108 protein-coding genes and 2 pseudogenes (2 of these 110 cut by a window edge) are annotated in these 113873 nt (G+C 59.9%); 61 read left to right on the top strand and 49 right to left on the bottom strand.

The genetic code is table 11. The annotated features are described in order from the left end of the window. From ABCW43_RS22535 to ABCW43_RS22495, 9 genes are all read left to right on the top strand, one after another. Window positions 1–711, top strand: the 3' portion of a protein-coding gene (locus ABCW43_RS22535; RefSeq protein WP_345928587.1) for an FAD binding domain-containing protein. 150 nt of this gene lie to the left of the window's left edge; the window shows 711 of its 861 coding nt (coding positions 151–861); its start codon lies beyond the left edge, outside the window; the stop codon is at window positions 709–711. Beyond that, complete coding sequence (locus ABCW43_RS22530) at window positions 708–1205, top strand: (2Fe-2S)-binding protein (protein ID WP_345928586.1); 498 nt, start codon at window positions 708–710, stop codon at window positions 1203–1205. Before ABCW43_RS22535 ends, ABCW43_RS22530 begins: the two co-directional genes overlap by 4 nt. After that, window positions 1202–3571 carry a xanthine dehydrogenase family protein molybdopterin-binding subunit gene (locus ABCW43_RS22525; RefSeq protein WP_345928584.1) on the top strand — a complete coding sequence of 790 codons (2370 nt, stop codon included), beginning with the start codon at window positions 1202–1204 and terminating at the stop codon, window positions 3569–3571. Before ABCW43_RS22530 ends, ABCW43_RS22525 begins: the two co-directional genes overlap by 4 nt. Before the next feature lie 35 nt (window positions 3572–3606). Then, complete coding sequence (locus ABCW43_RS22520) at window positions 3607–4857, top strand: ABC transporter substrate-binding protein (protein WP_345928583.1); 1251 nt, start codon at window positions 3607–3609, stop codon at window positions 4855–4857. 21 nt (window positions 4858–4878) lie between these two features. Further along, window positions 4879–5754: a branched-chain amino acid ABC transporter permease gene (locus ABCW43_RS22515; RefSeq protein WP_046610268.1), complete on the top strand. Its 876-nt coding sequence runs from the start codon at window positions 4879–4881 to the stop codon at window positions 5752–5754. 10 nt (window positions 5755–5764) lie between these two features. Further along, a complete protein-coding gene (locus ABCW43_RS22510; RefSeq protein WP_345928579.1) occupies window positions 5765–6763 on the top strand; it encodes a branched-chain amino acid ABC transporter permease in 999 nt (332 codons plus the stop codon). Beyond that, complete coding sequence (locus ABCW43_RS22505; protein WP_345928577.1) at window positions 6760–7515, top strand: ABC transporter ATP-binding protein; 756 nt, start codon at window positions 6760–6762, stop codon at window positions 7513–7515. The genes ABCW43_RS22510 and ABCW43_RS22505 overlap by 4 nt, the downstream gene beginning before the upstream one ends. Beyond that, window positions 7508–8212, top strand: a complete 705-nt coding sequence (locus tag ABCW43_RS22500; RefSeq protein WP_345928764.1) for an ABC transporter ATP-binding protein — start codon at window positions 7508–7510, stop codon at window positions 8210–8212. Before ABCW43_RS22505 ends, ABCW43_RS22500 begins: the two co-directional genes overlap by 8 nt. Before the next feature lie 72 nt (window positions 8213–8284). Continuing rightward, window positions 8285–8722, top strand: a complete 438-nt coding sequence (locus ABCW43_RS22495; RefSeq protein WP_345928575.1) for an SRPBCC family protein — start codon at window positions 8285–8287, stop codon at window positions 8720–8722. Between the two features lie 34 nt (window positions 8723–8756). Here the strand turns inward: ABCW43_RS22495 and ABCW43_RS22490 are convergent, their stop codons facing one another. From ABCW43_RS22490 to ABCW43_RS22450, 9 genes are all read right to left on the bottom strand, one after another. After that, on the bottom strand, window positions 8757–9437 hold the full coding sequence (locus tag ABCW43_RS22490; RefSeq protein WP_345928573.1) for a glutathione S-transferase family protein: 681 nt from the start codon (window positions 9435–9437) through the stop codon (window positions 8757–8759). A gap of 99 nt (window positions 9438–9536) precedes the next feature. Then, on the bottom strand, window positions 9537–11642 hold the full coding sequence (locus tag ABCW43_RS22485) for a molybdopterin cofactor-binding domain-containing protein (RefSeq protein ID WP_345928571.1): 2106 nt from the start codon (window positions 11640–11642) through the stop codon (window positions 9537–9539). Beyond that, window positions 11642–12121, bottom strand: a complete 480-nt coding sequence (locus ABCW43_RS22480) for a (2Fe-2S)-binding protein (protein ID WP_105421052.1) — start codon at window positions 12119–12121, stop codon at window positions 11642–11644. The genes ABCW43_RS22485 and ABCW43_RS22480 overlap by 1 nt, the downstream gene beginning before the upstream one ends. A 112-nt stretch (window positions 12122–12233) precedes the next feature. After that, window positions 12234–13112, bottom strand: a complete 879-nt coding sequence (locus tag ABCW43_RS22475; protein ID WP_345928568.1) for a Bug family tripartite tricarboxylate transporter substrate binding protein — start codon at window positions 13110–13112, stop codon at window positions 12234–12236. Window positions 13113–13342: 230 nt separating this feature from the next. Then, window positions 13343–13966, bottom strand: a complete 624-nt coding sequence (locus ABCW43_RS22470) for a nuclear transport factor 2 family protein (protein WP_345928566.1) — start codon at window positions 13964–13966, stop codon at window positions 13343–13345. A gap of 45 nt (window positions 13967–14011) precedes the next feature. Next, window positions 14012–15517, bottom strand: coding sequence for a tripartite tricarboxylate transporter permease (locus ABCW43_RS22465; protein WP_345928564.1), 1506 nt, complete (start codon window positions 15515–15517; stop codon window positions 14012–14014). A gap of 18 nt (window positions 15518–15535) precedes the next feature. After that, complete coding sequence (locus tag ABCW43_RS22460) at window positions 15536–15997, bottom strand: tripartite tricarboxylate transporter TctB family protein (protein ID WP_345928562.1); 462 nt, start codon at window positions 15995–15997, stop codon at window positions 15536–15538. Window positions 15998–16236: 239 nt separating this feature from the next. Next, the gene (locus ABCW43_RS22455) at window positions 16237–16998 is read right to left on the bottom strand and encodes an SDR family NAD(P)-dependent oxidoreductase (protein ID WP_345928560.1); all 762 of its coding nucleotides are present in this window, start codon (window positions 16996–16998) and stop codon (window positions 16237–16239) included. Window positions 16999–17031: 33 nt separating this feature from the next. Then, a complete protein-coding gene (locus ABCW43_RS22450; RefSeq protein WP_345928558.1) occupies window positions 17032–17805 on the bottom strand; it encodes an HpcH/HpaI aldolase family protein in 774 nt (257 codons plus the stop codon). 217 nt (window positions 17806–18022) lie between these two features. Between ABCW43_RS22450 and ABCW43_RS22445 the strand changes: the two genes are divergently transcribed. Both ABCW43_RS22445 and ABCW43_RS22440 read left to right on the top strand, forming a co-directional pair. Next, window positions 18023–18916: a beta-keto acid cleavage family enzyme gene (locus tag ABCW43_RS22445; RefSeq protein WP_345928556.1), complete on the top strand. Its 894-nt coding sequence runs from the start codon at window positions 18023–18025 to the stop codon at window positions 18914–18916. 141 nt (window positions 18917–19057) lie between these two features. Next, the gene (locus ABCW43_RS22440) at window positions 19058–19969 is read left to right on the top strand and encodes a cupin domain-containing protein (protein WP_345928554.1); all 912 of its coding nucleotides are present in this window, start codon (window positions 19058–19060) and stop codon (window positions 19967–19969) included. A gap of 48 nt (window positions 19970–20017) precedes the next feature. Here ABCW43_RS22440 and ABCW43_RS22435 read toward each other — a convergent pair whose 3' ends face one another. Both ABCW43_RS22435 and ABCW43_RS22430 read right to left on the bottom strand, forming a co-directional pair. Beyond that, window positions 20018–21022: an NAD(P)H-quinone oxidoreductase gene (locus ABCW43_RS22435; protein ID WP_345928552.1), complete on the bottom strand. Its 1005-nt coding sequence runs from the start codon at window positions 21020–21022 to the stop codon at window positions 20018–20020. Window positions 21023–21048: 26 nt separating this feature from the next. Continuing rightward, window positions 21049–21996 carry a DUF6282 family protein gene (locus ABCW43_RS22430; RefSeq protein ID WP_345928550.1) on the bottom strand — a complete coding sequence of 316 codons (948 nt, stop codon included), beginning with the start codon at window positions 21994–21996 and terminating at the stop codon, window positions 21049–21051. A 119-nt stretch (window positions 21997–22115) separates the two neighbouring features. On the opposite strand from ABCW43_RS22430, the gene ABCW43_RS22425 reads away from it, so the two are divergent. Beyond that, entirely contained in the window at window positions 22116–22898 is a 783-nt protein-coding gene (locus ABCW43_RS22425) for a helix-turn-helix domain-containing protein (protein WP_345928548.1), read from the top strand. 109 nt (window positions 22899–23007) lie between these two features. On the opposite strand, the gene ABCW43_RS22420 is transcribed toward ABCW43_RS22425, so the two are convergent. Next, window positions 23008–23682 (bottom strand): GntR family transcriptional regulator, encoded by a 675-nt coding sequence (locus tag ABCW43_RS22420; protein ID WP_445738989.1) that lies wholly within the window; start codon window positions 23680–23682, stop codon window positions 23008–23010. Between the two features lie 239 nt (window positions 23683–23921). Between ABCW43_RS22420 and dctP the strand changes: the two genes are divergently transcribed. From dctP to ABCW43_RS22395, 5 genes are all read left to right on the top strand, one after another. After that, window positions 23922–24905 (top strand): TRAP transporter substrate-binding protein DctP, encoded by a 984-nt coding sequence (gene dctP, locus ABCW43_RS22415; RefSeq protein ID WP_345928546.1) that lies wholly within the window; start codon window positions 23922–23924, stop codon window positions 24903–24905. Window positions 24906–25002: 97 nt separating this feature from the next. Continuing rightward, complete coding sequence (locus ABCW43_RS22410; protein ID WP_345928544.1) at window positions 25003–25521, top strand: TRAP transporter small permease; 519 nt, start codon at window positions 25003–25005, stop codon at window positions 25519–25521. Then, complete coding sequence (locus ABCW43_RS22405) at window positions 25518–26819, top strand: TRAP transporter large permease (protein WP_345928542.1); 1302 nt, start codon at window positions 25518–25520, stop codon at window positions 26817–26819. The genes ABCW43_RS22410 and ABCW43_RS22405 overlap by 4 nt, the downstream gene beginning before the upstream one ends. Before the next feature lie 4 nt (window positions 26820–26823). Continuing rightward, on the top strand, window positions 26824–27264 hold the full coding sequence (locus ABCW43_RS22400) for a type II 3-dehydroquinate dehydratase (RefSeq protein ID WP_345928540.1): 441 nt from the start codon (window positions 26824–26826) through the stop codon (window positions 27262–27264). A 484-nt stretch (window positions 27265–27748) separates the two neighbouring features. Then, a complete protein-coding gene (locus ABCW43_RS22395; RefSeq protein WP_345928539.1) occupies window positions 27749–28918 on the top strand; it encodes an ABC transporter substrate-binding protein in 1170 nt (389 codons plus the stop codon). Between the two features lie 454 nt (window positions 28919–29372). On the opposite strand, the gene ABCW43_RS22390 is transcribed toward ABCW43_RS22395, so the two are convergent. Then, window positions 29373–29795, bottom strand: coding sequence for a type II toxin-antitoxin system VapC family toxin (locus tag ABCW43_RS22390; protein WP_345928538.1), 423 nt, complete (start codon window positions 29793–29795; stop codon window positions 29373–29375). Beyond that, window positions 29792–30040, bottom strand: coding sequence for a type II toxin-antitoxin system Phd/YefM family antitoxin (locus tag ABCW43_RS22385; RefSeq protein WP_445738988.1), 249 nt, complete (start codon window positions 30038–30040; stop codon window positions 29792–29794). The genes ABCW43_RS22390 and ABCW43_RS22385 overlap by 4 nt, the downstream gene beginning before the upstream one ends. A 201-nt stretch (window positions 30041–30241) precedes the next feature. On the opposite strand from ABCW43_RS22385, the pseudogene ABCW43_RS28870 reads away from it, so the two are divergent. Beyond that, window positions 30242–30475 (top strand): annotated as a pseudogene (locus ABCW43_RS28870) (hypothetical protein); the annotation flags it as partial. 18 nt (window positions 30476–30493) lie between these two features. Here ABCW43_RS28870 and ABCW43_RS22380 read toward each other — a convergent pair. After that, window positions 30494–31384, bottom strand: coding sequence for a glycoside hydrolase family protein (locus ABCW43_RS22380; protein WP_345928536.1), 891 nt, complete (start codon window positions 31382–31384; stop codon window positions 30494–30496). A 460-nt stretch (window positions 31385–31844) separates the two neighbouring features. Here ABCW43_RS22380 and ABCW43_RS22375 point away from each other — a divergent pair, with 460 nt between their 5' ends. Together ABCW43_RS22375 and ABCW43_RS22370 are read left to right on the top strand one after the other, a co-directional pair. Then, window positions 31845–32852, top strand: a complete 1008-nt coding sequence (locus ABCW43_RS22375) for an ABC transporter substrate-binding protein (RefSeq protein WP_345928534.1) — start codon at window positions 31845–31847, stop codon at window positions 32850–32852. A gap of 13 nt (window positions 32853–32865) precedes the next feature. Next, entirely contained in the window at window positions 32866–34068 is a 1203-nt protein-coding gene (locus ABCW43_RS22370) for a hypothetical protein (RefSeq protein WP_345928533.1), read from the top strand. Window positions 34069–34301: 233 nt separating this feature from the next. Here the strand turns inward: ABCW43_RS22370 and ABCW43_RS22365 are convergent, their stop codons facing one another. The 4 genes from ABCW43_RS22365 to ABCW43_RS22350 all read right to left on the bottom strand — a co-directional run bounded on the left by ABCW43_RS22365 (window position 34302) and on the right by ABCW43_RS22350 (window position 39205). Continuing rightward, window positions 34302–35873, bottom strand: coding sequence for a BCCT family transporter (locus ABCW43_RS22365; RefSeq protein WP_345928531.1), 1572 nt, complete (start codon window positions 35871–35873; stop codon window positions 34302–34304). A gap of 844 nt (window positions 35874–36717) precedes the next feature. After that, complete coding sequence (locus tag ABCW43_RS22360; RefSeq protein WP_345928530.1) at window positions 36718–37395, bottom strand: DUF1028 domain-containing protein; 678 nt, start codon at window positions 37393–37395, stop codon at window positions 36718–36720. Window positions 37396–37486: 91 nt separating this feature from the next. Beyond that, a complete protein-coding gene (locus tag ABCW43_RS22355; RefSeq protein WP_345928529.1) occupies window positions 37487–37900 on the bottom strand; it encodes a RidA family protein in 414 nt (137 codons plus the stop codon). 54 nt (window positions 37901–37954) lie between these two features. Next, window positions 37955–39205, bottom strand: coding sequence for a flavin-containing monooxygenase (locus tag ABCW43_RS22350; protein ID WP_345928527.1), 1251 nt, complete (start codon window positions 39203–39205; stop codon window positions 37955–37957). Window positions 39206–39487: 282 nt separating this feature from the next. Here ABCW43_RS22350 and ABCW43_RS22345 point away from each other — a divergent pair, with 282 nt between their 5' ends. From ABCW43_RS22345 to ABCW43_RS22315, 7 genes are all read left to right on the top strand, one after another. Further along, window positions 39488–40441 (top strand): LysR family transcriptional regulator, encoded by a 954-nt coding sequence (locus tag ABCW43_RS22345; protein WP_345928525.1) that lies wholly within the window; start codon window positions 39488–39490, stop codon window positions 40439–40441. Between the two features lie 121 nt (window positions 40442–40562). Next, the gene (locus ABCW43_RS22340; protein WP_345928523.1) at window positions 40563–42905 is read left to right on the top strand and encodes a glycoside hydrolase family 3 C-terminal domain-containing protein; all 2343 of its coding nucleotides are present in this window, start codon (window positions 40563–40565) and stop codon (window positions 42903–42905) included. Next, window positions 42902–44107 carry an acetylornithine deacetylase gene (gene argE / locus ABCW43_RS22335; RefSeq protein WP_345928521.1) on the top strand — a complete coding sequence of 402 codons (1206 nt, stop codon included), beginning with the start codon at window positions 42902–42904 and terminating at the stop codon, window positions 44105–44107. Before ABCW43_RS22340 ends, argE begins: the two co-directional genes overlap by 4 nt. Before the next feature lie 69 nt (window positions 44108–44176). Next, on the top strand, window positions 44177–45247 hold the full coding sequence (locus ABCW43_RS22330; protein WP_345928519.1) for an ABC transporter substrate-binding protein: 1071 nt from the start codon (window positions 44177–44179) through the stop codon (window positions 45245–45247). 120 nt (window positions 45248–45367) lie between these two features. Then, window positions 45368–47104: an ABC transporter permease subunit gene (locus tag ABCW43_RS22325; protein WP_345928517.1), complete on the top strand. Its 1737-nt coding sequence runs from the start codon at window positions 45368–45370 to the stop codon at window positions 47102–47104. 49 nt (window positions 47105–47153) lie between these two features. Then, a complete protein-coding gene (locus ABCW43_RS22320; protein ID WP_345928515.1) occupies window positions 47154–48212 on the top strand; it encodes an ABC transporter ATP-binding protein in 1059 nt (352 codons plus the stop codon). An 18-nt stretch (window positions 48213–48230) separates the two neighbouring features. Then, window positions 48231–48386, top strand: a complete 156-nt coding sequence (locus ABCW43_RS22315) for a hypothetical protein (RefSeq protein ID WP_345928513.1) — start codon at window positions 48231–48233, stop codon at window positions 48384–48386. On the opposite strand, the gene ABCW43_RS22310 is transcribed toward ABCW43_RS22315, so the two are convergent. The 6 genes from ABCW43_RS22310 to ABCW43_RS22285 form a co-directional block, all read right to left on the bottom strand. Next, entirely contained in the window at window positions 48370–49077 is a 708-nt protein-coding gene (locus tag ABCW43_RS22310; protein WP_046627741.1) for a GntR family transcriptional regulator, read from the bottom strand. The two genes, ABCW43_RS22315 and ABCW43_RS22310, sit on opposite strands and share 17 nt — an antisense overlap. 94 nt (window positions 49078–49171) lie before the next feature. Continuing rightward, complete coding sequence (locus ABCW43_RS22305; RefSeq protein WP_345928510.1) at window positions 49172–49969, bottom strand: alpha/beta fold hydrolase; 798 nt, start codon at window positions 49967–49969, stop codon at window positions 49172–49174. 4 nt (window positions 49970–49973) lie between these two features. Next, window positions 49974–50819 carry a carbohydrate ABC transporter permease gene (locus ABCW43_RS22300; protein ID WP_345928508.1) on the bottom strand — a complete coding sequence of 282 codons (846 nt, stop codon included), beginning with the start codon at window positions 50817–50819 and terminating at the stop codon, window positions 49974–49976. Window position 50820: 1 nt separating this feature from the next. Beyond that, window positions 50821–51765, bottom strand: a complete 945-nt coding sequence (locus ABCW43_RS22295) for a carbohydrate ABC transporter permease (RefSeq protein ID WP_345928506.1) — start codon at window positions 51763–51765, stop codon at window positions 50821–50823. Between the two features lie 17 nt (window positions 51766–51782). Further along, window positions 51783–53087, bottom strand: coding sequence for an extracellular solute-binding protein (locus ABCW43_RS22290; protein WP_345928504.1), 1305 nt, complete (start codon window positions 53085–53087; stop codon window positions 51783–51785). 39 nt (window positions 53088–53126) lie between these two features. Then, window positions 53127–54212: an ABC transporter ATP-binding protein gene (locus ABCW43_RS22285; protein ID WP_345928502.1), complete on the bottom strand. Its 1086-nt coding sequence runs from the start codon at window positions 54210–54212 to the stop codon at window positions 53127–53129. A gap of 319 nt (window positions 54213–54531) precedes the next feature. Here ABCW43_RS22285 and ABCW43_RS22280 point away from each other — a divergent pair, with 319 nt between their 5' ends. From ABCW43_RS22280 to ABCW43_RS22255, 6 genes are read left to right on the top strand one after another with little or no spacing between them, the layout of a single operon-like run. Next, window positions 54532–55308, top strand: coding sequence for an SDR family oxidoreductase (locus ABCW43_RS22280; RefSeq protein WP_046627732.1), 777 nt, complete (start codon window positions 54532–54534; stop codon window positions 55306–55308). 5 nt (window positions 55309–55313) lie between these two features. Then, window positions 55314–56444 (top strand): pyridoxal phosphate-dependent aminotransferase, encoded by a 1131-nt coding sequence (locus tag ABCW43_RS22275; RefSeq protein WP_345928498.1) that lies wholly within the window; start codon window positions 55314–55316, stop codon window positions 56442–56444. A gap of 44 nt (window positions 56445–56488) precedes the next feature. Then, window positions 56489–57367 (top strand): alpha/beta fold hydrolase, encoded by an 879-nt coding sequence (locus ABCW43_RS22270; RefSeq protein WP_345928496.1) that lies wholly within the window; start codon window positions 56489–56491, stop codon window positions 57365–57367. 4 nt (window positions 57368–57371) lie between these two features. Continuing rightward, entirely contained in the window at window positions 57372–58631 is a 1260-nt protein-coding gene (locus tag ABCW43_RS22265; protein WP_345928494.1) for a hydantoinase/carbamoylase family amidase, read from the top strand. Then, window positions 58628–59557, top strand: coding sequence for a cupin domain-containing protein (locus tag ABCW43_RS22260; RefSeq protein ID WP_345928492.1), 930 nt, complete (start codon window positions 58628–58630; stop codon window positions 59555–59557). Before ABCW43_RS22265 ends, ABCW43_RS22260 begins: the two co-directional genes overlap by 4 nt. Window position 59558: 1 nt before the next feature. Then, on the top strand, window positions 59559–60503 hold the full coding sequence (locus ABCW43_RS22255) for a nucleoside hydrolase (RefSeq protein ID WP_345928490.1): 945 nt from the start codon (window positions 59559–59561) through the stop codon (window positions 60501–60503). Between the two features lie 50 nt (window positions 60504–60553). Here the strand turns inward: ABCW43_RS22255 and ABCW43_RS22250 are convergent, their stop codons facing one another. Then, on the bottom strand, window positions 60554–60964 hold the full coding sequence (locus ABCW43_RS22250) for a hypothetical protein (RefSeq protein WP_345928488.1): 411 nt from the start codon (window positions 60962–60964) through the stop codon (window positions 60554–60556). After that, complete coding sequence (locus ABCW43_RS22245) at window positions 60961–61536, bottom strand: hypothetical protein (protein WP_345928486.1); 576 nt, start codon at window positions 61534–61536, stop codon at window positions 60961–60963. The genes ABCW43_RS22250 and ABCW43_RS22245 overlap by 4 nt, the downstream gene beginning before the upstream one ends. A gap of 400 nt (window positions 61537–61936) precedes the next feature. Between ABCW43_RS22245 and ABCW43_RS22240 the strand changes: the two genes are divergently transcribed. From ABCW43_RS22240 to ABCW43_RS22215, 6 genes are read left to right on the top strand one after another with little or no spacing between them, the layout of a single operon-like run. Further along, a complete protein-coding gene (locus ABCW43_RS22240; RefSeq protein ID WP_345928484.1) occupies window positions 61937–62866 on the top strand; it encodes an ABC transporter ATP-binding protein in 930 nt (309 codons plus the stop codon). 18 nt (window positions 62867–62884) lie between these two features. After that, complete coding sequence (locus ABCW43_RS22235) at window positions 62885–63655, top strand: class II aldolase/adducin family protein (protein ID WP_345928482.1); 771 nt, start codon at window positions 62885–62887, stop codon at window positions 63653–63655. Window positions 63656–63712: 57 nt separating this feature from the next. Beyond that, window positions 63713–64738: an ABC transporter substrate-binding protein gene (locus ABCW43_RS22230; RefSeq protein ID WP_345928480.1), complete on the top strand. Its 1026-nt coding sequence runs from the start codon at window positions 63713–63715 to the stop codon at window positions 64736–64738. Then, entirely contained in the window at window positions 64735–65532 is a 798-nt protein-coding gene (locus ABCW43_RS22225) for an ABC transporter permease (RefSeq protein ID WP_345928478.1), read from the top strand. Before ABCW43_RS22230 ends, ABCW43_RS22225 begins: the two co-directional genes overlap by 4 nt. Continuing rightward, entirely contained in the window at window positions 65529–66290 is a 762-nt protein-coding gene (locus ABCW43_RS22220; RefSeq protein WP_345928476.1) for an ABC transporter permease, read from the top strand. Before ABCW43_RS22225 ends, ABCW43_RS22220 begins: the two co-directional genes overlap by 4 nt. Window positions 66291–66298: 8 nt before the next feature. After that, the gene (locus ABCW43_RS22215; RefSeq protein WP_345928474.1) at window positions 66299–67609 is read left to right on the top strand and encodes an LLM class flavin-dependent oxidoreductase; all 1311 of its coding nucleotides are present in this window, start codon (window positions 66299–66301) and stop codon (window positions 67607–67609) included. A gap of 208 nt (window positions 67610–67817) precedes the next feature. Here the strand turns inward: ABCW43_RS22215 and ABCW43_RS22210 are convergent, their stop codons facing one another. The 4 genes from ABCW43_RS22210 to ABCW43_RS22195 form a co-directional block, all read right to left on the bottom strand. Next, entirely contained in the window at window positions 67818–68201 is a 384-nt protein-coding gene (locus ABCW43_RS22210; RefSeq protein ID WP_345928472.1) for a type II toxin-antitoxin system VapC family toxin, read from the bottom strand. Next, window positions 68198–68398: a type II toxin-antitoxin system VapB family antitoxin gene (locus tag ABCW43_RS22205; protein WP_345928470.1), complete on the bottom strand. Its 201-nt coding sequence runs from the start codon at window positions 68396–68398 to the stop codon at window positions 68198–68200. Before ABCW43_RS22205 ends, ABCW43_RS22210 begins: the two co-directional genes overlap by 4 nt. 267 nt (window positions 68399–68665) lie before the next feature. Further along, a complete protein-coding gene (locus ABCW43_RS22200; protein WP_345928468.1) occupies window positions 68666–69166 on the bottom strand; it encodes a flavin reductase family protein in 501 nt (166 codons plus the stop codon). An 86-nt stretch (window positions 69167–69252) separates the two neighbouring features. Further along, window positions 69253–69945 carry a FadR/GntR family transcriptional regulator gene (locus ABCW43_RS22195; protein WP_345928465.1) on the bottom strand — a complete coding sequence of 231 codons (693 nt, stop codon included), beginning with the start codon at window positions 69943–69945 and terminating at the stop codon, window positions 69253–69255. Window positions 69946–70544: 599 nt separating this feature from the next. Between ABCW43_RS22195 and ABCW43_RS22190 the strand changes: the two genes are divergently transcribed. The 13 genes from ABCW43_RS22190 (at window position 70545) to ABCW43_RS22130 (ending at window position 85960) form a co-directional block, all read left to right on the top strand. Then, a complete protein-coding gene (locus tag ABCW43_RS22190) occupies window positions 70545–72020 on the top strand; it encodes a 4-hydroxyphenylacetate 3-hydroxylase N-terminal domain-containing protein (protein WP_345928463.1) in 1476 nt (491 codons plus the stop codon). Between the two features lie 13 nt (window positions 72021–72033). Beyond that, a complete protein-coding gene (locus ABCW43_RS22185) occupies window positions 72034–73068 on the top strand; it encodes a 2,5-dihydroxypyridine 5,6-dioxygenase NicX family protein (protein WP_345928462.1) in 1035 nt (344 codons plus the stop codon). A gap of 78 nt (window positions 73069–73146) precedes the next feature. Next, entirely contained in the window at window positions 73147–74076 is a 930-nt protein-coding gene (locus ABCW43_RS22180; RefSeq protein WP_345928460.1) for an ABC transporter permease, read from the top strand. Further along, window positions 74076–76085, top strand: coding sequence for an ATP-binding cassette domain-containing protein (locus ABCW43_RS22175; RefSeq protein WP_345928458.1), 2010 nt, complete (start codon window positions 74076–74078; stop codon window positions 76083–76085). Before ABCW43_RS22180 ends, ABCW43_RS22175 begins: the two co-directional genes overlap by 1 nt. A 105-nt stretch (window positions 76086–76190) precedes the next feature. Next, window positions 76191–77261 carry an ABC transporter substrate-binding protein gene (locus tag ABCW43_RS22170; protein ID WP_345928456.1) on the top strand — a complete coding sequence of 357 codons (1071 nt, stop codon included), beginning with the start codon at window positions 76191–76193 and terminating at the stop codon, window positions 77259–77261. Between the two features lie 114 nt (window positions 77262–77375). Continuing rightward, complete coding sequence (locus tag ABCW43_RS22165; RefSeq protein WP_345928454.1) at window positions 77376–78509, top strand: ABC transporter substrate-binding protein; 1134 nt, start codon at window positions 77376–77378, stop codon at window positions 78507–78509. Between the two features lie 82 nt (window positions 78510–78591). Further along, window positions 78592–79254: an isochorismatase family protein gene (locus ABCW43_RS22160; protein WP_345928452.1), complete on the top strand. Its 663-nt coding sequence runs from the start codon at window positions 78592–78594 to the stop codon at window positions 79252–79254. Then, complete coding sequence (locus ABCW43_RS22155) at window positions 79238–80113, top strand: hypothetical protein (protein ID WP_345928450.1); 876 nt, start codon at window positions 79238–79240, stop codon at window positions 80111–80113. The genes ABCW43_RS22160 and ABCW43_RS22155 overlap by 17 nt, the downstream gene beginning before the upstream one ends. Then, entirely contained in the window at window positions 80103–81491 is a 1389-nt protein-coding gene (locus ABCW43_RS22150; protein ID WP_345928449.1) for an amidase, read from the top strand. Before ABCW43_RS22155 ends, ABCW43_RS22150 begins: the two co-directional genes overlap by 11 nt. Before the next feature lie 18 nt (window positions 81492–81509). Further along, window positions 81510–82829, top strand: coding sequence for an amidase (locus ABCW43_RS22145; RefSeq protein ID WP_345928447.1), 1320 nt, complete (start codon window positions 81510–81512; stop codon window positions 82827–82829). Next, window positions 82829–83887: an AbrB family protein gene (locus tag ABCW43_RS22140; RefSeq protein WP_345928445.1), complete on the top strand. Its 1059-nt coding sequence runs from the start codon at window positions 82829–82831 to the stop codon at window positions 83885–83887. The genes ABCW43_RS22145 and ABCW43_RS22140 overlap by 1 nt, the downstream gene beginning before the upstream one ends. A 27-nt stretch (window positions 83888–83914) precedes the next feature. After that, on the top strand, window positions 83915–84352 hold the full coding sequence (locus tag ABCW43_RS22135) for a RidA family protein (protein ID WP_345928443.1): 438 nt from the start codon (window positions 83915–83917) through the stop codon (window positions 84350–84352). Window positions 84353–84376: 24 nt separating this feature from the next. Further along, entirely contained in the window at window positions 84377–85960 is a 1584-nt protein-coding gene (locus ABCW43_RS22130; protein WP_345928441.1) for a gamma-glutamyltransferase, read from the top strand. Here ABCW43_RS22130 and ABCW43_RS22125 read toward each other — a convergent pair. From ABCW43_RS22125 to ABCW43_RS22060, 14 genes are all read right to left on the bottom strand, one after another. Further along, a complete protein-coding gene (locus ABCW43_RS22125; protein WP_345928439.1) occupies window positions 85947–86090 on the bottom strand; it encodes a GMC oxidoreductase in 144 nt (47 codons plus the stop codon). The two genes, ABCW43_RS22130 and ABCW43_RS22125, sit on opposite strands and share 14 nt — an antisense overlap. 363 nt (window positions 86091–86453) lie before the next feature. After that, a complete protein-coding gene (locus ABCW43_RS22120; RefSeq protein WP_345928437.1) occupies window positions 86454–87245 on the bottom strand; it encodes an SDR family NAD(P)-dependent oxidoreductase in 792 nt (263 codons plus the stop codon). A gap of 243 nt (window positions 87246–87488) precedes the next feature. Beyond that, window positions 87489–88298: a sugar phosphate isomerase/epimerase family protein gene (locus ABCW43_RS22115; RefSeq protein ID WP_345928435.1), complete on the bottom strand. Its 810-nt coding sequence runs from the start codon at window positions 88296–88298 to the stop codon at window positions 87489–87491. A 100-nt stretch (window positions 88299–88398) separates the two neighbouring features. Beyond that, window positions 88399–89220, bottom strand: coding sequence for a sugar phosphate isomerase/epimerase family protein (locus ABCW43_RS22110; RefSeq protein ID WP_345928760.1), 822 nt, complete (start codon window positions 89218–89220; stop codon window positions 88399–88401). A 36-nt stretch (window positions 89221–89256) separates the two neighbouring features. After that, window positions 89257–90024, bottom strand: coding sequence for a 2-keto-4-pentenoate hydratase (locus ABCW43_RS22105; RefSeq protein ID WP_345928433.1), 768 nt, complete (start codon window positions 90022–90024; stop codon window positions 89257–89259). Window positions 90025–90145: 121 nt separating this feature from the next. Then, window positions 90146–91078 (bottom strand): Dap2 family DHDPS-related protein, encoded by a 933-nt coding sequence (locus tag ABCW43_RS22100; protein WP_345928431.1) that lies wholly within the window; start codon window positions 91076–91078, stop codon window positions 90146–90148. Between the two features lie 27 nt (window positions 91079–91105). Further along, on the bottom strand, window positions 91106–91933 hold the full coding sequence (locus tag ABCW43_RS22095) for a shikimate dehydrogenase family protein (RefSeq protein ID WP_345928429.1): 828 nt from the start codon (window positions 91931–91933) through the stop codon (window positions 91106–91108). A 4-nt stretch (window positions 91934–91937) separates the two neighbouring features. Next, window positions 91938–92741: a sugar phosphate isomerase/epimerase family protein gene (locus tag ABCW43_RS22090; RefSeq protein WP_345928427.1), complete on the bottom strand. Its 804-nt coding sequence runs from the start codon at window positions 92739–92741 to the stop codon at window positions 91938–91940. A gap of 148 nt (window positions 92742–92889) precedes the next feature. Next, window positions 92890–93897: an aldo/keto reductase gene (locus ABCW43_RS22085; protein WP_345928758.1), complete on the bottom strand. Its 1008-nt coding sequence runs from the start codon at window positions 93895–93897 to the stop codon at window positions 92890–92892. Window positions 93898–94204: 307 nt separating this feature from the next. Next, window positions 94205–95503 (bottom strand): ABC transporter substrate-binding protein, encoded by a 1299-nt coding sequence (locus tag ABCW43_RS22080; RefSeq protein WP_345928425.1) that lies wholly within the window; start codon window positions 95501–95503, stop codon window positions 94205–94207. Window positions 95504–95553: 50 nt separating this feature from the next. Next, window positions 95554–96399 (bottom strand): carbohydrate ABC transporter permease, encoded by an 846-nt coding sequence (locus tag ABCW43_RS22075; RefSeq protein ID WP_345928423.1) that lies wholly within the window; start codon window positions 96397–96399, stop codon window positions 95554–95556. A 9-nt stretch (window positions 96400–96408) separates the two neighbouring features. After that, a complete protein-coding gene (locus ABCW43_RS22070; protein ID WP_345928421.1) occupies window positions 96409–97350 on the bottom strand; it encodes a carbohydrate ABC transporter permease in 942 nt (313 codons plus the stop codon). A 51-nt stretch (window positions 97351–97401) separates the two neighbouring features. Next, window positions 97402–98454, bottom strand: coding sequence for an ABC transporter ATP-binding protein (locus ABCW43_RS22065; protein ID WP_345928419.1), 1053 nt, complete (start codon window positions 98452–98454; stop codon window positions 97402–97404). Window positions 98455–98597: 143 nt separating this feature from the next. Beyond that, window positions 98598–99428, bottom strand: a complete 831-nt coding sequence (locus ABCW43_RS22060; protein ID WP_046642483.1) for an IclR family transcriptional regulator — start codon at window positions 99426–99428, stop codon at window positions 98598–98600. A gap of 174 nt (window positions 99429–99602) precedes the next feature. On the opposite strand from ABCW43_RS22060, the gene ABCW43_RS22055 reads away from it, so the two are divergent. Further along, window positions 99603–100607: a Gfo/Idh/MocA family protein gene (locus tag ABCW43_RS22055; protein ID WP_345928416.1), complete on the top strand. Its 1005-nt coding sequence runs from the start codon at window positions 99603–99605 to the stop codon at window positions 100605–100607. A gap of 105 nt (window positions 100608–100712) precedes the next feature. Further along, on the top strand, window positions 100713–101645 hold the full coding sequence (locus tag ABCW43_RS22050; RefSeq protein WP_345928414.1) for an SMP-30/gluconolactonase/LRE family protein: 933 nt from the start codon (window positions 100713–100715) through the stop codon (window positions 101643–101645). A 141-nt stretch (window positions 101646–101786) separates the two neighbouring features. Here ABCW43_RS22050 and ABCW43_RS22045 read toward each other — a convergent pair whose 3' ends face one another. From ABCW43_RS22045 to ABCW43_RS22035, 3 genes are all read right to left on the bottom strand, one after another. Continuing rightward, window positions 101787–102593, bottom strand: a complete 807-nt coding sequence (locus tag ABCW43_RS22045; protein WP_345928412.1) for a shikimate dehydrogenase family protein — start codon at window positions 102591–102593, stop codon at window positions 101787–101789. Then, window positions 102590–104563, bottom strand: a complete 1974-nt coding sequence (locus ABCW43_RS22040; protein WP_345928410.1) for an FG-GAP repeat domain-containing protein — start codon at window positions 104561–104563, stop codon at window positions 102590–102592. Before ABCW43_RS22040 ends, ABCW43_RS22045 begins: the two co-directional genes overlap by 4 nt. Window positions 104564–104908: 345 nt before the next feature. Then, on the bottom strand, window positions 104909–105733 hold the full coding sequence (locus ABCW43_RS22035) for an IclR family transcriptional regulator (RefSeq protein WP_345928409.1): 825 nt from the start codon (window positions 105731–105733) through the stop codon (window positions 104909–104911). 338 nt (window positions 105734–106071) lie between these two features. Here ABCW43_RS22035 and ABCW43_RS22030 point away from each other — a divergent pair, with 338 nt between their 5' ends. Further along, entirely contained in the window at window positions 106072–106947 is an 876-nt protein-coding gene (locus ABCW43_RS22030) for a ribokinase (RefSeq protein WP_345928407.1), read from the top strand. Between the two features lie 339 nt (window positions 106948–107286). On the opposite strand, the pseudogene ABCW43_RS22025 reads toward ABCW43_RS22030, so the two are convergent. After that, window positions 107287–107569 (bottom strand): annotated as a pseudogene (locus tag ABCW43_RS22025) (hypothetical protein); the annotation flags it as partial. Between the two features lie 165 nt (window positions 107570–107734). On the opposite strand from ABCW43_RS22025, the gene greA reads away from it, so the two are divergent. The 6 genes from greA to ABCW43_RS21995 form a co-directional block, all read left to right on the top strand. Continuing rightward, window positions 107735–108217: a transcription elongation factor GreA gene (gene greA, locus ABCW43_RS22020; protein ID WP_345928405.1), complete on the top strand. Its 483-nt coding sequence runs from the start codon at window positions 107735–107737 to the stop codon at window positions 108215–108217. Between the two features lie 125 nt (window positions 108218–108342). Then, window positions 108343–109275 (top strand): MYG1 family protein, encoded by a 933-nt coding sequence (locus ABCW43_RS22015; protein ID WP_345928403.1) that lies wholly within the window; start codon window positions 108343–108345, stop codon window positions 109273–109275. 91 nt (window positions 109276–109366) lie between these two features. After that, complete coding sequence (locus ABCW43_RS22010; RefSeq protein ID WP_345928401.1) at window positions 109367–110578, top strand: LysR family transcriptional regulator; 1212 nt, start codon at window positions 109367–109369, stop codon at window positions 110576–110578. A gap of 283 nt (window positions 110579–110861) precedes the next feature. Continuing rightward, on the top strand, window positions 110862–112040 hold the full coding sequence (locus ABCW43_RS22005; RefSeq protein ID WP_345928399.1) for an ABC transporter substrate-binding protein: 1179 nt from the start codon (window positions 110862–110864) through the stop codon (window positions 112038–112040). Window positions 112041–112219: 179 nt separating this feature from the next. Next, window positions 112220–113077 carry a branched-chain amino acid ABC transporter permease gene (locus ABCW43_RS22000; protein WP_345928397.1) on the top strand — a complete coding sequence of 286 codons (858 nt, stop codon included), beginning with the start codon at window positions 112220–112222 and terminating at the stop codon, window positions 113075–113077. After that, window positions 113074–113873, top strand: partial view of a branched-chain amino acid ABC transporter permease gene (locus ABCW43_RS21995; protein ID WP_345928395.1) — the 5' portion only. Its footprint extends 238 nt past the window's final position; the window shows 800 of its 1038 coding nt (coding positions 1–800); it begins with the start codon at window positions 113074–113076; its stop codon lies beyond the right edge, outside the window. The genes ABCW43_RS22000 and ABCW43_RS21995 overlap by 4 nt, the downstream gene beginning before the upstream one ends.

Below are 113873 nucleotides of genomic sequence, written 5' to 3'. Positions count from 1 at the left end.
CTCATCGATATCGCTCGCCTGGACGAACTGCGCGGTCTTTCCATCGCCGGCGGTCATCTGCGCATCGGCGCAACCACCCGGCACTGCGAAATTCTGGGCTCGGACCTCGTGCGGGAACATGCGCCGTTGCTTGCAAAGGCGGCTCCTTTCGTGGCGCACCCGGCGATCCGCAACAAGGGCACATTCGGCGGCAGCCTGGCGCTTGCCGATCCCGCATCGGAATTTCCCGCCATGGCGCTGGCGCTCGATGCGATCATTGAAATTGCCTCAGTTGAAGGCAGTCGCCGCGTCGGTGCAGGCGATTTCTTCATCGATCTCTATGAAACGGCGCTTCGGCCCGGCGAGCTTATCACAGCGGTATACGTACCCCTGGCCACCGCCAAAACCCGGACAGCCTTCGACGAATTGGCCCGCCGGCGCGGCGATTATGCGATCGTCGGGGCAGGCATCGATGCGCAGATGCAGGGCGGTTTTGTCGAACGCATCAGAATAGCCTTCCTTTCGGTGGGCTCGACGCCGGTCAGGGCGCGTGCGGTCGAAGCCACGCTGACCGGGCGACAGTTGACGCCGGAGGCGATCCGGCAGGCACAGGACGTGCTCGGCACGGAGCTTGATCCGGCCGGTGACGAGCACACGCCTTCTGAGATGCGCCGGCATCTTGCAAGGGTGCTGCTCGGAAGGCTGCTTGGTCGGCTGGAGGCGAATGTATGAGCGGCAAGGTGGCGATTTCGCTGGCCGTGAACGGCGAGACAATCGAGGCGCTGGTTGCGCCGCGCACCACGCTGGCCGATTTCCTGCGGCAGGACATCCAGCTCACCGGCACCCATACGGGCTGCGAAATGGGTGTCTGCGGCGCCTGCCTGGTCTTGCTGGACGACCGACCGGTGCATGCCTGCCTGATGTTTGCGGTGCAGGCCGATGGCTGCGCCGTCGAGACGGTCGAGGGCCTGACCCTTCGCAGAGCGATCGACGATCTCCAGAAGGTGTTTCACGAGCGCAATGCGTTGCAATGCGGCTTCTGCACTCCGGGCATGCTGGTGAGTGCCTACGGGATTCTGGCTTCCGGCGATGAGCCCGATCGCGACGGTATCCGTGACGCGCTCTCCGGAAACTATTGCCGCTGTACCGGTTATGAATCGATCGTCGATGCGATCGAAACGACGGCGAGACAGCGTCGGCAGCATAGGGCGGAGGAGAAGGCATGAACGCGTTCGCCGGCTCCATCGACAGGCCTAACTCCTATATCGGCCGCTCGGTATCGCGACCGAATGCCAAGCGCCTGCTCGAGGGCCGGGGGCGGTATGTGACCGATCTCGTGCTGCCGCGCATGCTGCATGCGGCTTTCGTCCGCAGTCCTTATGCGCATGGAAAAATTGTTTCGATCGATATCGAGGAGGCAAAGGCCCTCTCCGGCGTTCGCGCGGTTTTTACCGGCGAGGACCTGGCATCGATCTGCGCGCCCTGGACCGGCACGCTCGAGCATTTCACCAATATGAAGTCTCCGCCGCAAGTGCCGCTACCTCTTGAAAAGGTGATGTGGTCGGGGCAGCCGGTCGTTCTCATCGTCGCCGACAGCAGGGCAATCGCCGAAGATGCCGCCGAGCTGGTGATCGTCGATATCGAGGAGCTTCCGGCGCTGGCGGATCCGGTCGAGGCCATGTCTGCCGCGGCGATTTCGAACGAGTTCGCCGACAATATCTGCTTTGCGACGACGCTCGACAGCGGCGGCGTCGAGGAGGCATTCGGGGTTGCGGACACGACGGTCGAGCAGAGCTTCATTTTCGGCCGGCACACGGCGGTGACTCTCGAACCGCGCGCGATCGTTGCCGATTATGATCCGAGCGAGAACCGGCTGACTGCCCATCACGCGACCCAGACGCCCTATCAGTTCCAGGATGTCTATTCCCGCCACTACGGCATTCCGGAAGCCAACGTCCGCGTCATCGCGCCGGATATCGGCGGTTCGTTCGGAATGAAACTGCATGTCTATCACGAGGAGATGGCGGTCGTCGGCGCGTCGATCCTGCTCGGTCGCCCCATCAAATACGTCGCCGACCGGATGGAATCCTTCGTGTCGGATATCCATGCCCGCGACCACCGGGTAACCGGGCGTCTTGCCCTCGACAGGGAGGGTCGCATCACGGCTATGGATGTGGACGACGTAACCGCGATCGGCGCCTTTTCGAGCTATCCGCGCACCAGCGCGGTCGAGGGAAACCAGGTCATCCGCCTGATGGGCGCCCCTTATGACTTCTCGTCCTATCGCGCCAATCTTTCGGTCGTGTTCCAGAACAAGGTGCAGACCAGCCAGTATCGCGCCGTCGGGCACCCGATTGCCTGTGCCGTGACGGAATGCCTGGTCGATGCCGCGGCGCGCGAACTGGGGCTCGATCCGTTCGAAATCCGCGAACGCAATCTCATTCCGGACAACAGCTATCCCCGCACATCGCCGACCGGATACCAGTTCGAAAAGCTCTCCCACGAGGTCTGTCTCGCGCGGCTGAAGTCGATCATGAATTATGACGCTCTTCGTGCGGAGCAGGCAGGTCTGCGGGAAAAAGGTATCCTGCGCGGCATCGGCATCGCCCTTTTCGTAGAGATCACCAATCCGAGCCCGGCTTTTTACGGTGTCGGTGGCGCGCGGATTTCCGCGCAGGACGGAGCCATCCTCAAGCTCACGCCGTCCGGTGAGGTCCATTGTTCGATTTCCGTGACCGAACAGGGGCAGGGGACGGAGACCATCATCGGTCAGATCGTCGCGGACCAGCTCGGCATCGATCGTGAAAAAGTGCGGGTGATGACCGGCGATACCGATACGACGCCCCACGGTGGCGCCACCTGGGCCTGCCGGGGGGCGGGCATCGGTGGCGAAACGGCACTGCAGGCGGCGCGCAAGCTGAAGGCAAATCTGCTCGCCGTTGCAGGCCTCATCCTGCAGGCGCAACAGGGCGAGCTTGATATCCGCGCGGACTGGATCGTCGAGGCGGTCACGGGCCGACAACGCCTCAGCCTGGCGGAAGTCGCGCGCATCGCCTTCTTCCGGTCGGACACGCTGCCGCCCGGGACTCAGGCGCAGCTTTCCGTCGTGCATCACTATGCGCCGCAGGGTTATCCGTTCGCATTCACGAACGGGGCCCAGGGCTGCCTGGTCGAAGTGGATGCGGAGACCGGTTTCGTGAAGATCCTCAAGCATTGGGTGGTCGAGGATTGCGGGCGCATCATCAATCCGCTGCTGGTCGACGAACAGGTGCGGGGCGGCGTGGTGCAGGGGCTGGGGGCGGCCTTTTTCGAGGAATGCCTCTACAACGAGGACGGTCAGCTCACCAACGGTTCGCTTGCCGACTATCTCGTGCCGATGGCCTGCGAGATGCCGGATATCGAGATTTCCCACGTCGAAACGCCGACCCGGGACACCGAACTCGGTGCAAAGGGCTGCGGCGAAGCGGGGACGGCGGCGGCTTCCGCTGCCGCGATGAATGCCGTCAACGACGCGCTTGTGGGACACGGCGCGGTGCTGACGCAGATACCGATGACGCCGACGCGCATTTTGAGGGCGCTCGGCACGATCTGAACGCAATAACGATCCGATGTCAGGAGGAGGACAGGATGACAAACGAAATTGAGAAGCTGGCTTTAAGGCCGATCGCCCGCCGTGCAGCCCTTATCGGGTTGGCCGGTGTGGCCGGAACACTTTCGATGCCGTGGATAGCGCGTGCGCAGGCGGAAACCATCCGCATCGGGTTTCCGACGCCGTTGACCGGCCCCTTCGCCGCTGAGGCCAACGACCAGGTCCGCAGCGCCCAGCTCGCCGTGAAGCTTGCCAACGACAAGGGCGGAATTGCAGGCCGCAAGGTCGAGCTCCTGGTGCGCGACGACAAGCTGAATGCCGGCGAAGCTGCCACCCGCACGCTCGAACTGATCGAAAAGGACAAGGTCCATGCGGTGGTCGGCGCACTTTCGAGCGCCGTGCAGCTTGCGGTCAACGAGGTGACCCGCGCCCGCAGCATGCTGTACATCTCGATCAGCCAGTCGGACACCATCAACGAGATCAAGGATTTCAGCCCTTACACGTTCCATGAGGCGCTCAATCCGACGATGACGACCGCGGTCGTCGCCAAGCACAGTTTCAAGAAGGGTTCGAAGGTCGCCTACCTTGTTGCCGACTATGCCTACGGTCACGAGATGCTGCGCGGTTTCAAGCGGGCGGCCAAGGAAATCGGTGCGCAGACAGTCAGCGAAATCCTGCACCCGTTCGGCGCGGCGGACTATTCGACCTTCATCCCGACCATCCTGGCATCAGGCGCAGACATCCTCTGTATCTGCAATTTCGGCCGCGACCAGGCCAATTCCATCAAGCAGGCGGTGGATTTCGGCGTGAAAGACCAGATGAAGATCGTCGTGCCGGTGCTGCTGCACAACCAGCGGCTTGCAGTCGATCCCGAAGTCTTCGAAGGTGTCATCGGCGGTGCGAACTATTACTGGGGTCTGGAAGAAACGGTGCCTTCCGCAAAGGCGTTCAACGACGCCTTCAGAGCCATGTACAAGGGCACGATCCCGACCGACTACGGAGCCTACGGCTATACCGGCGTCGCTTCCCTGTTGATGGCCATCGAAAAGGCGGGCGGGACGGAGCCACAGAAGGTCATCGCGGCTCTGGAAGCGCTGAAATATGATATCGCCAAGGGAGAGCAGTCCTACCGCAAGTGCGACCACCAGTCGATGCAGTCGGTACTCGTCCTGGAATCCAAGGCGAAGAAGGCGATGAAATCGGATGCCGATCTCTTCAAGATCGTCGCCGCGGAACCTGCATCGGAGAGCGTTCTGCGAACCTGCTCCGAACTCGGCTTCAAGAGCTGATACCCTGGGACGGATGAGGTCATGACTGTCCAACTGATTGCAATGCAGCTGTTTTCGGGTCTCGCGCTGGGCGCCGTCCTGATCATGGTTGCGCTCGGCCTGTCGATCATCTTCGGCATGCTCGGCATCGTGAACTTCGCGCATGGTGCGCTGTTCATGGTGGGAGCCTATGCGGGGCTCTACGTGGCCGGCCTGACGGGGAGCTTCTGGTGGGCCCTCCTGATCGCGCCGGTCATGATCGGCCTGTTCGGCATGCTGATCGAGCGTTTCCTCATCCGTCCACTCTATGGCCGCTCGCCGGACGATCCGCTGCTTCTGACGTTCGGCCTCGGTTACGTGCTGGTCGAGGCGGTACGGATATTTTTCGGCACCGACGGCATTCCGTTCTCGACGCCGGCAGCCCTGCGCGGCGTGGTGAACCTTGGTATCGGCTTTTTTCCGCTCTACCGGCTGTTCGTCATCGGCGTGGTTGTCGCCGTCCTGTTGCTGCTGTGGATCGGTCTGGAAAAGACGAAATTCGGCCTGATCGTCAGGGCAGGTTCCGCCGATCCGCTGATCATGCGCGTATTGGGCGTCGATATCAGCAGATTGTGGCTGGTCGTGTTCGGGATCGGGGTCGGCATCACCGCACTCGGCGGAGTGCTTGCTGCTCCGATGCGCAATGTCAGCCCGGAAATGGGCACCCTGGTGCTGGCCGAGGCCTTCGTGGTGACGGTCATCGGCGGCATGGGCTCGCTTCCCGGCGCCGTCATCGCCGGCCTCATCGTCGGCGTCTCGGTCAGCATGACATCGCTCTTTGCCCCGGAAATGGCGACGATCGTCATGTTCGCGCTGATGGCGCTCATTCTGCTGGTGCGTCCGAACGGCCTTTATGGCCGCGCCGCACCTGGACTCTAGGGAGATCGCCATGTCCGTCATCAGAAATGCGGAACTTGTCCCAGCGCCCGCCCGACGCAGCTTCGCGACACTGTTTTCCAACGTCAGCCGCTGGCGGGTGCCGCTTTCAATCCTGGCGCTCTGCATCCTGCCTTGGGTGCTGCCCTCGCAGGCGCTGGCCGTCAACGTGTTGATCTACGGCCTCGTCGCCGTCGGCTACAACCTGCTCTTTGGCTACACCGGCCTGCTTTCCTTCGGTCATGCGGCCTTCTTCGGGGCCGGAGCCTATGCGACGGGTATCGCGATCGGCGCTTTCGGGGTCCACTGGTTCATCGCGATGCTGATCGGCGTGCTGGTTTCGGGCCTGCTTGCCACCGTCATGGGCGTGCTCGCCATCCGCACACGTGGCATCTACTTCTCGATGGTGACGCTCGCGCTGGCACAGCTCGTCTACTATGCGGCGCTGCAAGCCTCCTCGTGGACCGGCGGCGAAAACGGTCTGCGCGGCTTTACGGTCAGCGCCTTGCATCTTCCCGGCTTTTCGGTAAATTTCCTCGATCCTTTGGTGAAATATTACGCGATCATGATCGTGGTCGCGGCGGCACTCTGGTTCGTGTCGAGGGTATTGAATTCGCCTTTCGGCGCGGTGATCGAGGCGATCCGCGAAAACGAGACGCGGGCGCGCGCCTGCGGCTATGATGTCGAGCGAACCAAGCTGTTGTCCTTCATCCTTTCCGGCATTCTCTGTGGGCTCGCGGGCACGCTGTCGGCGATGCATCTTTCGATCGTGCCTCTGGACTCGCTCCACTACCATACGTCCGGCCTGATCGTGATGATGACGCTGCTCGGCGGCGCCGGCAGCTTCTTCGGTCCCTTCATCGGGGCGCTGGCGTTTCTTTCGATGGAAGACATCTTCTCGCTCTGGACATCCAACTGGCAGCTCATTGTCGGCGTGATCTTCATCCTCTTTGTCCTCTATCTGCCGAAGGGCATCTGGGGCACCTTGATATCCTGGGGGAAAAGCCGATGAGCGCACCCATCATGAGCGTCACCAATATCGGCAAGCAGTTCGGCGGACTGGTCGCGTTGAAGGATGTGACGGCCGATTTCCGGGAAGGCCAGATCACCGCCATCATCGGGCCGAACGGTGCCGGCAAGAGCACGTTCTTCAACATCCTGTCCGGTGCCCTGAAGCCCTCGAGCGGAACGCTTCGGTTTCGCGGCGCGGATATGGCGGGCGTGCCGCAGCACGACTATGTGCATCGTGGCATCGCCCGCTCCTACCAGATCACCAACATCTTCCCCAACCTTTCCGTCCTTGAGAACGTCCGTGTCGCGGCACAGGCTTTCCGGTCCCGCATGAACATCTGGGCGGACCGCAGTGCCGACCGGGATAGCCTGGACAGTGCGTCGGCTATGCTCGCATCTGTCGGGTTGTCGGCGCGGGCAGCGACGCCGGCTAAGTTCCTGGCGCACGGACAACAGCGTGCGCTGGAGATCGCTATCGCCCTGGTGGCGGATCCGGCGCTTCTTCTGCTTGATGAGCCGACCGCCGGGATGGGGCCGGAAGAGACGCGCGAGATGGTCGCTCTGATAGAGAAGCTGGCGGCCCAACGCACGATCCTGCTCGTCGAGCACAAGATGAAGATGATCCTCGGCCTCAGCGACCGCGTGCTCGTACTTCACCATGGCCAGCTGCTGGCCGATGGATCACCGAAGGAAATCCAGGCGAACCCCGAGGTTCGCCGCGTCTACCTGGGACAAAATGATGGCTATGCTTGAAATCGAAGGCCTGAACGGCTGGTATGGCGCGAGCCATGTGCTTCACGGGGTATCGTTCGCGGTGGAACCGGGCGAGATCGTCGCGCTTGTCGGCCGCAACGGAGCGGGCAAGACGAGTATCATCCGTTCGATCATGGGGCTCATGCCGCGCACCACCGGCGCCATCCGCTTCGACGGCGAAGACATATCCCGGCTAAAAGCGCACGACCGCTATGTCCGCGGCCTCGCCTATGTTCCGGAGGAACGTCGTATCGTGCGTGGGCTGACGGTGCTGGAAAACCTGCAGCTGGGGCTCGTCGCCGACCGCAATCGGATCGACGAGGCGGCCGCGATCGATGAGATCGCCCGCAGTTTCCCGCGTTTGAAGGAGCGCCTGCATCAGGAAGGTGTCACGATGTCGGGCGGCGAGCAGCAGATGCTGGCGATAGCCCGCGCCATGATCGCCCGCCCGAAGATGATCCTGCTCGACGAGCCGTCGGAAGGCATCATGCCGGTGCTCGTCGAGGAGATGGGCGCACTGTTCAGGCGGCTGCGGGAAGAGGGGACGACGCTGCTCCTCGTCGAGCAGAATGTCGAATGGGCGCTGAACCTTGCCGACCGGGCGGTTATCGTCGACCAGGGCGAGATCGTCTATCGCAGCGATGCCGCAACTCTTCTGGCCGACAAGGACATTCAGGAGCGATACTGCGCGGTCTGAGCCGCAATCCACCGATCCGATCATCATCGAACACAGGGCTTCGTCGGTTACGCGACGAAGAGCGATATTTCTATGGAAATCACTGGAGAGTACCGGCTGGAAGAGCCACGTGACAACGTGTGGGCAAGGCTCTTCGACCCCGATGTCCTGCGCCGTTGCATTCCGGGCTGCAAGGAACTGACGCAGACGGCCGAGAACAGTTTCGACGCGAAGGTCGTGCTCAAGATAGGCCCGGTTTCCGCAACCTTTGCGGCCACCGTCGAGATCATCGATATCGAGGCGCCGGAGAGCTGCCGCATCATCGGCAAGGGAAACGGCGGCATCGCCGGTTACGCCAAGGGAGACTGCGTTGTCAGGCTTGGTCAGGATGGTGAGGCCACCATCCTGACCTATAGTGCCAATGTGGACATCGGCGGAAAGATTGCAGCACTGGGCGGCAGATTGGTGCAGGCGACATCGAAAAAGCTTGCCGACCAGTTCTTTCTTTCATTTTCATCGCGCGAAGATTAATGCGGGCTGATGTGGCTTGAAACGGAAATCCCCCTCACTTGAAGTGGGGATTATCCTCCCGCTCCAGCACCGCCCTCACGGCCGTCCGCTCGAGCATCTGGTTCTGATGCCGCGTGAAACTCTTCAAGCTGTCCATGGGCAGTCCGTTGCTCCTTCCCCAACCGTAAAAGACGAGGGCGTAGGGATCCACCACCGTGTACCGGTCGCCCATGATCCACTCGTTGCCGGCGATCAGCCCGTCTATCTCCTGCATGCTCTCCCAATAGGAAGACACTGCCTTGCTGCGAACGTCGTCATAAACGTCTTTTCTTTCGACGAACCTATATGGCCTGAATTTCGCTCTCTGGAAGATATGAGGTGTATTCGAGAACCAGGCCATCTGGGAGATGCAGAGTGTCTGGCCGAGGGTGTCGGCCGGGAACAAGCCGGCGTGAGGACTGGTCAGGGCAATAAACGTCAATATGGCGGTGTTCTCGGTGATCACCCTGCCATCCGGCGCGATGAGTGCCGGCACCCTGCCACGGGGATTGATTGCGAGGTATTCCGGAGTGAGATGCTGGTTTTCCGAGAGCAGCGTCTTCACCGGCCTAAACGGCCTGCCGGTCTCCTCGAGGGCGATGTGCGATGCCAGCGCACAGGATCCGGGACTGTAAAACAATGTCAATTCGCCTGTCGGGTTCGATATTCCCCCCGCAGCTGCAGATTGATCCGTCATTCTCAACTATCCTTCCTATTCGATGCGAGCAGAAGCTTTCCCGGACGCGCGATCCAAGAGTCGATGTCCCATCCGAACTCAGCCGTGCTCGCCGTCTCGTCATGCCATCAGGGCCTTCATGATCCGATCGCGGGTCATCGGCATATCGTGGATGCGCGTACCCAGCGCATGGGCGACCGCATTGCCGATGGCGGCTGCCGTTGGGCCACCTGCGCATTCACCGACGCCGATCGGCGGATATTCATTTGCCTCGACAAGCTCGACGCGAATCTCTGGTATTTCCGAAAAGCGGATGACCGGATAACTTTCCCAGTCGAGCGTCGCGATACCCTGCGGGCCGAAGCGGACCTCCTCGATCAGCGCCCAGCTGATGGCCTGGACGATATTGCCTTCGATCTGGTTGAGAATACCGTCGGGATTGATGGCGAGCCCGGCATCGACGGCGCACCAGATATTCGTGACCCGCACTGCCTCGTCCACCTCGACGGCGGCGGCGACCGCCGCATAGGCCGAAGAATTCTTGTAGCGGGCGAGGCCGATGCCCAGCCCGCTTCCAGCGCCCCCGGCATCACGGGATGACCAGTTCGCCATCGCGGCCGCTTTCTCAAGGACGCGACGGGCGCGAGGGTCGGAAAGGATGGCCAGCCGGTATGCAACCGGATCTTCACCTGCGCGCCCGGCCAGATCATCTAACAGGCCTTCGATGGCGAAGACGTTCAGCGTCGCTCCGAGGCCACGCAATGACGAGGTCCTTACCGGCACGTCGTGGATCAGATGCAATTCGATCCGCTTCGGGCCGATGTCGTAAAGAGGAATGCCGTTGCGGGCAGCGCCGCCGCCGCGCTCGAGCGGAATGTCGAAGGGCTTGCGGTCAGGTGGCGGCGTCTTCATGGCGTGGGCGGCGAGCAGACTGGCGCCGCCGACGCCAGGCCGCTGGCCATGGGTGGCGCTCCAGATTTCCGTGGTCCAGTCGACGGGCTGGCCGGCCCCGTCCAGTCCCGCATGGACGGTGACGGTCATGGCGGAGGAGAGCGGCTCATAGCCGAATTCCTCTTCGCGCCGCCACATAAGGCGGATCGGCTGGTCGGGTAGCGCAAGTGCCACGAGGGCAGCGTCCAGGGCGGCGTCGTCGGCACCGTTGTGGCCATAACAGCCGGCTCCCTGGACATGATGGCAGGCAACCGCGTCGAGAGAAAATCCGACCGTCCTTGCGATATTCTCCCGCAGCGGATGCATGCCTTGCGCATGGGACCAGACGGTAAGGACACCATCGCGGTAGAGCGCAACCGCGCAGGATGGCGCGATGGAGCCGTGCGAAAGGAACGGGCGGGTGAAGCGCGCGCAGACGCGGTCCATCGCCGGCTCCGGTGGAGGATCGCCCATCAGACGATCGTCCGACGGCTGGGAGGCGACCCAGTCAGGCGTCGCCTGTTCGGGAGCGAGACTGAGGGCATTGTCCCAGATGGCGCGCTCCGTTGCGGCGACGGCCGCAGCGCGGACCGCGGTCTCGTCGGCGCCGGCGAACGCCACGAAGTTATCAAGGCGAACGATGCGAATGTCGCCTCCCGCTCTGCGCCGGATCATCTCCTCATCCAGTTGCAGAAGCATGGCGCCAGGCCCGGGCTGGCGCAGTGTCCGCGCGTGCAGCATTCCGGGAAGCATCATGTCCTGGATGAAGCCGGACCCGGTGAGCTTGGCCGGCAGATCCAGCCGTGGGACAGATCGGCCGACGAGACGGTGAGCGCTTAGCGGTTTGGGCGGAACCGTGCCCGTGGCCTCGGCGGAAAGGTCGAGTTCGCCAGCAATGCTCCAATAGTCGATGCCGCTCGGCGAACCGTTTTTCAAGAAGGCGCCGTCTGCGACCGTCAGTTCGTCGGGAGCGGCGTTCAAACGCAGCGCTGCTCGCGCCAAGGCAAGGGCACGGACTTCCGCCGCCACGAGCCGGATCGCGGCACCGGAATGCTCGATGGACCAGCTGGAGGCGGTATAACCTTCGCCTGGACCCTCGACGCTGTTACCGGACATCATCCGCACCTGATCAATCCGAAGATCCAGTTCCTCCGCAGCGATCTGCGCAAGCGCCGTCAGCACGCCCTGGCCGAGTTCCACCTTGCCGGTGCCGATCCGCACCGTGTGGTCGTCCTCGAAGCGAAGCCAGCGGTCGAGCCGGGGATTGTCCTTCAGGCTGAAGGTAAGCATGGGCATCAGGCCACCTTCTCACGCATGTCGGCTGCCGCCTTGAGCACGGCACGCAAGATGCGGGGGTGCGAGCCGCAGCGGCAAAGATTTGCGTCGAGCGCGGCGGCGATTTCGGCCCGCGTCGGGTCGGGATTGCGATCGAGGAAAGCCTTTGCCGCGATGAGAATGCCCGATAGGCAATAACCGCATTGTCCCGCCTGCTCGTCGAGGAATGCCTGCTGCAGCGGGTGCAATGCATCCGCCGAGCCCAAGCCCTCGACCGTCGTGATCGTGCGGCCGGAAAGCGTACCGATCTCCCGGCTGCAGGAATAGGCGGCAACGCCGTCGATCAGAACCATGCAGGCGCCGCATTGCTCCAAGCCGCAGCCGTACCGGCTGCCCTTCAGCCCCAGGTGATTGCGCAGCACGTCCAGAAGCGGAGCCGTCGAAGGCACGTCCAGCTCATGCACCTGCCCATTGACATTGAGAGTGAGGCATTCGTTCATCCAGTTCAATTCCATCCTTGTGCCAACATCTCCAAGTCCCGCCGAGAGGTGTCGCGGCCAAGTGATTGCGGCCGCGACGCCGATAAGCCTTCCTGCGCCTGCGACGATCAGCTCAGGTCGGCTCGACAAGCCCGGCCTTGACCAGCGGCTCGATCGAGCGGATCTCGCGTTCGATCGAGCTGGCCATTTCGTCAGGCGAATTGACGACGGGGGTCAGTCCAAGCGATGCAAATTTCTTCTGTGCCGCTGGGGTATCGCTCCACTCCTTGATGGCGGTATGGATCTTGGCTACGATCTCCTTGGGCAATCCCTTTGGACCGACAGCGCCGAACCACAGGGTCTGTTCGTATCCGTTGAGGCCCTGTTCTGCGACGCTCTGCACCTCTGGCAGCTCCGGAATTCGCTTCGCCGAGGTCACCGCAAGCCCGCGGATTTTTGCCTCGCGGATATGGGGAAGATAGTTGGACGGGGCATCGAGCGCGAAGTGGATGTGTCCGCCCAGCAGGTCGGCCAGCAGCGGCGGGGAACCTTTGTAAGGAATATGATTGATCTGCACGCCGGCCATCTGGCCGATGATGGCAGCGGCTATGTGCCCCTTGGTCCCCGCGCCCGGATTTCCGATATTCACCTTTCCAGGGTTTGCTCTTGCATAGGCGATGAGTTCCTGGACCGATTTCGCCGGAGCCGAAGCGCTTGCACTGAGCAGCGCCGGGCTTTCAGCAACAATCGAGATCGGCGTGAAGTCCACCTGCGGATCGTATGCAAGGTTCTTTTGCACCACCTTGTTGGCCGCAATCGGCGCACTGCCGCTGATCATGATCGTGTAGCCGTCGGCTGCTGCGCGCGCGAGCCTGCCGCCGGCCAAGGCCCCGGCTGCGCCAGCGTGGTTCTCGATGACGAATTGCTGGCCGTATTTGGCCGTCAATGCGTCGGCGACCAGCCGGGCAATAATGTCACTGGTGCCACCCGGGGGATAGGCCGAGATGACCACGACCGATTTGCTCGGCCAACTGTCGGCCAGCGCAATTCCCCTGGACGCCAGCATGGCAGCTGTCCCGCCCAATACGATAAATTCCCGCCTTTTCATTATACGTCTCCTCCCACCCGTTGAATCGAGCTCCATAGGCGCAACACTATCGCGCCGCATTGTGTCCGCGAACCTCTGACTGAGACCATTCCGCTGCTTGGAATGGTCCGTTCAATCGCAAGCCCGGATGGCCGTCAGTCCTTGCCGGCAAGCCAGCGTTCCTCGCCTTCGTGAAAAGCGCTCAGTTGGTCCGGCTGATCGTCGCCCAGCAGATCGGGCTTTACCGCCACCCCGCGAGTGTGCTGGATATAAGCCAGGAATTTGTAGGAAGGCCGCATCGTCGACAGGACGGACCAGTCGATGGGAAGTACCTCCGACGGGTTGACGGGCTTGACGATATCCCTTTCGAACAGGACCTCGAACGTGAGGAGCCTCCACGCCCCGCCCTCCCGCACCGCGCGGGAGAAGAACCGGCAGAAGACGTGAAGGTCGATTTCGACGCCCTCAGGCCTTGCGCGGTTGAAGATCATCGCTGGGCTTTCCACCGTTGCCCGGTCCCCCGTCACTTGCGCAAAGGCGGGAAAGACCCAGTGTTTGCTGTTGCCGGTCGCCTTCATCCATTCGCGCGTAGCGTCCACATAGGCCTGACCGCCGCGTCCCTCGTACCAGCTTGTTCGGACATAGGCGTCGCGGTGGAAGCATGCGCTCATCACCTCAAAACGACGCTGGTCACGGGCGAAGCGTTCGCGGCGCACGAGATCGAAGAGTTCTTCGCGGTCTAGCAGGGCCCTTAGGCGCGTGCCGTCGTCCTGTTGCATAAGCTTCTCCTGGAAGTTGGTGCGTATGGATCCGTGCTGTACCGATCAGTCGACCTCCTGCAGCCCTTCCTCGCGCACTTTGCGAAAGCGCGGCGACACGATCGAAAGGAGTAGCAGGGCGGCGACGACCAATGTTCCGAGACTGAGGGGGCTTGTGAAGAAGACGCTTGCATCTCCGTGAGAGATCAGTAGCGTCCGGCGCAGATATTCTTCCGCCATGGGACCAAGGATCATGGCCAGGATGAGCGGCGCGGGCTCTGCTCCCATCCTCTTGAAGAAATATCCAAGCACGCCGAACAGCGCCATCATGTACACGTCGAAAACGCTGTTGTTGATGCTGTAAACGCCGATTGCCATGAACACGCAGATCATTGGGAACAGAAAATGGTAGGGCACCGAAATCAGCTTTGCCCACATGCCCACGAGCGGCAGGTTCAGGAAAAGCAACATCAGGTTGCCAATCCACATCGAGACGACCAGGCCCCAGAACAGGGCAGGCTGCTGGGACAGGATTTCCGGCCCCGGCTGGACACCCTGCACGACCAGCGCTCCAATCATCAGGGCCATGGTGGCGGTTCCCGGCAGGCCGAGCGTCAGCATCGGTATGAAGCAGGTTTGCGCAGCGGCGTTGTTTGCCGCCTCAGGCGCCGCTACCCCCTCGATCGCACCCTTGCCGAATTCCTCGGGACGCTTCGAAATCTTCTTCTCCAGAGCATATGCCGAGAAGGACGCAAGCAGGACGCCGGCGCCGGGCAATACTCCGAGCAGGACCCCGATGCCGGTGCCGCGCAGGATCGGCCCAGTCATCCGGCGCCAGTCCTCGGCCGTCGGGAACAGGCTGCTGACGGGCGCGACCCCGACCACCCGTAGACGCTCGTTTTCGAGGTTGATGAGGACGTCGCCCAGGCCGAATATGCCGGTGGCGACGACGACGAAGTCCAGCCCGTCGAGCAGGTAGGGCGAGCCGAACGTGAACCGCGCGGCCCCCGAATTGATGTCGGTCCCGATCATCCCGAGGATGATGCCGAACAGCGCCATGCCGAAGGCCGTCAGCAGCGATCCGCTGGTCAGCACCATGGACGTAATGAGGCCGAGCACGATAAGCGAGAAATATTCCGCGGGCCCGAAGGTCAGGGCAAGGCTTGCCAGCAGTGGCGCTGCTATCACGATGAAAAGCGTTCCCACCGTGCCGGCGAAGAAGCTGCCGATTGCGGCCGCCGCCAGCGCGCGACCGGCTTTGCCCTGCTTTGCCATCTGGTGCCCGTCGAGCGTGGTGACGACGGAGGAAGCCTCTCCTGGAAGGTTCATCAGGATCGCAGTCGTCGAGCCTCCATACTGCGATCCGTAAAAGATGCCCGCCAGCATGATCAGTGCTGTGTCGACCGGCAGCCCGAACGTGAACGGCAGGAGCATGGAGATCGTCGCGATCGGCCCGAGGCCGGGCAGGACACCGACCGCGGTGCCAAGAAGCACTCCCGCAAAACAATAGGCGAAATTGGACAGCGTCGTTGCCGTCGAAAACCCCAGGAGAAGTCCATTGAAAATGTCCATGTCAATCCTGCAAAGCGGTTAGAAACCGAGAACCCGCAGCCAGTTTCCCACGATGGGGATGGGCAGGCCGAGGAGTTCGATGAAGATGACGGAGCAGAGCGCGGCAAAGGCGAGAGACCCTGCGACGGCCTTCCATCCGATGTGAAATTTGATGCTCGTCGTCGCGCTTAAGATCGTCAGCAGGAGAATGGCCAGCGGCAACCCGAGTGTCTCGACCGCCAGCCCGAAAACCACGACCGCGCCGGGGACCAACAAGAGCGGCTTCCATCGAATGGCGGGCAGCATTTCCGGTTGGACCAACTGCGCGCGAAAGAGGACGAGCAGGCCCGTCAACACCAGCAAACTTGAAATGATGACGGGAAAGTATCCGGGTCCCATCCGACCTGATGTGCCGAATGGGTAACTCATCGCAATTGAAACGGACACGACACCGAAAACAACGAAAAAGAGTCCCAGTAAAACGTCTTGGCTCAGCTTCATCCGAGGCTCCCATTCTCAAAATTGTTCATGCAACTTGCGATAATGCCTACTGATTTTTCTGTTCAACAGCCGAACCAATACCTTTCACCGCGTCGCAGTCATTCACAATACAAAGCCGGCTCGCGCTGGCAATGTCACAGGCAATCTGTTTCGCCAGACGATCGGCCGATGATGCGGAAGCAGCGAGAAGGCCGCGGCCGAGGGCGCCGCCGCCTCTCGGATATCTGCGGCCTCAGCGGCTAGAGATGGCGGCCTTCGTCGACCGGTATGACGATTCCCGTCGAACTGGTGAGGTTGACGATGCAGGCGGTCACTGCCCGCGCGACATCGTCGGGAGCGGTGATCCTGGCAAGAGGAAGGCGCTCCGCGACTTTCTGCAGCTGATCCCGGGTTCGGTGAGGAACAAAATCCGTATCCACCCCGGCGGGCGAAACGGAGAAAACGCGAACTTTGGGCGCCAGCACCTTGGCAAGCGCAATTGTGAGCGCATCCAATCCGCCCTTCGCCGCAATATAGGCCAGGCTGCTTCCCACACCGGTCCGGGCGGCAATAGAGGAGATATTGACGACGGCCGCGTTGTTGCCTTGCTCCAGCATCGGTCGAAACGCACGAACCATCGCGAACGGGCCTCTGAGGTTTATCGCTATCGCGCGATCGAATATGTCGTCGGTGAGTGCGTCGAGGTCATTGGCCGCGACCGGGGTTGTCGCACCCCCGCAATTGACCAGGGCATCGAGACCACCGAATTTTTTACCGAATTCGACGGCTGCCTCCGCGACGGATGCCGGATCGTCGATCGCGATGCGCAGGGCGCTGTGGCCGCTGCCGTGAAGGCTCTTGACGACGTCATCGGCCATCTCCCGGCGGCTGTGGTAGCCGACGACGATGGTCGTGCCCATCTCGGCGAGCCGCGCGGCGATGGCGCGCCCGATCCCGCTGTTTCCACCGGTAACGAGCGCAACTTTTGGAACTGCCAGTTCCGGAACTTCAATCAGTGGCATTTTTCCTCCCGAAAAGACCTGCCGAGAATAAATTTAAGCGGAGTATTCCTGGAGAGCGGCGGCAGCGGCCGACCGGATGAAGCCATGGTCGCTCGACACCAGCATCGCGCGCGCGCCGAGTTCGGCCGCAAAATCGAAGTCGGCCTTGCTGGTCGGCAACATCATGAGCGGAATGTCGGCCTGCCGTGCCGCCGCCGCGATCCGCCTGCTTGTTTCCGCCACCTTGGCGCCGGCCTGCGGATCGCCTCGGTATGCTGCCGTCAGATCTCCCCTGCCGATGAATAAAGCGTCTATGCCGTCTACCCTGGCGATATCCCCCGTCCGGTCAACGGCTTCGAAATCTTCGATCATGGCGATACAGGCGACCCGGCTGTCCTGCAGCGACATATGATGCACCGCGTCAATACTTCCCCAGTTGCTGGCGCGCGTCAGCCCGGCAAAACCTCGGCTGCCTCCCGTATATCGGCAGCTGCGTGCAATGGCCTGGGCCTTTTCGACCGTACTCACATGCGGGACCATGATCCCCATCGCCCCCGAATCGAGCGCCGACAGGATGTTTGCTTCGCTGAATTCGGCGATGCGCACGACGGGCGCGATATTTGATGCACGAGCGGCAAAGATCATCAGGTCGGTTATGTCGCGGCCGAGCGCGGCATGCTCTTGGTCGATCACCACGAAGTCATAACCGATCGCTCCCAATATCTCGACCACCTGCGTCGTGGGAAGCTTGAGGAATGTGCCGAGCATCCGTTGGCGTGTCAGCAGTCGTTCACGGAATGCGGTAAAAACGGGACGCTGTTCTGTCATCTGGCTACCTTTCGTTGCCGATCCCTAGCCATTTTATTGCCGGGAGCGAAGGCAATTGCGGCCTCGTTTCTCCCTGCGAAACATTCCCACCCGGCTGGCGTTTCTTCTCGCGAAACGGGCGGCGATAACGATTGTGATCCGTGGCTTCGGATGCGAGCCAATGTCTCTCAGGACAGTGCCGATCATTCGCACATGACGCTCACGGGGAACACAGAATTTGCCCAATCCAACCATCATAAGCTGCGCCGTCACAGGCAATATCACGACAGTCGATCAGACTCCCTATCTGCCGGTCACTCCGGAGCAGATCGCCGCGGCCTGCATCGATGCTGCGCGGGCGGGCGCTGCGATCGTTCATATCCATGTGAGGCATCCGGACGGCAGGCCCAGCATGGAGTTGCAGCACTATCGCGAGGTTGTCGAGCGCCTGCGGGCAGCGGACGAGGACGTCATCATCAACCTCACGACGGGCCCCGGAGGACGGTTCGTTCCCAGCGAAGACGAACCGCGCATCGCCGCGCCCGGGACCACCCTGATGCGACCGGAGCAGCGGGTCGAACATATCGCTCACCTGCGGCCCGAGATCTGCAGTCTCGATTTCAACACGATGTATTCCGGCTCTTCCGTCGTCATCAATACGCCCCGCAATCTCGCAGTCATGGCGGACATCATCCGGAATGCGGGCGTACTGCCGGAGATCGAGGTATTCGATACGGGAGACATACAGCTCGCCAACCAGTTCCTTCAGGAGGGGAGGCTGGCGGAGCCCGCACTGTTTCAGATCGTGCTCGGAGTGCGTTACGGGGCAATCGCCACGCCGGAAACGCTGATGTACATGAAGTCGCTTCTGCCGGCGGGGGCTCATTGGGCAGCCTTTGGCGTGGGGCGCTGGGAGTTTCCGATGCTGGCGCAGGCCTGGCTGCTTGGCGGCCACGTTCGGGTCGGCCTGGAAGATAACATCTATCTGGAAAAAGGTGTCCTTGCCGCGAGCAACACCGTGCTCGTCGAGAAGGCCGTGCGCATTTTAAGGGAGCTGGGAGGCACAATCGCGACCGCCGGCGAAGCGCGAGAAATTCTGGGGCTCAAGAAGCAGCTTCCCATGCCACGCTAAATCCTGCCGGCGGCCCATGCCGCTCGGCCGGTTTCCCGGGAACGCGCGGCGCAGCCCTGCCTCAAAACAATTCGGTTCCCTGGCGCAAGCCAGACGATTTCGACGACAGCCAGCAGTTCTGGCAGACAAGCGGAGATGCCAATGTACGTTCAGAGTGATCCACGATCCAATCTGTCCAATGCTGCAAAACCTGGCGGCACAAAAGTGCACAACAGCTATTTCGGCTCGCAGCTTGCCCTGTTCTACGAAACCGTGCCCCAGATCGCCGATGCCAACGGCGACACATGGATCAGCCGTGGACAGAACTTTGTCGTTGCATACAGCAACGCGAAAGAGGGCGGCCTCTTCTCACGGCGGTCGCAGCCCGATGAATATGCCTTGATTATTCCCGACAAGGAGACGTCGGTCGAAGTCACGACCGCAGAGGGAACCACTATCGTTCCGGGATATTCCATCGCCTTCGTGCCGCCGGGCGACAGCTCGATCCGGGTATCCACGGGCGGCTGCATCGTGCGCCTTTTTACACCAAAGTCCGAGGACCTCGCCAGCATCGCCTCGAACGCGGATGCCTTCCTCGGGGTGCATCCCAATGTCCCGCCCTTCGAAGCCTGGCCGGAGCCGCCCGGCGGGCTGAAGTTGAAGTGGTACACGCTGGAGGTTCCGGACGATCCGTCCCGGTTCGGGCGCATCTACCGTTGCACGACGTTCATGATCAACTACCTATCGCCGCGCGTCGGTCCTCGCGAGCGGGACAAGGTGTCCCCGCACCATCACGACGATTTCGAGCAGTGCTCGCTGGCGTTAAGCGGTTCCTTTACGCACCATCTGCGCTGGCCCTGGACCACGAACATGAACATCTGGCGGGAGGATGAACATCTCTACTGCGAATCGCCGTCGATCTGTGTCATCCCGCCGCCCTCGATCCACACGACAACCGCTGAATCCGCCGGGATCAATCAACTGGTGGATATCTTCGCGCCACCGCGGATGGATTTTTCGCAAAAGCCGGGCTGGGTCCTCAACGCAGAAGATTACCCGATGCCGCAGTCCTGACGAACGATCGGCCGGCCGCCGGCAACGGGTATCAGGTGTCGACGGCGGCTATGGAACGGTGTGAGCAACCGCCGGATCGACGGCAAGGACAACTTTGCCGATCTGGCGGTTTTCGTCCAGGATGCGATGAGCCTCCTGCACTTGCCCGAACGGGACGACCTGATGGATGCGGGTGACAATGCGGCCGTCCTCGATCAGTGGCCAAACGTGGTCGACCAAGTCTTTCGCGAGCCGCCCCTTGTAGGAGGATGGCCTTGGCCTGAGCGTCGATCCGGTGATCGTCAGTCGCCGGCGAACCAGCGTACGGATATTCACCTGCGCCGTGCTGCCTTGATGGCTGGCGATGAAGACGAGCCGGCCGTCGTCTTTCAGGAGGTCCAGCTGGCGCTGCGTCTCATCTCCGGCTTGCCCGTCCAGGATGACATCGACCCCTTCGCCGCCGGTCAGGTCGCGGATGTGTTCATCCCAGGTATCGCGGTAGTCGACCGCGGCTTGCGCGCCAACGATCTTGCAGACCGCCCGCTTCTCGGCGGTGCCGGCGGTCGCAAAGACGGTCGCGTCTCGAAGATGTCTGGCGATCTGGATGCCGGCCATTCCGACCCCGCTGGTTCCGCCCTGGATCAGCAGGGTCTCCCCATATGCCAAACGCGCAAGCCAGATCAGGTTGTTCCAGGCCGTAAAGAAGACTTCCGGAAGCGAAGCAGCCTCGATAAAGCTCAGGCCCTTCGGGATCGGCATGCATTGCACGGCCGGCGCCACGCAGAACTCCGCATACCCGCCGCCGTTGACGAGCGCGCAGACCAGGCTTCCCACCCGAAGCCCGTCAACGCCTTCGCCGACCTCGTCGATGATACCGGCAACGTCGAGACCGGGAATTTGCGAGGCGCCCGGCGGCGGCGGATAGAGACCGCGCCGCTGCTGGACATCCGGCCGATTGACCCCGGCTGCGACGACACGGATCAGCACGTCTCCGGCCTGCGGCCGCGGCCGCGGTCGTTCAACGATCCGGAGAACTTCAGGCCCGCCTGGACGTTCGATCTCGATGACTTGCATGTGGCGAGGTCAGCGAAACGGAATGGTCACGTCGCCAATCCGACCAGCTTGGCCGGATTATCTGCAACCATGGTCCGCACGTCCGTTTCGCTGAATCCCAATGCCAGGCAGAGCTTGATGGCCTGGCGCATGCCTTCCACCGGCGTGGGATTGTCGACCTGTCCGAGATCCGAGCCGATCGAGGAATGCGCAACGCCTGCAGCAAGAATGTGTTCTTTGAATTCCTCCGGCGCATAGGTGTTGAAGCGGGAATCGACGTACAGGCCGGCGGACTGTTCGATGAGGGCGCCCAGTTGAGCCAGTTCGCGAACGTCGTCAGGGGTGAAATGGAGGCCATACATCGGATGGTTGACGAGCAGACGCTTGACGCCCCGGGCACGCGCTTCCTCGAAGAGCTTCCAGATTTCCCAGACATGCAGATGTCCGGAGGACAGGATGGCGTCGAATTCCGCGATCATGTCGAGGATCTGCTTTACCTCGTCCAAAATGTTCCCATAGGCATCGACAGGCGTCAGCGCAGGCGAATGTCTAAGCTGGACATTTGAAGCAAGCCGGGTCTTGCGATGCGCGCTGCGGATGTGATTGGCTGCCTGTGCGGTCGGCATCCAGATCAGCTTCGCGCCCATTTTCAGCTGGGCGTCGACGACGAACGGGTTCAATCCGCCCGTCGAATTGTTGAGCACGAGGCCGCTGAACATCGACAGGCCGCGGTCTCCGAACAGCCGCTCCATCATCGGGATGACTGGCGCCACCGAATAGTGATGGTCCTTGAACAGAAGTCCCCGCATACCCGCCGCCGCCGCCTCCTCGGCGGCCTCCATGTGGTCGAGCTGCCGGGGCATCGTGGACGGACCGGAGTGAACGTGAAGATCAACTGCGCCACGCAGCAAAGTGCTGGCCAATTCATCGTCAATACCGGCGATAAGCCTTCTGACTTCCTGTCTATTGCGGTTCACATCGTCTGCCGAAGCCATGGCAATCTCCTACTTACGTCTTGAACCTCCCTAAAGCTTGACTCCAGATCGCGACAACCTATCATCCCCGGCATTTCGCTAGTCGAAACAGCCATCTAGATTCTACGGGAGGAGGATCCATGGGCATTCGAGCAATCGAACGCGCGATGAACGTTCTGCAAGAGCTGAACCTTCACCCAATCAATACAATTGCCCAACTGCATGCCCGGACAAAGCTTCCGAAACCTACTCTCGTTCGCATCCTGCGCACGCTGGAGGAAGCCGGATATGTGGAAAACGATACACGGCAGGGAGGCTATCAGGTCAGCGGGCTGGTGACGTCCCTGAGTTCCGGCTTTCACAAGGGACCGCTGGTCGTGGAAGCAGGGCGCGCCTGGGCCATCGCAATGACCCGCAAGCACAAATGGCCGATAGCGATTGCCCTGCCCGACTACGACGGGATGGTGGTGCGCTTCAGCACGGTGCCGGACAGCTTTATTTCGCCGTTTCACAGTACGGTCAACAAGCGCCTCTGTCTGCTTACGCGCGGACTGGGGCTGGCTTACCTGGCCTTCCTCGACAAGGATGAATTCGACCTGATCATCGACGTGCTGAAGAGGTCGGATGATCCGGAGAACGCGCTCAGCCATCATCCAGCCGAACTGAAGCGGGTTATCGGCAAGGTTCATCGAGACGGCTATGCCACCCGGTCGTCGCTTGTAGAGCCAAAGAACTCCAACACCATCGGCGTTCCCATCATCGGCCAGGGCGGGCGGGTCCTGGCGAGCATAGGACTGACCTACTTCACGTCGGCCTTCGGCTCGGAACGGGAGGCTTGCGAACGCTACGCCCCGATCCTGCAGTCGGCCGCGGCTGCGATCTCGGAAGATCTGGACCGCCTCTCCAACAGTTTTGCCATCTGATCCGCTACGGTCGCCTGCCGGCCCCGGATCATCAATTGCTGGGCCTCGGGGAAGTCGTCTCGTCTTGGCCGAACGTCTCACCAGGATCTGATGCTGATTTGCGGCCAAATCACCGGATACGGCCGCTTTTCAAAACATGTTCGGTGCCGTTGCGGACATGCCGCGTCAGTATGTCCTGCGCCCCTTCGACATCGCGTTTCATGGCAAGCTCGAAAAGCCGCCGGTGGTCGTCCACCACCGGCTTGCCGCGAAAACTTTCGGCCAGCAGATGGTAGCGCAGGAAGCGGTCGAAGACGGACGAGAGCGTCGCCATCAGCGTTTGGGAATTGCAGGCCGAGACGAGCGCCTGATGAAATTCCCAATCGTAACGTACCCAATCGACCGTGCGTGAGGCATCGCCCTCGAGAAGCTGGCGCTCGATCGCCGAAAGCTTGTGATGTGCCGCGACGATCCGCGCTTCCCAGTCGAGATCTCCCGTTGCGAAGGAGAGGCCGATCGCATGGCTTTCAAGCAGGATGCGAAGATCCGCCAGTTCCAGGAGTTCCTGCCGGGACGCAGGGCTCACCTCGAACCCACGCTGCCCTTCGGCGATAACGAGGTTCTCTGTCGTGAGCCGGCTCAATATTTCCCTGAGCGTCGAGACGCTGACCGAATAGCGCTCCTTGGTCTGCTCCAGCCTGATTTTGGAACCGGGGGGCAGTGCGCCGGAAATGATATCCTGGCGTATCCGCCGGAATACGGTCTCGCCGATCGTCTGGGCTGCCTCTTTTTCCGATTTCAGCATGTTTCCCCCTTTGAGCTGATCGTATATAGCTGATGAAAAGGAAAATATAGGATATAGTTCTGTTAGTATGCTGTTTTCTGTTTCATGTCTGAAACCTCGAAAAGTCAGGCAAAGGCGGAATTGACTTATACGAACTATTTCGTACAATATAGAGGTGCAACGTTCTCGGGAGGAATGGCCTGCACAAGGGAGGCTTCGTCGCAGGTAAGCGGCGCGCCGTGAGGAGGAGGAACCAGCCCATGACATTCGATCTGACCCGCCGACACTTTCTCGGCGCCACATTGGCAACTGCCGCCCTGTCTGTGCCGGCGCTGGCACAGGACAAGCCGGTCCTGAAATTTTCCGCGGTATTTTCCGAGCAGGATATTCGCGCCCAGATGACCAAGATGTTCGCCGAGGCGATTGCCGGCTCGTACAAGCTGGAGCCTTATTACGGCGGCAACCTCTTCAAGCAGGGCACCGAACTCGTCGCCATCCAGCGCGGCAATCTGCAGATGGGCAATATCGCTCCGCAGGATATATCCAACCAGATCCCGGAATGGTCGGTGCTCACCTCTGCCTATCTGTTCCGCGATGCGCAGCATGTGACCAAGTTCTTCCAGAGCGAGGTCGGCGCCGAATTCAAGAAGATGGCCGACGAGAAACTCGGCGTTCATATTCTTGGTCCGACCTATTTCGGTGCCCGGCAGATCGGTTTGAAGCCAAACAAGAAGATTACCACGCCCGCAGACATGGCGGGTATCAAGCTGCGCATGCCGGGTGGCGATGCATGGCAGTTCCTCGGCGCCGCGCTCGGGGCCAACCCCACGCCGATGGCTTATGCCGAAGTCTATACCGGTCTGCAGACCGGCGCGATCGACGGCCAGGACAATCCGCTGCCGAACGTCAAGAACATGAAGTTCTATGAAGTCATGTCGCAGATCGTCATGACCTCGCACCTCATCGGCTACGACCTGCTCACCATTTCCAGCAAGATCTGGAAGGGCATGAGCGCCGATCAGCAGAAGGCCTTCCAGGCTGCTGCCGACAAGGCGATGAAGTGGAGCGAGGACCAGCACCTTGCGCAGGAGAAGACGCTGGTCGACGAATTCAAGAAAGCCGGCCTCAATATTTACGAGCCGGACATCGCCGCCTTCCGCAAATTTGCCCAGGAGAAATACCTGGCCTCCGATCTTGCCAAGTCTTGGCCGAAAGGCGTCCTCGAAAAGGTCGCAGCCATCTGAAATAGTCCGCCCAAGGGCGGGCTCCTCACAAATGCAGCGGCGGGCCGGAGCGGCGAAACGCCCGGCCTGGTGGCTGAACCTCCGGGGGAGGGGGTAAATGAATTCGAAACTTATCGCTGCCGGCGGCTGGCTGCGGCGCCGCGCCGAAAATCTCCTGGCGCTGATGCTACTCGGCATGTTTGTCGCCTTCGTTCTGCAGATCATCTTCCGTTACATCCTGAACCTGTCGATCGGCTGGACCAACGAGATCAGCGTCGTGTTGTGGATCTGGATCGTGCTGTTCGGCGCTGCGTTCGTGGTGCGGGAAGTGGAGGAGATCCGCTTCGACTTTTTCTGGGCAGGCGCTGGCGATAAGGCGCGGCGGATCATGCAGACCATATGCGCGATGGCGCTGGTCGTCATGTTCGGCATCTCTCTTCCGGCAGTGATTGACTATGTTACCTTCATGAAGGTGGAAAGCACCGCTTATCTGAAAATCCGCTTCGATTACCTCTATTCCATCTACATCGTCTTCGCCGTCGCGATGATCGTGCGTTACATATGGCTCGGGGTGCTCGCGGTTCGCGGCAAGGCGCCTGAAGCCTTTGATCCCACCAAGGCGGGCTCGGGCGTATGAACCTCACAAGCCCCTTTTCGATCGCGATCGTCGCCATCACGGCGCTCGCCTTCCTTGGCCTGCCGATCGGCCTTTCCATGATGTGCGGCTCGATCCTCTATCTGCTCCTCGCCGGCGCGGACATGGGCACGGTGGCCGAGCAGTTCCTGAACGGCATGTATTCGAATTACGTCATCCTCTCTGTGCCGCTCTTCGTGCTGGCCGCGGAGTTCATGAATATCGGCTCGATGACCGAACGGCTGCTGGCGTTCTGCAACGTGCTGGTCGGCCGCTTCCGTGGCGGGCTGGCGCAGGTCAACGTGGTGCAGAGCATCATCTTCGCCGGCATGTCGGGGTCGGCGATCGCCGATGCCGCCGGCAGCGGCCGGATGATGCAGAACATGATGACGCGGGACGGGCGCTATACGCCAAGCTATGCCGCGGCGTTGACGGCCGTCACTTCCGTCATCGGCCCGATCATTCCGCCGTCGATCCCGATGGTGATCTACGCGCTCGTATCGGACGCCTCGATCGGCTATCTCTTCCTCGCCGGGATGGTGCCTGGCCTGCTGATGGCCGGCCTGCAAATGATGCAGGTGGCGATTACCGCGCGGCGCAGAAATTTCCCGGTCGAAGATCCGGTGCCGCTACGGGATATTCCCCGCATCACCTGGCGGGCCTTCCCGGCGTTGATGATGCCGGTCGTGCTGCTCGGCTGCATCTATTCCGGTATTACGACCCCGACCGAAGCCGCCGCGCTCGCGGCTGCCTATGCGCTGGTCATCTCGCTGGTCATCTACCGGAGCATCAGTTTCGGAGCCTTCTACGATTCGCTGTTGCTCAGCGCCAAGTCGACAGCGTCGATCGGCATGTTGATCGCCGGCTCTTTGGTCTTCAACTATGTCGTGACGATCGAGAATATTCCGGACGCTCTTCGGGTGCTGTTGACCAGCTGGGACCTGACACCCACCGGCTTTCTCATCCTCGTCAACATCCTGCTGCTTCTGCTCGGCTGCGTGCTGGAAGGCACAGCGATCCTCCTGATCATCGTGCCGGTCTTCATTCCGACCGCCCAGGCGCTCGGCATCGACATGGTGCATTTTGGGGTCGTGGTGGTCGTCAACATCATGCTCGGCCTTGTGACGCCGCCCTACGGGCTGCTGCTCTTCATCATGACGAACATCTCCGGCGTGCCGGTGAAGGACATCATCAAGGACGCGGTACCCTTCCTTTTCTGGATGGTGGTCAGCCTCGTCATCATCACTTTCGTGCCGGACGTCGTCCTCTGGCTTCCGCGCCTAATGGGTTATCAGGGGTGAGCCTATGAAACCGATCTATATTCTCAACGGTCCGAACCTCAATCGGCTCGGGAAACGCGAGCCGGAGATCTACGGAACCACGACACTTGCAGAAGTGGAGGCGGGGTGCCGCGAGGCGGCGGGCGGACGCCCGGTCGAATTCCGCCAGACCAACAGCGAGGAAAAGCTGATCGACTGGGTGCATGAGGCGATCGACGAGGGTGCGGGGATCATCATCAACCCCGCCGCCTTCACCTTCACATCGCTGGCGCTCCTCGATGCATTGAAGATGTTCAAGGGCCCGATCATCGAGTTTCACATCAGCAACATCCATCGCCGTGAACAAATCTATCACAACTCCTACGTCTCAATGACAGCGACGACGGTGATGGCCGGTCTCGGGGCTGCAGGTTATCCGCTGGCGGTCCAGGCCCTGGAACGACTGATCGAAGAAAAGAGAAGATAGCTAGGTTGAGAAGTTGCGCCCGGGTAAATAGGTCTCTCAGCCCAAAAGGCTAATATTGACAGGCAATGTATACAGATCTATTGCTGGTAGAACGGCATGGAGGGGGAGCAGGCAGGCCGGCGGTTTTCTTGGTTGGGCATGGAATTCCTTTTTACCTCGGTTTTCTTACGGTTTCGATCTCCGGATCGAAGTTGGTCGCTTTCAGCGGCAGTTTTTGGCAAAGCGCGGCGTAAGAAGCAGCTATGTATACACACTTTTGTGAAGCCTCGCCCCAACTGTCGGAAACGACCGGGAAATGCGTGGTCACGCTCAGCCGGCGAAATGAAAGCGGAAAATAGTCGGACGCCAAGCCAGCACGCCCGTTGACTGTTGGTTGTGATGTCCCCGATATATCCGACAGGCTGTGATGGGCCTGACGCCGCAAGGAGGATGCGGTCCGTCACCAGGAGCTTTGAGAACAGTTCGTCTTTGAGGAGGAAAGAGAATGATTACCAGAAGAACATTGATGGCTGCGGCCGGTCTCGCCATGGGCGGCCTCGTTGCCATTCCGGCGTCCGCGCAGGAAACGGTCAAGATTGGCCTTATTCTGCCGATGACCGGCCCATTCGCGTCCACCGGCCGCCAGGTCGAGGCGGGTGTGAAGGCCTATATGGCGCTGAACGGCGATACCGTCGCCGGCAAGAAGATCGAAGTCGTGCTGCGCGACGATGGCGGCGTCGCCGACCAGACCCGCCGCATCGCCCAGGAACTCGTTGTCAATGACGGCGCCAAGATGCTGATGGGCTTCGGTCTGACGCCTCTCGCCATGTCGGTGGCGCCGGTTCTCAACCAGGCGAAGATCCCGGCGATCATCACCTCGGCCACGACCTCGGCGATCATGCCGCAGTCGCAGTATTACGTCCGCACCTCGATGGGCGGCCCGCAGTCCGCCGTTCCGGTGGCCACCTGGGCGGTGCAGAACAACCTGAAGAAGGTGGTGACGCTGGTCTCCGATTACGGCCCGGGGATCGATATCGAGCAGGGTTTCACCAACCAGTTCAAGAAAGACGGTGGCACGATCGTCGAGGCGATCCGCGTTCCGCTGGCGAACCCGGATTTCGCCCCCTTCCTGCAGCGCGTCCGTGACGCCAAGCCCGACGCGGTCTTCGTTTTCGTGCCGGCCGGCATCGGTGCGCAGTTCATGAAGCAGTATGTCGACCGCGGCCTGGCCGACGCCGGCATCAAGCTGATTGCCACCGGCGACGTTACCGACGACGACCTGCTGAACGGCATGGGCGCGGTCGCCAAGGGTGTCATCACCGGCCATTTCTATTCGGCCCTGCACGACAGCCCGGAAAACAAGGCTTTTGTCGCCCAGGTAAAGAAGGCCGCTAACAACATGCGCCCGAATTTCATGGGCGTCGGCGGTTATGACGCCATGACGCTCGCCTATATGGCCCTGAAGAAGACCAATGGCGATACCGACGGCACCAAGCTCATCGAAGCCATGAAGGGTGCCACTTGGGTCAGCCCGCGCGGCCCGATCACCATCGATCCGGTCACCCGCGATATCATCCAGGACATCTACATGCGCGAAGTCAAGGAAGTGAACGGCGAACTCTACAACGTCGAATTTGCGACCTTCCCGAAGATCAAGGACCCGAACGCCAAGTAAGCGAGGTTGGTACTGCCGAGATAGGAATGGCGGGCTTCGGTCCGCCATTTTTGGTTTCGGGCCTGCTTACGGCCATGGGGACGTTGCGGTCAGGCGGCAAAATATTACCAGTCCGAGGCGTAAGCTTTGCGGGTCTTGGCAGAGTTTGCGGCCTCAATCTAACCACGAACGCGGCTAGCGAGTTTGGCGTGAAGCGCCGGCGTATGCCCATCGGCGATAGGGGAGGGCGGATGTTTCGACCGTCATCGGCCGCCTGCATACATCGTCCCCAGCGCCGTGGTGTCAGTCGGTTCAAAGCTCTTCTCGAGGGATTTTTCGGTGCTCGATCGACGATTTGGGCCATTCTCAACTTGAAGAGCAATGCGTCCGATAAGGCAATTATCGGACGTTATGGCGTGGCGACAGGCGGTGCCGTTTTAGCAGATATATGACCTCACAAGCGCACGCAGTAAAATCAACCCAGCCAGGGGTCGACGATGATCGCGCCCGTCCCCTCGAAGTCCTTGACGTTGCGGGTGACAACCGTCAGTCCGTGAATGAGTGCTGTCGCAGCAATCAGGGCATCGACTTCATTGCGCCTGCCGGGGATATGTAGATGGGCGCAGCGTGTCGCGACGGCATCGTCGATGGATATTATCCGGCCGGCAAATTCAGGACGGACATGGTTGTCCAGCCAGGTCCGCAACCGTGCGCCTTGCCGGGCATCGCGACGCTGCACGCCAAGGATACTGCGCTCCAGTTCCAGGATGGTGATCGCCGAGAGAAAAAAGGATACCGAATCTTCCCGTCCGACCCACGCGACCACATTGGCGTCGGCCCTGCCGTCGCCGATCTTGCGCAGTTCGGAGACGACATTGGTGTCGAGCAGATAGGTCAAGACAGATCCACGGCGCGCGAAACAATCTCGACACGCTCGGGCGAGAAATCGATCTCCGAAAGTCCGGGCATGGACAGAGTTTCGATCAGGCTGCGACGCTTGCCAGAAAGACGCTTGAAGTCGTCATAGGTCATCAGCACGTGCGAAGGCCTGCCCCGGTCCGTGATGATCACAGGTCCATTTTGCGCGGCTTTCTTGGCGCTGCTGACATCACGATTGAGTTCACGGCTTGTGAGGGTAGACATGGTAATGCACTCCCATGTAGGTACGTACCTACATATGGCATGGATCGTGGCTGATACAAGGCTAGGCGTCATAGGATGGCGATTTTTATCGCGGCGTATGCGGTCGCGCGTTGAAGGTTGCTTCAGGAAAGAGACACTCCGCTGTCCGGCAAGAACGGTCGTCTTGACGGCGCGTTTAACAATGCAGGCGTCGGAAGGGATATGGAAGCCACTCCACGAACTGGAAGATTTCCAGCGAATATTCGCAACCAATCTCAAGGGCGCCTTCCTGTGTATGAAACACGAAATCGCCGCGATGCTGAACGATTGGCGGAATTGTGGGCGGGGGCCGGCAATTCCTTTTACGGATCAATCAAATGGGGCCTGGTTGGAATGACAAAATGCGCAGCGCTTGACTATGCCCGTAAAGGCATAGGGGTGAACGCGACTGCGCCCGGTCCCACGCTAAGGTCTTCATTCTGGTTCGAGCTTACGGCTATGGATTTCCGCCAGAGCAAGCCCAGCTTCCCCGGCGACCGAATAGATCAGGTAACGCCTTCCATCTTCTTCGTAGACCGCTGGATCACGAAGTTGCCTTACAGGTTCATCTGCAGGACCAATCACCGATGGTTCGATGGGAAGCCGTCCGCCTTCCCAATCCCGCTCTGGCCTAAGTAAGATCCTTGAGGGCCCTTCCCGCCACGTCAACCATTCTCCGTTGAGCAGGACTTGTGCGTACAGCAGGCACTCGGGAGCATCGCCTCGATTGCTATAGACCACGTGAAGGACATTGTCTTCTATCCATACTGCGGAATGACGCATATGACGCGTAAACAGCATAGGCCCAGCACTAAATCCAGAGATTCCGTCAGATGACCGATAAATCTGCCCTGGCATCGTAATCGCGTACACCCAAGGACCGTGAGTGAATAACCGGGCATACGGGTTCATCAGATTGTCAGGTTGGGCTATGAAGTGGATGCCATCAGGCGATATCGCCAAGCGTGTAAACTGATTCTTGATCTCGTCGCCGCCGTGAAAAAACATGCGGAATTGCTTCTTTTGATGATCAATGACGATCTCTGGGGACGCCAAATGGTGGGTGAAACCGGATTTCGAAAGCGGAAGCGTTCCCTCCTCGTAGATAATCCACGGGCCTGTCAGACGATCTGCATATGCAAGGCGGATATGATCTCCTCGATGATGGGCAAAATAGAGATAGTAACGTCCAAGGGGGCGCTCTACCCAAGAAGGGACCCTGATCAGGCTCGGTCCATTGATGTTAGTCCCGATCCGCGGCGACATGGCGGGCACGATGATGGGTCGGTCCAGAAGCCGCACCGCAACGAGTTCATTGTTCTCCACGTCTTGCCTCCCAGTCTCGCGGTCAGGTTACCGGCTCCCGGTTCGGAGTAAACAGCCTTAGTGAGTGATACATCTTTCTCAAATCGGCAAAGCTGAGAGCTACCTCATCGGCGACATAGAGGGACTCGAATCCGGATCTTTCTGTCTTTGCGAAAGCACTCTTGGCATATTGCTGCCTTCTCGGAGCTACCTGGCGTTCGTAAGATTGAGGTGTCGTAGACGACGGCAGATTCGGGAGGATACCAAGAACGAACGGAACCTGCCGGTGAAGGAGACACCGAGAACTTAAAGATCTGCGAGCGACACTTCGTTCGCAAAACAGATCTCTGCAGAAGACCGATAGTTATGCCGACAATCCAGAAGTCGCGCTGGAAGAAACCAGCTGAAAGCACCATCCAGATAAACAACCTGGCTGTCCTGTTGTTCAATCGTGCAGACGCATCATCTTGAGGAGGACGTGATGATTTCGAAAATGTTGAGAAGCTTTGCCTTGGCCAGCCTGGCCATAGGTTTGGCGACTGTTGCCGATGCTCAACAACCCTGGGAGGACGTTGTCAAGGCGGCGAAGAAGGAAGGAACTGTCACGTTGTACACGTCGCAGGTCGGCGTTCCTCAGCTTGACGAGATCTTGTCTGCATTCACGGACGAATACGGGATCAAGGCGCTGAAGCTCGAACTTCGAGGGAGCGAGTTATTTGAGAAGCTGCGCCTCGAACTGGCGACCAACCGAGGTGTCGCGGACATGTCCTTCAGCGGAGGTTCCGTGTCGCTCGAGGCGATGGGCGTGCTCGATAAACACGGTGCCATACCCAATGCAACTCGGCTAGCGCCCGACTTTGCAGGAAGCGAGCTGAGGCTGCCGATCTTTTCGCAAAGCATGGGTATCGTGGTCAATGCTTCAGTGCCGAAGGAGAAACGCCCGAAAAGCTGGGCAGATCTCGCGGATCCTGCTTGGAAGGGCAAGATCCTATCCGACGATTTTCGCTCCGTTGGAGGCGGCGGCCTGTTTTTTGCGGTAACCTACGACAAACTCGGCGAGGATTATCAAAAGCGTCTTGCTGAAAACAAGCCCGCCTTCACTCGTGAAATTCGAGACAGCCCTCGTCGTGTCGCACGCGGTGAGTACCCGATCTACATTCCCTTCATTCTGCCCGATACGCTACTGAACAAGGGTTTGCCTCTTGAAGTCATTCTTCCGTCCGAGGGTGTTGTTTATGGCAACTTCGATGGAGCCGTTGTCAAGAACGCGCCCCATCCCAATGCTGCCCGGGTGCTCTTGAATTTCTTCCTCTCTGACAAAGCCCAACTCATTTATGCAGGTTCCGCACGGCGCCCGACGGTTGCCGGTCTTGAGGATCGGTATCCTCCTAACGTCAAAGATTTTCTGCAAGCTCCGTTGCTCGGCACGCAGGAGGACGCGACGGTTCGAGCCGAAATGCTCAAGCGCGCGACAGAAATGTACAAGTGAGGCAATGCGAGTGATGTTGGATGGCAATCGCTTGTGGGATGATCTTCTCACCCACGCCGGCTTTGGGGACAAGGCGGCCGGCAGTGCTGGGGATCACGCCACAGCAAGCTGGATCGCTGGCGAGCTTTCCAAGGCTGGATATCAGCTGGAGACGATACCCGTTCCTGTGCCGACATTTCGCTCGCGTCGATGTGAGCTGGTAGGACAGGGCTCCTCGATTGAGGTCTACCCTCAGCCCGTTGTTTTCCCAACGCCGGAGCATGGCGTGGAGGGGCGATTGGCGATGGTTCATAGCCTTTCTGACGCACAAAGAGCGGCGGGCCGCATCGCCGTCATTCTGCTGCCCTATGGTCGTCATGCCGCGATCTGGACGTCAGCCGTTGGACCACTCTTAGAAGCGGTTACAAAAGCCGACGCTCTGGCTGCAATCATTCTGCCGTTCGGCCCGACCGGCGAGATTGTCGGCCTGAACTCTTATGCGGACCGGCCGTTCGTTCCGTTGCCCGTGGCCATTGGCCGTCCGCTTGATTTGCCTAGCTACGCGGCGATGGCTTCTGCCGGACAACCTGTAAGGCTCTACCTAACTGGAGACGTGGAAACGGGCGATAGTCCGACGTTGGTCGCACGGATGGCTCGTGGCGATCGATGGATTGCGTTGTCCACTCCTCGATCTGGGTTCTTCACATGCTCGGTCGAGCGCGGCACTGGTACGGCAGGTTTTCTTGAGATCGCCCGGTGGCTGCCAAGAGCGTTTCCCGCGCACTCCTTGTTCTTGATGAACAGCGGAGCCCATGAGCTGAGGTTTGCAGGGACTCACGCGGTGTTAGACCTCGCGCCCGCACCCGATAAGACAGATGTTTGGGCACATTTTGGCGCGGGACTAGCTTCTCGCGCTCGAACAGAAATTCGTGGTGGTCGAATGCTTGACGTTGCGGATTTCAACCGAATTTGCATGGTGACGCCCGCTTTGCACGAAGCGGCAGGGGCAGCTTTTGCCGGTTTGCCAGGATTGGACGATCCGCAGTGCGTATTATCGGAAGCGGGTGAATTATCCACGATCGTACAGAAAAGTTACAAAAAGGCTTTCGCCTGCTTAGGGGTCAATTGGAGCTGCCATACCAGGCTCGATCTTCCGACGGAGGTTTCACGGAGCCTACTCGAGCCGGTGATCGAAGCGCATCGTCGCATGATAGAGGTCTCTGTTCACGGCAAGTGATCGAGTACCATATCTTCTCGCTCGATGTTCCTTTTAAGCGCGATCCATTCTCGGTTTCGCGGATGTGGTCTTCGACGGCTTGAGCATCGTGGGTCATTGTAAGCAATGCCTCGCGTGGGTCAGGATGAAACGTGGCAGGGGGTGAATTTAACCCGCGCGCGCTTCCTGCCAATCGCACCTGAAACTCAGTTTAGGGTGCGATTGGTTAGTTGCTTGGGTGGCAAAGCGGTGACCTACTCAGCCGCGAGTGCTTCGCCTAAAGGCGGGCCCTCGGGCAGGGGTGGGGCCAGTTTGCTGCGCCCTTCGAGGTCGTCCAACAGCGCGATCCATAGGGAGATGCACAACCCGACCATAACGACGAGGAAGGGTGCTGCCGCGATGATCGACGCGGTCTGCAGGCCTTGCAAACCTCCCATCACCAGCAACACGCAGGCCGACGCGCCTGCAAGGACGCCCCAGAGGACGACGACGCCGCGTGCAGGCTCAAGTGTGCCATGAGACGACAGCATGCCCATCACAATCGAGGCGGCATCCGCTCCCGAGATGAAGAAGATCGCAACAAGGAATATCGCGAGGAACGAAGTGAACGCGGTTCCCGGATATTGTTCGAGTAGCGCAAACAGCGAGATTGCGGCACCCTGATTGTTGACCGCCTCGACAAGACCACCAGCCCCCATCAGTTCCGAATGCAGCGCCGTACCACCCATGATGGTGAACCAAAGGAAGGTTACGCCGCTCGGAATGAGCAGGACGCCAATGACAAATTCGCGGATGGTGCGCCCTTTTGAGATGCGGGCGATAAAGACGCCGACGAAAGGCGCCCAAGACACCCACCAGGCCCAATAGAAGATCGTCCAACTCCCTAGCCACTTGCCGTCGCTGAAGGCGGCGGTGCGGAACGACATTGTGACGAGATCGGCCAGGTAGTCGCCGAGCGCTTCGGTGAAGGTGTTGAGGATGAAGATGGTCGGTCCAACGACAGCCAGGAACAGCAGCAGCGCGGCGGCGACCACCATGTTCATGTTGCTCAGGAACTGAACGCCCCTGCCCACCCCGGACACTGCCGACAGGATAAACAGCATCGACAGCACCGCGATGATCGCAAGGGCAATGCCTGTCCCTTCACCAGTTCCCCAGAGAAAATTCAGACCGCTGTTGATCTGCTGTGCACCAAGTCCAAGCGACGTCGCCGTGCCGAACAGTGTGGCGATGACGGCAAGAATATCAATCGTTTTACCGATCGGACCATTGACCGCCTTGCCGAGCAGGGGGGTGAAGGCGCTTGAGATCAGGATGGGCAAGCCCTTGCGGTAGGTAAAGTAGGCGATCGCCAGACCGACAATCGCATAGATGGCCCAAGGGTGCAGGGCCCAATGAAAATAGGAATATTTCATCGCAAGCAGTGCAGCTTCCTTGGATTGCGCGACCGCCAGCCCGTGAGGCGGTGCGCCAAAATGGAAAACTGGCTCGGCAACGCCCCAGAACATCAGGCCGATGCCCATCCCGACGCTGAACATCATGCATACCCACGAAACCGTCCGGAATTCCGGAAGCTCGTCATCAGCCCCAAGCCTGATCTTGCCGAAACGGCTGATCGCCAGGAAGCCGGCAAAGACCAGGAACAACGCCGTCGAGACAACGAAGCCCCATCCGAAACCGTTGATGATCGCCGAAAGCGTGGCCTGGGTAACCGAGGCGAGGCTATCCGGGGCCAATGCTCCCCATGAGATGAACCCGGCTGTTATCGCTAGGGCCGGCCAGAATACCGCCGGATCTACGCTTCGCAGTCTGTCTGTAGTCGACATGCTTTATCCCTCCAGATTTATGTAGTGACGTTCCCTTTGAATTTCCGGATACCGCGACGGGGCCGACTTCTCGAAAGAGGCCAGGTCGTGGGCTGATAATGCTGTTGAGGTAGCGACGCCGGACGCGCCTTTGTGTTTATGCGGATCTACGGCCGCTTTCCTTGGGTGATTAACAGATCACTCGCTTGCACTCGTGTCAGTTGCGACCATGAGCTTGTCCAAAACCGAATTCTTGTAGGCGAATTTCGTGGCTACTTGCGGAAGAAGCCGGCATTCGAAACAACGCGGCTAATGATGGACAAGACCGACCGGAAGACTGCGGTCTCGGCATTTTTGGGTTGTCAAAAGAGTAACAACAGCGATGTTGGGCCATCAGGCCGCAAAAACCTCGCTCTCTTTGCGCATGACGAGCGCGGTGAAATGGTTGCAGGCTATCAGCCTATACAGCGTGGGGCTGGCTATTTATCCAGTGCCTGTGGGTTTTGGAGAGCAGTCGAAATCAGGGGCTAGCAGGCTCGTTAATGGCGCGGGCCGAAGTGGAAGACTTGGCCCGTGTGTTGATTTCAACCGAGAACTTTTAAGGAGGCTGGCGTCCGCGGCAAGGTTTCGACGGAGGTCTTCGACGATCGCAGTATGTAGCTCTTCCTGAGACAGTTTCTGCACTCAAAGATCAAACCGTTAAGAGCCGCCGGTTCCATAGACCGACAATGCCACCTACTGGACGCCTAAGTAGGCAATAAAACATGACGTTTAGCGGGCCAGCGGCTCGATCCCATCAAGAGCAAAGGAATAGACCGGAGGTTCATATGCCTCGCCCAAAAGGAAACACCCGACAGGATCGTCGTCACTCGTCGCCAGGCACACCGTAAGATGGAGCGGCCAGCGGGTTAAGTGCCCGCGTCACGTAATCCCCGGCCTGCGGCTTGTAGACGTCCCACGCCCGCGCCACCGCTGCGATCGGGCAGCCATCGTCCAGCCAGTCGATCCGGAGTTCGGCATAGGGCCAGGTTTCCTTGTCGACAATCAGCAGGCCCGCCGACCGAACCGGGCCGGCTTCGCCGCCCGCATCGACGGCCGCTCTGAGCGCGGCGATCAGGCGGTCACCCAAAGTACCCGAAGTGGCCTCGAATGAGTCGATCATCACCTTCGGCACGCCGTCATTGGCCAGAAGGTTGCCGGCGGCAACACATTGGTGACCTACGGCGGAGGTCCAGGTTCCGAGAGCGTTTCGGCCTGAATGAATAGCGGTCTCGCCGTGCGCATCCACCGCCAGCAACTGGCGATAGTTCGGAAAATCGTCGCTCTGTTGTGCCGAGGTCACGGCGTCCGCCGCGCTTGCACCCCTTGCAAGTTCGTCCAGCATCCTTGGTCCGAGCGCGGGATTGGTGACGTTCTGGGTCGCAACCGCGCCGATGCCGGCACGAGCCCAGGCGCATCGAGAGGCGACCGCAGGCGATGAAGACGAAATCGCCACGCCGAACTGGCCGGTCTGCTCACAGCGAGCGACGATGGAGAAGGTCATGGGAACTCCTGTGTCCGGACGACGGGGATAACGTTTCCGGTCTGCAGCGTGCATCGGCCGGTAAATGCCTGCCGAACGCTTTGAAAAACTTTCAGTCCGGAATGACGGCCGTCGCGTCGATCTCCACAAGCCATTCCGGTCGTGCCAGCGCCACGACGACGAGCCCGGTGCAGACCGGGAAGACGCCTTTGATATATTCGCCCATCGTCCGGTAGACGGCCTCGCGGTGGCGAACGTCGGTCAGATAGACGACCAGTTTTGTGACATGCTCCATCTGACCGCCGGATTCCTGCACCAATTGGCGAATGTTCTGCATCACCTTGTGCGTCTGCTCGACTGGATCATGGCTGTCGATAGTCTTGGCGGTGTCGAGGTCCTGCGGGCACTGGCCACGCATAAAGATCATCGTGCCGCGAGCGACAACCGCCTGGCAGAGGTCGTTGTCGAGCTTCTGCTCGGGATAGGTTTCCTTGGTGTTGAACTTGCGAATGCGCGTATGTGTCATTCTCTTCTCCATCGGATGGTTCATGCGGGATGCCGGCAGGCCTCTGCCGGTCCATCAGGATTTCGGCGTGTAGGCGAGGTAATTGTCCTGGATGAGGATGTGGTCGGCCAAGTGTTTGGCGTCGTGCCATACGCCCCAGATGAAGCTCGAGCCGCGGCCAGAAAGCCAAGGGAGGCCGAGGAAATAGATGCCCTTTTCTGCCGAGACGCCGCGTTGGTGTTTGGGGCGACCGGCCACGTCGAAGGCATCGACCTTCAGCCAGCTATAGTCCGAGACAAAGCCCGTCGCCCAGATGATGGTGGTGACACCGGCCCCGCGCAGGTTCAGCTCGCGCAGCGGGTTGATGACACAATCGACCTCAGGCCCGAGGATACGTGCAGCCGGCTCCTGTGGAAGATCGAGACCGTTGCGGGCGACAAATGCGTCTGCCTCGTCGAGCAACGACAGGTAATTCTGGTCGCCGCGATCGAGGTTGCGTGCAAGATCGTCGGCAAAGGAAACCGATCCCTCACGGTATGCGGTGGTCATGCCGGCAAGCACCATGCCTTGCGATGCCAGGCGGCGGAAGTCGATTGTCTCGCCGCCGTGCGCACCGCTGACGGCAATGGTCACATGCTCCGAGCCGGGGGCCTGCGCCTGCGCGTCCCATTTGCCGAGAACGCCGAGCCACCAGACGAAATCGCGGCCGCGATAGGCGCGGGGAGGGCGGTCATGCGGGCCGATGGATAAGTAGACCTTGCGGCCGGAAAGCATCAACTCCTCCGCGATCTGGACGCCAGACGAACCGGCGCCGACGACCAGCACGGCGCCGTCTGCAAGCTGGGAGGGATTGCGGTACTCGCTCGAATGCATCTGCGTGACGCCGGTATCCGCGGGCACGATCGGCGGAATGCTCGGGCTCTGGAATGGTCCGGTGGCGACGACGACGTTGAAGGCTTCGATCGCGCCGTCGGATGTTTCGACGCTGAAGCCGGGGCGGTCTTCAAGCCGTTCGACCTTGGTGACTTCGACACCGCAGCGGATCGGCGCCTTGTGCATGTCGGCATAGGCTTCGAAGTAATCGGCAACGCCATCCTTCGGCACGAATGCATCCGGGTGGCCGGGAAAATCCATTCCGGGAAAGCGGTCGTGCCAGGCGGGACCGTTGGCAACGAGCGAATCCCAGCGCATCGAACGCCAGCGTTCGGCAATGCGGCCGCGCTCCAGCACGATGTAGTCGACGCCGTTGCGGCTTAAGTGTTCGCTCATGGCCACACCTGCCTGGCCGGCGCCGACAACCAACGTATGGATCTTCTCGACTGACATGCACTCGCCCTTTTCTGTTTCGCCAAGACCCGCCGAACGGCGTCAGCTATGGTTCCGCTCTATCGAACGGTTGGCATTCGGAAAATTACGATTTGTTGCAGCACTGGTTAGGATTGGCGAAAGCAGGGCAAGCGGCGCGGCGAAGCGCTGTTGCCAAGTCAGACTGCAGGAGAACATTTACATTTTGGAAAAGCGCAAATAATAAGCTGGCATCCATCCCTTCGCATTGGCATGGGCTTACCCGTCGGCCTTCGGGCGTGACATTTGGCATCGGGGCCTGAAATGCGTTTCACACTGCGTCAGCTTGAATATTTCATTGCCACCGCCGAGGCCGGTTCCATCACGCTGGCATCGGATCGCATCCGTGTTTCGCAACCCTCCATCTCCACCGCGATTTCGCAGCTGGAAATCGAGCTTAACACCCAGCTTTTCCTGCGGCGCCACGCACAGGGTCTGTCACTGACACCGGCCGGCCAGAAACTGCTGCTCCAAGCCAAGGCAGTGATCGAGCAGGCGCAGAGCCTCTATACGGCGGCGTCCGAAGCGACAGACCAGATTCGCGGAACTCTGTCGCTCGGCTGCCTTTTGACCTTTGCGCCCATGTTGCTGCCGGAAGTCAGCCAGAGCTTCAAGGCTGCCTATCCCGGCGTAACGGTCCGGCCGACTGTCGCGGATCATCGTACGCTGCTGACGCGGCTGGAGCGCGCCGAGCTGGATATCGCGCTCTCCTACGATCTGTCGGTCCCCGAGGGCTTCGAGTTTACCCCGCTTGCCGAACTGCCGCCTTATGTTCAGGTAGCCGAGACCGATCCACTGGCGGAGCGTTCGGCGATATCGCTTGCCGAATTGGAAGAACATGAGTTCATCTTGCTCGATCTGCCGCTGTCCCGGGATTATTTCTTGGGGCTTTTCGCTGCAGCCGGTGCCAACCCGAATATTGTTGCTCAGATCCAGCATCAGGAAGTCATCCGCACGATGGTCGCCAGCCGGTATGGTTACACGCTCGCTAATGTCCGGCCCAAGAACAAGGCGGCGCTGGATGGCCGGGGGCTTGTCGGCCTCCGTCTGTCGGGTGATCACAAGCCGATGCGCATTGGCCTGATCCGCGTAGGCCAGCAGGTCTCCACCCGGCTGGTGCGGACTTTCGAAGAGCACTGCAGCCATCTGATTTCCGACAGTTACGTGCCCGGCATGGAAGCTCCGATCCTCAACCTGCGTCGGACAGGGCAGAGCTAGGCTCGCTTTTTTCTAATCGCCAGTTCCGAATATCCTATTTTTCTTTTTGATCGTCGGCTGACAGTGTGCGCGCCGAACGCCGCCTGACCAATTCGGCGGGTGCCGCATCATGGAGTCCAGAATGCCAGAGAAGACCCAGTCCGCAGACCAGACGATCGCTTCCATCGTCGATAGGATGACCAACCAGGAAAGGGTCGATCTGCTTTCCGGTTTCGGAATGTGGAAAACTGCGGCGGTTCCCGCTTACGGCATCAAGCCGATCGTCATGACCGATGGCACCTATGGCGTACGTTATTCGATCCCGCAGATTGACAGCGATGAGCGCGGCGGCATGGATCTCGATGCCTTCCTGTCGGTGGTCAACCAGCGCGCCAGCGACGTCGCCATCGCCTGGGGCGAAATGAAGCCGGCAACCTGCTTCCCCAACGGTTCAGCCATGGGCAACAGCTGGGATGAGGATCTGATGCAGCGGCTTGGCGTGTTGCTCGGCCAGGAATGCCGCGCCATGGGCGTCCATCTGCTGCTCGGGCCTGGCATCAACCTGCGCCGCACGCCGCTTGCCGGCCGTTCCTATGAATATTACTCGGAAGATCCATTGGTAACCGGCAAGCTCTCGGCCGCAGTCATCGAGGGCATCCAGTCCCAGGGTGTCGGCACCTCGCTCAAGCATTTCGCCTGCAACAATTCCGAAGTCGAACGCACCACGATGGACAGCGTCGTTGAAGAACGGGCGTTACGGGAAATCTACCTCAAGGGTTTCGAGATCGCCATCAAGCAGTCCAAACCCTGGACGATCATGTCCTCCTATAACCGCCTGAATGGCGTGCAGGCCTCGCAGGCCCCCTGGCTCCTCAATGGGGTCCTGCGCGATGAATGGGGCTTTGACGGCGTGGTCGTTTCGGACTGGCACGGCATCAAGGACCGTCCGGCCTCGCTGATGGCGGGTGGTGATCTCGATATGCCGGAAAGCCCGCGTCGCAAGGCGGATCTTCTCGCGGCGCTTGACAGCGGCGCCGTTCCCATCGAGGTGGCGAACCTGTCGTGCCGGCGCATGCTGGAGATGATCGAGCGCTGCAACGCAGGCGCAAGCCGGCCGCTACCGGTCTATACTGCCGAGGAGCACCATGCCGAAGCGCGCGCGATGGCCGCAGCCTCGATGGTTCTCGTGCGCAACGGAGGTCTGCTGCCTATCCGGCCCGACATGAAGAATATTCTGGTTGTCGGTCGCGATGCCGGCACTCCGGTCATCCAGGGTTCGGGTTGTGCGACGACGATTCCGACCATGGTCGACCAGCCGCTGGAGCAACTGGAACAGGCTCTGGGAAGGAACCACGTCCTGACGTTCCGCGAGGAAGCCGATACCGAAACGCTGGCGTTTGCGGCCAAGGCGGACCTGGTTCTGGTCTACACCTCGACCGAGGGCGCATATGATGGTGAAGGTTCCGACCGCACCACGCTGGCGCTCGGCCCCGGTCAGGATGCGATGATCGCAGCCCTCGCGGCGGCCTCGGAAAAAGTGGCGGTGGTGATCGCCTGCCCGGATGCGGTGGAAATGCCGTGGGTCGATGTGGTGAAGGCGGTACTCGTCACCTTCTACTCCGGCCAGGCCATGGGCGGTGCCGTCGCCGACGTGCTGACCGGCAGGGTCAATCCATCCGGCAAGTTGTCCGTCACCTTCCCGAAGCGCCTGGCTGACGTGCCCGGCTTCCTGCATTATCCGGGTGAAAACGGTCGACATATCTATGGCGAGGGCATTCATGTCGGCTATCGCGCTTATGATCTGCGCGAAATCGAGCCGCTGTTCCCCTTCGGCTACGGCCTGAGCTATACCAGCTTTGCCTATTCCGACCTGACGGTTTCATCGCCGCAGATTGGGCTTCAAGACGCGATCACCGTCGCCTTCACCGTCACCAATACGGGTGACCGGACCGGTGCAGAAGTCGCGCAGCTTTATCTGCAGGCGCCGGGCAAGCGGCTGAAGCGTTCACCGCAGGAGCTCAAGGGTTTTGCCAAGCAGGTGCTGGCGCCGGGCGAAAGCAAGCGGGTCGAAATCATCATCAAGGGTTCGGATCTGACAATCTGGGATCCGGCGCTTGGGCGCTGGGTGCTGGAAGGCGTTGATGCTCGGCTGGTCATCGGCGCCTCTTCGCGCGATCCAAAGCTGGTCGCCGATCTGACGATCAAGCCTTCGGTCCTGCCGTTCTGTCGCATCGCCTACGATACCCAGCCGGCCTACGTCCTGCCGAATGCCATCGCCTGCGAGCACATCTGCGCCTATTTGACGAACCGCTGCAATATTTCGAAAGATGATGCGATGCGCATGCTCAACCACTGCTCGAATTCGTTCTTCGGCATCTTCACCTCGCTCGAACGCCGTCTTCGTGTCTCCATTCCGGAGGCCGAGGTTGCCGGACTGATCTCCGAAATCAACGCGGCGATGGACGGAGCGGAGTCAAAACTGTGACCTCGACTGAGGATTGGCTGGAGCGCCTGGTCGCTCATCCCACGGTCAGTTCCGAGACGAACCTGCCGCTGATCGAGGAGATTGAGGCGACGCTGGCGAATGCGGGTGCAGTCTGCGAGCGTTTCTATGATACGAGCGGGCAAAAGGCGGCACTTCTGGTGCGTCTGGGGCCTGATGTGCCGGGAGGGCTGATGCTCTCGGGACATGTCGACGTGGTGCCGGTCGCCGGGCAGGACTGGACCGTTCCCCCTTTCAACCTGACCCGGAAAGATGGCAGGCTTTACGGGCGCGGCACGACCGACATGAAAGGCTTTGTCGCTTCCGCCATGGCGCTGGCCGAGGCAATCGATGTCAGAAGCTTGGCCGCTCCGCTATGGCTTGCCATCTCCTATGACGAGGAGATCGGCTGCGTCGGCGTCAGGCCGATGCTTGAAGAAATTGTAGGGCGGGACATCCTGCCCGACCTGATCGTCGTCGGCGAGCCGACATCGATGCAGCTTGGTCTCGGCCACAAGGGCAAGATGGCTTTTCACGTCAAGGCCCGAGGCGTTCCGCGCCATTCCGCCGAAGCGCCGCTTGCACTCAATGCGCTGCATATCGCCACCGACTTCGTATCCGGCCTGCGGAAATTGCAGGACGAGATCGAAGCCCGAGGTTCGCGTGAACCCGGTTACTCGGTGCCTTACGCAACGGTGCATGTCGGTAAGCTGTCGGGTGGAACCGCGGTCAATCTGGTGCCGGATCAAGCGGAACTACTGATGGAATGCCGCATGATGGCGGCCGACGATCCGCTTGCTCTTGCCGAGCAGGTCCGCAAGGCCGGCGCGGCAGCCGTGGCCCCCCATAAGGATCGCTTCAAGGAGGCATCGATCGACATCGAGATCACCGGCAATTATCCGGGCCATTCTATCGATCGCAGTCATCCGGTGGTGCAGGCCTTTGCCTCCTGCCTGCCGAAGGGAGCGAGGGACTGCCGTGTCAGCTTCGGCACGGAGGCGGGTCTGTTTGCGCAGGCGCTGGACGTTCCAGTGGTGATCTGCGGCCCCGGCAGCATGGATCAGGGGCACCGCCCGGACGAATTCATCGAGGAAACCCAGCTTGCCCTGTGCGATGCAGTGCTTGCCGAGGCTTGCATTCGGTTTTGCACAAGCCGCCGGCGGTTTGCTTCGTTTGTCCCAAAGCAGATGCACGGAAAAATGTAATTTACCGAAGCCATCGCGACGGGAAGAGTAGGGTTGATGAAGGCCAAATAAAAACGCCGGAGGGTAAAAATGAATAACAATGTATCACGCCGTGGTTTCATGAAGACGACGACCGGGCTTGCCGCGATGGCGCTTGCAGCTCCGGTCATTCTGAAGGGCAACCGGGTATTTGCCGGCGAAACGCTGGTCGTACGCGACATGGGCGGCGCCTTCTACGAAGGTTTTAAGGTTGCCTTCTACGACACCTTTGCCGCCGAGACGGGTGTTACTATACAGACCAACACCAACGAGCCAGATCCGATCCCGCAGTACAAGATGGCGATCGATACCGACACCAAGCTGTTCGACGTCGCCCTAATGACGCCGGAACACGTGCTGCGCATTCGCAAGCTCGGCAACAACTATATGTTGCCCCTTAACATCGAAATTCCCAACAAGGTGGACTTCGCCCCGCACACGTTCGAACCGGATTTCGCCGGCGTCGCGATCTTCGCGCTCGCCATGGCTTACCGCAAGGACACCATGAAGACGGTTCCGACCAGCTGGGCCGATTTCTGGAACGCCAAAGCTTTCAAAGGCCGCCGTGGCATGTGGCGCAGCCCAGTTACGACGCTGGAAATGGCATTGCTCGCTGATGGCGTTCCGCTCGACAAACTCTATCCGCTCGACGTCGATCGCGCCTTCAAGAGCCTCGACAACGTCAAGTCCAGCATCGACATCTGGTGGACCTCGGGCGCTCATGCAACCCAGCTTCTTCAGAATGGCGAACTGGACATGATGTCGACCTGGTCGACACGCGCACAAGCAGCCATCAATGCCGGCGCACCGGCTGGCATCGTCTGGAATGGCGGCCTGTTCAACATCGATGGGTGGACCATTGCTGGCAACACCAAAAAGGCCGATCTTGCCCGCAAGTTCATCGAATGGTGCCTGGATGCAAAACGTCAGGCAGCCTACACGGGCATCCTGGCTTGTGGCCCGACCAACATGAAGGCCTACGAGCATCTAAGCGCGGAAAAGGCTCAGCTTTTGCCGACGGCACCCGCCAACATCAAGGGCCTGGCTGTTCTCAATGCTGCCTATTGGGCAGAGCATCAGGACGAACTAACCCAGCGCTTCGAACAGTGGATTCTGAGCTGATTTTCAGCGGGAACGACCACCTGAGCTTCAGGTCTCGCTGTTCGGCGAGGCCGCTTATCTGACAATGGATGGCCGGTTCTGCGCTAAGCTGGACGGGCCATTTCAACAAACAGGACATCCATGGCTGAACTTTCCGCCAAAGACACCTTCTCACGGAAGCGCCTGAGAGCGGATAGCCTCTGGCTTACCATGCCGGGGCTTGTCTACATGGCTCTGTTGCTGATCCTGCCGGCTGGCGCACTGATCTGGCAGTCCTTCATCGATCCGAGATCCGGTGCTTTCGATCTGACCGTCTATCGGCAGATGTTCTCGGCCGGCGTCTACGTGAAGGTGCTCGCCAACACGTTCGCCATCTCTGCCCAAGTCACCATTGTCTGCCTTCTGGTCGGTTATCCCATCGCTGTCTGGCTGGCCGGCATGCCGGAACGTCGCCGGCGCATGGCTATGTGGCTGGTCCTGCTACCGTTCTGGGTCAGCCCGCTTCTGAAAAACTTCGCCTGGATCGTGCTGCTCGCTCGCAAGGGCATTGTCGCGCAGATGTTGACCGGCATGGGTTTCGATACCCAACTCGACCTGCTCTACGGCCGCGGCGCGGTTATCTTCGGCATGGCGCATGCCATGCTGCCTCTCGCGATCCTCACAATGCTGCCGACCATGCTGTCGATCGACGGTCGCCTCATCCCCGCCGCCATGACCATGGGCGCGAGCCGTAGCCAGTCCTTCTGGCGCATCTTCGTGCCGCTTTCCATGCCGGGCGTTGCCGCTGCCGGCCTACTCATCTTCGTGATGGGCCTCGGGTTCTTCATCACGCCGGCTCTCCTGGGCTCGCCACGCGAAACGGTCATCGGCCAGATGATGATTACCCAGGTTCAGCAGCTGTTCAACCTGCGGCTTGGCGGCGCTCTTGCGACCCTCCTTCTTGCCGTGACTCTGATTACCATCGCCGTTTACGACCGTTTCTTCGGCATGTCGGCCGTCTCGGGCAATAGTGCTGCAGCCCGGCGCGGCGGCGTTATCGGTGCCATCGGCAGTGCAATGATCGAGATTGGTGCGTTTGTCAGCGACTTCGTTGCCAGCCTGTTCCCAGCGCGTCTTGGCCGTCGCGTCTTCACCACGTTCGTTTGGGTTGTTATCGCAATCATGATCGTGCCGGTTCTGGCATTCCCACCGATGGCTTTTTCCGGCTCGAGTTTTCTTGAGTTCCCACCGAAAAGCTTTTCGTTGCGCTGGTTCCAGACCTATCTCAGCTCTGATCAGTGGATGGGTGCAACCGCGCGTTCAGCCGTGGTCGCGATCGTGACAGGTGTTGTCGCAACCATCATCTCGGGCATGGCGGCCTATGGACTGGCACGCACACAACGCAAGGCCGGCGGCCTGATCTTCCTGTCGTTCATGCTGCCGATGATTGTACCCAATATCGTCATCGGCGTATCGTTGTTCTATGTGCTTGCTAAAGTCGGTCTGATCGCGACTAATACCGGCATCATCCTCGGCCACACGCTGTCGGCCATGCCGATCGTCTTCGTCATCCTGCTGACTACGTTCCGGAGTTTTGACTGGCGTCTGCTGCAGGCGGCCGGAACACTCGGCGCAAACGGCTGGCAGCAGATCCGTCTCGTCCTTCTTCCACTGATCAAGGGCGGTGCCATTGCGGCCTTCCTGTTCGGCCTGCTGCACTCCTTCGAAGAACTCACCATAGCGCTGTTCGTAGGTGCGGGCGTCAAACAGACGCTCCCAAAGCAGATGTGGGACGATATCATTCTCAGCATTTCTCCGACCCTGGCTGCTGCCTCGGTCTTCATCGTGGCGGTGGTGACAGTGCTCTTCGTCATCGCCGAAAAGGCAAGGCCGCGCTGACATGCGAAACCCCGCCGATCCCATCACGACCAAAGGAACCGCATTCGACATGTCAGCCGCCTCTGCGAACACGCCGGAAATCAAACTTAAGGTGAATGGCCTTGCCAAACTCTACGGCCAGACCACCGCACTCGATCATGTCGATCTCGAAGTCCGCACGGGCGAGCTTCTCACGCTTCTTGGACCCTCCGGCTCCGGCAAAACGACGCTTTTGCAGCTCATCTGCGGCCTGCAGGAACCGACGTCGGGCACCGTCATCATCGACGGCAAGGATCAGACTCACGCACCGGTCAATAAGCGCGACATTGGCGTCGTATTCCAGAACTACGCGCTCTTCCCGCATATGACAGTGGCCGAAAATGTCGGTTTCGCACTGAAAATGCGCCGTCTGCCGAAGGCCGAGATCGACGCCAAGGTGGCTAACGCGCTGGAAACGGTCGGCCTCGCGCATGCAGCATCACGCTCTCCCTCGCAGCTTTCCGGTGGCCAGCAGCAGCGCGTCGCCTTGGCCCGTTGCCTCGTCTACGATCCGGCGATCATCTTGATGGACGAGCCGCTCGGCGCGCTCGATGCCAAGCTGCGCGAAGCCATGCAGATCGAGATTAAACGCATCCACCGCGAGACGGGGGCGACGATCATCTTCGTCACCCACGACCAGCAGGAAGCGCTGGCACTGTCAGACCGCATCTGCCTGATGAACGACGGCAAGATCGCCCAGCTCGGCACGCCGCGCCAAATGTATGACGAGCCGCAGAACCTGTTCGTTGCAGATTTCATCGGCGTCTCGTCGATCATCCGTGGCACCGTGAGGGCCGGCGCGCTCGAAACTGCCATCGGGACGCTGCCGATCGGTGGCGAGGGTCCAGCCGACGGTACGAAGGGTGCGATCGTCGTTCGACCGGAAGTCATCACGCTCGGTGAAGGCTTCTGCGAGGGCCGGGTGCGCGAAACCGTCTATGGCGGTTCGGAACTGCGTGTGATCATCGACGCCGGCAAACAGGAAATCATCGCCCGGGCTCCCGCTCAGGCCGGCGACGTGGCGGTTGGCTCAATGGTGCGCTTCGGCTGGGCGCCGGACACCGCCCGCTTCCTCGCCGACAAGGGCTGAGCTTCAAGGAACCGAGACATGAGCGCCTTGCGTTTCCTCTATGACTGCGACCCCGGCGCCGACGATGCGCTGGCGATGCTTCTGGTGCTCGGCCGACCCGACGCGCTGGAGATGATCGCGCTCACATTCGGACAAGTGCTGATTACCCGCCGTAACGTTATTGGGAGAGGTTGAGGCGAGGGGGAAGCGACGAAATAAAGTCGGTCAACTGATCGCCCAAAAGCTGGACGTGGTCGCTTGCCGCCTTCTGCGCGGCGTCGGGATCGCCCGCATCGATCGAGTCCATGATCCGCACATGCTCGGCCAGCGTTCCCAGCATTCGCCCCGGCTGATAGGTGGCGCGCAACCTGTAGGCGCCGATCCGACGGCGGAGCTGGATAGTTTGTTCGGCGATGAAATGGGTATGCGCTGCCTCATAGAGCAGGTCGTGGAACTGCTGATTGATCTTGTAGAAGTTCACCGGATCGCCGGCTTCGTACGCCTTGACCAGTTCCTCATGGACCGCGCGCATGGCGGCCCGCTCAGTCGGCGTCGCGCGGCGCGCTGCAAGCTTGGCGCATAGTCCCTCGAGAGAGGCCATGACATCGAACATCTCGATGATCGCGGGTATCGACAACAGGGCGACATGCGTGCCCTGGCGCCCACGCGTTTCGATCAGGCCGATGGCGAGCAGCGATTTGATCGCTTCGCGGACCGGCGTTCGCGAAAGCCCGAACCGGCGCGATAATTCCATCTCGTCCAGCCGCTCGCCGGGCGCCAGACGGCCGTCCAGGATCATCTCCTCGAGATGATCACGCAACTCGTCCGATCGTGTCGCTTGGCGTGTCGCGACGACATTGGATATGCGAACCGCATCTTGGTTCAATTCGAATGCTCCTCTGCCGGCGTTGCTGGTGACCGGTCGGGCTTTAGTGGCGCGCATATACGTTCATTTCTCTGCTGCATTCAATATCATATAATCAGTATACCAAGTGGGCGATGCAACTTCTGATCTTGTCCACAATCATCGCCGGCGCTTCTACCATGGGAAAGTGGCCGGAATCGTAGGTAGCGATCGTGGTTTTGGCGAAACACGGCATGGGCTCGGGATGCGCCAGACGCGCCACGTAAAGTGAATTCAGCAGCATTTTCGGACAAGTTACCAGCGGCCAGCGATCTTCGGCATTCCAGAAGAACAGGTCGTCCTTGATATCCAGCGCGAAGTCGCCCGGTGCCGCGGCCAGCATGCCCTCGGTGATCCGGGCTCGCATGGCCTCTTCGGTGGTCGGATGAACGATCATATCGACCATGGCCCGCATCCGGCCTGGATAATCCACCTGGAAATCCTCGTGCCGACGCCGGATCTCGTCATCCGGCACACGTCCGTAATAGTCCCGGTCGGACAGCGTATCGAGACCGATCACCGCGGCCACTCTCTGCGGTGCGGCAATCGCCGTCTCCGTGGAGATGGGGCCGCCCATGGAGTGACCGACCAGGATGGCGCCCGAAATGTCGAGATGATCGAGGACATGCGCGACCGCCGCGCCCATGGCCGCGATTGTCTGGCCGCTTGCAGGCGGCGGTGCAGTGCCACCGAAACCGGGATGTGAAAGGACAAGGACCCGGAAATTGCGGGCGAGTTCGGGCCCGATGATATCCCAGTGATCGGCGCTGCCGCACCAGCCATGGATCAGCACCAGCCAATCTCCTGCGGCGCCGAGCGTACGATAGCCGATCTGGCCGCCGAAAGGCGCGTCCAGGAGAAGGAGATCGCTCATCTGCTCAGCCCTTTATCCCGCTGGTGGCCATGCCCTGGGTGAAGTACTTCTGGAGCAGCAGGAAGAGCAGAATGAGCGGCACCGTGGCGACCGTCGCTCCGGCAAATGTCTCGCCCCAGTTCGGCAGCTGGGTCGGCGAACCCTGCTGGGCGATTGCCACCTGGATGATCTGGCGCGCAGGATCCTGGACGATGACCAGAGGCCACAGGAAGCTGTTCCAGCAGAACAGGAATGTGATGAGCCCAAGCGTCACCATGGGTACCTTGACGTTCGGCAGGACGATGGAAAAGAAGATGCGCACATGTCCGGCACCGTCGATGCGCGCCGCATCCTCCAGCTCGGCCGGCAGTTCCTCGAAGGCCTGTTTCAGCAGAAAGAGACCGAAGGGGCTGGCGATCCAGGGGATCATGATCCCGACCAGCGTGTTGGAAAGGCCGAGCCCGGAAACTACCTGGTAGAGGGGCACCATCATAGCTTCGATCGGCAGAAGGAAGGTCAGAAGGATCAGCATGAAGACGACATTGGCGCCAGGAAACTTGATGCGGGTCAGCGCATAGGCGGCCATCGAGCACAGCAGCAGCGTGAACACCACCTGGCCGATCGCGACGATCGCCGTGTTCGACAGGGCTCTCAGGATATTCGTGCGCTCGAACAGCGACACATAGTTTTCGATCGTCGCGCCGACCGGCACGAAGGCGCGCCAGGAGAGCGGCGTCACGTCGCCAAACACGGTGAACTGGTTCTTGAGCGACGACGCTACGACCCAGGCATAGGGCGCCAGGAAACAGGCGATGATCAACAGGATGATCACGAGAGTAAGCGCGGTGCGGCGGATGCGGGTCGTTCTCATGTCAGTAGTTCCACCGCGATCGCAGGAGAGCCATCTGGACCATCGAGATGGCGAGGACGACGAGCAGCAGCACGACCGAAAGCGCCGAGGCATAACCGGCCTGCTGCATGATGAAGGCGGTATTGTAGATGTGGTAGACGATCAGGTTCGTCGCCTCCTGCGGTCCGCCCTGGGTCATCAGGAAGGCGGGCGCGAAGGCTTGCAGCGAAAACACGGTCATGATCACCACGACGAACAGCGTGGTCCGCGACAGGAGCGGTATGGTGATGTTCCACAGCACCTGCCACCGCGTGGCGCCATCGATGCGGGCCGCCTCGCCCAGTTCGGAAGGCACGCCCTGGAGACCGGCCAGAAACAGGATCGCCCCGAACCCGACCTGTTGCCACAGCGTCATGGCGATCAGTGATGGCAGGGCCTGCTGGGTGCTGGTCAGAAACGGTTGCCGGGCGATGCCGACGATATCCAGCGCGCCGTTGATCAATCCGTTCGACGGGTCGAGCAGGAAGGACCACATCGTCGCGATCACCACCGAGGACGTGACGACCGGCAGCATGATCATGGTGCGCACCAGGCCGCGCGCGGGCAGTTTCGAATCGAGGAAAAGGGCAAGCGCGAAGGCGATCGGGATGACGAAAACCACTACGCCGAAAGCGAAGAGGAAGGTGATGCCAAAACTTCTCCGGGCATCGTCGTATTCGATCATGTCGGCGAAGTTGCGCAGGCCGACAAATTTCTCCGCCGCCGGGTTGAGCAGCGAATAGTCGTAGAAGCTGTTTCTCGCCATCACCAGCAGCGGAACGTACTGGAAGATCAGCAGCAGCAGCATGAAAGGCGCGAGAAAGCCGACAGCGACCAGACGCTCCTGCTTTTGCCGCCGGGTGGCGGCCTTGCGTGGCCGGGTCTTTGCACCCGCCGGAACGGTAAGGGTCTGTTCGCCTGTCGACATTCTCGCGTCCATTGTCATTATCGGTCGAGGATACGCTGAACCTTCTTTTCAGCGTCCGCCATCAGTTCTGCCGGATTGCCACCGAAGGCAACGCCGCGAAGAGCCTCGCTGACGATCTTGTCATACTGGGCGAATTTCGGGCCCGGCGGGCGCGGCTGGCCCCAGGACTGCAGCTGATCGACGAACACCTTCATCGGATATTTATTGTAGACATCGAAGCGGGAGAACAGGCTCTTCAATGTCGGCAGATTGCCGCGCTGGCTGACGTTCATATAGGCATATTCGCCCCATGACATATCGACCACGAACTTTGCGGCGATCTCGGGATGCTTGGAGCGGGCGGTCGCACCGAACGTGGTCGAGCCCGTATGCACGACCGGCGTCTTGAAATACGGCAGCGGCGTGATACCCCATTCGATTTTCGGATCCTTGATCAGCGCGTTGCCGGCGGCCGGAGTATCGATGTAGAAGCAGGCCTTGGCATCGAAGAAGGCGTTCGGAATGCCGACCTTCGGCGCGACGCCTTCAGCGTTGAACATGGACTGGTAGAATTTCAGCGCTTCGACGGCTTCCGGCGTATTGAGATAACCTTCAGCGGTCTTGCCGTCCGGCGCGAACGCCCAAAAGGTCTTGTAGGCGCTGCTGGTCGGGGCTACCTTCGGGTCGCCGGCGGAGCGCTGGTAGATCAGGTCCTGATAGACGAGACCCGGCTGCCCGTTGCCGAAGCGGGTCGGGCCGAGGCCCCAGACCGTGGCGGCACCTGCCGGACCCTGTTGGCACTTCTTGAAGGCTTCGAGCGCCTGGGGCCATGTCCATGCCTCGGCAAGCGTCTGCGGCGGCTTCACGCCTGCGGCTTCGACCAGCTTCTTGTTGTAGTACATGGCAACGGTGGTCTGCTCGATGCCTGGCGAATAGACCTCGCCATTGTAGCTGTGCTCGGCCTTGGTGGCCGGCAGGATGTCGTCATCCCAGCCCTTCGGCAGGTATTTGGTGATCGGCAGCAGGATGCCGGCAGCCGCGTAGGACTGGGTGTTCGGGCCGTCATAGACGATGATATCAGGCGGGTTGGAGCTGGCTGCCTGGACCGAAATCGTGTCCGCGAGCTGCGGGAACGGGACTTCGTTGACTTCGAACTTGACGCAAGGATTGTCCTTCTGCCACGCTTCCATCGGTTTGGGATAGGGGTAGTTGCCAGGCGTTCGCAGGATGCGCAGCGTCACGGTTTCGCCGGTGCAGGCAGGCGTGCTTTGCGCGTTGGCGCCGGTCGCACCCAACGCCGTGGCGCCGAGCAGACTGGCAAAAACGATGGAATAGATCTTCATCAGCCGTTCTCCTTCTGGTGTTTTATCGGACGGCGTTTTTCAGATGGTGCCGCCGGTATCGGGGTCGAAAAGCGACATGCGGTCTTGCGCGATGCGGAGCGGCTGCTGACTTCCTTCGGGGAGCGCGTGCTGCGGCGCAAGCATGGCTGCGCAGGGCACGCCGGCAAGGGTGAAGTGAACCAGCGTGGTGGGTCCGAGCAGTTCGGCCATATCGACAGGAACCGAAAGATCCGGCTCGCCGTCGCCGGCCAGGAAGTGTTCCGGCCTCAGACCCACTTCGACCGTCTTGCCCACATACGGAAGGAGAGCATCGCGCCGGTCGGCTGGCGACGGCAGGGTGGTATTGTTGAGTTTCAGCACCGGCGCCCCGCCGTCCAGGGCGACTTGCGCCGGGAGGAAGTTCATAGAGGGGCTGCCGATGAACCCGGCCACGAAGCGGGTGGCGGGACGTTCATAGAGTTCCTGCGGCGTGCCCTGCTGCTCGATCTTACCGTTGTTCAGCACCACGACGCGATCGGCGAGCGTCATCGCCTCGACCTGGTCGTGGGTCACGTAAACGGTTGTGGCCTTCAGGCGCTTGTGCAGCCGGCGGATTTCCGTACGCATCTGTCCGCGCAGCTTGGCGTCCAGATTGGAAAGCGGTTCGTCGAATAGGAAGACTGCCGGATCACGAACCATGGCGCGCCCCATGGCAACACGCTGCCGCTGGCCGCCGGAAAGCTGCTTCGGCCGCCGGTTCAGCAGTGCGGAGATCTCCAGCACCTTGGCGACTTCCTCGACCTTGCGGCGTATTTCCGCTTTGTCCACTTTGGCGAGTCGCAGGCCGAAACTCATGTTCTGGGCGACGGTCATATGCGGATAGAGCGCGTAGTTCTGGAAAACCATGGCGATGTCGCGCTCGCGCGGATCGAGCTCGTCCACGCGGCGATCGCCAATCCAGATCTCGCCGCTGCTGACCTCTTCCAGGCCGGCGATCATGCGCAGCGTCGTGGACTTGCCGCAGCCCGAGGGGCCGACAAGCACCACGAATTCGCCGCTGCGAATATGCAGGTCAAGTCCATCGATCGTTGTTGCCGAAGCACTCTCGTAGGTCTTGCCCACCTTTTTAAGCTGAACGTCTGCCATGCCGGCTTTGAGGCCTTTTGCTCTCGAAAATTCCAGAGACCTGTTGGTCCTGCCATCCGGACATTAAGGGACGGAACATGTATTCGTGCAATAGGTAAATGTATACGGATATTATTTTTTTATCGTCCGGCCTAATTCGCCTATTTATTCGGCTAATTGCCTCTTCATTTTGCTTATATTGGCAGCATGTTGGAATAATGTAGCCATTAATTCTCTTTCTAAGGTTGAAAATTTCAGTCCTACGCAAAAAATCCATGGACAGAGCGCGGAAATGGCGTATGCAAAAAAGAGAAATATGTATTCAACATAGGAGACGCAGGTGGAACTGAATCTTGCCGGCAAAACGGCCCTCATCACCGGAGCATCCCAAGGCATCGGCTACGCGATCGCGAAGGTTCTGGCCGCTGAAGGTTGTCACCTCCACCTGGCCGCCCGCAACGGCGCAGCCATGCAGGCCCTTAAGAAGGAACTCGCCCAGTATCCGGTCAACGTTACCGTGCACGAGGCGGATCTGAGCACGACCGAAGCAATGGTCGCACTCGACAAGGCCTGTGGCGACTATGATATCCTGATCAACAATGCGGGTGATATCCCCGCCGGTTCGATCGAGGACGTCACCGACGAGGCCATCCGCCGTGGTTTCGATCTCAAGGTCTTCGGCTACATTACCCTTTCGCGTGAATTCTGGAAGCGCCGCAAGGGCCGCGACGGCGTCATCATCAACGTCATCGGCAATTCCGGCGAAAACTGGGATGCCGCCTATTTTGCTGGCTCGACCGGTAACGCAGCGCTGATGAGCTTCACCAAGGCACTCGGCGGCCGCAGTCTCGATCAGGGCATCCGCGTCATCGGCGTCAATCCCGGGCCGGTCGATACCGCGCGCATGTTCAAGATCATGAAGCGCAAGGCGATCGACATGCTCGGTGATGAGAGCCGTTGGAAAGAACTCTACGACAAGTATCCTGGCAAGCGCCCGGCCACGGCCGAGGAAGTCGCCGATCTCTGCGCCTTCCTCGCCTCGCCCAAGGCCGGTTACATCACCGGCACGGTCGTCACCATCGACGGCGGTATCGCGGCGCGTGGTTCGGTGATCTGACGATCATGAGCGACGCCCGCATTCGGAACCGCTATTTCGACGACCTGTTCTCGACGCCGGATCTGGCGTGGATGGGGCAGAACACCAACCACATCCCCGCGCATCCTGCTGTTCGCGAGGCCATGATCCGCTCGGTCGAGGCAGGTGAATTCAATGCCTACGCGCCGCCGATGGGTTTTGAGGCGCTTCGAACCGGGATTGTCGCCGATCTCGGCGTCCTGTCCGCAGAGGCGCTGGTGACGGAAGGTGGCGTCAATGCGCTGGCGATGATCTGCAAGGCGCGCGCCAGGCCCGGCACGACACTGGTGACGACGGATCCGACCTGGAAATGGCCGTGCATGTTTGCCGAACAGGCCGGTGCCGAAGTCATCCAGATTCCGATCTATGACCCTGCGACCAAATACAAGCTGACCCCGGATGCCCTGCGGGCAGCCGTCGACGAGCGTTGCGCGCTGATCTACATCGTCGATCCCAACAATCCGCTCGGCATCCGCTACGACCGCGAGGAAATCGAGGCCTTTGCCGAGATCGCCCGTTCGGTCGGCGCTTTGATGATCCACGACTGCACCTACCGCGATTTCGCCGACGGCCACACGCCGGTCCTTCAGGTCGCGCCGGAAGGTACCGTCGTTTCGCTGAGCTTTTCCAAGTGGCTGGGGCTCGCCGGCATGCGCATCGGCGCGCTCGTCGCGTCCCCCGCGCTGGTCGACGAGTTTTCGTCCGCCTCGACCTCCGTGCTCGGTGCATCTGTCGTCGCCCAGCGCGCCGCGATGGCCGGGCTTTCGGTCAAAACCGAATGGATGAAGGACGTACGGATTATCGACAGGGCGAACAAGGCGATGATCGTCGCGGCCGCGGAAGCTGCCGGCATCACGGTGCCGGTCCAGCCGTCGCACGGGAATTTCCTCGTGCTGGAAACGGCGGCCACTGGCGTTTCGCCCGAAGCGATCGTCGAGGCGGCCCGCCGCGAAGGCGTCATGATCCGGCAGGGTCGGTACCACACGGCGCGTTTCGGCGACCGGTTCATCAAGGTCTCGACCTCGGTGCCATCAGCCTGGGCCGAACGCTTCTGCGAAGGCCTGCCCGGCTATATCGCGACCGCGCGCACACTGAACGACGTGCCGGCCCTCTTCTAGGGCCGGTCTCTTGACCCAGCAGATTATACGGGAGAAGCCGGTTCATGTTCGTGACCAGCAAGGATGGCATCAAGCTCTATTACGAAACGGCAGGCGAGACCGGAACGCCGATCCTGTTCATCCACGAGTTCGGCGGCAATTACGACGCCTGGGAACCGCAGATGAACTTTTTTCCCCGGCGCAACCGCTGCATCACCTATGCGGCCCGCGGTTATGCTCCGTCCGATATCCCGGCGGGTGTCGAACAGTATTCGCAAGCACTGGCGGCAGAAGATGCCCTGGCCGTGCTCGACGGTCTCGGCATCGAGAAGGCCCATATCGTCGGGCTGTCGATGGGCGGCTTTGCGACGCTGCATTTCGGCCTGCGCTTCCCTGAGCGGGCGCTATCGCTGACGGTTGCCGGTGCCGGTTACGGCACGGAGCGCGCCACGGCCGATTATTTCCGCAATACGTCGCTGAAGGTCGCCGATAATTTCGAAAAGGATCCGGTCAGTTTCTCGAAGATCTATTCGCTCGGCGCAAGCCGCGTGCAGTTCCAGAACAAGGACCCGCGCGGCTGGGCAGCTTTTGCGGAGCGGCTGTCGCGGCACTCTGCCGTTGGTGCGGCCAACACCATGCGCGGCGTACAGTGCCGCCGGCCATCTTTCTGGGACCTGGAAGACGAACTGAAGAAGATGATGGTTCCGACCCTGATCATGTCGGGCGACGAGGACGATCATTGCCTCCAGCCGAGCATTTTCCTGAAGAAGACGCTTCCCGCCAGCGGCCTCGCGATCCTGCCGAAGACCGGCCATACGCTCAATCTCGAGGAGCCAGCCCTGTTCAACGCGCTGGTATCCGATTTTATCGCCCAGGTGGAAGCGGGCGCCTGGAAAGTGCGCGATCCGCGCGCCGATCCGGGACAGGTGATGCGGACGGAATAGCGCAATGACCGGCGTGGCCTCGATATCCCCGGAGCGGCTGTGGTCGCGGCTCATGGAACTCGGCAGAGATGGTGCCCTGCCCGAGAAAGGTGTCAATCGCCAGGCCCTGTCGGCCGAGGAAGTTCTTAGCTGGAGCCGCATCATCGCATGGGGCACCGAGGCAGGCTTGAAACCCTCCACGGACGCGGCCGGAAACCTTTTTCTGACACTCGACGGCAAGTTTCCCCACCTGTCGCCCGTCGTCGCCGGCAGTCATATCGACAGTCAACCGACGGGCGGTCTTTTTGATGGGGCATTCGGCACACTGGCGGCGCTCGAAGCCGTAACGGCTATAGCCGAGGCGGGCATGATACCGGAGCGGCCCATCACGGTTGTCGCATGGATGAACGAAGAGGGCAGCCGGTTTGCGCCCGGAATGATGGGGTCCGAGCTTTTCGCCGGCAGGCGAACGATGGATGAGGTCATGGCGGTCAAGGACGCCGTCGGTATCTCCGTCGCCGAGGCGCTGGCCGCCGTGCATGCCGCCTTTCCGGATATAGAGCATCGGCCGCTCGGTTTCCCCGTCCACGCCTATATCGAACCGCATATCGAGCAGGCGGACGTGCTCGAACGCGCCGGCGCGGTAATCGGCGTGGTTTCCGGCATTCAGGGCAAGAAGACCTACGAGATCATCATATCCGGACGCGAAGCGCATGCCGGCACCGAGCCGATGGAGCGCCGCCAGGACGCGTTGCAGGCGTTTGTGCGCATGGCGTTGCGCATGCAGCAGGACATGGCGGTCGATGACGTGGTGAAATTCACTATCGGCCGGCTGGAAATCCAACCCAACGCGCCGTCGGTCGTGCCCTCCAGCGCAGTCTTCCGCATCGATCTCCGGCATCCGGACAATGCTGTGCTCGACCGGCTCGGCCTGCGCCTGGAGGCGATCGCTGCCGAAGAGGCGCATCCCTGCAGCTTCCATATCAAACGCCTGGTCGATGCCCCCTCGAACACTTTTGACGAGGGGCTTCGGGCAGCGATACGTCGTTCCGCCGGCCGCCATGGCTATTCGGCGCTCGATTTGCTTTCGGCGGCAGGGCATGATGCCCGGCAGATGGCGCCGCTTGCCCCGAGTGCGATGATCTTCATCCCCTGTCGCGCCGGTCTCAGCCATCATCCTGACGAGTGGGCTGAACCGGAACACGTCGCAGCCGGCGCGGCCGTTCTTCTCGATCTGCTCCTGGAGCAGACAGGTCTTTCACAGAAATATGGAGATGCATCATGAGCACCGTCAACGACATGGCCGAAATGCCGGTTCAGCTGCCTCGCAATCCAGCCAATGCTGCCGAGGCGCGCAGCCGCTATTTCAACTCCGGCAATGCCTTCAATATCAAGCTTCCGCCGGTGCCGGGCAAGATCTTCACCGACGAACCGACCAGCGCTTTCGCGCTTGAAAAGACGGGGTTCATCAACTGCGATCTGTCCGCCGAAATGCAGTGCCCCTTTCCGGCGACGACCCCGTTGATGTTGGCCCGCTACGCGGTGGTCAAGTCCGGGGAAGTCCTGGATACGACGCTCACCAATACCGCGTCGATCTGGTACGTCATCAAGGGTAAGGCCGCTCTCTCCGTAGGTGACGAAAAGGCTGTACTGGGCGAGGCAGACGTCTTCCTTCTTCCCGGTGGCGTGCCTTCTGCCGTCACTGCGAGCCAGGACAGCATCTTCTGGCTGGTGGGCAATGATCCGCAGTTGATGTTCGATGCCTCGGCGCCGATCGTCGGCGAGGGCGCTGCCGTCAGCTTCGTGCATTACCCGGCAGGCGAGATCAGCCATCAGCTCGACGTGGTTTATGGGACCAACGCCAATGCCAGCACATCCGGCCATGCGCTGATCTTTTCGGCTGAAAAGACGGAAGCAAGCCGCAATATCGCAACGACGATGACCCTGTCGCTGAACACTCTGAAGCCGCGGAGTTTCCAGCCCCCGCACAAGCACAACTCCGCCGCGATCACGCTGGTGGTCAACGGCGATCCGGCCTATTCGATGGTGGCGGATGCCAAATGCGCCTGGTCGCCCTGGGCGACGCTGGTGACACCTCCGGCTGCCAAGCATAGCCACCACAATGACGGAGATACCCGGGCCGAATTCCTGATCGTCCAGGACGGTGGTTTCCACTATCATGCCCGCACGATGGGTTTCGAGTTCTACTGATATGCGGCTGATCATAGACACCGATACGGCGGGAGACGACACCTACTCGCTCCTGCTCGCCATGCGCACCCCCGGCTCGACGCTGGAGGCGGTGACTATCTGCGTCGGCAACGTGCCCTTCGACCAGCAGGTTGAAAACGCTCTGGCGACCATCGAGGTGGCCGGTTTCTCCGGAAAGGTGCCGGTCTATCTCGGCGCCCGCCGCCCCATGGTGAAGCCCTGGGAAGCATCCACCATGCACGGCAACGATGGAATGAGCGGCGCTAACCTGCCGATCGCCCGTCAGCGGCCGGAAACCAGGCATGCGGTCGATGCCATCATCGAACGGGTGATGGCAGAGCCGGGCGAGATCGATATCCTGGCCCAGGCGCCGCTCACCAATATCGCGCTGGCGGTGATGAAGGAGCCGCGGATCGCCAAGGCGGTGCGCCACCTCTGGATCATGGGCGGCACCGACAATGCGGTCGGCAATATCACGCCCTGCGCCGAATACAATTTCTTCATCGATCCGGAAGCCGCACGTATCGTCTTCGAGGCTGGTTTCAATATCACGCTGTCCACCTGGACGTTGACCATGCGTTCCGGGCTTCTGGAGGGCAACCAGCTGGACGAGATCTTCGCGATGCAGACGCCTCTTTCGGAATTCTACCGGAAGGTTTCTGCGGTGCCGCGCGAGACTGCGGAAGCGCGCTACGGCCGGCCGGTCAGCACCCATCCGGATTCGCTGACCTGCGCCTGCGCTCTCAACCCGGATCTGATCGAATCCTCGCGCGAGGCCGTGGTGCGCATCGAGACGTCGGGTGAAATCACCCGCGGTTTTTCCGCCATCCACCCGCCGAAGCTCGGCACCCGCTGGCCGGAATACAAGGTCAACGCCCGTATCATCGAAAAGGCGTCGACCGACGGTTTTCTCAAGATGATGAAGCAGGCATTCGCCGAAAACTGAGGTTTCGGCGGGAGCGATCCCGCCAATCCGTTTCGATGTTGCGGCGTGGCTCAGGCCGCCGGCGCCAGTGCGCCATCGAGTGCGTCGGCATCGACCGCCGTGGCATCCGATCGGATGGTGACGATGGGGGGCACGTCCTTGCCGACCTTCTTGAAGCAGGCAATCATCGCATCCAGCCAGACGCCTTGCTGCGGCAGGTCTTCCACGGCGGCGATCACTACGTCATAGCCGTTCTTGCGGTAATCGATAAGGTCGCCTACGGAAACCTCGATCAGCCTTTCACAGCTTTCCGGTTTTGCCACATGCGGCGGCATCTTCATGATGCCCCAGCCGCGCTCCACCAGCGCATCCGTGAAGCCGCTCGGCGGTGCTTGCTGTCTGCCGTAAAGTGCCGAGCCGGGATTGACGACGAAATCGGCGATGACCGCAATGCGGCGACTTCTCAGGTCTTCCCGGATCACGCTGCATTCTCCTTGCCTTCGGTCAGAAACTCATCGAGCTCGAGCATTGCCTTCTGGAGATCGAAATCCTGCGCATCCATCGCGACGCCCGTGGCGCGCGGGAATGCAAGGCCGCGTTCCTCGAACTCGAACTTCAGCTCCTCCATCCAGATGCCCATACCGGGTCGACGATCGCTGCCGCCATGGACCGCGCCTTCCGGGCGGCCACCCCAGGATGCCTTGGTGCTGGTGAGACGGACGCCGCTTGACGGACTGCCGTCCAGGCCGACGATGACGACGTCGTAGCCGGCATCCTGATGAAGCATCACCAGATCCACGACGCTTTTTGCCAGGTTGCGGCAATGGCGCCGGTAACCGGGTGTGTCGTACTGTTCTCGGGATGCCCACCACCGGACGGCACCCATATGGCTCATCTCGGGGCAGGGCAATTGCTGGAGCTCAAAGCAGTTCTTGACCAGCCGCTCGACCAAGGGAGAAAAAACGCCGGCGCATTTCGCGAACTCACTGACCTTGGCATTCTGATTCATGAGACAGTGCGCCACATAGGCTACTCGTCTTGGTTCATCCTGCATGATGTGCTTCTCCCGATGTCTTGATCTGCCCGATACGGATAGTCGAAGTCTGCCATGCGGTTAGCTCGACAGGTTGATTGGTCTTCGATGCAATCGCCATGCCACTATTCTGCGCCTGGCCGTTTTCAGCAAGTTGAGCGCTTCGCTGGAAATGCCGCCCGCCACAATGCCGCAATAGCGGTCAATCTGCGTCCAAAATATGCGCATTGCGTATGCATATTTTTGCTTTTTGGATATTTGAATTGTGATTTGCCGCATGGTGGCACCTTGATGGCTCGATCCTGCCCGAAAAACCCCTAGATTGGTGGTATTTTTTAGCCACTTGTAAAGCTGGCGTGTTTGGCATGATGCTTGCTTGCATCCTTAATGGTAATAATTGCATGCAAGGAGATGCCTCTCGATGACCGACATGTCGATTGCCTGGAGCGAGGACTACGCATGCGGATTGAATCCGGGAGCGCGCGGTCTCGCGGGCCTGTTGAGGCCGGTAAAGACCAAAGCCCTTGCTGCACCCGCCGCGGAACCGGCCTGGACCGTATCGCGCGACAGGCCGCTCATCGAACTCCGCAAGGTATCCAAGAGCTTTGGCCCTGTGATGGCGCTGGATAACTTGGAGGCAACCATCCTTCCTGGTGAGCTGGTGACGGTGGTCGGCCCTTCCGGCTGCGGCAAGAGCACGCTGTTCAATATCCTCGCGGGCCTCGAAGAGCCGAATCCGGGCAATATCCTGCGTTTCCGAGGCAGGAGTTCTGCGGCCTCGGAACTGCTCGGACAAGTTTCCTTCATGCCGCAAAGGGACCTGCTGCTGCCATGGCGAAACGTCATCGACAACGCCATCCTGGCGCTGGAGATCGAAGGCATGCCGCGGGTGCAGGCCCGGGCGGAGGCGCTGAAGATGCTGCCGGAATTCGGGCTTTCCGGATTTGAGGCGCAATATCCCAATCAGCTCTCGGGCGGCATGCGCCAGCGCGTGGCCCTGATGCGTACGTTTCTCTTCAAGCGCGATCTCATGCTGCTCGACGAACCATTCGGCGCGCTGGATGCGCTGACACGAACCATGATGCAGCGCTGGCTGCTCGACGTTTGGCAGAAACACCGGCGCACCGTGCTCTTCATCACCCACGATGTCGACGAGGCGATCTTCCTCGGCGACCGCGTGCTTGTCATGACGGCCCGGCCGGGCAAGGTGAAGCTTGAACAGAAGATCGACTTGCCGCGCCCCCGCAAGGCCGACATCGTCACGTCGCCCGAATTCATCGGGTTGAAGAAGACACTCCTCGACGCCATCGAGGAGGAAAGCATGAAGTCGTTCATGACTTCAGGACATTAGAATATGAGAGGAAACACGGTGGCCAGTGAATATGCCGAACGTCCCGCCCACATTCCCGAAGCCGAGTGGAAGGCGCGCGTCGATCTCGCCGCTTGCTACCGCATGGTCGCGCGGCTGGGCCTGGATGACCTTATCTACAACCACATTTCAATGCGTGTACCGGGGCATGACGACCAGTTCCTGCTCAACCCCTACGGCTTCCTGTTTGGCGAGATAACGGCCTCCAGCCTCGTGCGCATCGATATCGACGGCAACAAGCTCGACGACACGCCCTATACGATCAATAAGGCCGCTTTCGTCATCCATGGCGCCATCCACAAGGCCGTGCACGATGCAGCCTGCGTTCTCCACACCCATTCCGATGCCAGCACCGCGATCTCCTGCCAGAAGGACGGACTTCTGCCACTGACGCAGTTTGCCATGCGCTTCTACCAACGCCAGGCCTTCCACGATTACGAAGGTGTGGCGATCGACATGGACGAGCAGGCCCGCCTCATCGCCGACATGGGCGACAACCGGGTGATGCTGATGCGCAACCATGGCATCATGACGCTCGGTCGCACGCCGGGCGAAGCCTTCATGCTGCTTTATTATTTCGAGCGTGCCGCGCGCATTCAGCTCGATCTGCAGGCTTCCGGTGCCGAGCTTCTGACCCCGCCGCACGAGGTTTGCGAAAAGGCGGCACGTCAGTTCTGGGAGAACAAGGGTGACATCCTGATTGCGGGGGAACGGGAATGGCCCGCGTTCCTTCGCCAGCTCGAACGCGAGGGATCGGATTACCGCCGATAGTCGGGAGGAGAACGACTGACGCAACCATAACCAACAAAGAATCGACAGAGAGGGACTATGCTTAAAAAACGACAGCTTCTGGCGGCGTTTGCCGCAACGTTCATCGGCATTCAGGGCTTGGGCTACAGCGCAACCCCGGCCGCTGCCCAGCAGACAGTCAATGCCAGCCTGCGTCTCAAATGGTTGACCCAGGCTCAGTTCGCCGGCTTCTACGTCGCGCTGGAGAAGGGATATTATAAGGATGAGGGTATCAACCTCACCATCAACCCCGGCGGCCCCAATCTGTTGACCGAAAACCTGGTGGCGACCGGTGCCGACACGTTCGGCCTTTCGGGCGGCACCGACAGCGTCTTTAGCGCACGCGACAAGGGCCTGCCGATCGTCTGCATCGGTGTTGCGCATCAGGTGACGCCGTTCGTCTTCGTGACCTACAAGGACGGCCCGGTAAAAACCGTCCAGGATTTCAAAGGCAAGAAGGTGACGGCATGGTTCACCGGCGCAAACCACGTGCTCTCGGCCATGTTGGCCAAGGCGGGCATCAAGGCTGGCGAAGTCGATGTCCAGCCGCAGCAGGTCTCGATGACGCCGTTCATCGACAAGCAGGTCGATGTTGCCACAGCCACCCGCTACAACGAACTGCAGATCGTCGCACAACGCGCCGGCATGGACAATCTGCGGATCTTCGTTCCCGAAGATAGCGGCGTCTCTTTCCCACGCGACACGCTGATCGTGTCGGAACAGACTGCCAAGGAAAAGCCGGAACTGGTCGAGAAATTCCTGCGTGCCAGCATCAAGGGGTGGAAATACGCCCTGACCAACGAAAAAGAAGCGATCGACATCGTCATGAAGGTGGCGCCGACTCTCGACCGCGCCCAGCAGGCAGTCATGCTGTCCGAGATCAAGAAGCTGATGGTCGCCGGCAAGGGCGGCACTGATGGCCTCTTCGCCATTGACAAAGCAGCCGTTGGCTCCGCCAACAGCCTGCTCGCTGAATACAAGGTGATCTCTAAGCCCGTCGATCTCGATGCCGCGTTCAACGACAGCTTCCTGTCGAAGATCCCGGTTGCGGAAAAGCGCCTGTGAGCCTCTCCGGCGTGTCCGGTGCATCCCTGTCCGCCGTAAAGGCGGGCAGGTTTGTCTCGATCCTGAAGTCTCTGATCTGGGTCGCGGCATTGCTGCTGCTAGTCGAACTGATCGTCGTGGCGCTAGGTATCAGACCTTACTACCTGCCACGACCAAGCGCGATCGCAGCCGCATTCCTTGCCACGCCGCAGGCTTATCTGTTGAGCATGTGGCGCACGCTGCTGGAAACGGTGATCGGCTTCGTCGCCGGCAGCCTTTTCGGCGTTGCCATGGGCGTTCTTTTCCATCGCTGGACCCTGCTCAGGGAGCTGTTCTTTCCGCTCTTCGTGGTGTCACAAACCATACCGGTCATCGCCTTCGGCGCCGTCGTCGTCCTGTGGTCCGGCAATACGCTGCTCGCCAAGGCCGTTATCGCCTTCTACATCAGCTTCCTACCGGTGACAGTGAACGCGCTTCTCGGCTTTGCAACGGTCGATCCGCGCCAGGTCGCGCTGATGCGCAGCTTCGGCGCAAAAGAGGGTCAGATCCTGCGGCGCCTCTACCTGCCGGCCGCGCTGCCGCAGATCTTCGTCGCCCTCAAGCTCGCCTCGTCGCTGTCGCTGATCGGAGCGATCGTCGGCGAATGGTTCGGGGATACGACTGGCCTCGGCGTGCTGCTGCTGCAGGCCATGTACAACGAAAACGTCGTCGGCATCTGGGTCACCATCGTCGCTTCCGCCTGCCTCGGGATCGGCCTTTACGGAGCGGTCTCCGAAGCGGAAAGGCGGATCGTCTTCTGGGGAGCGGAACAATGAGCCCCGTCACCGCAAGCAGCAACGCGCGCCGCATCAGCCGGGGTTTTGCCGGGGCCTTCCTCCTCGCGGCAATCTGGGAACTGAGCGTCCGCGGCTTTAACCTGCCAGCCTATGTCCTCCCTTCGGTGAGCAGCATTCTCGCCGGCATGTTCGCCGATGCGGGCAAACTCGCCGCCGCCGCTCGCTTCACCGCCGCCGAGGCCCTGACTGGCTATCTACTGGGCTGCGTCATCGGCATTGCGGTTGCCGTCGCGGTCAGCATGGTCCCTCGCACCCGCAGCTCCGTCATGTCGGTTGCGACGGCCATCAACTCGGTGCCGGTTGTCGCCTATTCGCCGCTCGTCCTGCTCTGGTTCGGCATCGGCATGACGTCCAAGATCGTCATGGTCGCCGTCGCCGTCAGCTTCACCGTCTTCCTCAGCACCGTCGCGGGGTTGGATCGCGTGGATCGTAAATCGATCGATCTGGTCCGCTCGTTTGGGGCAGGGCGGATGGCGGTGCTCTGGCGTCTGCGGCTCCCAACAGCTTTGCCGCTGATCATTGCTGGCATGCGGGTGTCCACCGTCCGCAGCGTCATCGTCGCCATCGTCACCGAAATGCTGGGTGCTTATGGGGGCCTTGGCTGGGTGATCTATCAGGCCGTGCTGCAGATCGATTTCGTGCAGGTCTGGGCGGCGATCATTGTCGCGTCGGCGATCAGCCTCTGCTTCTTCGGTGTGATCAGTTTCATCGAGCAGCGTTACATTTTCTGGAGATGATCAATCCTATGACGCGCAGCATTCACTTCGGCCTTTTCCTTCTGGGCACCGGCAGCCATGTCGCCGGCTGGCGGATACCAGGGGCGATGGACAGCTTCCAGGATATCGAAATGATGCGCCGCGTTGCCAAGGAGGCGGAGCGTGGTCTGTTCGACCTGATCTTCATGGGCGACAACCTCAATGCGGACCCCGGCGCCCACCCGTCCTACACGGCGCGGCTCGAACCGCTGACACTTCTCGCGGCGATTGCTGGCGTGACGCGCCATATCGGCCTCGGCGCCACGATGTCGACCACCTACAGCGATCCGTTCACGGTCGCCCGCGCATTTGCTTCACTCGACCATATCAGCGGTGGCCGCGCCGCCTGGAATGCAGTCACCACGGCCAACCCGGCGGCGGCGGCAAACTTCGGAACGATCCATCCTGATCATTCCAAACGTTACGAGATCGCAGAGGAATTCCTGTCGGTGGTTCGCGGTCTGTGGGACTGTTGGGCCGACGACGCGATCGTCGCCGACCGGGAAAGCGGCGTCTATATCGATGCGGCAAAAGTCCGCGCACTCGATCACGACGGCACCCATTTCAAGGTCAAGGGCCCGATCAACATCGGGCGCTCCCCCCAAGGGCAACCGATCATCCTGCAGGCCGGCGGCTCCGGTCCGGGACAGGAACTCGCGGCCAAGTCCGCCGATGTCGTCTTCTCCGTCACCCAGGATCTCGACGAGGCGCGCTCTTTCTACGCCTCCGTCAAAGGGCGGCTTCCGAAATACGGCCGCACTGCGGATTCGATGGTCGTCTTGCCGGGCGTGATGCCAATTGTCGGGCGCACCGAACGCGAGGCCCACGACAAGCTCGCGGAGTTGCAAGGCTTCATCAGCGAGACCAACGGGCTTTCCATTCTAAGCGACCGCTTCGGCGTGGACATGAGCCAATTCGACCTTGATGGGCCGATCCCCGATATCGGCCCGTCAGACAATTATCACGCCTTTGCACGGGTCATGCTGGACAAGGCGAAGCGGGAAAACATGCGCCTGCGTGACCTCTACAACCTGGTCGCTGCCGCACGCGGCCACTGGGTTCTCTGCGGCACACCAGATTATGTGGCGGATACGCTTGAGACCTGGTTCCAGACAGGTGCGGCGGACGGATTCAACATCATGCCGTCTCATTTTCTGGGCGGATTGACGGATTTCGTCGATATGGTTGTTCCGATCCTGCAGGAGCGAGGGCTCTACCGCACGCACTACGAGGGAACAACGCTCCGCGATCGGATGGGTCTCCCAAGACCTCCGCGGTCTCAAAATACGCGACCTGTGTGAATTACACGCTTTCAAGTTGCTCACCGAGAGATGATGGGTGTCCGCTTGCGTCAAGGGAACGGTCCCGAGAGGCATTGGTGCAGGGATCATGAAGAGGTCAGCCTTCGGCCTTTGATGGCGCGGGCTATTTCAATGCCGCTGACCGTGCAGCATTACAGCGGACGGATCTTGGGCGTGCGGTGTCAAGCATCCGGTTGAGAACAGCATTTTAGTTTCGCGCATTGGCAGGGATGTGCAGTGAAGCCCCCGCCTTTTCAGCCACTGCCCGCAGACGTTTGTCTCTGGTCCATAAGGCCGCTCGCTGATCAAGGAGAACTGAGGCCATCAAGTGCGCATCTGTGTAGCCAATGCCCATACTGAAAATGGCGTGGCGATCAATCATCATCATGACTTCGTCGTGTGTTGCGACGAAGGCTTCGCGCTGGGCCGCCAGGAAAGCTATCACGCTACTGCGATCCCGAAGGCTGCCAAGTGCGAGTTCTCCGATCACGGCTGGATGGCATAGGAGACGATCGTCCTCAATAATCCTACGCAGTTCTGAATCGGTATGCCGGAAATGATCGATCCAGATGGACGTGTCGGCAAGTATCATTGGTCAGTTGCACTCCGGCGGCGTGGGGCTGCCTCCGCATCCGGCATAGTTCCACCAAGCGCGATGAGGCGTTTTCCCGACTCCACACGCACAAGCGTCTCCAACGCTTGGCGGACCAGAGCGGCGGTTTCTTTCGTGCCGGTTAGGGACCTAGCCTTTTCCATGAGGGTGTCGTCGAGATTGATAGTCGATCGCATCGTTTGGTTTCCTGGATTCTGGTGCTATGGATAGCACCATTTGGTGATGAAATCTACGCTTGGTCTCCACTCAGATACGTCCGCCGTCGGATGCGGAAGTCTAGCGACGTGGTATTTTTGCCCGGTCCCGAGCACCCCCAAACTTAAAGCAAGTGCAGCCTAGCCAGCGATATGCGTCGACATCGTGCCCCTGAAACTAAGAAACTGCAGGCGCGCGGGTTCGTATCCCTCAAGAGCTGCAGACGGCGTCTCTTTCAATAGCTGAAGTCAAATCGTCGCTGGACAACCGAATTTACCTCCCACATATATCAGCGCTCGCATGGAATCTTCCTTCATGATCGCTTTGACACGACCGACAAGGACTGCATGGGTTGGTGAATCGTATTCGCATTCCAGCCGGCAGTCGAAGACGCTGAGCGCATCGGCAAGTATGGGTGCGCCGGTGGCAAGCCGGGTCCATGCGCCGTAATTAAACCGGTCGGAACCATAGATCTTCGTCATTCCGGCAAAGCACTGGGCGAGTTCCGCCTGGCCGTCGGCAAGGAAATTTGCAGAGAAGCAGCCATTGGCGCGCAGATGCGGCAGGATGGCGCTGTTGCGGTTCACGCATGCAAGGATCATCGGTGGCTGGTCGCTGAGTGAGCATACGGCGGAGGCGGTCATGCCATGGCGTATTTCGCCATTGCCGGTGGCGATGATCGTCACCGGCGTTGCGACTTTTTTCATCGCCGTCCTGAAAATCTGGGCATCGATCGGCGGCGCATCCATCTGCTCGGCGATCTTGATCGTGTCCACTATCATTATGCATCTGCCTTTCGACGATCGTTTCGGGAGGGGCGGAGGAGGTCGGTTTATTATTTTGCCATCGGTGTGGATGTGTCGCCGCCGTTCAGCCATTTCAGGATCGCGATCAGATGTTCGCGCGTCGCCTGTTCCGCCTCGGCAGCCCTGCGGCCGCGAATGGCATCGACGATCATTTCATGGTGTCGCCAGCCGGTCTCGTTCGTATAGGCCGGCAGACGCGTCCGGATTGTCTCGTCCCAGGTGAGATCCATGACCTGCTCGAGCAGATAGGCCGCAAGGATATTGTGGCTCGCCACCGCGATCGCCCGGTGGAAAAGGTTGTCATTGCCGCGATCGAAGACCGTCGGCTCGGCCAGCGCATGGGCAGCGATGATATCGTCGATTTCGGTCGGCGTGCCGCGGATCGCCGCCAGACGGGCGATCTCCGGTTCGAGAAGCAGGCGGACTTCCCATAATTCCGCCGGACTCGTCCGGCTTGCAATATTGGCGCGTGTGGCGATTGCCTGCTTTGCGTTGCGGGGCTTGCCCCTGGTTGGCTGGGCACTGCGGCCACGGATTTCCGGAATCCTGTTGTCGTCGCGCAACGTCGAAAGCGCCTTGCGCAGCAGATGGCGGCTGACGCCGATCTGCTCGGCCAGCTGCCGCTCGGGCGGAAAGTCGCCGTTTTCGGCAAGGCCGAGAATGGCCTGGGTAACCTCCTCTATGGAACTGGGAGGGTTCTTTGCATCGATGCCTGCGTTCATGGTGCTCCTCCAGATTTTCCGAATGATGCAAGCCGGATATGGTTTCCGGCTTTCACCCGAAAAACTGTGCCTGTTGTTCGGCAGCCCTACGGGTCGCCGTTTTGGTTTCTTATGCGACCCAATGTATATGGTTGGTGCAACCAAATGTCCATATTGTATCTTGGTTGAATATCGGTTGCCGGTCTAATTTTCTCAGTTGTGCACATAAAATAGCCTATTTGCGCTGTGCCTAAATTTTTTTCACGAATTCTGAATGTAAAATAATAAAGTAAAAACAATATTTTAGACAGACTATTTTTCTGGATTCCGATGCTGCGATTGCGAAATTTTACGAAATTCGCGAAAAGTTCGCTTGCAAGGTTGTCAACCAAAGTCTAGCCTTCGATAAGGTTTATGAGGCGGTTGTGCATTTGGTTGTGTGAATCCGTTGCATCAACCAAGTGCGATCAAACTCATCCCAAGAAATAGATCCAGCGCGAATGCTGCGAAAACAGCCCGACGCTTTTGTCCGATCCGGACCTTCGGACCGGCCGGAAACCTGTGCGCCATCCCGCCCGACCAAGCTTGCGGCCGGACCCGGAAGAAGACGGAAGTCAGATATGAACACCATGACGACAATCACTCCCAAACATGCGCTGAAAACCGGTGAGGAATTCAAGGCCTCGCTCGATGACGGCCGCCAGCTCTGGGTGAACGGCAACAAGATCGCCAAGGTGATGGACGAGCCAGCACTCGCAGCCGGTGTCGAGCTGATGGCGTCGATGTTCGACGACCAGTTCACCGAGGAATATGCCGAGGCGACCACGGTTCTCGACAAGAAGTCCGGCCTCGTCACCGGTCGCTCCTGGCAGGTGCCGGAGACGAAGGAAGAGATGATCGGCCGGCGGATGATGATAGAATACACATCCCGCAAAACGGTCGGCACCTTCGGACGCCCGCCCGATCTCGGACCGACGCTCGCCGTCGGCATCCTGGCGCATCTGCATCTGTTCAAGGATTTCAAGTCGGCCTTTCCTGAATGCCAGCCGGATTTCGCCGAAAACGTCCAGCGTTATGTCGAATTCGGCCGGATGAACTCGATCACCTGCGCCGAAAGCCTGACCGGCCCGCAGAACGACCGTTCCTCGCCGCTTGCCCAGGCCGCCTCGCTGCTGCGCGTCAATCGCGTTGAAAAGGACGGCGTCTATATTTCCGGCGCCAAGTCGGTCGGCTCGATCGCGGCACAGACCAACGAGATCTTCTTCTCCAATCTCGCCTATCCCGGCACGCCGGCAGAAGCCGCAATCTGGGGCGCGGTTCCGATCAATTCCGAAGGCATCAAGCTCATCAGCCGCGAGATGCTCTCCAATCCGGGCGCCGATCCCTTCGATCATCCACTCGGCTACAAGGGCGAGGAAGCCGACCAACTCGTCATTTTCAAGGACGTCTTCGTTCCGAAGGACCGTATCTTCAACCTCGGCAACGAGCATGTCTCGGCGATTTCCGGCAAGGCGACACTGTTTGCCCATTACCACGTGCTGACCCGCCTCAAGGTAAAGTCGGAAGTCTTCGTCGCCTGCGCGAGGATGGTGACGGAAGTGCTCGGCACCGGCCAGATCCCCGGCGTCCGCTCGATGCTCGCGGAGATCATCGAATATAACCGCACGCTCGAAGCCTTCATTCTCGCCGCCGAGGCCAATGCCGAGATCAACGAGAGCGGCGTGATGTGCCCGGACGTGATGATGATCACCACCGGCCGCCTCTGCGCGATCCGCAACTATCCGCACATCATCCATGTCCTGCAGGAAATGTGCGGCCAGGGCCTCGTCATGCGCTTCGGCAAGGCAGCCTTCGAAAATCCCGACATTGGCCCGGATCTTGCAGAGCTGCTGCCGGGCAAGGGGGTGACCGGCATGCAGAAGGAGAAGCTGATGAACTTCATCTGGGATCTGACCTGCTCGTCGCTCGCCGGCCGCGTGGCGCTGTTCGAAAACGTCAATGCCAGCCCGGCGCCCCGCATGCGCGAGCGCCTCGTCTCCGAATTCGATACGTCCGCCATGGTCGCGAATCTCAAGAAGATTGCCGAGCTCGACTAAGGGATTTCACGCAATGCCTACTCAACATGAAATGGTGAAATTGTTCACCGAACAGCTCAAACTCTGCGCGATAAAGCCGGAAGAAACGGTCATCATCCTCTGTGAGGACGATATTCGCGCCGATTATGCCCAGGCCTTCATGCTGGCGGCGCGCGATCTTGGCGCCACGCCCTTCCAGATCACGGTTCCGCTGCGCGAAAAGCGCTCGGCCCGGCAGACGACGGGCAAGACCGCGATCGCCGGCAACCGGCCGGTGATCGAGGCGCTGAAAAAGGCTGACCTTATCGTCGACGTGATGGGCACGCTCTTCTCGCCGGAACAGGACGAGATCTGCGCGGCGGGCGCTCGCATGCTGTTCGTCCGCGAGCCTTACGACGTGCTTGCCCAGAATTTCCCGAATACCGATCTGCGCCGCCGCATCGAATACGGCGAAAAGCTTCTGGAGAAGGCAAAGACGCTGCGCATATGGTCGGATGTCGGCACCGATGTCACCTATGAAATGGGCGGTTACCGGGTGATGACCCAATATGGTTATACCGATACGCCCGGCCGCTGGGACCATATGGGCACCGGCCAGGTGCTGAGCCAGGCCACCGACGGCAAGGTCAATGGTACCGTGATGATCATGCCGGGCGACACCGTCACCGCCTTCCAGCGGATGATCGAAAGCCCGGTCAAGCTCACTATCAAGGACGGTTTCGTCACCGATATTGAAGGTGACGGAATGGATGCGCCGCTGCTGCGCGATTACATGGAGAGCTTCAAAGACCCGCGCGCCTATGCGATCAGCCATATCGGCTGGGGCCTGCTCAACACCGCAACCTGGTTCCACCGGGCGATCACCCGCACCCGCACCCAGGAAATCAGCGTCAACTCGCTGAGCTATTACGGCAACGTGCTGTTCTCGACCGGGCCGAATACCGAACTCGGCGGCACGAACGACACGATGTGCCACATGGATATCCCGCTGCGCAAAACCTCGCTGTCGCTCGACAACGTCACGATCGTCGACAAGGGCAGCATTGCCATTCCCGAAATGGCCGTCTGAACCGTCCCGGCCCCCATGTCGGGGCCGATCCGATGCCTGAGATCCCATGCCTGACCGGCGGAGAATACAGGAGAAGCGATGACTCCGATCGATGCATCCGAGCCTGCGGAAAAGGCCAACAGGCTCATGCCTGGTCCGCCGCCCGTGACGCTCACGGCGTGGCAGAGACAGCAGCGGGGCCTGACGGTTTCGCTGATGGCGCTGCCGACCGTGGCGATGATCGGGCTTTTCGTCATGCCCCTGCTCGTGCTGCTATGGATGAGCTTTGGCGGTGGTACGAAAACCGGGTTTTCGGTTCAGGGTTATATCGACCTGATGCAGCCGGTCTATCTGAAGCTGTTGATGTTCACGCTTCAGCTGGCGTTCATTACCACCGTGCTCTGCGCGCTGTTTGCCTATCCGCTCGCGTATCTGATGGTCAATGTCAGCTCGCGTTTTGCCGCCTGGATGGGCGTCGTGCTGTTCATTACGCTGTGGCTGAGCTTTCTCGCGAGAACCTTTGCCTGGATCATCATCCTGCAGCGGCGCGGCATCATCAACAACTTCCTGGTCGGCATCGGCGTCATCGATAGTCCGCTGGAGCTCGTCTATAATAAGCTCGGCGCTTATATCGGCATGGTCCATATCCTTCTGCCGTTCATGGTCCTGACCCTGATCCCGGCCATGAAGGCGATCGATCCCGCCTATGTCAGGGCAGGCTTGAGCCTCGGGGCAAGCCCGGCAAGGGTGTTTCGCGACATCTACATGCCGCTCAGCCTTCCCGGCCTCGTCGCCGGATCGATGCTGGTCTTCACGCTCGCCTTCGGTTTCTTCATCACGCCGGCCATTCTCGGCGGTGGCCGTGCGCCAACCATCGTCATGGCGATCCGCGACCAGATCCAGCAACTCGGCAATCTTCAGCTTGCGGCAGCCACATCCATGGTCCTGCTTGTTTTCTGCCTCGGCCTGCTTTTCCTCTACGACCGCATCGCCGGCATCGACCGCATCTATGACAAGGGAGGCAAATAATGGAACTCCTCGTCCAGGGCAATGCCGCCCGTTCCCTGAAGATCTACGGCTGGGTGATGCTCGTCATCATCATCCTGCCGGTGATCATGATCGTGCCGATCAGTTTTGGCGCCGGCAGTGCCATCGTCTTCCCGCCGAAGGAACTGTCGCTCGAATGGTATTATAACCTCATCGACGATCCCCGCTGGGGCCGCGATGCGCTGCTGTCGTTGCGGGTGGCGGCCCTCGCCACCCTGCTTGCGACGGTCACCGGCACGGCTGCGGCGATCGGCATGTCGCGTGTAGAGAACAAGGCGCTCTCGAAATTCCTGAAAATGTTCTTCATCGCGCCGATGATCGTACCGCTGATGGTGATTTCGGTCGGCCTCTATATCGTCTTTGCCCGCAATGGCCTGCTCGGTTCGATGTGGGCGCTGGCCTTCGCCCATGCCATCGTCGTGCTGCCCTTCGTCGTCATGCCGGTCATGTCGCGGCTCGCGAGCCTCGACCCGGCCTATGAGCGGGCCTCCGCCTCGCTCGGAGCGACCCAGATCCGCACGCTCTTCGAGGTGATCCTGCCGCTCCTCGTGCCGGCCATCATTGCCGCCGCGATCTTCTCCTTCGTGTTTTCCTTCGATGAGGTCGTGCTTGCGCAATTCCTCTCGAGCCCGCGTTTCGAGACCCTGCCGAGAAAAGTCTGGGACGGCCTCAGCCAGAACGGCCTCGACAAGACCATTACCTCCATCGCCTCCGCCCAGCTGTTCCTCGTGCTTGTAGCTTTCGCAGGCTGGAACATCTGGAAAGCCGCTCGGACCGGTGTTCTCGCCAGCCGTGCGAAAACACTCGCCGCCGCTGCCGCGAATGCCTCGCCCGCCGTTGACCTCCCTGCCAATGGACCCCTGCCCATGAACGTCGCACTCAAGACCGCTCCGCCCGCCATCGTCCCTTCTGCAGAGGCAGGTCCCGTCAAGGCCGGCGAGCAGCATGGCTACGGCATCGATTTCCAGCACATAAGCAAGTTCTACGGCGACAAGGTCGTTGTCGAAGAGGCTAATTTCTCGGTCAGGCCGGGCGAGTTCCTGACCATTCTCGGTCCCTCGGGTTCGGGCAAGACCACGCTTCTGATGCTGGTTGCCGGCTTCATCTCGCCCGATGCCGGCCGCCTCATGCTCGGCAAACGCGACATTTCCCGCGTGCCCCCGCACCAGCGCGATATCGGCGTCGTCTTCCAGTCCTACGCGCTCTTCCCCCACATGACCGTTGCGCAGAACGTCGCCTATCCGTTGCGGGCCCGCGGCGTCTCGAAATCCGAGCAGCAGGCCAAGGTGAAATGGGCGCTGGAGCGCGTCCACATGCAGGACTTCGCCGAACGGCGCATCGCCCAGCTTTCGGGCGGCCAGCAGCAGCGCATTGCGCTTGCCCGCGCCATCTCCTTCGGTCCGCGCGCACTTCTGATGGATGAGCCGCTTTCGGCGCTCGACCGCAACCTGCGCGTCGATATGCAGCGCGAGATCCGCAGCCTGCAGCAGAGCCTTGGCCAGACGGTGATCTTCGTCACCCATGACCAGGAAGAGGCACTCAACATGTCCGACCGCGTCGCCGTCATCGACGAAGGCCGGGTTCAGCAGGTCGCTACGCCGCGCGATCTCTATCTGAAGCCGCAGAACAGCTTTGTTGCCAACTTCTTCGGTGAATCCAACCTCTTCCACGGCGTGGCCGACGGCAACAGCCTGAAATGCGGCGACCGGGCCTTCCCGATGATCGAAGCGCGTTCCGATACGGCAATCCTCTGCGTGCGGCCGGAAACGGTGCGTCTCGCAGCTCCAGGCCAGCCGGCGCCGGACTGGGCGATCGAGGGCACGCTCGCCAATGCCCGCTTCCTCGGCAGCCTTCTGCATATGCAGTTCGCGACGGGCCACGGCACGCTCGTCGTGACGCGGCCACTCGATGGCACGATCGACATTCCCGAACGGGGCGCCGTCCGCCGCCTGTTTTGGGCTCCGGAAACGGCACACGTCATGACCCACTGATGGCCAATGCCGTCCAGACAAAGCAGGCAGAAACACGATTCATCCAACCGCCCCGAATGCCTCCCAAGCACGTCCACGGGCCAGCACTTCCGACAGGAGAGACCGATGAAATCTAGATTTGGATTGTCCGCCCTCGTGGCACTCGCGATGTCATTGCCGATCGGCCTCCACGCTGCGGAAGTCCCCCCCGAATTCAAGGGCACCGGCAAGCTCGTGGTCAACAACTGGGGCGGCCCGACGGTCGAAAAGATGCACGCCGCCTGGTATGGCGATTTCCCCAAGGCGACTGGCATCGACGTCACCTTCACCTCCATTCCCGACGTCGCCAAGCTGAAGATCATGAGCCAGGTCGGCAATGTCGAATGGGACGTGGTTGATTTCGAAGGCGCGCAGATGCTGCAGGCCATGAAGGGCGACCTGCTGGAGCCGATCGATTACGACCTGATGTACAAGCTGGTGCCGAAGGATCAGCTCGATCCGGCGCAGATGACGAAATATGGCATCGGTTCGATCGCATTCGGTACGATCATGGCCTGGAATACCGAGACGGTCGGCAAGAAAGGTCCTGCCAACTGGACGGAATTTTTCGACAAGAAGGCGTTCCCCGGCCGCCGCGCGCTTTATGCCCGGCCGAAGCCGACGCTGGAAATCATGCTGATGGCCGATGGTGTGGCGCCGAAGGACGTCTATCCGATCGATATCGACCGTGCCTTCAAGGCGCTGGCGAAATTTGGCCCGAGCGTCGATCTCTGGGTCGAGGAGACCTCGCAATGGGACGTGCTGATCCAGAACAAGGAAGTCGACCTGATGGGGTCGAGCCTGGGACGCACGGTCACCCAGATCGACAAGGGTGAGCCGCTCGCGATCAACTTCAACCAGAGCATCATGGAACAGTCTTTCTGGACGATTCCCAAGGGCGCACCGAACGTCAAGGACGCCCAGAAACTGGTGGCCTGGATGATGCAGGCCGAAGGCCAGAGGGCGTCGCTCAAGCTGTTTCCCTATTACAGCGTGGCCAACAAGACGGCGTATGACGGCCTGCCGAAAGAGCTTCTTGCGAAGATGCCCGGCACGCCGGAACACTCGGCCAACAGCCTGACGATCAATGCCCAGTGGTGGCTGGAGCATGATGCGGAAGTCCAGACCCGTTGGCTCAACTGGCTGAGCAGCCGCTAAGCCGGCGCTCCATTCTCTGAGCTGCAATTTTTGCCTTAGCCGGCGCGGATGTCGCGCTGGCCGGGGCAAGGCATGCCGAATGTTATCTCGTCCATCCCCTCCGGAGATCATCCCATGATGAAAGAGAATGACCCATCCTATTCCGTTCAGCTGGCGGAGACCGCAGGCACCGAACTCGACCGCCGCAGTTTTCTTGCCGGAATGGGCGCCACGGGCCTTGCGCTTGCAACCGGCATCAAGACCGCCCTGGCGCAGGACATGTCGCTACTGAAGGGGTCGGGCGACGTCGTCGTCTGCACCTGGGGCGGCGCCTCGACCGACGCCATGAAGGAGGTCTGGTTCAAGCCGTTTTCCGAGGTGAGCGGCGTCAACGTCTCGACCGCTTCCGTGCCTGACATCGCCAAGCTCGAAGTCATGGAAAATGTCGGCAATGTCGAATGGGATCTTCTGGATGCCGAAGGCACCCAGATGGAACTGGCGATGAAGAAGGGCCTTTTGCAGAAGATCGATTACGACCTGATCTTCAAGATCGTGCCGAAGGAGCAGATCGACCCGAAGGTGATCAAGGAATATGGTGTCGGTTCGGTCGGTTTTTCGACCGTGATCGCGTGGAACACGACGCTGTTCGGCAAGGACGGTCCGAAGGACTGGAAGGAATGGGCCGATACGACCCGCTTCAAGGGACGTCGCGCCCTGTATGCCCAGCCCCGGCCTTCCTTCGAGATCGCCCTGATGGCGGCTGGTGTTCCGCCGGAAAAGATCTACCCGATCAACATCAACGACGCCTTCAAGGCGCTCGACGAGTTGCGGCCGAAGATCAATCTCTGGGTGGAAAAAACCTCCCAGTGGGGCGTCCTGATGCAGAATGGCGAGGTCGACCTGATGGGGTCGAGCCTGTCGCGCACGCTCGATGAGAAGAAGAGGTCCGGCAAGGTCGATTTCACCTTCAACCAGAGCATCGTCGAACAGGATTACTGGGTTATCCCGAAGTCCGCTCCCGGCGGCGCCAATGCGCAGAAGCTGATCGCCTATGCGCTGATGGCGAAGGGTTCGCTCGGCTTTGCGACGAAGATGCCGTTCAGTCTGGCGAATACCTCGATCTACGGCGACATCCCGGCCGAGATGAAGCAGCAGCTTCCCGGCTACCCGGAAAATTCGGCCCGCAACGTGCAGATCGATCAGGCCTGGTGGGTGGCGAATGCCGATCAGGTCCGCCTTCGCTGGCTCGACTGGATGAGCAAGGGCTGAGCCGACGCTTCTCCGACAAAAGGCGAGGCCTGAACCTCAAGGCCTCGCCACCACGATTGCAGTGCAGCCCGCAGGAGTCGATATGGAACTGTCCGATATGACCGCCCGCCAGATGTTCGAACATCTGAGCAAGAACCCTACACGCCCGCGTTACGGCTTCGGCACCCGCCCGATGCTGATCAATGTCGACCTGCAATGCGCCTATACGCAGCCGGACATCTACAAGACAGCCTATGAGACGGATCCGAAGCAGACCGAATACGTCAACAAGCTAGCGTCGGAGACGCGCCGGCTTGGCCTGCCGGTCATCTGGACCTATGTCGCCTTTTCGGAATCCGGCGACGATTGCGGTGTGTTCGGTTCCCGCACCGATACGCCGGACAGCCTGCAGAACATCAAGGAAGGATCGCCGCGCGCGGCGCTCGATCCGCGCCTCGATGTGGTGAAAGGTGACGTCATTCTCAACAAGAAGATGCCGTCCGCTTTTTTCGAGACACATGTCGCTTCTCTCGCCACATACCACAAGACCGATACGGTCATCGTCACCGGCGGCTCGACCTCCGGCTGCGTGCGGGCGACGGTTGTCGACAGCCTGTCGCGCGGCTATCGGACGATCGTGCCGATCGAATGCGTGGCCGACCTACATGAGAGCCCGCATTTCGCCAATCTCTACGACATGCACAAGAAATATGCCGACTGCATTCCCGTATCAGAGGTGATCGACTGGTATGCGACACTCGGCTGACATGGTTGCCATGGAGCAGGACCGCTTCGTTGTGCAGGCTCCGGTCGTCCATGACGGCGCCGGTGCCCTGCCGGACGAATTGCGTGGATCTGTCCTGCTGCTCGGCAATTTCGACGGTCTGCATCTCGGCCATCAGGCGCTGCTCGCGCTTGCCTCATGGCGGTCGAGGAAAACTGGAAGCCCTCTGGCGATCCTGCAATTCGACCCGCATCCCCGACATCATTTCCGGGGAGAGCAGGGGTTCCTGATTTCGGGCAATGCGGTGCAGAGGCGGCTTCTGGCCGAGGCGGGCATCGACCTCATCTATGCGCCCGTCTTCGACGCGCAGTTTGCGGGCCAGGCGGCGGAAAGATTCGTGCTCGACCATCTCGTCGCGCGGCTTAGCATTTCGGCTGTCGTGACCGGCGCCGATTTCCGCTTTGGCCAGTTCCGCGCGGGAGACGTGCAACTGCTACAGACGATTGGCCGGATGTGCGGTTTCGCGACCCATGTTGTCGGCGAATGCCGGGATCGGGGAGAGGAGGGCGTTCGGATCTCCTCCAGCCAGGTCCGCCAGTTCATCAGGAGTGGTCGGTTGGATGAGGCGGAACGCCTGCTCGGGCGCCCTTTCGAGACGACGATCGAAGCCGGCCCGACCGGTTGGCAATTCGATGTGATGCAGATCCTGCCGCCGGATGGAATTTTTATGGTTGAGGCACGAGAAGCCGCCGGCAGGGGGCTGGGCCGACGGATGCTCGTCCTGAAAGGACGGCGTCCCGAAGCCCGGCTGCCGGCCGGAACATCGACCCTTCTCTGGCATGCGGCGGCATCTGTCGGAGCAGCGGAACCGGGATCTGAAAGGACTGAAAATGGACTATGACAGTCTCGATGCGCTCGCCATGGCGGATCTGGTCAGACGCGGCGAAGTGGCGCCGGATCACTTCATCAAGGAGGCGAAGGCCCGGATCGCGGCATTGAATCCGAGCCTGAACGCGGTCGTGCACCATTTTCCGGATGAAACGTCCTACGCGACCGAGGGGCCTTTTGCCGGCGTGCCACTTCTCCTGAAGGATACCGGCGTGCCTTTGAAGGACATGCCGATCACCTCGGGCACGCGGCTTCACCAGGATGTCGTCAGCTCCGCCGACAGCACGATGGGCACACGGCTGCGCAAGGCGGGTTTTGCCTTTCTCGGCCGCACCAACACGCCCGAACTGGCGCTGAGCTTTACCACTGAAGGCACGTTTTATGGGCCGGCCCGGAACCCCTGGGATCTGACGCGCACGCCGGGTGGTTCTTCCGGCGGTGCTGCCGCAGCGGTCGCGGCCGGCATCATGCCGATGACGCAATGCTCGGATGGCGCAGGCTCGATCCGCGTCCCGGCCGCCCATTGCGGCGTCTTTGGCCTCAAGCCCTCGCGCGGGCGCAATCCCTTTGGTCCCGCCATCGTCGAAACCGTTGGCGGCATGGGAACGCTGCATGCGATCAGCCGGTCGGTGCGCGACAGTGCCGCCATGCTCGATGTCACGCACGGTGCCGATATCGGCGACCCCTGGGGGCCTCCTCCGATGGAAGGCAGTTTCCTCGATGCCGTCTCCCGCCCGCCGCGCTCGCTCAAGATCGGCATGGAAGTCACCGGTGATGCCGATTGCCGGGCAGCCGTCGAAGCGGCGACCGCTCTCTGCGAAAAGCTTGGCCACAAGGTCGAGCTGGCCGCTCCGAACTATGACCGCGAGGCGGTGAGTTGGGCCTGGCTGACCATCGCGGCCGTCAATATTGCCCGCGGCATCCGCAACCTTGCCAAGGCAAAAAACATCGCCGATCCGCTGGCACTGCTTGAACCCGTCAATGCCGAATGGGTGAAGATGGGCGAGGGACTGTCCGGCACCGACTATCTCGGCGCAATCGACGCGCTGCATCAGTCGAGTCGGGCGATGGGCCGCTATTTCTCCGACTACGACATCTATCTCTCGCCGACGACTGCGGAAGTGGCTCCGAAGCTCGGCCATCTATCGGGCGTGGGCCTCGGCGTTAAGGAATTCTTCCAGCGCTTCTGGAACCACGCGCCGCTGACGGCGGTCTTCAACGCCTCGGGATGCCCGGCCATGAGCGTGCCGCTCTACTGGACCGAAGCGGGCGTTCCCGTCGGCGTTCATTTCGGTGCCGCCTTTGGCGCCGAAGCCCTGCTGTTCAGCCTTGCCGGCCAGCTCGAAGCCGCCAGCCCCTGGGCGATGCGTCGTCCGAAACTTTCAGCCTGACATCCCGAAGGTGACATCATGACTATGAATTCGTCAAAGCCATCCGCCGCCGACATCACCGCGACGAGCGCACGCGCGATCGCCAAGGCCGTTGCCGCCGGCACGCTCACTGCCGAGGCCGTCACCGAAATGTGGCTCGATCGCATCGCCACGGCCGAGCCGTCGCTGCACGCCTTCATCCATCACGCGCCCGAAAAGACCCGTGCGCTCGCTGCCGTGGCGCCAAAAGGGCCGCTTGCCGGCGTCCCATTCGGCATCAAGGATGTCATCGAGACGCGCGACATGCCGACGGAATACGGTTCGGCTGCCTATCCCGGTTGGCAGCCCTGCCGGGATGCGCCGGTCGTCCATCTCGCCCGCCAGGCCGGCGCGGTCTTTATGGGCAAGACGGTCTCGACCGAATTTGCCACCGCATCCCCCGGCGCCACCGTCAATCCGTTCGATCCGAAGCGCACTCCGGGCGGCTCTTCCAGCGGCACGGCGGCGGCGCTCGGTGTAGGGCTGATCCTGCTCGGCCTCGGCACCCAGACCTCAGGCTCCACCATCCGCCCGGCCGCCTATTGCGGCGTTGCGGCAATGAAACCGTCGCCGAAACTGATCGAGACCTTTGGTGTCAAGCCGTTGTCGCAGACGCTCGATGTCGTCGGGCCGATGGCGCGCGACATCCGCGACCTCGCGCTGCTCGTCTCGGTCTGCATGCGGCGGCCGGAGCTTACTCCGGATATTCTCACCCCTGAAGATACTCTGCCGCTTTCGAAAATGGGGCTCTGCCTGCCGCTTCACGATCCTGTCGCCGATTTTTCGCCGCTCGAACGGGCCGCCTCCGTGCTTGGTTCCGTGTCGACACAGACGGTACCGGCCTGGTTCGAGGCGCTCGGCCGGGCGCAGGTCGATGTCTTCGGCTGGGAGGCTTCGATCGCGCTCAGCACCGACCGCGACCTTCATTGGGACAAGCTGACACCGGACACTCATGCTTTCATGCAGCGGCAGGCAAAGAGCACCTTTGCAGGCTGGCAGGCCGGTCTTGCGGCGCGGGATCATGCCCTTGCCAATCTCGACGCCTTGTTCGGCGATACGGACTTCCTTATCACTCCGTCCGCACCGGGTGAGGCTCCACTCGGCCTCGAACGGACCGGGCCTGCAACCTATAATATCCGCTGGACCTTGCTCGGCTGCCCGAGTGTCACCATTCCGGCCGGATTCGGCCCGGCGGGTCTGCCCGTCGCACTTCAGCTGGTTACCCGTCCGGGCGAGGATGCCGCCCTCCTGCGGCAGGCTGCAGCGGTGGAAGATCGTCTGCGCGCTGCAGGCATCGAGGCGCGGCCTTCAAAATCGTGATGAAGGTCTCGACATTGCCGGTGCCGTTGCAATGGCTGCTGTTGCTGGCAGCGGGCCTCGTCCTCGGACAGGTGCTGCAACTGCTTTCGCTTCCCGCCGCATTGATGCTCGGCCCGATGGTCGTCGGCATCGTCATGGCGCGGGGCGGCTGCGAGGTTCGTATTCCCGGCGTCATGCACCGCATGGCACAGGGTGTTGCCGGATGTCTGATCGCCGCCCATCTCGATTCCGCGCTGCTGGTGCGGATGGGCGAGATCTGGCCGATCGTCATCGTCTTCGTAGCGCTGACCTTCCTTGCCTCCTGCTTTACCGGCTGGATGTCGGCGCGCACGTCGGGGATAGACGGCGAGGTCGCTATCTGGGGTTTTCTGCCGGGAATGGCAGGTACTGTGATTGCCATGGCGCACGAGCACGGTCTCGACAGCCGTCTCGTGGCGCTGATCCAGACGGTGCGGCTGATGGTGGTCATCACAACCATGGTCGTCGCGGCGCTATTCATCGTCGGTGCTGCGGTTGCACATCCGGCCGCGGGGTCTGCGCCGGATCTCGCCTCGATATCGATCGTGCTGGGCCTGGCATTCGTCGGCGGGCTCAGTGGCCGTTATCTGCGCTTCATTCCATCAGCGGCATCGCTGGTGCCCTTGACGCTTGGCGGGGCGCTGCAGGTTGCCGGCGTCAATCTCGCCGTGCCGGCCTGGCTGGTGGCGCTCGCTTATCTCGCCTTCGGTGCGCATATCGGCCTTCGGATGACACCGGATATCTTGCGTGTCGGCACCCGTGCGCTGCCGTCGCTGGTCGGCGCCGCATTCCTGCTGATGTTGCTTTGCGGTGCTTCGGGTGCCGTGCTTTCGGTTATCGCCGGCGTCGACCTGATGAGCGCGCTTCTGGCGACTGTGCCGGGCAGCATCGATTCCATCGCGCTGATTGCCGTCAACGCCGGAGCCGACATGACCTTCGTCATGACGCTGCAGACGCTGCGTCTATTCGCCGTTTCGATCTTCGGCCCCTTCGTGGCGCGCAGCATGGTCAACATGCTGCATCGCTGGAAGCCAAGTTAAAGCTGACATCAACAGGGAGACAATTCGATGCACAAGCAGATCATCAAGGCTGACGTGCCGGAAAACGGCGGCGCCTACAATCTCTGCGTCCGTTACGGCGACATGCTCTATCTTTCGGGGCTGGCGCCCTTCGACGCGGCCTTCTGCGCTAAGGTTGCTGCCGCCCGCGCTGCCGGCACCAAGGTTCCGCCGATGCCCGACACACCGTTTCCGCGACAGGTCGAGATCATCATGGAGAATATCAAGAAACTGGTCGAGGCAGCCGGCTCCAACATGGATTGCCTGCTGAAGACCAATGTCTGGCTGAAGGACCAGACCCAGGCCGAAGAATTCGAGAAGGTTTATATCAAATATTTCTCCAGCCGCGAGACGTTACCCGCCCGCGCCCGCATGCAGGCCGGCCGTACGCCGATGGATTGCGGACTCGAGATAGAAGTCATCGCCTACGTGCCCAACGACGACTGACATCCGCATCCCGAGGACCGCCCGATGAGCAATTTTTCAAAGACGCAGCGTGTCAGCAAGGATGTCGTCTGGACCAACGGCGGGCTGGTTGCCGCCCACCATCGGACCGCAGCTGAGGTCGGTGCAAAGATCTTGGCAGAGGGTGGCGATGCGATGGATGCGGCGATCGCCACCTCCTTCGCGCTCGGCGTGGTCGAGCCATGGATGAGCGGCCCGATGGGCGGCGGCATGATGACGCTCTGGCGTGCTGGCGAAAAGCGAGCCGAAACGATCGAGTTCGGCATGCGTGCGCCGGTCGGGCTCAAGCTTTCGGATTATCCGCTGGTCGAAAGCGGCGGCGTATCGGACCTTTTCACCTGGGCGCGCGTCAAGGATGACCGCAATATTTTTGGTCCTCATTCGATTGCCGTCCCCGGCCTTGTGGCCGGCATGGAGCTTGCCCACCAGCGCTATGCGACGCGGCCTTGGTCCGAGCTTCTGGCGCCGGCCGTGGCTTTGGCGGAAAAGGGCATGTTGGTCGACTGGTATGCTTCGCTGATGATTGCTTCGGTGACGCGTCAGCTGGCGAAGGACAAGGACGCGGCAAAGCTTTTCCTCATCGACGGACAATGGCCGAACATTGCCGGCTGGACCGATACCAAGGAAAGTCGGCTCGACCAGTCGGTGATGGCGGCCGCGTTGCGGCGTCTGGCGGAAGCCGGGCCGCGGGATTTCTACGAAGGTCAGCTGGCCGAGGCACTCGTCTCTGACATGCGCGACAAGGGCAATCCGCTGTCGCATGAGGACCTGAGGGCTTACCGCGCCCGTGTCAGCCCGACCCGCACCGTCTCCTACAGGGATGCAACGATCCATGCGCCTTCCGGTCTCAGCGCAGGCAGTGAACTGGTGACGACGCTGCGGCTGATGGAGGCTGAGCTCTCGGCCGGCAAAAGTCCTGATTCCGGCAGTTATGCCGCCATGGCCCGTGCCTTGCGAGCGGCCTATCAGGACCGGCTCGAAAATGCCGGCGACGAGAGCTGTGATGCGGAAGCGGCCCCCTGCACGACATCCTTTAGTGTTGTCGACAAGGCCGGCAACATGGTCAATGTCACACAGACGCTTCTGTCGAAATTCGGCAGCCGCGTCGTCTCGCCTTCGACTGGCATGCTGATGAACAACGGCATCATGTGGTTCGACCCGGAACCGGGCAAATCGAACTCGCTTGCGCCCGGAAAAGCCTGCCTGATGAATGTCTGCCCGACGATCGGCGAACACCGCGGCCGGATGTTTGCGATCGGCGCTGCCGGCGGACGAAAAATCCTGCCGGCGGTCACCAATCTCATCAGCTACATGGTCGATTTTGGCATGAGCTTGGAAGAGGCATTTCTTCATCCGCGGATTGATGTCAGCGGCCTCTCACAAATCATTGCCGACGAGGATCTCTCAGCGGAGATCCAGTCGGCTCTGGCCGAGATTGTGCCGACTGTCGCCGCCAAGCGCACCGTCCATCCTTATGCCTTCGCGGTGCCGGTTGGCGTGATGCGCAGCGAGGGCCGCAACTGCGGCGCCACCGAGATCATGGCGCCCTGGGGCGATACCAGCCTGGAGGAAAGCTTTATCGGCCGGTAAAGCCGGCGGAGAAGTTTTCGGCAATCGCCAGAACCGCCGCCTGGACGGGGCCGGATGTGATGCTCGGAATGACCGAGGCATCAACGACATAAAGATTGTCGAAGCCGCGGAATTTCAGCTTGGCCTCCACCGAGGCGGCGATGTGTTTTGCTGGCCAGTGCGGTCTTGCGAGGGAGGTGTCGCTTGGCAGTAAAATGGGTTCATCCTCAATTTCTGTGATTCAGCGGCAGCATTCTCGCCCTCATCAGTTCTGGCCCAGCGCGGCCGTACATTGCTCGCTTCAGCATCTTGAGGCGGTTGATCTGCCCTTCGGCTTGACCGTTGCTCCAAGGGAGTTCGATTGCATTTTTGGCGGCATCAATATCCCGGCGCAAAATGGACTATTGCCGTCAGTTCGGTGTCAATGGCATCGATCGCCAGAACCTTCAAAAGCTTTCGTCTTCCGGGGCCAAATGCTGGAGTGTATTCAAGCGTGCGGTCGCGACTTCGCTGACTACGAATTTGAGCTCGGGCGCCCAGGGATATGGCTTAAGATTGATTTTGAGAAGCCGCCGTCGACGCAGAGGTCTTGACCGGTGATGTAACTCGCAAGTGGGCTTATCAGGAACTCAATCGCATTAGCAATGTCTTTTGGATCGCCGATCCTGGAAAGTGGGATCAGATCCTCTCTCGCCCGCTTAATCGCTGGATCGGCATACATCTTTGCGGACATTGGAGTGTGCGTCATTCCCGGAGAGACGATGTTCGAACGAATGCCATCCGGCGCCCATTCCAAGGCAAGGGTCTTCGCAAGCATGGTTAGCGCTGCTTTGCTTGGACTATATGCACCTGATCCCGCATGAGGTACTTGTCCCGACATTGACGATGTGAAACACGCTGCGCCTCGACTCTGCTTCAGATGCGGATAGCAGTATTTCGCAAGGAGCCATGCCCCGCGAAGGTTGACCGCGAACATCTTGTCCCAATCTGCAACCGACAAATCACAGATATTTCCGGGACTTGCGATGCCAGCATTGGCAACAAGAGCGTCCAGACCACCAAACTCCGACACCGCAGCCTCTACGAGGTTCGGGGCCACATCGATGTTGCCCAGGTCGCCGGACAACGCAATAGCATCGCCTCCCAACGCGCGCACCGACCGCGCAACGTCCTCTTGCCCTTCGGAGGAACCAAGGCCACACACTGCGATCTGAGCACGCTCGCCTCTTGATGCAGCAGCTTCTGCGATACGTATACAAACCGCCGCGCCAATTCCGCGGCTTCCTCCACTCACTAAAACTTTCATGGACACTTCTCCCATTTCTATTGTGGAATTGTATGGAATTCATTTCCAAATCACAATGTAATTCTAAATGTATTCCAGATACGAAAATTGCTGAACTGTGCCTGTCCAGCAAGATGGCTTGTTGTGGCATCTAGGGCGTCAGGGCACTCACAAAAACTTGCGTTCGCCAAGGCATCGTGGGCGAAGCGCGCTCATTTGCCGACGCGGTATCTTCCACCGAGCGGAATTGCGATGCGGGGTTTATCAATCAACCCTCCAGCCCCTCTTTTTGAGCTCCTGAATCGCATTGTTAACTTCCAGCAGCGGCTCTTCTTCGCGAATAACCTCGAGGACGACGCTATCAATACTAAAAACTGAATCGACGGCTCGCCCGAGACCCTCAAAATCTATGATCCCCGTGCCGATAGGATCGTGGCCCCAGACGTCCGTACCTGTATCCGAGATATGCACGAGACCTATGTGAGAGTGATGCAACCGAAGACTCGCTACTGGATCCTCGCCAATGTAGGCCGCGTTTGCGACGTCATAGACGATGCCCAGATTTTCGCTTTTGATTTCCTCGACGAGACCGACGAGTTCCCCGATTGTCGGTCTGAAACAATAGGGGGTGTTCTCCATGAGCAGCCGCACGCCGGCTTGCTTTGCAACCGGTAGAAGCACGTCAAGACTCTCATATAGCCATCCAAGGGTTTGCGGGATGGTGGGAGAAATCATCGGACGACGCGTTCCTGGAGAGATTACAACGTCGGCTACCCCCCAATCGACCGCGAGTTGGATGACATCTTTAATGTGGTCAGTGCTTTTGCGCCTCATATTTGCGCCTGGGCTGGCCAGATTAATATCATATCCGCCAGCATTCAGCGACCTGACGCTCGCTCCGTGGTCCTGCAGTTGCTTTCTCGCATCCAAGCGCGAACTTGTCGACATTTCGTCCGGCCAGCAGTGTGGGGAACTCACGGGAACTTCAAATACTGTAAAGCCATGCCGGATAAGTTCAGACATCGCCTGTATCGCAGTGGATTTCCAAAGGTAGGAAAAAGTATTTATGATCATTGACGTCTCCTAGTCGCTTTCAGCGCGACATCTAGCTGCGTGATGCGGTTTTATCTGCAATCTAAGAGAGAAAGATCGCAGGCCAATGGACCGATCTCGATCATCTCGGTCGCCAGAATTTGTTCAGAAATGATGCGCTTTCCAGAATTGCTCTGTCCGGGTCAGCTGAAACGATCTCGAAAATCGAAGGTCCGCGATAATCGATGCTCTCCAGAACCTGAGCGATAGGTTCAAATGACACTGCGCCTCCTCCAGGTGGATCGTGACGAAACTCTTCTAGGGGCGTGTCTGCAACGTAGATGGCGGACAGATGCTTTTTTAATTTAGGAATCACGTCGATCGCCGGATCGCGCCCGAAGGCAGCATTCGCAATGTCGTATCCCAACCCGATGTTCGTCCAACCGTAACGATCGAAAAAGGACAGAAGGTCGGTCCCCTTATATAGCCACGACAGCGGATGGTTCTTAACTATGAGCTGGACCTGCAGATCGGCCGCGCGCGGCACAAGGATGTCGAGAGACGATTGAAAACATTCAGTGAGCTTCTCAGGACTCGCCGGGAAAACAGGGTTTGTCTTCCCAGGGTTGATGACTACTCCAGCGGCACCCCAGTCAGCCGCAAGTTCCAACGCAGCGGCAACAACACCGCAAGAGTAGTTGCGGCATTCGGGCGTCAGGGCTGCAAGATTAACGTCGAGATTTGGCTGATTGAGGGTTTCGATGCGAATGCTTCGTTCGTTTAGAAGACTTTCGACCGCCTTGCGCTCCGCGACTGTCGCGGTACTCGGCCAAAAATGCCCCGGGACAAGCATCATTTCGAAGCTAGAAAAGCCAAGACCAGAAAGATGGCGTAGGCAATCGAGAGCGGAGTAACGGGTCGTGTAAGAGTAGGTGTTCACAGTGTAGGAAGCGTTCAACTGCATCACTTCGGGCTCCTTTTTCGTCATCCGTAAAGAGGCCTACGACAGCGCAAAATCCAGCACATCGTTCTCGCCCAGTTGGACGGATAGGTCCCCCGGATTGGTAATTTCGAGTGCGCCACAGAGGCTTCCCGTCGTGATAATCGAGCCTGCTCTAAGCACTTCGTCAGGCCTGGATCGATTGTTCGCGTATCCGCAGAGCCAGGTAAGCGGATCCTTCGTCGGATGCTCTGCGGCAGCGTCGAAAACGACCTGCTCGTTGAGCCAAATCTTGAGGGGAAAACTCGAACCGGGCTGAAGAACTGATAGGGTTAGAGCCGGCCCTCTTACGTATCCAATATTTCCGAGGCGGTCTGCCAGAAAGGCCTGGAAGGAAATGCTGCCACCTTCCAAAATGCCGCTCCAAACCAACTCTGCACCAAGGTACACGTTTGAAACTGCGGCCTCGATGTCGACCCGCTCATAGGATGTGTCGGCCCGAACAGGAAGATCCTGGCAAAGCTCCACGGCAACTTCTATCTCCAGTTTTATGTTCCTTCGCCATGCGATAACCGCACCGGAAGGATTATCGAAGTATGGATGAAGCGGAGCGATAACAGGTTCGCCGTCGGGCGATTTGGCGACTTTCCAAGCCGGGATGTCTACTCCTTCGAGTTTCGACAACTGCCTCTGCACCTCTTTTGCGTCCTCAAGCGCTAAGGGCATTGACACGAGCTGACCCGTCGGAATCTGTCTTCCGTCAAGACGGAGGCTGCGAAGTTGATAAGCCAACGCAATTTGATCAGGTGTTGCTAAAGTAGGGATCATTTCTGCCTCTTGGACGGCTTCGCTTGAAAGATGACGGCGCGCTCCGCGGATGACCATTGTTCTTCAATGCGTGGCGCTCGTTCCCACCCATTGAAGAAGCAAACTCGACGGTGGCTAGTGGCTAGGAGACTTGCTTGATCCGCTCTCTGAACCTGTCGGTCCCTTGCCGAATATGGTCTAGCAGATCCATGACTGCCCAGTGCCGCTCGGCAATGTCATAATCTGTGACACGGGAATGAACGCTCTCAAACGTGCCAAGGCGCTTGTGCCAAACCTTGGCAAGACCGGGATAGCCCATCGGCTCGGCCATCGCTGCCAGCGCCAGGAAGTTTTCAAGTTCGCGGCGCAAATCGCTGTCTTCGGAAGCGTGCTTGTAAAGCCAGGCGTAGAGGTCTGGGTGGATGTTGGTGAAGACGCCAGAGAAGCCTTTCGAACCTGCGCGCATAGCGGCAGCGGCGATGGCCGCATTGGCGTTGACGATCGCAAAGCCGGAATCGCCAGAAAGCGCGACGCGCCGCTTGACCGTTTCGAGGTCGCAGGAGACATCCTTCAGCGTTACGAAGCGGCCGGTGTCGCGGCACAGCTTGAATTCGTCGTCGCTCAAGAGGCGGCGATAGGGAGCAGGGCATTCGTACAGACCGAGGGCCAGGTCGCTGGGGAGCCAACTCAAGATTCCATCGAGGGCGGAACGGAATGCTTCGGTTCCGGCATTCCCGGTGTCGAGCCGGTTGCTGACCAGGACAAGCGCGTCAATACCAGTCTCAGCCATCGCCACCAGTTCGGCGCGCTGGTCATCCCGGCTCTCGCTGATGTGTCCTGATGAGATGACCGGCACGCGCCCGGCCGCCAAGGAGACCACCTTCTTGGAAAGCTCAACTCGCTCCTCCAGCGACAACTTCTGCATCTCGCTCGACTGGCAGACGGCGAAGAGCGTATCCGCCCCGTTGTCGATGTACCATTCAACAAGTCGCTCGAGACCTTCCCAATCGATCCGGTTATCCGGCGTGAAAGGGGTAAGCATAACGGGAACGATCCCCTGGGCTTTGATCTTCATGATGTAATCTTTCGCTGGGTTTTTCGGTTAAAGCGCAGTTCCTGCCGGCAAGCCTGCGGCGAAACCTGCCATCAGGCGGATCTGCGCAAGCAGCATGTCATTTCCATCAGATAGGGTTGCGCCGGCTGCCTTAGCGGCGCGCAGTAGTTCCGTTTCGCCGCTCAAGCTGGCGATGTCTGCGATGACCATTTCAGGCCGTATGGCGGCGGCCGGCATAGGAAAGACGCTGTCACCCTTGACGCCGATCGGAGACGCATTGATGACGATATCGTAGTCCCAGCCTGCCGATCCATCGACTGCAACTGCGCATTCCTCGCCACGGAAGGAATTGACCATATTGGCGGTGAACGCGATGGATTCGGCCGAAAGGTCCATAAGATCGATCTTCCCTACGCCTTGTTCAGCTAGCGCAAAGGCGATCGCGCGGCCTGCTCCGCCTGCCCCGACAAGCAGCACACGGGCGCCGCGCAGTCGCGATTTCCCCCCTCCAAGTCCTTCAACGAAGCCCACACCATCAAAGAGCGCGCCATGCATCTGGCCGTCCTCGCCACGCTGGACGCAGTTGACGGCACCGACTGCCTTTGCCGTCGGCGTGAGGGTTGAACACCTCTTGGCAGCCGCCACCTTGTGAGGGATGGTCGTGCTGATACCGCAAAGGTTGGGAATCGCAGCAAAAATATCCCACGCCGCGGCGAAATGTTCGGCGGTTATCAGAAACGGCACCGCGTAGATGTTAACTTCGGCGGCGGCAAAGATCGGGTTGATCAGGCGCGGCGTCTGGACCTGGTGGATTGGATCGCCAAACACAGCGTAGATACGTGAGTTGCCATCAAGGTTGGGAATATTCACGCGCATAAGTTCATTCCTTGCTGAACAGGCTGCGACAGCGATCGATCGCGATGTCCATCACCTCCGCTGGGTCGCGAGACCACCAGTCGGTGGAGAAAATCTCTACCTCGACCGCTCCATGGTAGCCGGCATCTTGCATCATCGAGTAGATGCCGCGCAGGTCTATGATCCCGTCTCCCATCATACCTCGATCGGTCAGGAGATGCCGCGTAGGGATCAGCCAGTCGTTGACATGAAATCCAAACAGCCGGCCGGCGTCGCCCGCCCGTTCGATTTCGGCTGCCAGTCGCTCGTCCCACCAGCAATGATAAACATCGACGACCACACCGATGCCCGGTCCTAATGCTTCGCAGAGGGAATTTGCATGGGAAAGGCTGGAGATCACGGTGCGATCGCCGGTAAGCATTGGATGAAGTGGCTCAATCGCCAGCTTCACTCCGATCTTGCGTGCGCGCTCAAGGACTTTGCCAACCAGATCCTCGATCCGCCGTCTTGCTGAACCCAGATCCTTTTCATTATCTCGCAAGCCTCCTGTAAACAGGAAAACATGATCAGCCCCAAATCTTGCTGCGCGCTCAAGCTCCGCCCCAGCCCGGTCAAGGCAATCGGCTGCCAACGGTCCAACGCGATTATAGCCTGAGACCGCCATCCCGAAATCTTGCAAAACAGAGAGAGCGTCTTTTTCGCCGACCTTGGCAATCTCGTCTCCCCAAATGGAGACGGTCTGAAGTCCTCGCTCCGAGCAGAGGCGAAGAAACGTCAACATATCTGCTTTCTCTCGCACAGTGGCGTGGTTGAAGACAATGTTTGTCATCGGCCCTCTTCGTGTTTGAATTTCAGTGGTCCTCGGACATTCGACAGGTCGCCGCCACAGCCTTGGTATCCGGACGGGTCGCTCGGTTGGGCCGAAAAACGATGGGCTTTTTGCCTGACAGCAAAAGCGCGATCGCAGTCGGCTTTTGCTAGTCCACCTTCCTCACGTAACGCCGAACCTCCTTCGCGAGCCATGGAGAGACATAGCCACGGTCAGCTTCCTCAATGAGCGCTCCCGGCGGCACAAGTTCGTCAATCTGGTCAAGCGTCGATGCGTGAAGAACGGTCTCAAACCCGGCTTCCATGGCCTTGAACTGCTCGAGCGTACGAGGCCCGAGGATCACAGACGTCACCGCGGCATGCGCTAGGGGAAACGCCTGAGCCATGTGCATGAGGGACAAGCCGGCCTCAGTTGCGACGCGTTCAAGTTCTGGAAGCAGTTCCAGTTTACGCCTGTTGCCCTCGCGCTGCATGTCGAAGCGGGTTTGCAGGATAGGATAGTGTTGTCCCCACTGCCCTTTGACGCGCTCGGCCCGGGAACCAGACGGCGTGGAGCCATCGGCTTTGTATTTGCCGGTTAACCAGCCGCCGTTCAGGGGGCTCCAGGCGGTAAATCCCATACGATAGTGTTGAACTGCGGGAAGGGTTTCTCTCTCTACGGCGCGTTGAAAGATCGAGTAGGGCGAGCTCTCATTGATGAACCGTGCCGTCTTATTCAATCGGCTAACCGATTGCGTCTCAGCAAGGTACCAGCTCGGCAGTGTCGAGGAGCCGATGTAGCGAACTTTGCCTTGGGTTACCAGGTCGCTAAGGGCGCCCAGTGTCTCATCGAGATCAGTTTGAAGGTCGGGCCGATGCATTTGGTAAAGATCAATATGATCGGTATTCAGCCGGCGCAGGCTATTTTCGACCTGCTTCATAATCCAGTAGCGTGATCCGCCCTGTTCGTTGCGTCCTTCACCGGCCGCCAGACGAAACTTGGTTGCGAGCACCACCTTGTCCCGACGGCCTGCAATCGCTTTGCCGACGATCTCTTCGGCCTCTCCATGGGAATAGGTGTCCGCAGTGTCGATGAAGTTGATGCCGCGGTCCAAAGCATGGTGCACGATGTCCATGCACTCTTTTTCGTCAGTATTCCCATCTGATCCGTAGCTCATGGTCCCCAGCATGTATTCGCTGACCTGAACTCCCGTCCTCCCAAGGTAACGATACCTCATAGCCGATGCCTCTCTGCGGGTTTGAAAGCGGCTCGGTTCGGATGGTGTTCACGCACGATCTGCGATCGCCGGGCACACCGATGCCGTCGGCTTATTTCAGCCGGCGAAAAGCCTGAACACGGGCCGTCGAAACCACTAATCTTCGCGTCGACGATCGGCGACGCGCGTTGATGGTAATGTCTTGGCGGGCGCTGGATGGAGGAGACTATTCACCCCCATCCAGCATTTTCATCTGCAGTTAGGTCAATTACTGCGCCTTCGCGAGTGCCGCGCCATACCGTTCGGTCAGCTCATCGTAGGCATCTGCCGGCGATCCGTCTTTCAGGATCATTCTTTGGAAAGCTTCGCCCAAGATGGTATGATACGTGGAGAGGATGGGGGTGTAGGTCACAGTTTGGCCGCGCTGGGCTACCAGGTCAGCCCACTTCTTCTGATCCGTACCGGCATCGCTCTGGAAATATGGCGCAGTGTACGCTGATTTACGCGATACAACTTCGCCGCCCTCGGCTGCGAAAGCTTGTGCCTCGGGTGACACCATGAACTTCACGAAGGTCCAAGCGGCACCCTGATTGACGGTCTTCTTGTTGATCGCAATGTTGTAGCTGTAGACCGTCTGTTTGTCATTTGCTGTATATCCTGGCGCCGGCGCCCAGGCCAAATCATCACCGCCACCTTGCTGCTTCACTGTCTTATAACGATACAGGCCGAAAACGGCCGACGCCGCACTGCCTGACCGGATCGCGTCGTGCAACTCGTTGAACCCCATCTGCGCGCTACGCAGCGGCGTCACCTTGCATGTCGTATAAAAATTTTTGATCGTTTGCGCCGCTTTGATGAACGACTCTTTTGAGAAAGCAATCTTACCATCAGGGGTGAAGTATTCACCGCCGTTTCCAGGCAGCATTGTACTCAGGAAGAATTCGCCCAGGCTCTGGGCGCCACCAAGGCCGCCTGTGGCTCCCAGCGGAACGGCGAACGGAATCGTGTCGGATTCGCCGAATTTGGCACCTAGTGCACACACTTCATCCCAGGTCGTCGGCGGCTTCACCCCGGCCTTCTCCAGCATGCTCTTGCGGTAGAAGAGGATCGGAATGCGAAAATCCTGGGGGAGAGCATAAAGCTTTCCGGCGACTTTCGTGCTGGACAGCGGCAAGAGCCAATCCTCATCCGGGATGCCGTCCTTCTTCACCAAGTCATCGAGCTGGAGAAGATTTCCAGTTGCAGCAAATTCGGGAACAGCAAAGCCGACCACGCGGATCACGTCCGGTGTCTGGCTGCCGGACTTGATAGCACGAGCTGCTGTTGCCCCCGTCGGATCGACAAGGAGCTCGACCTTGATGTCAGGGTTCTTCGCCTGAAAAGCGTCGATCATCTTGGTCTGAGCAGCAGACCGGGGATCCTTCGAATTGTTCGGATCCAAGAACGTCTGGTAGATGATCTTTGTGCTCTGAGCAAAGGCTTGCGGAGCAAGGAAAGCGAAGATGGCGGTACTAATGCCCAGTGCCGCGACCGATTTGATGAGTTTCCGTTTTGATGTGGTTTGCATGCGTCTTCCTCCCAGGTTGAACAAGGTGTGTGGATGTTTTGTGTCCGTCATCAGCCTTTGACAGCGCCTGCCGTAAGGCCGGAGATGAACCACTTCTGAACGAAGCCGAACATGAAGATAACGGGCGATGATGCGACCATGACAAAGGCCATCATGTAGGACCAGGAAATCCCGACAGCGTCGAAAACCTGATTAACGAGGGCGACCTGGAGGGTCCGTTTTGCAACCTCGGGCGCAAAAACTGCGACGGTAATGTAATCATTCCAGGTCGTTACAATGCCGATCGTCGCGACAGCCGCTATACCGGGACGTATCAGCGGCAAGATCAGGCTCCAGATGATCTGGAAGCGGGAAGCGCCGTCGATCATGGCCGAGTCCTCGATTTCGATTGGAACAGCCTCGACGAAGTTTGCGATGAACCAGACGGTCTGCGGGATGATCCTTGCCGAAAGGATAATCGTCACAACGACACCGCTGTTGAGCAAACCGACCGTTTCCAGCAGGTAATAGGTGGGAACCAGCAACGCGACTCCTGGCACCATTGAGGTCGCAAGAACCGTCAGCATCAACGCACGCTTGCCTTTGAAGGAAAAGCGTGCGGCGGCGTAGCCCCCGGGAATTCCGACGAGGAGAGCGATGATCACGGCACCGACGGAGTAAGCGACGGAGTTCCAGAGATCGGTCAAGAAAGCCGCGTCCTGCAGGACCTTGGTGTAGTTCTCCAGAGTTGGTGAAACTGGCCATAAGGTCGGAGGAACAACAACCGCTTCAACTTCTGTCTTGAAAGACGTTGCAAAGGCCCAAAGAATCGGCCCGAGAACGATAATCCCGATAATGAAGGATCCCAGGACGGCGGGTATTTGTCCGCCTGTGCGGTTCGAAAGAGCGCTACTCATGTTAGAATCCTATCCCGTCACGCGGCCGGTTAGCCGGGTGTAAAGAGCACCAAGGGCGACATTGATAATGAGGACGACGATCGAGACGACAGCAGTCGGCCCAATGTTGACCGCCTGAACGGTCCCACGGAAGGCTTCGAAACTGAGCGTTGTCGTTGATCCCAGTGGTCCTCCCCCTGTCATAACAATGATCAGTGTCATCAAGGTCAGGTACATGATGGAAAGCGTCAGCGCCGTGCTGCCCAAGGTGGGAAGAATTTCAGTGAGTGTCACGTAACGGAACTTCACAAACGCGCCACCTCCATCGATCTCTACCGCTTCGTAGAGTTCTTTCGGAATGGACTGCATGGCTGCCGTCGCCATTACCATGACATATGGGAACGACCACCAGGCTGTGACGATGATGATGAGGGGCAAGGCCATTCCTGGGTCCCCCAACATCAATCCTGGATCGATACCCAGTTTTTGAATCACATAGGGTATGGGCCCAAACGAGGGGTTGAGGAGCCAGAGCCAGATGCTGCCAACGACAGACATGGATAGCGTCCAGGGAAAAAGGATGAAGACGCGTAGAGCAGAACCTGTAACGCCCGCCCGGTTCAAAACCAGCGCTGAGGCCATTCCAAGGATTATGGCACCGGCCAGAGATCCGGCAACGTAGGTCAAGGAAATTATGGTCGTGTCCCAGAACTCGGATGAGCTTAGAACTTCGACGTAATTGGCGAGACCGGCAAAGCCAACGAGATCGTAGTATTTCGTTTTCTGAAAGCTCAACCAGATCACGAAGATCGTCGGATAGAGCGTAACAAGAAACAGGATCAAGATAGCGGGGGTAAACCACAGAAAGGGAGCCCAACTAAAGCGGTTTGCGCCGTCAGGGGCCTCCACGACGTCGCTTGCAAGGTTGGTCCCGCTTTGATCAGTGCTGAGTTGTAACGGAGGTATCGACATTCGATTGCTAATCCCGTGTGGCGCCTCAGGCAGAGTGGGGTTGTCGCGTGTTCAGGACAGGCGACGGCCAGTGCTCTCGCTGAAGAGATGAACGCGTGAAAGATCAGGGGCTACGGTGATGGTCTCGCCGACCTTCGGCAGAACTCGATCACGGAAGATGCAGACTATGGTCTGAGAGCCATGCCGGGCGATGATCTGGGTTTCAGACCCTGTGGGTTCGACGACCGTAACGGTTATCGGCATTCCTTCGTCACTTAGAGTTAGATGCTCAGGGCGAACGCCGTAAATCACCTTCTCCGATGTATCGGCAATACGCGCGGGCATTGGAAGAGTGTGGCCGTCCTCAAGAACGAACCGACCCTGCTCGACTTTGCCCTTAAGGAAGTTCATCGACGGCGATCCGATGAAACCGGCGACGAATATATTGGCGGGGTAATCATAAAGCTCAAGCGGCGCACCGATTTGCTCAACATAACCGTCGTGCATGACGACGATCTTGTCGGCCATAGTCATCGCCTCGACCTGGTCATGGGTGACGTAAACGGTCGTGGTTTTGAGCCGTTGATGCAGTTCCTTGATCTCAGCGCGCATTTGCACGCGCAACTTTGCATCAAGGTTCGAGAGCGGCTCGTCGAACAGGAATACCTGCGGATCGCGAACAATTGCGCGGCCCATCGCCACGCGCTGACGCTGCCCGCCCGAAAGTTCGCGAGGGTATCGATCAAGGAGTTTGGTGAGGCTGAGGATCTCAGCTGCTCGTTGAACGCGCGTCGCCCGCTCCTCGCGGGGCGCCTTTTTCAGCTTCAAGGAGAAGCCCATGTTTTCCGCAACGGTCATATGCGGGTAAAGGGCGTAATTCTGGAAGACCATAGCAATGTCTCTGGCCTTGGGAGGAACATCGTTGACGGTACGTCCGCCAATCTGGATCTCGCCACCTGAGATGTTTTCCAGGCCTGCAATCATCCTCAACAGAGTTGACTTTCCGCAGCCCGAGGGCCCGACCAGAGTTACAAACTCTCCTTCATTGATGTCGACAGACACGCCATGAAGCACGGGGACGGCGCCGTAAGCTTTGCGAACGGACTTGAGCTCAACACTAGCCAACTGTTTCCTCCTACCGGCCACCGAAGTGGCCACTCCCTTAAGGCGATCTCCACAATCGCTATTGGAACGTTATTCCATTAAGAAACGCGGGTGTCAACAGACGTGAGTGCTGCGTAGAGCGCTCTGAAAACTAAAAAGGCTTCTTATATAATGTTTCCAACGACTTGCGAATTTCTCGGCGCGTTGGTTTGCGGGCTAGGGGAGGCGATCCGATACGGCCAAAGTTGCGAAAGTTCATCGGCAGTGGCCTTCACCTGTTCCGCTAACTGCGGAAGTACGAGCGGAGAGAAGTGGTGGATTGGTCCCGCAATGCTCACCGTTCCAACAACCTGGCCTCCAACGCGAATGGCAGCTGCAACAGCGGCGACGCCAGGTTCAGCTTCCTCGATCGCCGTGGCCCATCCCCGTTCTTCAGTCTCATCCAAAGCGGCAGAAAATGTCTGCTTAGACGTGATAACACGCGGACCGCCTATGTCTGTCCGTCCCAGTCCACTGGCAACGGCTCTGGCGAGCGCCTCCTCCCGATCCAACGTGGCAAGCCACGCTTTTCCGTTCGCGGTCGTGTGCAACGGGACTTTTGCGACCAATTCTGGCTGGTAAATGAGGCCGGATCGCATGCCTTGCGAATGGGAAATCCACGTCAAACCATCGGGGTCGAGGATCGCGATCCTGCCCAACCCCTTCGTATTGCTGGCCAACCGGTCAAGGATCGGTTGGCAAATATCGGGGATTCGTGTGCCGGCCAGCAGGCGCTGGCCCATCACCGCGAGGCGCAACGAAAGCCGGTAGAAGCCGTTTTCGGGATCCTGTTCGGCCCAACCCAGGTCACACAGACTGTTGAGCAGCCGATGCGCTGCGCTCTTTGGGACGTCCAGTCGGCGGCTGATTTCGCCAAGTGACAGTCCAGTGGCGTTCTCACTCAACAACGTGATGACGTCGAAACAACGGTCTAGAAGGGATTTGACAAGGCGCATGGTACCACGATATTCGGTTTGTCGGAACGCTATTCCAATAGCATTGCGAGAGGCGTTTCACAAGGAGCCGCCTGGGCGGCGGTCCGCGGATCGTCGGATTCCATCCGGCCACCGCACTTGTTCTGTTTAATCACGGCCCCTTACCTTGATAAACCCGCAATAAACGGAGTCGAGATGAAGATCGCAATATTCGACGTCAGCCACTGGCACTTTCCGCTTTACATCGCTGCGCTGAAGGATCCGGGTATCGAGGTAATCGGCATATCGGACAGCGCTTCATTCGCCGGGCCTCGTTTTTCCGATCTGCTCAATTGCAAGCTCTATGGTTCCAATGACGAACTAATGGGCCAGGACTTCGACTTCGCGCTCGTATTTAGCCGTCATTCCGACATGGCCAAACTCGCAGAGAGTCTGATCGTCAAAGGCAAGCCATTCCTTATAGAGAAGCCATGCGGAGTAAATCTCGAGGAAGTTCGTCGTATTCGCAAACTTTCGGAGAAGCATGGCGTCTATGTGAGCGTGCCTCTCATTATGCGCGTGAGCGACCTGGGCGATCGTCTCTCTCCGGCTGCAGGATTGGCGCCGGAAGGGTTCCAGCATCTTTCCTTCAGGTTTATCGTGGGGTCGGTGGCTCGTTATGAGCGAAACGGGTGCGGTTGGATGCTTGACAAGGCGCTCGCGGGAGGTGGGTCGATGCTGAATGTTGGAGTGCACTTCATCGACATGATCTCAAATCTTACACAATCCCCGATCACTCAGGTCTCGGGCCAGGTCCAGATCTATCGACCTGACGTAACAGTCGACGAACAGGCTGTGTTCACCTGCCGCACCGGTTCAGGTCAGATCGGTGTAATCGAGACTGGCTATCTGTATCCCTCCACGGCGGAGGATCAGCGAGACTTTTCGTTCTCGATCTCGCATCGTCAATCTTACATTCGCGGTTACGCGGACCAGTTCTATGCAAAGTCGCGTGAAAACGAGAGGGCTAGCTCGACGACAATCGAATATAATACGGACGAGTATTACCCTGTTTTCCTTCGCCGCAGCTGGGCTGATCTCGCAAATAATCGTCCTCCAGTTGCCGGCTTGCTCGAAGCTGAGCGAGCTCTGGCCGTCATTGAGGCAGGTTATCGTTCGGCGGCAAACCAGGGCATGCCCGAGCACGTGGAGACCAGCTAGTTCGCCACGGAAATCAATCCCAACTGGCGCTCTAATGTATAGAGCTCGCCGGATCCTCGCACTAAATCGCTATGCCGACCTCTCCTTTCAGGGCTTGCCCATTCTATGACGAAACCTGACATCGAGATCATTGCTAAGGGACTTCAGTTTCCGGAAGGACCCGTCGAACTCCCCGACGGCTCGATCGCGGTCGTTGAGATCGGTCGCGGCAGGATCGTGAGGATCAGGGAAGGCGGAAAACAGGACGTACTGGCGGTCACCAACGGCGGTCCTAACGGGATGGCTTTAGGGCCGGATGGAGCGCTGTACGTATGCAACAATGGAGGGTTCTCCTGGGAACAGGAGGGTGATTGGTTGCGACCCGTTGGTCTGGCTCCAGATTACTGCGGTGGATTGGTCCAAAGGGTCGATATCGCTACGGGTGAGGTCACGACCTTGTATGACCAGTGCGACGGCCGAGCACTTAGCGGACCTAACGACATCGTTTTCGATAATCAGGGCGGCTTCTATTTCACCGATACGGGCAGGGTCCGGGAGTTCCACCGGGACCATGGGGCTGTCTATTACGGAAAAGCCGATGGCAGTTCGATAAAAAGGGTGGTGTTCCCACTTCTCGCACCAAACGGAATTGGCTTGTCACCCGATCTTTCGACGCTTTACGTCGCCGAAATGGAAACAGCACGGCTGTGGAGCTACGCCATCGCTGGGCCGGGGGTAGTCCATAAAAGACCTTTTCCGAGCCAGAGCGGCGGCGTGCTCGTTATCGGACTTGGCGGCTTCCAACGCCTGGATAGCCTGAAGATTGCGGCTTCCGGTAATATCTGTATCTCGACCTTGGTGACCGGATGCATAACGGTGATTTCTCCACAAGGCGAACTGCTTGACCAGGTTTGGATGCCGGAAATCTATCCGACAAACCTCGGGTTTGCGGGCCAAGATTTGCGCGACGCCGTCGTGACGCTATCGCTGACAGGTATGGTTGGCAGACTTCGATGGCCGGAGAAAGGTCTGAGACTGCAAAATCAGGGAACTGGATGACCTTGGCACCCCTCGGCAGAGGCCTCGTTTGCAAGAACGGCAGCTTTTTCATGGCCAATGCATTGACGATGGCCCTCCTGACAGGTGCCAGAGACCGCTTTTGTAGGCACCTCAGTTGGAGACTACCTAGCCTGAGCGCAACTAAGCCCAAAGCTCACAGATATGGTCGACAGTGAGGTCGGCTTGTCCGGTGATCATGTGCATGCCGGAATGGGTTTCGACACCCCTTGCTGCAGCCAGCGCAAGAAGCCTGGTTGTTTCCGGTTGGGCAATGACTTCAGCGAATGTCATCCCGGGCTGCAGGAGATCCGGACTGAGCGGTAGTGCGTCATTGTCTTGAAGGCCGAGTGACGTGGCATTGACGACGAGCTGGCCTGCTTCCGGCTCGGCTTTGCCTGCCTTGGCAACTTTTCTTCCAAAGTCAGCGTTCACCGTCTCCGCCAGCGCTTCGGCTTTGTCAAAAGTTCGATTCGACACCGTAATGCTGTTGGCACCTGCCTCGACGAGTGCAAACGCTATGGCGACCGAAGCGCCACCGGCCCCGATGATGAGAGCATCGCGACCATCAATCGCGATCCCTTTGGATTGGAGGCCCCGCACAAAGCCTTTGCCATCGAACTGGTAGCCTCGAAAACTGCCGTCGCGTTCGCGCCGGACGAAGTTGACAGCGCCGACCCGGGCTGCCACCGGATCGAGACTGTCGCAGAGACCGATCGCCGTCTGTTTATGAGGCAGGGTAATGCCGAACCCCACGAGGTTCGGCATCGCCCTCAGACCGGCCCAGATTGTGGCCAGGTCTTTTGCTGGGACATGGAGCGGGACAGAGACGATATCTGCCCCGCGTGCCGCAAAAAGAGGATTGACCGCAGCTGGCGACTTGGCCTGGGCGATCGGGTCGCCGATAATGCCAATCAGCTTGGTTGTACCTCGAATGCTGACGCCGCTCACCACGACAATTCCTCGCGCTTGAGCCAGACGATGCTGCCGTCCTCGATCCCGACAACGATATCGAGATTTCCGCGGCCGGCCCAATCAACAACTTCCGGAGAGGCGACATGCATTGCCATCTGAATTGTCTCGTCGCGGTGTTTGATCGGGATTGGCAATGCAAAGCGCGGCTCTTCCGGCGTTCCGACATTGCGGCAGTAGAACAGGCCGGCCTGCTTCGTTGTATTACGTGGCGCGCCGGTCTTCGGATCCGGTGGCACGCAGGCGCGGGCATGGGTGCCAAAAATAAGGTCCGTGCGACCTGTGCCTTCCCAATCGCAGAAGCACAGCTTTACGCGCCCGCGCCCGCCGCCAACATCGACCGTAAAACGAATAGCTTCGCCGTCTTCCCAACGTAGGAAACGTTTGTCGACGAGTTCCGTATCGGACGCCTTCCTCCAGTCGCTGAGGACCCCGTCCTCATCTAGTGCGACATAGTGGAGGTCGTTGTCCTTGAGCCAGTCGACGACCGCCGGTCGAACCCGCCAGACTGTCTTTAACGGCTTGCCCTTGAAGGTTAGGAACTCCTCCTCGCCGAAGCGTGGCGGCAGGATCTTTTCGCCGGTGTTGCGGAATAGCCGATGACGGCCCGTAACGTCGCTGACCAATATGTCCATGCTGCCATTGCCGGTCCAATCGGCAAGGGTCGGGCAGGAATAGCCGAACATTTTTTCCGACGGCCCCTGGATAGAGCCCGTCAATCCGGCTGCAAGCCGGACCGGCGTGTCGCCACCCTTCAGCATGACTTCCTTGTCGAGATAAATGATCCCGTCTTTTTCCCGGCTCTGGTAGAAGAGCAATTCGCCTGTGCTGTTGCCAACGACAAGATCGTAGTGCCCGTCACCGCTGAAATCATAGGCCGCGGGGCTTGGCAGGATACCCGCGTGAATCAATGGCTTCGTGGTCTCGATGCGGCCGTGCTGCTCGAAACGTGGAAGTCCGTCTTCGCCATTGCCGACGTTCTTGAGGAAGCTGATGTATCCATCCTCGGCACCGTAAAGGATGTCTTCGCGACCGTCGCCATCCCAATCGACGACGCAGGGGAGATGGATACAGTGTTCGAGTTCCAGAACCTTATCGTCTATACTGCGGATCAGGCTGGTCGGCTCGAAGGTTCCGTCTTCGCGCTGTCGGGCAATATGCAGGATATTCCAGAACTCGCCTGCAATGATGTGTTGCTGTCCAGTCCCGAACTGGCCGAATGCAGGCGCCAGCTGCCCATAGACCTCAAGTGGCGTGTCGCCGGCGATGAGGGCATGACCCTTTTCCAGCACGGGAGCTGCGAGCGTACCGTTGTTCTTGAATGCGTATAGGAAGCCCCGCAGCGGACCGCCGAGCCAACGTCCGGCGTCGTCATAGCCGCGATAGCCTTCGTCGTTCCATTCCAGACCGTTCGGCCAGTAGTCGTTCCAGTAGTCGCTACCGACGATCAGTTCCGCCACCCCGTCGCCATCGATATCGTGGAACCGGGCCATATGGAAATATTCGTTACCCCTAACCCAGTCGGCATCGAGGTCAAGGCGCACAGGGTCGCCAAATTCAGGGGCGCCTTTTTTTCCAATGTTGGGAAACACATAAATCTGCTTTCGCAGCCGCGACGCGGAGACAAGATGGAAAATATCCCCGTCCTTAACGGCAGTCACGTAGCCGCGGACGCTTTCAACCAGTTCTTCTTTGCCTAGGATAGGTGTGCCGTCAGGATTGGTGCCGATTTGGCGACGCAAGAAGACGCGACCGTCGTAGCAGGCGTCCCATGCAGAAATCAGCATGTCCTTTGTACCGGTACCGCTCCAATCGACGATCTCGACACAGGTGATGATCCGACCTGCGACAGGCGCCGACTTGACGTCCGGGTGGTATTCCAAAGTCTCCGAGCCATAGTCGGGACCGTGCCAAAGAGTGGCGTCGTCTTCCCATCTTGTTACGCTCATCGCAAACCCTCTCCACTTGCGGAATTAATTGGAAATGATTTCTAAAACGAAACTGCCTTTCAAATCCAGTGGAAAATTCAGTCTGGCGCGCCTTCGGGTGCAGGACATCGGGCCGCGATAGATAGGGAGGGAACGGCTGATGTCCGGCAAAGGGCTTGAGGATAAGCGCGAGTGTCCTCCGATGCAGCCTGCGTTACTGGCGGGCTGGCAGTGGACAAGCTGTCCTGGCGATGGCACGGGACTGCTTCCGTGATGGGACGTGATGAGGTCCGCAATGCCAGAGCCCGGGTGATCCTTGCAGATCCAACCGGCCGTGATCATGCTTCAAAGTAACCGTAGGCGCAGCTACCGCACTGCGCCGGTTGCAACGATCAGTGGCGTCATGGTTCGCTGGCGAACTCGCAGAGGCCAGATATCGCTCAGTTCTTCCGCAGCCTTTTTGAGGGACCGAACTAAGTCGGGCCAACGATCTTCGGTTATGCGCATAAGAGGTCCCGCAACGGAGATCGTTCCAGCGACCGGCGCTTCAGCATCAGAACTCGTTCGAAAGGGAACCGCGACGGCTGCGGTACCAGCCTCACCCTCCTCGACAGAGGTTGCGAAGCCGCGCTCCCGGGTTTCATTCAGTCGGACCCTGAGTTCATCGATTGATCGAGCAGAATTGGGACCAAGCTTCCGTTTGGTCGTAAAACCGCGAGAATAGACGATCTCCAGTGCGCGTTCTTCGGGCAGAGTAGAAAGCCACGCCTTTCCATTCGCCGTTGCGTGAAGAACGATTTCCTGTCCCATGTCCGGATCATATCGGAGGCCGGTTGTCGCACCTTGTGCGCGTGCCACCCATATCAAATCCTGACCTTCCAGGATCGCCAGACGGCAGTATTCTTGTGTTTCCATAGCCAGCCGATTCAGGACGGATTGCACCACGTCGGGAACGTTCCGGGCATCGAGATTCCGGAACGCCAAGGCGCTCAACCGAAGAGAAAGGGCATAGTTCTGGCTGGCGGCATCTTGGGTCACCCAACCGTGGCTAATCAGGGTCGTCAAGAGGCGATGGACCGCACTCGCCGGCATATCGAGACGTCCAGCGAGGTCGGACAACTCGATTGATCCTGCTTCTCCAGCCAACACTTCCAAGAGCGTCAGGCATCGTGATACGGCTGCGACGGTCAAACCTTAATCTCCTTTTCGTCAAGCCTATAAGGTTTGTTTCCAATATGGAATAGGCTTCCATAACCGATCCCCATTTGGTGTCGCTTGCCGTCAAGTCCCGGTTTGGCCTGCGGCCCGCGCTCGCCACAAACGTTCGGAATTGCTCCTTGAGCTTGATAAAAATAGAAACTGATTCTAAAAGGAAAATAAATTCTGATTATGTGCGATGCGCCGAGAGTGAGAACTGACCAATTTGTCAGGGCGACGTTCACTTCGATTACCAACAAAGATCACAGCGTTCGCATATGGCTTTGGGACCAATTTCGCGCCGCCGGCGGAAGCAAGCTAGGACATGTAGAATGATCGTCACCTTCGGATCCATCAATGTTGACCTCATCTACCTGGTCAACGAGATACCTCAAGCAGGTCAGACGGTCTTAGCCCGAGGATCCCGGACCGAGGCTGGAGGGAAGGGGGCTAACCAAGCGCTTGCAGCTGCACGGGATGGCGCAAATGTCGTCATGGTTGGAGCGGTGGGTAACGACGCCATCGCCCCTATCGCTCTTCAGAATTTGGAAAGCGAGGTCGATATCAGCCGTGTGGTCCGATCGAACGAGCCTACCGGCTCCGCCGCAATAATCATCGATGCCGATGGCCGCAATATGATCGCAGTCGCAGCAGGCGCCAACCTGGTAGCCCAATCCAATGGCGTTGAAGATGAGCTGCTTTGTAACGCAAGTTACGTCCTGATGCAGATGGAGAACGACGCTGTTCAGATTGAAAATCTAATCAGACGGGTTTCCAATCATCCCGCAAAATCGATTCTCAACCTCGCGCCGGCCTGTCGGCTGGACCGTGACCTTCTCTCTCTCGTCGATATCGTAATCGTCAACGAAGACGAGGCCGAAGCTCTTTCCGGTTGGCTTGGTTGCGAGCCGAGCGCAAGATCGTTGTCCGAGGCTCTCAACACCGGGGTTTTACGCACCATGGGAGGAGAGGGAGCCGAAGCTTTCATCAATGGCGAGAAAGTAACGGTCCCGGCGCTTCGCGTTGATGCTGTGGATACGACCGCAGCGGGCGATTGTTTTGTAGGCGTCCTCGCGTCGGGTCTCGATCGAGGCCTCTCGCTCGACGCGGCGATGCGACGAGCCGCAAAGGCCGCTGCGATTGCCTGCTCGCGTCCGGGAAGCCAGTCGAGCATTCCTCACAACGGCGAGACAGATAGTTGGACCTGAGGAAAGCCATGGGCAATCACCTGCGTGAACCCCGTCGGAATTGAAACCGCTCTGGTGCTAAAGGCCGCAGCGGCGATTTGGGTTATGTATCTCGCAATGAAGCTTTGGGTGACGGGAAGCAAAGATGTCATGGACCGCAGCGTAACCGCTCGACGCATATTTGTGACGACGATGCTCAACCCCAAGGCCCTTGTGTTCGGACTTGTTCTTCTACCTCCGCCGATCGCGCCGGACTTCCTGCCAAAGCTTACAATTTTCGTTGCCTTGGCAAGCATCGTTGCCGTGATTTGGGGTTTGATCGGCAGGTTGACGCAGGTCGGTGTGCGAAGCCATTGGCGCCTAGTGATACTTCAGCGGACCGCGTCCGGCTGGCTCGCTATCGTGGAACATTTTAAGGTGCTCTGTGCATACGTCATTGACCAGATCGAGAAGCAGCGCGGTTCGCTCTCCGAGCCAGATCAGCGCTTCCCCGCTGATTTCGTAGTATTTTGAGTACCGCGCCGAGCGTGTTGAACCAGGCGCGCTCGCGATGCTGATCGCGCGGAAAGGCCTCGGTCAGACGGCGGTCCTGTTCCTCGGCAAGCGAACGCAGGAACTTGATGTTGTGGGAAGGCGGGCCGGCAGCGATTTGGTGTCCGAGCAGTGAAGCGCAGGTTGCCGCGTGAGGTATGCGCCGATGGATCGAGATTGGCGGTTCCTCCGTTGGTGTCGTATGCATGGGTCCGACAAACGGGCAGGCCAGGTGCTCCATGCACTGCAGGGGCGTCGCACCAGACGGAGTTTAAGATTGAGCGTTGCCTTCACCAAGGAAGAGAGTTCCGAAACCGCAGCGGAAACCCTGCTGCCCGACCGTCCGATTTCGCCGCACCCGACTCTGGTGACGGAAGCGGGGTTGAGGGCTTTGGAGTTGCAGCTCCGACAGGCGCGCGACGCCTATGAGGCCGCAAGTGCGATCGAGGACGTCAACGAGCGGCGGCGGCAGCAGGCAAATCCAATGCGCGATGCCCGCTATTTTGCTGCAAGGGTTCACACGGCCCAGCTCGTTCCGGACCCGACGTCGTTCGAGAATGTCGCGTTTGGCAGCACCGTGACCTTCAGCCGCGACGATGGGCGCGTCCAGACCTATCGGATCGTCGGAGAAGATGAAGCGGATCCCAAGGCCGGATCGATTTCCTTTGCCTCACCGGTCGCAAGGCTGCTGATGAGCAAGGCTGTCGGAGATTTCGTCAGCGTCGGCGAGCAGGAGCTGGAGATCCTTGCGATCTCCTGAAGTGTTTGCATAACGGCTAGATACGCGTCCAAATGACCGAATGACGGGTTGAGCCGGCGTCCGGCAATGGCTATCAGGTGCTGACTGCAAACCGACCTTCCGCGAACCACAAGGCGCATTCCGGCATGACCCCAGATTTTCTCGTCACCCATTCGGGTGGCTTCCATGCCGACGAACTGCTGTCGAGCGTCGTGCTGACCCGGCTCTTTCCGAAGGCTCGGATCGTTCGCAGCCGGGCGCCGGAATGGATCACGCCCGGAACTGATCGCATCATATACGACGTCGGCGGCGCCTATGACGCTGCGGCGCAGGTCTTTGATCACCACCAGCGCGGTGCGCCGCTGCGCGGCGATGGCCAGCCCTATAGTTCGTTCGGGTTGGTCTGGAAGCACTATGGCCGTGACTACCTTGCCGCCCTGGGCTATCCTGAGGCTCATATCGAGACTTTGCATGCCTCTTTCGATTCGAGCTTCGTACTTCCGGTCGATTTGATGGACAACGGCGCGCTCAGCCCGTCGGTCGCGGGACCCCTGGCCGGCCTCACTCTGCCAGCTCTTCTGGAAACCCTGAAACCCGTGTTCGACGAAAAAGACCCGGAAGCCGAAACCCGCGGCTTCCACGCGGCACTCGCCATTGCTCGCAGTTTCGTCGAGGCGAGGATCGCTCAGAGCGCTGCAAAACTGCGGGCCGAGGCGCTTGTGCACCAGGCGATCGTGGATGCGGGCGAAGGGCGCATTCTGGAACTTCCTGTGGGAATGCCGTTCCGCCCGGCGATCATCAAGGCAGGCGCCGACCGTCTGTTGTTCGTCATTCATCCGCGTGACAAGGACTGGTGCCTAACCACCATCCGCCGCGCGGATGAAGGTTTTGAAGTGCGCGCCGATCTGCCGGCGGCCTGGGCCGGTCTGACCGACCGTGATCTCGAGGCAGTCTGCGGCGTCGAAGGCGCCAGCTTCTGTCACAATGGCCGGTTCGTCGCTGCCGCCAGGACCCGCGAGGCCGCTCTCGCCATGGCGGAGCTGGCGGTTAGGGAAGCCATCGCCAACGGGACCAGGTAACGGCGACAGGCAACGGCGGCGGCCGAGGGCGCGCGGTCGAGGGCTGGGCTTCGGCTTTCGGCCTCAAACAGATGTGCTAGAAGATCCCATCATGAGTTCTTCGCAGCCCGCATCGGCATCCACGATCCTGCATCACAGCCTCAGGCATCTGAGGGCGTTCCTCGCGGTCGTCGATACCGGCTCGGTGACCAAGGCGGCCGAGCTCTGCTTCGTCTCCCAGCCGGCGGTCACTCAGGCGCTTTCGAAGATCGAAAAGACCGCCGGCCTGCCGCTGTTTTCCCGCACGCCGCAACGGATCTTTGCCAATGGCGCCGGCGAAATCCTGGCGCTGCGCATCAAGCGGGCCTTCGGATACCTTGATCCCGCCTTGTCGGAATTGTCGCCGCGGCTGCGGGTAACGGCGACGACCGCACAGCTCAAATCGCTGATCGCGGTTCGCGAAACCGAGAATTTCACGCTGGCGGCAGGCCGCCTGGGCCTTAGCCAGCCGGCGGTCTACCGCGCCGTCAGCCAGCTCGAAGAGGAGGCGGCGCGACCGCTGTTCGAGCGGACTTCCTACGGCATTGTCGCGACCCGCGCGGCCCATGCGCTCGCTCAGGCGGCAAGGCTTGCCTTCATCGAGCTGGAACAGGCGGATGCGGATCTTGCGGAACTGACGGCCGCCGAGATCGGCCAGATCGTCATCGGCGCCACCCCGCTTGCCAAATCCTACGTGCTGCCGAAGGCGATCACCAGTTTCCGCAAGATCCGCCCGAACCTGCCGATCCAAATCCAGGAGGGTCCCTATCCCGATCTGCTGGGTGCGCTTCGCCGCGGCGAGGTGGATTTCATGCTCGGCGCGCTTCGTGTGCCGGCGCCGATCGGCGATGTGGAGCAGAAAGTGCTGTTCCACGACACGGTGGTCATGGTTTCGGGGCAGGCGCATCCGCTGGCCGGCCGTGAGGAGCTGACTGTCGAGGAACTTGCCGCGTTCCCCTGGGTCGTCAACCAGAGCGGCACGCCGATGCGCCGGTATTTCGACAGCGTCTTTACCGGTTCGCCAAGCGGGCCGCCAAAGAGCATCGTCGAAACCGGGTCGCTGATCCTGATGCGCGAGCTTCTGGATTCCAGCGACCATCTCGGCTGCACCTCCCGCCTTCAGGCGGAAGCGGAGATCGCCCGCGGGCTGATGCGGGCGCTGCCCTTCGATCTCAGCCACACGTCGCGGCCGATCGGGGTGACGACGAGAAGGGACTGGCTGCCGACGGCGGCGCAGCAGGCGTTTCTGGAACTTCTGCCGACCTGGTCCGATCGGCCGCTATAACCATAACTTATGAGTCTGGCAGATGAACTGATTGAGCGTGGAGACGCGGGCGGTCTAAGGTGCAAATGTGCCAGGCAGGTGGAGAGACTGATGTTGGCGCGGGGATCGTCGTGTCGAGGCCCATGGAGGTTAACGAAAAGTTGAAAATGGTGGGACGTCGAAGTATCTCGACCCGTTGACTGACATATCGGCAGTCAACGATATAGGCTACCGGTTTTGGCGGGCCTGGGCTGAAGTCCGGCAAGGCCTCCATAAGAAATTCCGCATTCGGAGGAGGAAATACATGCTGAACAGAAGAATGCTCATTGCAGCGGCGGGCGTGGCGCTCAGCTGCGTTGCTGCCATTCCGGCCGCCGCCCAGGAAACTATCAAGATCGGCCTCATCCTGCCGATGACCGGTCCGTTTGCATCGACCGGCCGTCAGGTTTCGGCCGGCGCCAAGACCTTCATGGCGATGAAGGGCGACACGGTCGCCGGCAAGAAGATCGAACTCGTCATCCGCGACGACGCCGGCACGGCCGACCAGACCCGCCGCATCGCCCAGGAACTGGTCGTCAACGACGGCGCCAGGGTTCTGGCCGGCTTCGGCCTGACGCCGCTCGCCATGGCGGTCGCCCCGGTCGCGACCCAGGCGAAGATCCCGTCGGTGGTCATGGCGGCCGGCACGGCTTCGATCACCAAGGCGTCGGAATACATCACCCGCACTTCGGGCACCCTGCCGCAGTATTCCCTGCCGGTCGGCACCTGGGCTGCCGCCAACAAGATCAAGAAGGTCGTGACGCTCGTTTCCGACTACGGTCCGGGCATCGATGCCGAGAAGTGGTTCACCAAGGAATTCAAGGCCAAGGGTGGCGAGATCGTCGAGGCCGTGCGCGTGCCGCTCGCCAATCCGGACTTCGCGCCCTTCCTGCAGCGCGTCCGCGACGCGAAGCCCGATGCGGTTTTCGTGTTTCTGCCCTCGGGGGCCGGTTCACTGTTCATGAAGCAGTTCGCAGACCGCGGCCTTGCCGATGCCGGCATCAAGCTAATCGCGACCGGCGACGTGACCGACGACGATATCCTCAATTCGATGGGCAAGCCGGCCATCGGCACCATTACCGGCCATTTTTATGCGACCGCACATGACAGTCCGGAAAACAAGGCCTATGTCGCCGCCTTCAAGAAGGCCAATGCCGACATGCGCCCGAACTTCATGTCGGTCGGCGGTTACGACGGCATGGCGCTGATCTACGCGGCGCTTGAGAAGACCAAGGGCGACGTCACCGGCCCGGCCTTCATGGCAGCCGTCAAGGGCCTCTCCTGGACGAGCCCGCGTGGTCCCGTCTCGATCGATCCGGAAACCCGCGACATCATCCAGAACATCTACATGCGTGAGGTCAAGGACGTGAACGGCGAGCTGCAGAACGTCGAGTTCCAGACGTTCAAGGATCTCATGGATCCGGAAAAGGCCGAAGCCAAGTAAGGCCCGCTTTACAAGCGGACGGCGGGAGATTGCTTCCGCCGTTTCGTGCGAAAAATATCCTGGCATCCCTGTTCTTGACCGCGGTCTCCCGAGTGGGAATGTTAGGATTTGTTGATCGGTAAACGAGCGCGCGGCTGCGGGTGGAAAATCGCCGGCGGTCGCTCTCAAAGAAGAGCCAAATGCTGACAATCCTGTTCGACGGCATCGCTTATGGCATGCTGCTTTTCATTCTGGCCTGCGGGCTGACGGTAACGCTTGGTCTGATGAACTTCATCAACCTGGCGCACGGCGCCTTTGCCATGGCCGGCGGGTACGTGACCGTGGTGATGATGAACCGCTACGGCATCTCCTTCTACTGGTGTCTGCCGGCGGCCTTCATCGTTTCGGCGCTGATCGGCCTCGTGCTGGAGCGGACGCTCTACCAGTGGCTTTACCAGGCGAGCCATCTGGACCAGGTGCTCTTCTCGATCGGCATCGTCTTCATGGCAATCGCCGCGACCGATTATTTCATGGGCGGGCAACAGCAGCTGATCAACCTGCCGCCGGAACTGTCCGGACGCATGGATGTATTCGGCGTTGGCATCGGCCGCTACCGGCTCTTCACCATCGTCATCTGTGCGGTGCTCGCGGTCGCGCTGCAGCTCATCCTGTCGAAGACGCGTTTCGGCAGCCGGCTGCGGGCAGCGGTCGATGACCGGCGTGTTGCCATGGGGCTCGGCATCAACGTGCCGCTCGTCTTTGCGTTGACCTTCGCCTTCGGTTCGGGCCTTGCCGGTCTCGGTGGCGCGATGGGCGCGGAAATCCTCGGGCTCGATCCGAACTTTCCGCTGAAATTCATGATCTACTTCCTCATCGTCGTCTCCGTCGGCGGCACGTCAACCGTCTCCGGCCCCTTCCTCGCCGCCCTGCTGCTCGGCATTGCCGACGTGGCCGGCAAATATTACGTGCCGGCGATCGGTCCCTTCGTCATCTACGCGCTGATGATCGTCATGCTCATCGTACGGCCGAACGGCCTGTTTTCGAGGGGTGGCCGATGAGCGTTCTTCCGCAGGAAACAACCGTGTCCGCAAACTCCTCCACCGCCGCAGCCGAAACCCGTGCTGCGAAGTTGATGAAACGGCGGAGCCGAATCCGCTTCTACGAGATCATCGTCTGGATCGCCGCGATAGCCGCCTACTTCCTGCTGCCGTCGAAGATGCTGATCCTCACCGAGATCGCCATCCTGGCGCTGTTTGCCGTGTCGCTCGACCTAGTGCTCGGATTTGCCGGCATCGTCTCGCTCGGCCATACTGCCTTCTTCGGGCTCGGCGCCTATGTGGCCGGCCTGATGGCGCAGCATTATTTCGCCGAACCGGTGACCGGGCTGATCGTTGCGGGGATCGCCTCCGGCGTGCTTGGGCTGCTTACCAGCTTCCTCATCCTGCGCGGCTCCGACCTCACCCGGCTGATGACCACGCTCGGCATCGGCCTGATGATGGCGGAAGTGGCCAACCAGATGGCGTGGCTGACCGGCGGTGCTGACGGCCTTTCCGGCTTTTCGCCCGGCCCGATCCTCGGCATGTTCGAATTCGACCTGTTCGGCAAGGTCGGTTATCTCTATTGCGTCGGCGTGCTCTTCATCGGCACGATGATCATGCGCCGCATCGCCTTCTCGCCTTTCGGCCTGTCGCTGAAGGCGATCAAGGGCAACCCGATGCGCTCCGCCATGATCGCCGTGCCCGGCCGCAAGCGCATCGTCATCGCCTATACGATCGCGGCGGTGTTTGCCGGCATGGCAGGGGCGCTGCTCACCCAGACGACCGCCTTCGTTTCCCCCGACGTGCTCGCCTTCCA

It is taken from the genome of Neorhizobium tunisiense (genome assembly GCF_039631515.1).
Classification (GTDB): Bacteria; Pseudomonadota; Alphaproteobacteria; order Rhizobiales; family Rhizobiaceae; genus Neorhizobium.
This window is presented reverse-complemented; position numbering and strand designations above follow the sequence as displayed.

What these genes read in the sequence shown, in the direction of transcription:
- ABCW43_RS22170 (WP_345928456.1), top strand. Translation starts at nt 76,191, where the DNA reads ATGAAATCTAGATTTGGATTGTCCGCCCTCGTGGCACTCGCGATGTCA.
- ABCW43_RS22430 (WP_345928550.1), bottom strand. Translation starts at nt 21,996, where the DNA reads ATGGCTTCGGCAGACGATGTGAACCGCAATAGACAGGAAGTCAGAAGG.
- ABCW43_RS22210 (WP_345928472.1), bottom strand. Translation starts at nt 68,201, where the DNA reads ATGATACTTGCCGACACGTCCATCTGGATCGATCATTTCCGGCATACC.
- ABCW43_RS22340 (WP_345928523.1), top strand. Translation starts at nt 40,563, where the DNA reads ATGCCAGAGAAGACCCAGTCCGCAGACCAGACGATCGCTTCCATCGTC.
- ABCW43_RS22345 (WP_345928525.1), top strand. Translation starts at nt 39,488, where the DNA reads ATGCGTTTCACACTGCGTCAGCTTGAATATTTCATTGCCACCGCCGAG.
- ABCW43_RS22055 (WP_345928416.1), top strand. Translation starts at nt 99,603, where the DNA reads ATGAAGATCGCAATATTCGACGTCAGCCACTGGCACTTTCCGCTTTAC.
- ABCW43_RS22140 (WP_345928445.1), top strand. Translation starts at nt 82,829, where the DNA reads ATGAAGGTCTCGACATTGCCGGTGCCGTTGCAATGGCTGCTGTTGCTG.
- ABCW43_RS22200 (WP_345928468.1), bottom strand. Translation starts at nt 69,166, where the DNA reads ATGGATGCGCCGCCGATCGATGCCCAGATTTTCAGGACGGCGATGAAA.
- ABCW43_RS22110 (WP_345928760.1), bottom strand. Translation starts at nt 89,220, where the DNA reads ATGCAGTTGAACGCTTCCTACACTGTGAACACCTACTCTTACACGACC.
- ABCW43_RS22100 (WP_345928431.1), bottom strand. Translation starts at nt 91,078, where the DNA reads ATGAAGATCAAAGCCCAGGGGATCGTTCCCGTTATGCTTACCCCTTTC.
- ABCW43_RS22490 (WP_345928573.1), bottom strand. Translation starts at nt 9,437, where the DNA reads ATGACGGATCAATCTGCAGCTGCGGGGGGAATATCGAACCCGACAGGC.
- ABCW43_RS22090 (WP_345928427.1), bottom strand. Translation starts at nt 92,741, where the DNA reads ATGACAAACATTGTCTTCAACCACGCCACTGTGCGAGAGAAAGCAGAT.
- ABCW43_RS22165 (WP_345928454.1), top strand. Translation starts at nt 77,376, where the DNA reads ATGATGAAAGAGAATGACCCATCCTATTCCGTTCAGCTGGCGGAGACC.
- ABCW43_RS22135 (WP_345928443.1), top strand. Translation starts at nt 83,915, where the DNA reads ATGCACAAGCAGATCATCAAGGCTGACGTGCCGGAAAACGGCGGCGCC.
- ABCW43_RS22355 (WP_345928529.1), bottom strand. Translation starts at nt 37,900, where the DNA reads ATGACACATACGCGCATTCGCAAGTTCAACACCAAGGAAACCTATCCC.
- ABCW43_RS22260 (WP_345928492.1), top strand. Translation starts at nt 58,628, where the DNA reads ATGAGCACCGTCAACGACATGGCCGAAATGCCGGTTCAGCTGCCTCGC.
- ABCW43_RS22410 (WP_345928544.1), top strand. Translation starts at nt 25,003, where the DNA reads ATGAATTCGAAACTTATCGCTGCCGGCGGCTGGCTGCGGCGCCGCGCC.
- ABCW43_RS22500 (WP_345928764.1), top strand. Translation starts at nt 7,508, where the DNA reads ATGCTTGAAATCGAAGGCCTGAACGGCTGGTATGGCGCGAGCCATGTG.
- ABCW43_RS22525 (WP_345928584.1), top strand. Translation starts at nt 1,202, where the DNA reads ATGAACGCGTTCGCCGGCTCCATCGACAGGCCTAACTCCTATATCGGC.
- ABCW43_RS22515 (WP_046610268.1), top strand. Translation starts at nt 4,879, where the DNA reads ATGACTGTCCAACTGATTGCAATGCAGCTGTTTTCGGGTCTCGCGCTG.
- ABCW43_RS22085 (WP_345928758.1), bottom strand. Translation starts at nt 93,897, where the DNA reads ATGAGCTACGGATCAGATGGGAATACTGACGAAAAAGAGTGCATGGAC.
- ABCW43_RS22440 (WP_345928554.1), top strand. Translation starts at nt 19,058, where the DNA reads ATGTACGTTCAGAGTGATCCACGATCCAATCTGTCCAATGCTGCAAAA.
- ABCW43_RS22365 (WP_345928531.1), bottom strand. Translation starts at nt 35,873, where the DNA reads ATGTCGACTACAGACAGACTGCGAAGCGTAGATCCGGCGGTATTCTGG.
- ABCW43_RS22485 (WP_345928571.1), bottom strand. Translation starts at nt 11,642, where the DNA reads ATGCCCATGCTTACCTTCAGCCTGAAGGACAATCCCCGGCTCGACCGC.
- ABCW43_RS22190 (WP_345928463.1), top strand. Translation starts at nt 70,545, where the DNA reads ATGAACACCATGACGACAATCACTCCCAAACATGCGCTGAAAACCGGT.
- ABCW43_RS22030 (WP_345928407.1), top strand. Translation starts at nt 106,072, where the DNA reads ATGATCGTCACCTTCGGATCCATCAATGTTGACCTCATCTACCTGGTC.
- ABCW43_RS22495 (WP_345928575.1), top strand. Translation starts at nt 8,285, where the DNA reads ATGGAAATCACTGGAGAGTACCGGCTGGAAGAGCCACGTGACAACGTG.
- ABCW43_RS22370 (WP_345928533.1), top strand. Translation starts at nt 32,866, where the DNA reads ATGTTGGATGGCAATCGCTTGTGGGATGATCTTCTCACCCACGCCGGC.
- ABCW43_RS22265 (WP_345928494.1), top strand. Translation starts at nt 57,372, where the DNA reads ATGACCGGCGTGGCCTCGATATCCCCGGAGCGGCTGTGGTCGCGGCTC.
- ABCW43_RS22115 (WP_345928435.1), bottom strand. Translation starts at nt 88,298, where the DNA reads ATGATCATAAATACTTTTTCCTACCTTTGGAAATCCACTGCGATACAG.
- ABCW43_RS22155 (WP_345928450.1), top strand. Translation starts at nt 79,238, where the DNA reads ATGCGACACTCGGCTGACATGGTTGCCATGGAGCAGGACCGCTTCGTT.
- ABCW43_RS22145 (WP_345928447.1), top strand. Translation starts at nt 81,510, where the DNA reads ATGACTATGAATTCGTCAAAGCCATCCGCCGCCGACATCACCGCGACG.
- ABCW43_RS22480 (WP_105421052.1), bottom strand. Translation starts at nt 12,121, where the DNA reads ATGAACGAATGCCTCACTCTCAATGTCAATGGGCAGGTGCATGAGCTG.
- ABCW43_RS22455 (WP_345928560.1), bottom strand. Translation starts at nt 16,998, where the DNA reads ATGCCACTGATTGAAGTTCCGGAACTGGCAGTTCCAAAAGTTGCGCTC.
- ABCW43_RS22255 (WP_345928490.1), top strand. Translation starts at nt 59,559, where the DNA reads ATGCGGCTGATCATAGACACCGATACGGCGGGAGACGACACCTACTCG.
- ABCW43_RS22320 (WP_345928515.1), top strand. Translation starts at nt 47,154, where the DNA reads ATGTCAGCCGCCTCTGCGAACACGCCGGAAATCAAACTTAAGGTGAAT.
- ABCW43_RS22120 (WP_345928437.1), bottom strand. Translation starts at nt 87,245, where the DNA reads ATGAAAGTTTTAGTGAGTGGAGGAAGCCGCGGAATTGGCGCGGCGGTT.
- ABCW43_RS22330 (WP_345928519.1), top strand. Translation starts at nt 44,177, where the DNA reads ATGAATAACAATGTATCACGCCGTGGTTTCATGAAGACGACGACCGGG.
- ABCW43_RS22070 (WP_345928421.1), bottom strand. Translation starts at nt 97,350, where the DNA reads ATGTCGATACCTCCGTTACAACTCAGCACTGATCAAAGCGGGACCAAC.
- ABCW43_RS22325 (WP_345928517.1), top strand. Translation starts at nt 45,368, where the DNA reads ATGGCTGAACTTTCCGCCAAAGACACCTTCTCACGGAAGCGCCTGAGA.
- ABCW43_RS22510 (WP_345928579.1), top strand. Translation starts at nt 5,765, where the DNA reads ATGTCCGTCATCAGAAATGCGGAACTTGTCCCAGCGCCCGCCCGACGC.
- ABCW43_RS22305 (WP_345928510.1), bottom strand. Translation starts at nt 49,969, where the DNA reads ATGAGCGATCTCCTTCTCCTGGACGCGCCTTTCGGCGGCCAGATCGGC.
- ABCW43_RS22050 (WP_345928414.1), top strand. Translation starts at nt 100,713, where the DNA reads ATGACGAAACCTGACATCGAGATCATTGCTAAGGGACTTCAGTTTCCG.
- ABCW43_RS22270 (WP_345928496.1), top strand. Translation starts at nt 56,489, where the DNA reads ATGTTCGTGACCAGCAAGGATGGCATCAAGCTCTATTACGAAACGGCA.
- ABCW43_RS22215 (WP_345928474.1), top strand. Translation starts at nt 66,299, where the DNA reads ATGACGCGCAGCATTCACTTCGGCCTTTTCCTTCTGGGCACCGGCAGC.
- ABCW43_RS22275 (WP_345928498.1), top strand. Translation starts at nt 55,314, where the DNA reads ATGAGCGACGCCCGCATTCGGAACCGCTATTTCGACGACCTGTTCTCG.
- ABCW43_RS22285 (WP_345928502.1), bottom strand. Translation starts at nt 54,212, where the DNA reads ATGGCAGACGTTCAGCTTAAAAAGGTGGGCAAGACCTACGAGAGTGCT.
- ABCW43_RS22205 (WP_345928470.1), bottom strand. Translation starts at nt 68,398, where the DNA reads ATGCGATCGACTATCAATCTCGACGACACCCTCATGGAAAAGGCTAGG.
- ABCW43_RS22460 (WP_345928562.1), bottom strand. Translation starts at nt 15,997, where the DNA reads ATGAAGCTGAGCCAAGACGTTTTACTGGGACTCTTTTTCGTTGTTTTC.
- ABCW43_RS22295 (WP_345928506.1), bottom strand. Translation starts at nt 51,765, where the DNA reads ATGTCGACAGGCGAACAGACCCTTACCGTTCCGGCGGGTGCAAAGACC.
- ABCW43_RS22435 (WP_345928552.1), bottom strand. Translation starts at nt 21,022, where the DNA reads ATGCAAGTCATCGAGATCGAACGTCCAGGCGGGCCTGAAGTTCTCCGG.
- ABCW43_RS22450 (WP_345928558.1), bottom strand. Translation starts at nt 17,805, where the DNA reads ATGACAGAACAGCGTCCCGTTTTTACCGCATTCCGTGAACGACTGCTG.
- ABCW43_RS22075 (WP_345928423.1), bottom strand. Translation starts at nt 96,399, where the DNA reads ATGAGTAGCGCTCTTTCGAACCGCACAGGCGGACAAATACCCGCCGTC.
- ABCW43_RS22005 (WP_345928399.1), top strand. Translation starts at nt 110,862, where the DNA reads ATGCTGAACAGAAGAATGCTCATTGCAGCGGCGGGCGTGGCGCTCAGC.
- ABCW43_RS22130 (WP_345928441.1), top strand. Translation starts at nt 84,377, where the DNA reads ATGAGCAATTTTTCAAAGACGCAGCGTGTCAGCAAGGATGTCGTCTGG.
- ABCW43_RS22095 (WP_345928429.1), bottom strand. Translation starts at nt 91,933, where the DNA reads ATGCGCGTGAATATTCCCAACCTTGATGGCAACTCACGTATCTACGCT.
- ABCW43_RS22290 (WP_345928504.1), bottom strand. Translation starts at nt 53,087, where the DNA reads ATGAAGATCTATTCCATCGTTTTTGCCAGTCTGCTCGGCGCCACGGCG.
- ABCW43_RS22000 (WP_345928397.1), top strand. Translation starts at nt 112,220, where the DNA reads ATGCTGACAATCCTGTTCGACGGCATCGCTTATGGCATGCTGCTTTTC.
- ABCW43_RS22220 (WP_345928476.1), top strand. Translation starts at nt 65,529, where the DNA reads ATGAGCCCCGTCACCGCAAGCAGCAACGCGCGCCGCATCAGCCGGGGT.
- ABCW43_RS22245 (WP_345928486.1), bottom strand. Translation starts at nt 61,536, where the DNA reads ATGCAGGATGAACCAAGACGAGTAGCCTATGTGGCGCACTGTCTCATG.
- ABCW43_RS22505 (WP_345928577.1), top strand. Translation starts at nt 6,760, where the DNA reads ATGAGCGCACCCATCATGAGCGTCACCAATATCGGCAAGCAGTTCGGC.
- ABCW43_RS22395 (WP_345928539.1), top strand. Translation starts at nt 27,749, where the DNA reads ATGATTACCAGAAGAACATTGATGGCTGCGGCCGGTCTCGCCATGGGC.
- ABCW43_RS22375 (WP_345928534.1), top strand. Translation starts at nt 31,845, where the DNA reads ATGATTTCGAAAATGTTGAGAAGCTTTGCCTTGGCCAGCCTGGCCATA.
- ABCW43_RS22150 (WP_345928449.1), top strand. Translation starts at nt 80,103, where the DNA reads ATGGACTATGACAGTCTCGATGCGCTCGCCATGGCGGATCTGGTCAGA.
- ABCW43_RS22175 (WP_345928458.1), top strand. Translation starts at nt 74,076, where the DNA reads ATGGAACTCCTCGTCCAGGGCAATGCCGCCCGTTCCCTGAAGATCTAC.
- ABCW43_RS22160 (WP_345928452.1), top strand. Translation starts at nt 78,592, where the DNA reads ATGGAACTGTCCGATATGACCGCCCGCCAGATGTTCGAACATCTGAGC.
- ABCW43_RS22080 (WP_345928425.1), bottom strand. Translation starts at nt 95,503, where the DNA reads ATGCAAACCACATCAAAACGGAAACTCATCAAATCGGTCGCGGCACTG.
- ABCW43_RS22470 (WP_345928566.1), bottom strand. Translation starts at nt 13,966, where the DNA reads ATGCAACAGGACGACGGCACGCGCCTAAGGGCCCTGCTAGACCGCGAA.
- dctP (WP_345928546.1), top strand. Translation starts at nt 23,922, where the DNA reads ATGACATTCGATCTGACCCGCCGACACTTTCTCGGCGCCACATTGGCA.
- ABCW43_RS22185 (WP_345928462.1), top strand. Translation starts at nt 72,034, where the DNA reads ATGCCTACTCAACATGAAATGGTGAAATTGTTCACCGAACAGCTCAAA.
- ABCW43_RS22315 (WP_345928513.1), top strand. Translation starts at nt 48,231, where the DNA reads ATGAGCGCCTTGCGTTTCCTCTATGACTGCGACCCCGGCGCCGACGAT.
- ABCW43_RS22195 (WP_345928465.1), bottom strand. Translation starts at nt 69,945, where the DNA reads ATGAACGCAGGCATCGATGCAAAGAACCCTCCCAGTTCCATAGAGGAG.
- ABCW43_RS22405 (WP_345928542.1), top strand. Translation starts at nt 25,518, where the DNA reads ATGAACCTCACAAGCCCCTTTTCGATCGCGATCGTCGCCATCACGGCG.
- ABCW43_RS22105 (WP_345928433.1), bottom strand. Translation starts at nt 90,024, where the DNA reads ATGATCCCTACTTTAGCAACACCTGATCAAATTGCGTTGGCTTATCAA.
- ABCW43_RS22360 (WP_345928530.1), bottom strand. Translation starts at nt 37,395, where the DNA reads ATGACCTTCTCCATCGTCGCTCGCTGTGAGCAGACCGGCCAGTTCGGC.
- ABCW43_RS22230 (WP_345928480.1), top strand. Translation starts at nt 63,713, where the DNA reads ATGCTTAAAAAACGACAGCTTCTGGCGGCGTTTGCCGCAACGTTCATC.
- ABCW43_RS22350 (WP_345928527.1), bottom strand. Translation starts at nt 39,205, where the DNA reads ATGTCAGTCGAGAAGATCCATACGTTGGTTGTCGGCGCCGGCCAGGCA.
- ABCW43_RS22425 (WP_345928548.1), top strand. Translation starts at nt 22,116, where the DNA reads ATGGGCATTCGAGCAATCGAACGCGCGATGAACGTTCTGCAAGAGCTG.
- ABCW43_RS22400 (WP_345928540.1), top strand. Translation starts at nt 26,824, where the DNA reads ATGAAACCGATCTATATTCTCAACGGTCCGAACCTCAATCGGCTCGGG.
- ABCW43_RS22010 (WP_345928401.1), top strand. Translation starts at nt 109,367, where the DNA reads ATGAGTTCTTCGCAGCCCGCATCGGCATCCACGATCCTGCATCACAGC.
- ABCW43_RS22060 (WP_046642483.1), bottom strand. Translation starts at nt 99,428, where the DNA reads ATGCGCCTTGTCAAATCCCTTCTAGACCGTTGTTTCGACGTCATCACG.
- ABCW43_RS22040 (WP_345928410.1), bottom strand. Translation starts at nt 104,563, where the DNA reads ATGAGCGTAACAAGATGGGAAGACGACGCCACTCTTTGGCACGGTCCC.
- ABCW43_RS22240 (WP_345928484.1), top strand. Translation starts at nt 61,937, where the DNA reads ATGACCGACATGTCGATTGCCTGGAGCGAGGACTACGCATGCGGATTG.
- ABCW43_RS22385 (WP_445738988.1), bottom strand. Translation starts at nt 30,040, where the DNA reads ATGTCTACCCTCACAAGCCGTGAACTCAATCGTGATGTCAGCAGCGCC.
- ABCW43_RS22180 (WP_345928460.1), top strand. Translation starts at nt 73,147, where the DNA reads ATGACTCCGATCGATGCATCCGAGCCTGCGGAAAAGGCCAACAGGCTC.
- ABCW43_RS22015 (WP_345928403.1), top strand. Translation starts at nt 108,343, where the DNA reads ATGACCCCAGATTTTCTCGTCACCCATTCGGGTGGCTTCCATGCCGAC.
- ABCW43_RS22530 (WP_345928586.1), top strand. Translation starts at nt 708, where the DNA reads ATGAGCGGCAAGGTGGCGATTTCGCTGGCCGTGAACGGCGAGACAATC.
- ABCW43_RS22520 (WP_345928583.1), top strand. Translation starts at nt 3,607, where the DNA reads ATGACAAACGAAATTGAGAAGCTGGCTTTAAGGCCGATCGCCCGCCGT.
- ABCW43_RS22300 (WP_345928508.1), bottom strand. Translation starts at nt 50,819, where the DNA reads ATGAGAACGACCCGCATCCGCCGCACCGCGCTTACTCTCGTGATCATC.
- ABCW43_RS22465 (WP_345928564.1), bottom strand. Translation starts at nt 15,517, where the DNA reads ATGGACATTTTCAATGGACTTCTCCTGGGGTTTTCGACGGCAACGACG.
- ABCW43_RS22420 (WP_445738989.1), bottom strand. Translation starts at nt 23,682, where the DNA reads ATGCTGAAATCGGAAAAAGAGGCAGCCCAGACGATCGGCGAGACCGTA.